Source organism: Phaeobacter sp. BS52, from assembly GCF_045040595.1.
In the GTDB taxonomy this organism is placed as follows: domain Bacteria; phylum Pseudomonadota; class Alphaproteobacteria; order Rhodobacterales; family Rhodobacteraceae; genus Phaeobacter; species Phaeobacter piscinae.
In genome coordinates, this window is record NZ_CP090662.1 from 3084893 (window position 1) to 3199678 (window position 114786).

Genomic DNA, 114786 nt, shown 5'->3' on the forward strand with positions numbered 1-114786 from the left:
AAACGCGCCGAGCCGCGTGTGCCCTTCGGGCAGCTGGTTGAGCGCGGTATGCTGCGTCCGGGTGATGAGCTTTATTCGATGAACCAGCGCCACAAGGCGAAGGTCCGTGCGGATGGCACATTGATTGGCGACAATATCAAGGGATCGATCCATCAGGTCGGGGCACATCTGGAGAATGCACCGTCCTGTAACGGCTGGACCTATTGGTGTTTCAAGCGGGATGGAAAAACCGTGCCCATCGATGTGTTGCGCCAGCAGATTCGGGCAGAACTTCAGAACTGATCCCACCCTTTTCACAACCTGTGTGAAACCGCAGGCGCTGTCGCATTGTCGACGGCGCCAACCTTGCCCCGCCAATTCGGCGGGGTCTTTTCGTTTATTATGGTGCTTCATGGGGTGCATCTGGCGGCAGCTGCCGCTATTTTAGCGTGAGACTGGCGCCAATAGATGGACAGACGTCATGGCCATAACTGCCTCCGCCCCCGCTCCGGCATTGGACAGCGATGAAGCGATTTTCACGCAAGAGAGCCCCTATGCGCTGGACGCGCTAACCGAGCACAAGCGCAACGGGCTGGAGCTGGCGGTGCGAGCGCGCTGGATTGCGATGGCAGTCACGGCGGTGTTTCTGGTTTACGTCAATCCCGAATGGGATGTTCTGTACTACCATTTCATCCTGGCGTTGCTGTGCTTAAACGGCTGGCTGATCCGCCGAGTGGGTCGGGTGGGCCAATCGCGGCTGGAGATGCTGCTGATCTTTGCCGATCTGGCGATCATGACCGTTGGCATGGTCATTCCGAACCCGTTCAGCAGCGAGGATCTGCCACTGGCGATCCAGTATCGCTACGGCAATTTCATCTACTTTTTCATCATTCTGGCGGCCGGAACTCTTGCGTATTCCTGGCGCACGGTGATTGCCATCGGCAGCTGGACGGTGCTGATCTGGCTGTCAGCGGCCTTTACCGCCTGGTGGTTTTCGCCGTCTCAGCCGGGGATGAGTGCGGCGCTTCTGGCAGCGGTTGAAGGCAACCAGACGCTGGCTTCTTTCGTGGATCCAAATGACTTTGCTCTGCACCAGCGATTGCAGGAGGCGATCGTGTTCTTTCTGGTCGCTGTTACATTGGCGGTGTCTTCAAGACGGTTTTATCAGCTGATCCAGAATAATGCGGTGCTGGAGCGCGAACGCGCCAATCTTTCGCGGTATTTTTCACCCAATGTCGTGCAGCAGCTCTCACAGAACGACGAGCCGCTGAAGCAGACCCGGCGGCAGGATGTGGCGATACTGTTCATTGATATCATCGGGTTTACCCGGCTCGCGGCGGATCGCGATGCCTATCAGGTGATTGATCTGTTGCGGGATTTTCACGGCCGGATGGAACGGGAGGTTTTCCGTCACGAAGGAACGCTGGACAAATACCTTGGCGATGGTCTGATGGCGACCTTTGGCACGCCTTTGGCGGGACCAAAGGATGCAACCAATGCGTTGACCTGTGCACGGGCTATGCTGACGTCACTGGCTGATTGGAATGCAGAACGCCGTCGGTATGGTGAGTCAGAGATCCGCGTCGGTATCGGAGTACATTTCGGTGAAACCGTTATTGGTAACATCGGTGCGAACCGGTTGGAGTATGCGGTGATCGGCAATGCTGTGAATATTGCCGCCCGGCTGGAGGAGCGTACCCGTGAACTGGAGGCCCAGCTTGTGATCAGTGAAGCGCTGCGTCAGCAAGTGCAGGCCGAGGGTGGTCCGGCCAACCTGGAGAGAGCTGGCTTTGCCCGGTACCCTGCGTCTGAGCTGCGTGGATTGACACGATCGATGACACTCTGGGCGCTGCCGCGTTAGCAGGCGGTGGCACCCGTGGTGGGGTCCGGTTCTGGTCGCTGATCCGCCGGTAAAGCCTTATTGTAGGCGCTCCATTCGGTGATCTCAGGGTAATACATCTGCCGCCATCGCCGCACCCGCGGGTTCATTATCCGGCGCCAGAGCGGTGGAAACATCGCGGCGACGGTCATCACCGGATAGCCATAGGGCAGCTGTGGTGCGTCGGCCATGGTGTGGTTTTGGAGCAGGGGAAAGCGCCGATCCGGTTTGTAGTGATGGTCGGAGTGACGTTGCAGATTGATAAGCAACCAGTTCGACGCCTTATGTGCGGCGTTCCAGGAGTGCCGTGGCATTACGTGTTCGAATTTGCCATTGCCCAGATATTTGCGGGTCAGCCCGTAGTGTTCGACGTAGTTCACCAGCTCCAGCTGCCAGATCGCAACACCTGCTTGCACCAGAAACAGCAACAGCCCTGTGAACCCACCCAGCAAAAACGCGACCAACAGCATAAGCCCTTGTAGCGTCCAGTAGCGAAAGAAGGGATTGCGTCGATCGGTCCAGGGCAAATCGCGGCGCGCCAGCTGGGCGCTCTCGGCGCGAAAGGCGGATTGCCAGCACTGCCGCAGCACTCGCGGATAGAACCGGTGGAACCCTTCGTTGTAGCGCGCTGTCACCGGGTCGCGGGGCGTGCCGACATGGCGGTGATGGACGAGCAGATGTTCGGATCTGAAATGCGAGTAGAGCACCATGGCCAGCAGGATATCCGCCAGCCAGCGTTCCAGTTTGCTCTTTTGGTGCATCAATTCATGGCTGTAGTTGATCCCGACAGTGCCGCTCAGGACGCCAACGCCGAAGAACACGCCGAACTTCTCAAGACCTGACAGATGTTCTGCCGTCGGCACATAGATGAGCATGGCTATGAGCAACATGGCCTGCACAGGGACCCAGGCCATGGTCAGGGCGGAGTACCAGCGAAGGTCCTCCTCGGGTGTGAGCGGGTCGGCGTTCTCCAGGTTGAGACCAAACACCCCATCAAGCGCGGCAAAGAGATACCAGGTGGCCAAGGGGGGCAACAAAATGGCCCAACCGCCATAGACGGCGGCCAGCACCACAAGGGGAACCAGCAGAAAAGACAGCCAGAATGGTAGAGCTGCCTGCCAGCTGCGCAGTGTTTCGGGGGTGGTCATCATGGCGCAAATCCAGTGATGTCGAAGATGTTTGTGCCGACTATGCCTGTGGTCCGGAAAAAAGAGAAGGGATCAGCGTCCCTTCCATAGATCAAAAGCCTTGCGCATGACCGTTGGCAGATCCGTCGGTTTGAAGTCATGTCGCGCGATCACGCGCTGATAGTCCTCAGCTGCGAAATCCGCAGGCAGCTCTGCCAGCATGACGCGCAGGATAAGGTGAAAATGCGTGAAGGTGTGACGCACCTCAGCGTTTAGAAGTTGCCAATCGGCTTCAAACGGTGGCGCGGGGGTGGGATGGTCTGGGTTGTCGGTCCAGTCGCTGCCGGGCCAACCCAGCATGCCGCCCAGGAGCCCCTTGTCTGGGCGCTGTTCCAGCAGCCAGTCTCCCGCAGCGCTGCGGGCCAGATAGACAGTGCCGAGCCGGGTTGGCTTGGGTTTCTTTGGGGTTTTCTTGGGCAGCTCCGTTGCGGTTCCCGCCGCGCGGGCCGCGCAGGGTGCGCGCCAGGGGCAGATGCCGCAGGCCGGGTTGCGCGGCGTGCAGATCGTGGCGCCAAGATCCATCACGGCCTGCGCATGATCGCCGGGTCGCTCTGCCGGGGTCAGGGCGGCTGCCTTCTCCTTGAGCTGCGGTTTGGCGTTTGGCAGGGGAACATGGACATCGTAGAGCCGCGCCATCACCCGTTCGACATTGCCGTCCAAGACGGTTTCCTGCCGATCAAAGGCGATGGCAGAGATCGCCGCCGCTGTATAAGGACCAATGCCCGGCAGGGCGATCAGCCCGTCGTAGGTGTCGGGAAAGGTGCCGTCATAGTCCTGCGCAACCACTCGGGCACATTTCAAGAGATTGCGCGCCCGCGCGTAGTATCCAAGCCCAGCCCATTCTCCCATCACATCCGCATCCGGCGCGGCTGCCAGATCTGCGACTGTGGGCCAGCGGCTGGTAAAGCGGTGAAAATAATCCTTCACCGCAGCCACGGTTGTTTGTTGCAGCATCACCTCGCTTAGCCAGATCCGATAGGGATCCGGCCAGACCCCAGCTGCGCGGTCCGCCGGGCTGATCCGCCAGGGCAGGGTGCGGGCGTGATGGTCGTACCACTCCAGCAATGTGCTGCTTTGTGGTTGGCTCTGGCTGTCGAGGTCACGCATTCTTTATCCTTTGTGGCCCGGTTTCGCTGGTTCTCGCATGGCAGCCCTTTACAATAGGGCGAGCAGTCTAGCAAAACCACGGGCATGGCAGTGCAACGGACAAAATCTCGCGGGTTCAAACGGACATCGCAGCTTCTGAATGATCAGATTCGCAAGGCCGGTGAAAGCCGGGGTTTTGCTGTGTCGCGTCTGCTGACCCATTGGGAAGAAATTGCAGGGCCTGACATCTCGTCTATCGCGCGGCCCGTCAACGTCCACTATGGGCGTGGCGGTTTTGGTGCGACATTGACGTTGCTAACCACCGGTGCCCATGCCCCGATGCTGGAGATGCAAAAGGAACCTCTGCGCAGTAAGGTCAATGCGGTCTATGGCTACAACGCCATTTCCAAGGTCCGCATCACCCAGACCGCGCCCACCGGTTTTGCCGAGGGGCAGGTCTCCTTCAAATACGCCCCGAAGGTTCGCAAACCGCAGGCGCCTGATCCGCAGGATGTTGCGGCAGCTGCCGAGGCAGCGACCGGGGTCGAAAGCGATGATTTGCGCGCAGCCCTAGAACGGCTTGGGCGCAATGTGCTGACAAAACAGAAAACTCTCAGAAAGGGGTACGAATGACCCGTTTGATGTCCGGCATCTTTGCCTCCGTCGCGGTTGCGGCGGGCGTCTATGGCTATGCCGCATTGCAGGGCGGCACGTCTTTGCCCAGCAATCCGCTGATCGGAGCGGCCCACGCACAAGAGGCCGAGGTGGACACCTCCACCATCGTGGAGATGGTCCAGGGAGCGGAAGATGCGCCAGTGACGCTGATCGAATACGCGTCATACACCTGCCCGCATTGTGCGAATTTTCATCAGGGCGCCTATAAGCGGCTGAAGCAGGACTATATCGACACTGGGAAGGTGAAATTCATCTACCGCGAGGTCTATTTCGATCGTTATGGCCTGTGGGCCTCGATGATTGCGCGCTGCGGTGGACCAGAGAAATTCTTTGGGATCAGCAATTTGATCTATAAGGGGCAATCCGACTGGGCCCGTGCCGGTGGCGCGACCGAGATTGTCGATGCGCTGCGCAAGATCGGGCGTCTGGCAGGCCTGGAAGAAGAGCAGCTTGAAGCCTGTTTGCAGGACGGTACCAAGGCACAGACCTTGGTGAGCTGGTATCAGGAAAATGCGACTGAGCATGGGATCGAATCCACGCCCTCTTTCATTCTGAACGGCAAAAAGATCGAAAATCAGTCGTATGACGCGTTCAAGACACTGATCGACGCCGAACTGGACGGCTAACCGCCGTCGCACTGAGCAAGTGAGAATTAGAAACCCGCCCGGTCTCCGTGGCGGGTTTTTTCGTTGTGTTGTCTGCAGATGTGGCTACGGCGGCGGTGGCGCAATCTCGCGAAGTCGCGCCAAGAGCGCCTCATCATTGCTGATCTGCAGACGTACCGGCAGGGTGATCACCTTATTGCGGAAACTCTCCGGCAGGCGGACGGCGTCCTTCTCGGTGGTAACCATTTGCGCGCCGATCAGCTTGGCCTCTGTTTCCAGTCGGGTCATCAGCGCAGTGGAAAGCGGCTGGTGGTCGTCCAGGGCTTCGCTACGGCGCAGATCGGCGCCAAGCTCGCGCAGCGTGTCGAAAAATTTCTGTGGATGACCAATGCCGGCAAAGGCCAAAACGGGCGTGCCACCCCAAGGCATGCCGGTTTTCAGCGGCTCAAGCACACCGGTGTAATGTGGGCAAGCCGTCAGTGCGTTCTGCCATGCTGCCCGGAACCGAGCCTGCGCCTCGGGTTGCCCCAGTGACAAAACCAGATCGGCACGGGCCAGACCCGTTGTGACCGGTTCGCGCAGCGGCCCAGCGGGCAGGCAATGCCCATTGCCGAACCCACGATCAGCATCGACCACAACAACCGAGAGATCCTTGTGCACCGCCGGGTTCTGAAAACCATCGTCCAAGACAATGACCGTCGCCCCTGCAGCCGCCGCGGCCTTTGCTCCGGCGGCGCGATCCTCTGCTTTCCAGACCTCACCAAAGGCGGCCAGCAACAGCGGTTCGTCGCCAACCTGACTGGCGCGATGGCGTCCGGGATCCACCTGCACTGGCCCCTCAAGCGTGCCACCATAGCCGCGCGTCACCACATGCGGTTCGTGCCCCATGTCACGCAAGCGTTCCAGAAACCAGATAACTGTCGGTGTTTTGCCGGTGCCGCCAGCATTGATATTGCCGACGCAAATCACCGGCACACCCACAGTTCGCGGGGTGCCGCTAGCCAGCCGTTTTGCGGTAGCACGGGCATAGATATGGCCCAGCGGGGACAGCAGGGTTTTGCGAATATCGAATTGTCCGGCTGGTTTGTGCCAGAAATCAGGGGCTTTCATATCTGTCCTCTCGCTTGTCCAGAAGCTCCTGGACGCGATCCATCAGGTGATCGGTCATGCTGGCGCCTTCGGTGACGACCTGCCAGCCTGCCAGTGCCATCTCGGCGGCGCGATCTGGTGCTGACAGGCTCAGCACGCCCTGTGCCAGATCCTCGGCGTTATCGACCTTCTGCGCGGCGCCAACCTCAGTCAGGCGCTCATAGAGGGGGCCATAGGTACCCAAACCCGGTCCGTGCAGGACCGCGGAACCAAGAGCTGCCGCATCCAATGGGTTCTGCCCGTTCGCGCGCGACGCCAGGCTACCTGCGAGCAGACACAACGGTGATAGCCGGTACCACAGGCCACTGTCCTCGGCAGAGCTGAGCAGCACCTGCGTGTATTCATCGGGCTCTTCGCCGCTGTCCCAATCGGCCAACTGCAGGCCGCTATTGATGATAGCATCGCGCGCTGCAGCCAAATCTTGCTCATCACGCATGGCGACGACCAGTAACAGGCGGTGCAACAGGCGCAACACACTGCGGTGCGCATCCAGGATTGTGGGTAAATCCTCAAGCTCGGTCTGTGATGAAAACCAGACGGGGCGGCTGCCCAATGTGGCTTGCATATGGGTGAGTTCATCACTGTTGCAGCCGGGGGGCGTGGTCGACAATCGCAAGGGATCCGTGCGTTGGATCCGGTCTGCGGCGAGGCCAAGGCGCAGCAGCTGTGCCCGTGCCTCATCCGAAGGGGTCATGATTTCGGTGAATCGTTCAAACAGCCTGCGCCGTTGATCCGGCAACCAGCGGCTGGTGCGGTCGGGCAGTTCGCTGGCATCAATATCGACCAGCAGACTGTCCAGGTTGCGTTCGCTCATCTGGCGCATAAGACCGCGGCGGAGATCCCCGCCCGACCAGATCATCAGGTCGGGCCGCCAGTGATCCAGAAACATCCGCACCTCTGCTGGGCTGTCATCTGGCGGTGGGCCCGCAGCCAGATCGTAGCCGTCAACCGGCGGGCGGTTGGTGATGCTGCGGCTCCATGTCACCAGCACAGACAGATCGGGGCGCAGGGATTTCATCCGGTTGCCCAGATCGCCAAGCGCCAGATACCGCTCAGCCGAGGAGGCATGAACCCATAGCACCTCACCCACCGGTCGGGCGGGCCAGCGGAGACTGCGTTCGGATGCGGCTGAAAGTCTCGACATGGCTAGAGGGGCCCTGCTGCGGGGCACATGTCAAAGCGGATGAAGGCCGGGACTCTGCGGGTCGAGCGCGGCGATCAGCTGGTCATGCAGGCGCGGCGGCGCGGCGACGACACCGTTCAGGGTCGGGAGCGGGTTATTATATCGCAAATCCCCGCCGAAGCGATCACTGCAACATCCGCCTGCCTCACGCAGGATCAGATCGCTCGGCGGCGATATCCCATTCCCAGCTGGGGCGGAGGGTAAGCATCGCGTCGTAACCTGCATCTGCAACCCGTGCCATACGGTAGGCCAGCGAGGGTCGGTGGCTGCGATTGAAGCCTGGCACCTGACCATTCTGCCAGTGTTTGGGGTCCTGCACAGGCCGTGCAGCCAGCACGTTCGCCATGTTGAGGTCAGCTTGTGTAGACACCCGGATTTCTGCGCCGTTGCAGGTCGCGCCCTGTCCGCGCGCCGCACAATACATCAGATCACGCTGGGGCAGGTAGATGACCGCTGCGGTGACGTCGCCCTCTTCGGCGATTGCCAGCGAATGGGCCCAGGTGCGCGACCCTTGGGCAAAGCTGCGGGTGCCGTCGATCGGGTCAATAATGAACAGCCTGTCACGGTCAAGGCGCGTTGCGGTGTCTTCGCTTTCCTCGGACAGCCAGCCATAGTTGGGTCGCGCCTTTTGCAGCACGTCGGATAGCATCTCGTTGACGGCAAGGTCAGCCTCGGTCACCGGTCCAGCGCCACCGGGTTTCTCCCATTTCTGCGCCTCTGGACCGCTATAGCGGCAGGCGATGTCGCCTGCCTGCTCGGCCGCACGGATCAGCAGGGAGAGATCAGTTTCCGGCAAGGGTCATCCCCTCGACCAGCAGCGAAGGCACCACGCGAGACAGGTGGCTGCGGGCGTCATTGGCGGGCACGATGCTGCGCAGCATGTCGCGTAGATTGCCAGCAATGGTGCATTCGTTGACCGGATAGGCAATTTCGCCATTCTCCACCCAAAACCCTGCGGCCCCACGGGAATAATCGCCGGTATTGGGGTTGATGGTCGATCCGATCATGGAGGTCACCAGCAGGCCGGTGCCCATGCCGGAAATCAGATCGGGGCGGCTGTCTTTGCCCTGCGTCAGGGCGATGTTCCACTGGGATGGCGAGGGCACTGATCCAACACCACGCGCTGCGTTGCCAGTGCTTTGCATGTTTAGTTTGCGCGCCGAGGCAAGGTCCAGCGTCCATCCTGTCAGGATTCCATTGTCGATAATGGCGCGGCGTTGCGTTGCCAGGCCTTCGCCATCAAACGGACGGGACCCGCGATGCGCGGACGAAAGGGGTCTTCCGTCACGCTGAGGTGGGCAGGCAGGATCTGCGCCTCTAGCGCATCTTTCAGCCAGGAGGAGCCACGGGCGATGCTGGCACCGTTCACCGCCGCCAGCAGATGGCCGATCAGCGAGGAAGAAACCCGTTCGTCAAACAGCACCGGATAGCTTCCGGTTTCCGGCTTACGTGCGCCGAGCCGCTCGATTGCCCGCTCTCCGGCCTTTGTTCCGATATCTTTGGCGCTGCGCAGGTCGGCCTGAAACGTACGGGAGTCGCCATCGTAGTCGCGTTCCATTCCTGTACCGCTGCCCGCAATCGCCGTGCAGGAGGTCGACCGGCTGCTGCGCTGATAGCCGCCGGAGAATCCGTTGGTCGCCGCCATATGGACCTTGTGGGTGCCGTAGCTAGGCCGCCGCAGATTGCACCTGTGTGACGCCGTTAACAGCCAGGCCCGCAGCCTCAGCAGCAAGCGCATCCTCCTGCAGGGCAGCGGGTGCCGGTTCGGCGCTTGCATCAAACAACTCCAGTGCCGCCAGATCCCAGTCCCGGGCGAGTTGCCCCGGTTCGGCGAGGCCCGCATAGGGATCTTCGGGTGCTTCGCGGGCCATGGCGACGGCGCGCTCAGCCATAGCGGTCAGGGTTTCGGCCCGCATGTCCGAGGCTGAAACGCAGGCCTGACGTTGCCCGACAAAGACCCGCAATCCCAGATCAACACCTTCTGACCGCTCAGCATGCTCTAGCGTGCCTTGACGTACCTCAATGGAAAGGGAGCTGCCTTCGGCCACCATTGCATCGGCAGCATCAGCTCCGGCCTTGCGGGCGGCATCAAGGAGTGCGTGGCTTAGGCTTTCGGGGGTCTGGGTCATAGGCACCTACATGGGTTGGACGTCACCTAGAGCTAGCCAGCGCGGCCAGATGCTGCAAGAGCGCAGACGAAAAAAGGGGCCGCAAATTGCGGCCCCAATCTGGGATCAGCCTTGTGTCGCGATTACTTGATGCGCTGGCCGTTTGCCTTGATCTGTCCGTCCTCGGTCACCTCGATCTTGGAGGTCAGCGTATCTTCGCCATCGCCCGGAACTGCCAGCATGCCCATCATCATGCGCGCGCCCATGGCGTCGCTGTCCGACACCAGCCCCATGCCGATCAGCTTGTCCAGCAGGGTGTTGGCGCCCGCGAGGGTCAGATTTGCCTCACCGGAGGGTGCCGGCATGCCGTCGAAGGTGCTCAGATCGTCATTGTTGAAGGCAAAATCACCGGTACCGGTCAGCTTTGCCCCGGCGGCGGAGATTTCAAGCGAATTCACGGTCAGCGCGTGCAGCTCACCCGGTGCCTGTTCGCCGTTCTCCACCTCTGCCATGGCTTCGGGGTCAAAGAAGTCGAAGGCCAGCTTTGCCTTGCCTGCCAGATCCAGTGCGATTGTGGCCGGATCGTGGGGCAGGGCGCCAGTTGGATCCACCATAGCCCAGAGCATTTCCGGCACATCAAAGTCGCGCAGGACGAGGCCGAGCGCAAAGTCCTGTTCCTCATCGGATTTGGCAACAGGCATGGTCAGCTTGAAACCGGCTTCAGCCATCGATAGCGCCAGCGGGAATGGCAGGTCAGAACTGGTGATGTTGGTTTCCGTCCGGTTCTGTTTCACGTCATAGGTCAGCCCATCAAGGCCCATGTCAAAGGCGATTTTTCCGCCTTCAGAAGTGCTTTCCAACGCAAATGTATCCGCGCCATCCTGACCATTGATTGCGCTGTTGCCACTGGCAAAGTCGAACGTGCCTTCCGCGCTGAAACCGCCGCGCAGCAGTGCCGCCATGTCGGTGCTTTCCAACCCGTTAGGAACAGTTGTGATGCCGGTGAAGTTCACCCCCTGCATCGCCCCCTTGAAGGCACCGGTGCCTCCGTCTTCAGGGACGTCGATCGAGGCGTCAAAATTCAGTGTTTCACTGGTCATTGTCTGGTTGTAGGTGCGGCTATCTGCATTTGACATGATGGTCTTGGTGACCACATCCGTCAGTGTCATGCTGACTTTGATCGCGTCTTTCGGAACGTCGGCGTCTGGTACCGTCAGATCCTTCAGCGCGATTTTCATCAGGCCGCTGGCGTAATCATAGGTCATCTCATCCGCGTCGCCGGAGACAAGCATCGGGCTGCCATCGTGGGAATACAGAACGGTGCCAGTGACGGGGCCTTCGGGACCGTCAATTTTGAACATGATCGGCATTTCAGCAGGCAGCATGATGTTGACAGTGCCATCGCCGTTTTCGACGAATTTGATGTCAGGCAGGGTAAATGTGCCGTTAGTGTTCTCCTCCATGACCGGCATGGCCATAGAGATATCCGATATGGTCAACGTATCGCCGGACATGGTCTCGGTGCCGTTTACGGTATAGCCGGTGGCAGTCATGTAGGACTTCCAGTCCGACCAGACGTCTTTTGCCGTTACATCTGCCAGGGCCGCCTGGGCAGAAAACGCCATAACAATCGCAACACCGCTGCTGCGGGCGAGGAAAACGGACATAAGTATACCTTTCGTGGTCTATTTTGCGCCATGGTTGGCCGGAGGAGGTACCGGGTCAAGGGGGCATCGCTCTGGACCGTTCCCCCTAACCAGTCTACCACATTTCAAAACAGGGACTTGGAGATTAATACTATGGAGATCAAGGGCAAGACAGTTGTGATAACCGGTGCAAGCCGGGGGATCGGGGCCGATGCGGCCCGCGTGTTTGCTGCTGCCGGGGCCAATCTGGCCTTGCTGGCAAGGAGCGAGGAGAGCTTGACCGCGCTTGCCAAAGAGATCGGCGGAAACGTGCTGACCTTTGCCTGTGATGTGGCGGACTATCCGGCTGTTGCGGCGGCCGTTGCCAAAACCGAGGCGCAGTTTGGGCGGATTGATGTGTTGATCAATAACGCGGGTGTGGTTGATCCCATTGCCCGGCTTGAGGCTGCTGATCCGGCGGACTGGGCACAGCTGATCGATATCAATGTGAACGGGGTTTTCAACGGAATGCGGGCAGTTTTGCCCGGGATGAAGGCTGCTCGACGGCGGTACTGTGCTGACCGTCAGTTCAGGGGCTGCGCATAATCCCGTCGAAGGCTGGAGCGCCTATTGCTCTTCCAAGGCCGCCGCGGCGATGCTGACCCGTAGCCTGCACCATGAAGAAGGGGCCAATGGCATCCGCGCCATGGGGCTGTCGCCGGGCACCGTCGCGACGGAGATGCAGCGGGTGATCAAGGCGAGCGGCGTCAATCCGGTCAGCCAGCTGGATTGGTCTGATCATATCCCGGCGGAGTGGCTGGCGCGCGCCCTTCTGTGGATGTGTACTGAGGCGGCAGACGATCTGGTCGGCACCGAAATCTCGCTACGGGATGAGGGCATCCGCAGGCAGGTCGGCCTGATATGATCGACCTTGATATCGCCGAAAACGGGTTGTGGACGGTGACACTGAACCGGCCGGACAAGGCGAATGCGCTGACTGTAGCGATGCTGGAACAGCTCTGTGATATTGCAGAGCGGGCACAAGAGGCTCGCGGATTGATCATCACCGGGGCTGGCCGTGTCTTCAGCGCTGGAGCAGATCTGGATGCGGCGCGAGCCGGGCTGGCGACGTCCCCCCTGTGGGAGCAGCTATCGGGTGCCATCGCGGATCTGCCCTGTCTGACGGTGGCGGCGCTCAATGGTACTTTGGCGGGTGGAGCGAACGGCATGGCGCTGGCGTGCGATTTGCGTATCGCCGTACCAACGGCCAAGGTGTTTTACCCGGTGATGAAGCTTGGCTATCGTCCGCAACCCTCTGACGCGCGGCGGATGGCAGCGCTGATCGGTCCTGCGCGTACGAAGATGATTCTGGCGGCTGGACAGAAAATCACCGCTGAGGAGGCGCATATCTTCGGATTGATTGATCGTATTGTCGCGGCTGGCGATCTGATGACGACGGCGCAGGACCTGATGGCGGATAGCCTCGCGGCGGAGGTGGAGATGGCGCAGGCAATTCTGGCGGATTGCACCCGCGTATAGCGCCCGGCGCTTCAGCGTTTGCGCCGTCCGCCGGGTACGCGTGACTGGAAGGAGGGCGGGCGTTTTTTTACCCAAGCGATGAATTTCGCCAATCTCGGATGCTGACGCAGGGCTTCAACCGTATTGAAAGACCGCGCCAGTTCCGCCTCGCTGAGAGCTGCATGGATTTCTTTGTGGCAGATATGGTGCAGTAGCACCGTCGGTCCGCCCTTGCCGCCCTTCAGTTTGGGGATCAGGTGATGCAGGCTTTGAGCGACGTCCGTAGGGATAGGCCGTTGGCACAGAGGGCATATCGGATCGATATCGGCAGACGGTGACATTGGCGCAGTCTCTCAGTATGGCTGTTTCAACCGTAAGACATGCGCTGGCGGTTGCGATCGGCAAGGATAAGTACGTAAGGAACTGTCAATTTGACACATCAACGGGACAGCTGGGACGCAGTGGTCGTGGGCGCCGGACCTGCTGGTCTGCGGGCGGCTGAAGAACTAGGGGCTGCCGGTCGCCGCGTGCTGGTTGTTGATGCGAAGCCGTCCGTTGCACGAAAGTTCCTGATGGCTGGGAAATCCGGTCTGAACCTGACGAAGGATGAGGCGCGCGAGATCCTGCTTAGCCACTACGGCGAGGCTGCGGACTGGCTGGCGCCGATGATTGCAGGCTGCGACGCGGCAGAGGTGATGGCTTGGGCAACAGGGCTGGGCAGCACCCTGTTCACGGGCACCACAGGACGGGTTTTCCCCCGCGAAATGAAGGCTTCGCCGCTGTTGCGGGCATGGCTGGCCCGTCTGGATGGCTACGGTGTTGAACGGCGCACCCGCTGGCGCTGGCAGGGCTGGAATGGCGACGCCTTGCAATTTGAAACCCCGGATGGTCCCCGTGTGATAAAAGCGGGAGCAACAGTGTTGGCAATGGGGGGCGCCAGCTGGGCGCGGCTCGGCTCTGACGGGGTATGGGCTGCAACTCTGGCAGGGGAGAATGTGCCACTGGCGCCCTTTCAACCGGCCAATGCAGGATTGCTCGTCCACTGGTCCAATCACATGGCACCTCATTTCGGGGCACCGTTGAAGGGGATTGCCCTGCATGCCGGATCAACCCGGTCGCGGGGCGAGGCGGTCATTTCCAGGCAGGGCCTGGAAGGGGGCGGTGTCTATATGGTCTGCGCTGCTGTCCGGGAGGGGGCTGAGCTATACATGGATTTGTTGCCGGATCTGTCGCAGGAGCAGGTTGCCGCGCGTCTGGCGCGCCCCCGGGGGAAATCCAGCCTCTCGACCCATCTGCGAAAGGTGACAAAATTGACACCTCCGCGCCTGGCGATCCTACAGGAATTTGCCCGTCCGCTTCCGGCTGAACCTGCGGCGCTGGCTCAGTTGCTGAAGGCAGTGCCGATCCGGCATCAGGGGCTGCGGCCGCTGGATGAAGCGATTTCCACCGCCGGAGGTGTCCTGGCAGAGGCGGTTGATGGCGGACTAATGCTGCACAAACGCCCCGGCGTATTCTGCGCCGGAGAAATGCTGGACTGGGAAGCGCCGACCGGTGGATATTTGCTGACCGCATGCCTTGCGACAGGGCGCTGGGCAGGGCGGTCAGCAGTCCGATATCTGACGGGTGACTATGTGATCGAGGCCGCTACCGCCTGAAACGCGGGACGCGCGCGCATCCGCTTGCTATAGGCCAGCATGGCCTCGCTCTCGATCGGGAATTTGGCGCTATAGGCCCAGTTCAGGCAATGGGTGCAGATGATGTCGGGAATAGTAAACTCTTCCCCCATCAGAAATGGGCCGGTCATGCAGGTTTCCAGCTGCGCCAGATTGCGGGAAAACTCCCACTTCAGGCTGTCCTTCACCTCCGGCACGCGCTTATCTTCGGGCAGGATAAAACTGTGGCGTGCGCCAGTCCACAACACTGCGTCCAGCTCATCGAGCAGACGATTCGTCATCGCGTCCTGTTTTGCGCGGGCGATGGTGCCAGCAGGGGCGGTCAGCTGGCCGTGTTTATCCGCAAGATAGGTGATGATGGCGGTCGAATCGGTGATCACCTCCTCACCATCCTTGAACACGGGCACCTTGCCTGAAGCGTTGAGGGCGACGACATCGTCGCTCTGTGGCGAGGCGGGGTTCAGCTCATAGGGTTGGCCTAGTTCCTCAAGCGCCCAAAGAACGCGGTAACTGCGCGTCAGCTGCTTGCCGATAACGGTGTACATGGTGAAATCTCCCTGCGGTTATGCCCGAAACGGAACCGGGTTCCCGCTGTGAGGTCAAGACATGCTCAAGCAGCCGTGATAGGAACGCCGCGTTCATAGTCTGAGGTGATGATTGTTTTAGCCTACCCGGCTGAGGCGGGCGAGCTGGATCAATGCCCGTTCCATCAGAGCAAGCGCCGGAGCGGTTTGCCCTGCCGAGCGCAATTGCAGATCGGTGTCCGTCAGCAAGGTGAGCGCGGTTTCAAGCTTGAACGCGCCCCAGCTCTGGGCCTGCCGCAGCAGCCTGTCGCGGCGTTTGCCGTAGGCCGGTGGGCGCAGCCGTCCAATACCCTGCGCCGGACCGCCCGGATCAGAGGCAATTGTGTAAAGCGTCCGAAAATGGCGGGTTGCCCCAATACAGAGGGTGACCGCATTGGTGCCCTGGGCCTGCAATCGCCCCATCAGCGGGCCGATTTCTGCGCCGCGCCCCTCGGCCACGATATTGAGCATGTCGTCGACTGCCGCTTCGGTCGATTGCGGGGCGATGGCCTGAATATCGTCAAGCGTCAGCGGGGTGCTGTCCTCGTATTTATACAGTGCGAGTTTTTCCACCATGCGGGAAAAATCACCGGGGCCGATCTCATTGGCGATATCAACCAGCGCAGACATGCTGTCCCCTGGCACATCACGAATACGGGCCGTGCCCAGAATACGCTCGATTTCACCACGTGACGGAGGATCGTCATAGATGCCGGTCGCATAGGCGTTGCGGTGCCCCTCAAACGCCTTGCGCAGTTTCGAGGTGGCTTTCAATTGCCCAGCTGTCACGATGATCTGCGCATCACCTTGCTGCCAGGCGTCAAGTGCGGCGATCACGGCAGGGGCGGCGGTATCGTTGGCGTCTTCGACAAACACGGCACGGATGCCGGGGAAAAAGCCAACCGCCTTCATCGCATCCATCAGCAACGCCGGGCCTTGCGCAGGTCCGCTGCGGGCATCCGGGTCAGGCGCATCTCTTCTTCGGCGGCGGGGCCAAGCAGCGCCGCCAGCATTTGCTGACGTTTCAGCGAGACGCGCATGGCGTCGGGGCCGTAGATCAAAAGGCCTGTCTTGCCCGGATCCGGTTTGGCAAAATAGCCGTCCGCCTCGCGTGGGCTCAGTTTCATTTGGCGGCAACCGCAGGCTTTTCGCTGCTGGAAGTGGCAAGATCCGCAGTGCTCAGCAGTTCAGTGGTGATTTGATCTGCAAGGATAACCATCAGGCGTCGATGGGCATCACGTTCCCCGGCGAGCGTTTCAACCGTGGTGCCTGTGGCGGAATAGCCAGTGAAATTTTCCACATCGCCACTGGCGACAATGGCACCATCAGATTGCCGGGTCAGCACATAGGCGGCCTGCCCGACGATCGAATAGCGCGTGATTTCATTGTCGGCGGTAATGGCCTGCCCTTCGCTTTGGGTGCGCAGCTTCAGATCCAGGGCATAGTCAGCCCCCCCCCCCGCGCCCCAGCCGGGTTTCAAGGTTCTGAACCAGAAAATAGGCATCGGAATCATCGGTTGCCCCGATCGTTTCCGGAGCCTGAACCGCTACCACACCATAAAGCGCGGACCCGGTGCCCCCCGGTGCATAGACGGGGGTGAAGCCGCAAGCCGCCACCAGAAAGGCAGCGGCCAATGCGGCCGGATATTTCAGGTTAAGCCACGACATTCACAATCCGACCCGGCACAACGATCACCTTTTTCGGAGCGCCGCCATTCAGCGCCTTTTGCACAGCTTCGTGTGCGAGGGCGAGTTTTTCAACCTCATCCTTGGCTAGATCTTTGGCCACGGTGATTTCGCCCCGGCGTTTGCCGTTGATTTGGATCGGCAGGGTCACGCTGTCTTCAACCAGCATCGAATCGTCCGCCACCGGCCAGGGGGCCGTCGCGCAGAGGCCTTCGCCGCCTTGATGGCTCCAGATATCCTCAGCAAGATGCGGTGTCATTGGCGACATCAGCTGCGCCAGCGTCATGATCGCCTGTTTCTGAGCAGCGGTGCTAGGCCTTCGATTTCGCCAGCGTGTTGGTAAAGCTGTAGAGCTTGGCAATTGCCGCATTGAAACCGAAGGTTTCGATGCTGAGGGTGACATCGCGGATCGCCTTGTGCATTTCTCGCAGCAGATCCTCGTCACCGTTGCCGCTGGCGCCGGCGTCCATATCACCAATGCGATCACAGAGGTTCCAGACGCGGTTCAGGTGCTTATGCGCAGCCTCAGCCCCGGAAGCCGTCCACTCCACGTCTCGTTCCGGCGGCGAATCGGAGAGCACGAACCAGCGTGCCGTATCCGCGCCGTAGGAGGAGATGATGTGGAGCGGATCGACGACGTTGTTTTTCGACTTCGACATCTTGGCCGAGGGGATGACCTTGACCGCTTCACCGGTCTCTTTGACCACGGTTGCCCCGTCCCGTTCTTCGATTTCCTCGGGGTAGTGATAGATCGGGCGGTCGTTTTCGGTGCGACGCTCTGCATTCTCATAGATTGCGTGGGTCACCATACCTTGGGTGAACAGCGCATCAAACGGCTCTATGGCCTTCTCCGGCAGGTGGCCGCAGATCTGCATCGCGCGGGCAAAGAAGCGCGAATAGAGCAAGTGCAGAATCGCATGTTCGACACCGCCGATATACTGATCGACGTTCATCCAGTATTCGGCGTCTTCCATCCGGGTCGGCGTATCCGCATCTGGCGCGGTGAAGCGGGCGAAATACCACGACGAATCGACGAATGTGTCCATCGTATCGGTTTCGCGCTGTGCAGGCTTGCCGCAGGCGGGGCAGGCGCAGTTGCGCCAGCTGGGATGACGATCCAGCGGATTGCCGGGAACGGAGAAGTCGATCGCCTTGCCATCCTCGTCGTAGGGCAGCGCGATGGGCAGGTTTTCTTTTTTCTCGGGCACCACGCCGCAATCCGGGCAATGCACCACCGGAATCGGGCAACCCCAGTAGCGCTGTCGGGACAGACCCCAGTCGCGCAGGCGGAATTTGGTCACGCCTTCGCCCCAGCCTTCTGATTCCGCCTTGTCGACGGCTGCGTTTACAGCCTCTTCGCCGGTTTGTTCGTCGTTGCCCGCGAATCCCTTGATGTAGCGGACTTTCTCCGCCTTGGTCGGGACATAAGCCTCAGTCAGAGGGGAGGTGTCCTCAGGGTTCTCAAACACTGGGATGATCGGCAGATCGTATTTGGTCGCGAACTCATAGTCGCGCTGATCATGGGCCGGGCAGGCAAAGATTGCGCCGGTGCCGTAATCCATCAGAATGAAGTTCGCGATCCAGACCGGCAGCTCCCAGTCCGGGTTCAGCGGATGTTTGACGCGGATGCCGGTGTCATAACCCAGCTTTTCGGCGGTCTCGATGGCCTCTTCGGTGGTGCCGCCTTTCCGGCACTCGGCAACAAATGCTGCCACCTCTTCCGATTCGGCTTCCAGGGCCTTGGCAATCGGGTGGTCGGGCGAGATGCCGACAAAGGACGCACCGTTCAACGTGTCGGGACGGGTTGTATAGACCTCAATCGGATCACCACCGTCGGTGCGGGCAAAGCTGAACTGGAGGCCGCGAGATTTGCCGATCCAGTTTTCCTGCATCAGACGCACCTTGGCGGGCCAGTTCTCCAGCGTGTCCAGAGCGGTCAGCAGCTCATCCGAATAGTCGGAGATCTTGAAAAACCACTGTGTCAGCTCGCGCCGTTCGACAAGCGCACCGGAGCGCCAGCCACGACCGCCTTCGACCTGTTCGTTTGCCAGCACGGTCATGTCGACCGGATCCCAGTTCACCACAGCGTTCTTGCGGTAGACCAAACCTTTTTCAAGGAAGTCGAGGAACAGCGCCTGTTGCTGGCCGTAGTACGATTCGTCACAGGTGGCGAACATCCGCGACCAGTCCAGCGACAGCCCCAGCGGCTTCATCTGCTCGACCATCGTGTCGATATTCGCGTAGGTCCAATCCTTAGGGTGGCCGCCGCTCGCCATTGCGGCGTTTTCAGCGGGCATACCAAAGGCATCGAACCCCATCGGGTGCAGAACGCTATGCCCGGTTGAGAGCTTGTAGCGCGCGATCACATCGCCCATCGTGTAGTTGCGCACATGCCCCATATGCAGCTTGCCCGACGGGTAGGGGAACATCTCCAGCACATAGTATTTCGGCTTGTCGGCAGAGCGTTTTGCCTGAAAAATCCCGGCCTTCTCCCAGGCCTCCTGCCAGCGCGCTTCGATTTCCGGGGCAACATAACGGGGCATCAGAGCAGTCCTTCGTAGATAAAAACGCCAGGTTTGGGGCCTGGCGCTTGTGATAGTGATGTTTGCCCGCCTGTTCCAGAGGGCAGAATGAGGGGATGCGTCGCGTCAGAGCCTGCGATCAGCAATCCGAAGCTGCCGCGCCCGTGAGAGAATCGCATCCTCAATCGCGCGTGCCGTGCTGGCGCTGACGGGACCGTTGCGGGTCTGCAGCGAGACATTCAGCGAGCGAGCATCCAGTGCCGGGTCTTTGATATGCACTGTGGCACGATAGGCGCGACCGCCACCCGGAGGCGTGCCGTAGCCGGTGACGATGACCCCGGTGTAGGGTTCAACAGTCTGCAACGGCAGGAAATCCAGCACATCCAAAGTCGCCGTCCAAAGGTAACGGTTCACCTGAACGATCTGCTCCGCCTTTGTCGGTTTGAAGGCATCCCAGATTGTTGTGCCTTCAATGTTCTCTGGGTCTCGTGGGTTGCCGCCAATGACATTCTCATTATAGGTCGACGGGCCGCCGCGGTTCTTGCCGCCGAATGCGCCACAGCTGGCTGTGACAGCCAGAAGCGAGATGAGTCCAAGTTTCGTGAGCCAGCGCATGATGGGCAAGATCCGTTGCTATTCCGGTTGCGGACTAGTCCTAGCCAAGCGATAGGGCGGCAACAAGCCTATTCTTTAATGAGACTCTCTCTGTGCGAAGCCGTTGATGCCGCTGGGGTTAAGATACTGTGACATGGTTGCATCAACTTCGGGCCGAAAGGTTTTGCGGTCTGCGCCCAAGCTTGCGCAACGACCCCAAAAAGAGCGAAACGGAGGGCGTACTCAGACTTGTGCCACTCAGCGCCTGTTTGAGCTTGGACATTTAAACCCGAGGGAAAAACATGAAAAAGATTCTCTTCGCTTCGACTGCGCTGGTCGCCACCGCTGGTGTTGCAGCAGCAGACGTTTCGTTCGGTGGCTACGGCCGCTTTGGTGTTGGTTACGTTGAAGACCGCACCGTTGGTGGTACTTCCGACACCGTGATCGTCAGCCGCTTCCGTATGAACATCGACGCATCCGCTGAAACCGACGCAGGCGTGAAATTCTCCGCTCGCGTTCGTATGCAGGCTGACGAAGATGCCGCTTCCGGCGAAGCAAACGCAGCTGGCCTGAACGGCGCGCGTTTCTCGGTTGAGTACGGCGGTCTGCGTGTTGACGTAGGCAACGTTGCTGGCGCAATCGACAACCTGCCCAACTACTACGGCAACGAGCCGGGCCTGGAAACATTCATGGGCCAGTACTCCGGTGCTGACTATGACTTCATCGGTTACTCCTCCGGTGGCGCAGGCGTAAACGGCGTATACGCACGTTACGCTGTTGGTGACTTCGCTGTTGCAGCTGCTTACGACCAGGCAGCAAACGGCGCAGACGGCGACCGTTTCGACATCCACGCTGCTTACACCTTTGGCAACATCACTGCCGCTCTGGCATATGGTGAAACCGACAACGGTGCAGCTGCAGACTTCGACATGACTGTCCTGACCCTCGGCGGTTCCTGGGGTGCATTCTCCGGTACCCTGATCGTTGGTGACGAATCTGTTGCAGCAGTCAACGAATCCGACACCTTCTACGGTATCTCCGCTGCTTACGACGTAAGCTCCGCAACCACCCTGACCTTCGCTTACGGCGACGGCTCCGGCGACGGCGACACCCGCAACATCGGTCTGGGCGTGATCCACGACCTGGGCGGCGGCGTCTCCCTGCGTGGCGGTATCGGCGAAAGCAAAACCGGCAACGCCGACGGCCAGATGCGTGCCGACTTCGGTGCTCAGTTCAGCTTCTAAGCTGACCTGAACCACTACGGTTCTTGGGGCGGGCTCTTACGAGCTCGCCCTTTTCTTTTGGGCAGAAACCGTGTTTGTCTGCGGCAACAGATGACCACAGTGAGACTGCCCCATGTCGCTTCAGGACATTCAAACCCGCATTCGTTCCGCCGAAGAAAAAGCCAATCGCCCCACAGGATCGGTGAAGTTGATTGCCGTATCAAAAGTTCAGCCCGATGACCGGGTTGAGGCCGTCCTGAACGAAGGGCATCGCTGTTTTGGCGAGAATCGCGTACAGGAGGCTGCCGGAAAGTGGCCGGATTTTTCGGCCCGCTACTCAGACCTGGATCTGCATCTTATCGGTCCCCTGCAAACGAACAAGGCGCGGCAGGCGATGGAACTGTTTCAGAATATTCACACTGTGGACCGGCCGAAATTGGCAAAAACTCTCGCCCGACTGGCACAGGAGTTGGGTCACTGCCCCAAGTTATTCGTACAGGTAAACACCGGAGAAGAGCCACAAAAGGCGGGTATCCCGCCGCGTGAGGCGGATGCGTTTATCCGCGAGTGTCAGGACATGGATCTCATCGTGGAAGGTCTGATGTGCATTCCACCCGCTGATGAAGAGCCGAGCCTGCATTTTTCCCTATTGGGTAAAATTGCGGCCCGAAACGGTTTGAGTGGTCTGTCGATGGGCATGAGCGGTGACTTCGAAACGGCCATAGCCCTGGGCGCGACTCATGTTCGGGTTGGATCCGCTATTTTTGGGGCCCGCGCCTACGAGATCTAGGGGCTGGCATGCCAATCCGAAGCCGTGTCAACGTGCCAGCGGCGGCACGATAAGGCGCGTTCCGGGGGCAATCTGCTTGGCGAGCCAGTGCAGGTTTCTTCGTGAGAAGGCGATACACCCCTCGGTCGGATATCCGGGGCGGCGCCATTGGTGCAGAAAAATTGCCGATCCGCGCCCCGGTTCGGCATCTGGCCAGTTCCAATCCGTCACTAGGATCAGATCATACAGCGGGTCGGCCCGCCTCAGAGCTTCGTGGCTGCTGGCGTATGGCGCGCGGACGTGGTGGTTGTAGTCAACCGCACCGGGAGCGTCGGACCACAGATCACCGGGCCCAATCGGTTCCGCCCAGTCTGTCGGTCGGGTTATGCGGTCAGGTCGGTAGAGCATTCCGACGATCTCATGGCTGCCGATAGGGGTCGCCCCGTCGCCCTCCGCTTTGTTGCGGGTCAGCCCGCCGCGCCCAATTGTGCAGGGCAGGATGCGCCCGGCAAAGCGCAGCCCCTTCCGTGTGAGCACCATGTCCATCGGCCCTAAAGCGCGCGCCATCGAGGATCTCACAGCATGTGACCTGACTTGGCGGCTTTGGTTGCGAGATACCCGCGGTTGAATGCGGTTTCACCAACCTTAAGCGGAACCCGTTCCGCAACGGTGATGCCGGTTTTCTCCATCATGGAAATTTTATTCGGATTATTGGTCAGCAGTCGCACCGATGAAAACCCCAGCTCCTTGAGGATGGCAGAGCCCAGTCGGAAATCCCGTTCATCGTCTTCGAACCCCAGTCTGTGGTTGGCCTCAACAGTGTCAAACCCCTGATCTTGCAAGGAATAGGCGCGCATCTTGTTGGCCAGACCTATCCCGCGCCCTTCTTGGTTGAGGTAAAGCAGAACACCTTGGCCCTCGGCACCCATTTGCGCCAGTGCCCCATGAAGCTGCGGACCGCAGTCGCATTTCAGCGACCCTAGAACATCGCCGGTAAAACAAGCCGAGTGCAGCCGGGCCAGAACTGGCTGGCTGCGGTCAGGTTTGCCGATCTCGATGGCGTAATGTTCCTCGGCGCCATCTTCGGGGCGGAAGATATGCAGTCGGCCAGCCTCGGCGGCGGCAATCGGCAGGCGGGCGGCGGCCACCGGGTGGAGGGGCGAGCTTTCAACCATCAGCGGTGCAACAGCGGCAAGTGGCAGTGTTGTTAATCCGTGACTTTGGGCGAACTGTGCTGGATGCTGCACTGGGCAGATAACCGCCGCGGGCAAGAGCCGGGCTGATTTCGTCAAAGCAATGGCCAGACGGTGGAGTTCCGCGTCGCCGTCCCTGTCGCTTCGCAGTGGCCCCTTCATCGGTGTACGCAAGTCATCGGCCGGATCTGAAACTGCTTGAATCCAGCTAAGATCAGCGGATGATGGAACGGCAATACGGGCGATATCCCCATCGTAGACCCGAGCCTTCAGTGTTTCAGCGCGCCGGGCTGTCACCGTCAGTGCAATAGGACCGAGCGCCCGCAAGCTGGCAAGACGTTTGGTGTCCAAAGGCTCCACCGCGAGGGCCAGAATAGCCTGATCCGGGGTTGTCAGAACCACCGGCAGCCCCATCCGCAAATCTACCCGCGCGCGGGCCAGAAGGTCGATCATCGTGGGCATCAGACTCATGCGGGAATCCTGTGAGGTCGTTGACGTCTTGGGGCGCTGCACCATTGCGGTGGCCCGCCTTTAAGTAGTCACAAACGATGCGAAAGTGAAACAATTCCCGCCTGATGGACACGTCGGCGTGAAGGCTTTGCAGCATAACTTGTGATCGGGGAAGGGACTGCGCATGTGTTGGGAGTAGCACAGGAGGACAAGGTGATGGCCCAACTGAAGAAAATACTGCTCGTCGACGATGACGAGGATCTGCGCGAAGCCTTGAGCGAACAGTTGGTCATGACCGAGGACTTCGATGTCTTTGAGGCTGAGAACGGTCAGAACGCGATGGAGCGCGCGAAAGAGGCGCTTTACGATCTGGTCATTCTGGATGTTGGCTTGCCGGATACGGATGGGCGGGAGCTTTGCCGTCTGATGCGCAAGCAGGGCGTGAAGGCCCCGATCCTGATGCTGACAGGCCACGACAGCGATGCAGACACCATTCTTGGTTTGGATGCGGGCGCGAATGACTATGTCACCAAACCGTTCAAATTTCCGGTGCTGCTTGCGCGGATCCGTGCCCAGTTGCGGCAGCATGAGCAGTCCGAAGATGCCGTATTCGCGCTTGGCCCTTATACGTTCAAACCTGCGATGAAGCTGCTTTTGACCGAGGATGAGCGCAAGATCCGTCTGACGGAAAAGGAAACCAATATCCTGAAATTTCTCTACCGCTCTAACGAGGGAGTGGTGCAGCGCGATGTGCTACTGCACGAGGTCTGGGGCTATAATGCAGGGGTGACGACCCACACGCTTGAGACCCATATTTATCGTCTTCGCCAGAAAATTGAACCAGATCCGTCGAATGCACGTATACTGGTTACTGAGTCGGGTGGCTACAAACTGGCAATCTGACATGTCAGCGCCATAGAATCGCCAAGTCGCGTGACTATGCTGATGATTGAGACAGGCGCCTTAGGCGCTGATGAGAGTTCCCGTGCATGTCCGGGTAATGACATGTTCCTCCCTGTTGGACTGCCGGGCCATTGTGCCCGGCCTTTTTTTATCTGTTTGGCGCTGGCAGGGCGTGCGCGCCGATTGGGCGGCCTCTTACAGGCATTTGGCCACTGGTATCACCGCGTCGGAGCGGGCAGTATCCCGCCCACAGCACAGATCTGACAGAAAGAGGCGCGCAATGTCGTTTACCCTAGCCACCTGGAACATCAATTCGGTTCGCCTGCGGGAGCCGATTGTCTGCAAGCTGTTGGCGGAGGAAGGTCCGGATGTGCTGTGCTTGCAGGAATGCAAAAGCCCGGTGGACAAGATCCCGATGGAGCAGTTTGCCGAGCTTGGCTACGGCCACATGGTTGCGCGCGGGCAGAAGGGTTACAACGGTGTGGCGATTCTGTCCCGACTGCCGATCGAGGATGTTGGCGACAAAGATTTTGCAGGCTTAGGTCATGCACGCCACATCGCGGGGCGGTTGGAAAACGGGGTCACGATCCACAATTTCTATGTGCCTGCTTAGCGGCGACGTGCCGGACCGCGCGGTGAATGAGAAATTCGGTCAGAAACTCGATTACCTGACCGATATGCGCGACTGGTTCAACGCCGAACGGCCTGAGAAATCCATTCTGGTTGGTGACCTCAATATTGCGCCGCGCGAGGATGATGTCTGGGACCACAAGAAGCTGTTGAAGGTGGTGAGCCACACTCCGATTGAGGTGGAGCATTTCGCAGATGTCATGGACGCAGGTGGCTGGTCCGATGTCACGCGCAACGATATTCCTGACGGGCAGCTCTACAGTTGGTGGAGCTACCGCGCCAAGGACTGGGATGCGGCGGACAAGGGACGCCGACTGGATCATGTCTGGGCGACCCCGGATATCAAGAACGCAGCCCATTCCAGCCGGGTGATGCGTGCTGCCCGTGGTTGGGAGAAGCCCAGCGACCATGCACCCGTATTTGCAACATTTGACCTTTGAGATATTTCTGACGGTGTCGCCGACCGCCTTCATCGGCGGCACCACGGAATAGTGATTTTCACGCCGCGCCTGATTGGCTACACTGCCGCCAAAATACGCCCAGTGATTTACAAGAGGCAGAGGCAATGAGCAGAATCATAGGCGCCATGATCCTATTGTTGATCGTGGCATCCTGCGGCGGTGGCAGTGGATCTCCGCCTCGCAATCTTGACAATGCGTGTAGCATCATCAAGCAGCGGCCTGAGTATCTGAAGGCGTTCCGCGCCACAGAGAAACGTTGGGGCGTGCCGATGCACGTGCAGATGGCCGTTATCCACCAGGAGAGCCGGTTCCGTTCCGACGCGCGTACACCGCATCGGTTTGCGCTTGGGGTGATCCCAATGGGGCGGCAATCCAGCGCGTATGGCTATAGTCAGGCGTTGGACGGCACTTGGGACGACTATCGCAGATCAGCTGGACGGCGTGGTGCGAAACGCAATCGCATCAAGGACGCCACCGACTTTATGGGCTGGTACATGAACCAGACGCGGGAGCGGAACGGCGTGTCGCTGTATGATGCACGTAACCAGTATCTGGCTTATCACGATGGCCACACTGGCTATGCGCGGGGCACCTACCGGTCCAAACCCTGGCTGTTGCGCGTCGCTGGAAAGGTCCAGGCCCGGGCTGAGATGTATCAAACGCAACTCGCCACCTGTCGACGCGCACGCTGATCGGCCTATCCCTGAAATGAAAGCCCCCGCTCAGATTATTGGGCGGGGGCTTTTTCTGTCTGTGGCTTATCAGCGTGAGGGAGCCGAGCTGGTGTTGAAGAGCTTTGATGGCAGCTTCACACCAGTCTTTAACCCGCCCAGGATCACTGTGGTCTGCCCACCAGAGCCATCGTGGATCACCCATTTACGCAGTTCAACCGGGTCACCGGTAAACATCATTTCGATGCTGCCGTATTCAGGGTTCTTGGGATCCTGCGCCCGGATGATGGTCGAGGTGCCGTCAAAGCTGTGGCCGACGACCATATTGGCACGCCCGAGGTTCACGTTCCGGGCAAGAATAAGAGAGAGCGGTGTGCGCTTCAGCGGATAGGTTTCCGGTGGCTGATTTGACTTCGGGTCCTGGATCAGCACAGCGCCCGCACCTGCGACCACAACGCCCTTGTTCGGTGGGTCATATTCGAACCGCATTCGGCCAGGGCGGTGCATATACAGCTTCCCGGTCGACAGGCTGCCATCATCGTTGATCTGGCTGAAGGGCGCCGTGGCGGTGGAAATCCCGTTCAGGTATTGCGAAACTTCATTCAGGCTCAGCTTCTCGGCTGCCCATGCAGCCGGGGAACAGAGCGTCAGCGCTATGGCGTAGGCGATTTGTTTCATGGCTTCTAAATAAGGACGCTGCGACGAATGTGAAGAGGCGGGACCAATTGGCCCCGCCCTGAATTTATTGCTCAGGAACCAGAATTTCCCTTTTACCGACGTGGTTTGCTGGGGAAACGAGGCCCTCTTCCTCCATCTGTTCAACAAGACGTGCGGCCTTGTTGTAGCCGATGGCGAGTTTGCGCTGGATATAGGAGGTGGAGCATTTGCGATCCTTGATCACAATCTGCACTGCGGTGTCATAGAGGGCATCCTCGGTATCGGTGTTGCCTCCGGTTGAGAGCCCAAGAACCGCGTCGATGTTGTCCGCCTTCTCGTCGTCCGGACCGTCCAGCACGTTGCCGATATATTCAGGCGGGCCAAATTGCTTGAGGTGATTGACGACCTCTTCCACCTCTTCATCTGACACAAAGGGACCGTGGCAACGGGTGATCTTGGCGCCGCTGCACCATATAGAGCATGTCGCCCATCCCAAGAAGCTGTTCGGCCCCCATCTCACCGAGGATGGTCCGGCTGTCCACTTTTGAGGTCACCTGGAAGGAAATCCGGGTCGGGAAGTTGGCCTTGATCGTGCCGGTGATCACATCGACCGACGGCCGCTGCGTGGCCATGATCAGGTGAATGCCCGAGGCCCGCGCCATCTGGGCCAGACGTTGGATGCAGGCTTCGATTTCCTTGCCAGCAACCATCATCAGGTCGGCCATCTCGTCGACAATGACGACAATATAGGGCAGGGCTTCGGGGGCGAATTCTTCGGTCTCGAACACCGGTTCGCCGGTGTCATCGTCAAAACCGGTCTGCACCGTGCGGCTGAACATTTCGCCTTTGTCGAGCGCCTCTTTTACCCGGCCGTTGAAGCCTGCGATATTGCGGACGCCCATTTTCGACATCTTGCGATAGCGATCTTCCATTTCGCCGACGACCCATTTGAGGGCGACGACGGCCTTCTTCGGATCGGTCACCACCGGTGACAGCAGATGCGGGATTCCATCATATACGGAAAGTTCCAGCATCTTGGGATCGATCATGATCAGGCGGCATTCCTCTGGCGTCAGCTTGTATAGCAGCGACAGGATCATGGTGTTGATCGCCACGGATTTACCCGAGCCGGTGGTCCCTGCGATCAGCAGGTGGGGCATTTTGGCGAGGTTGGCGACCATGCTGTCGCCGCCAATATCCTTGCCAAGCGCAAGCGGTAGCGCATGGGTGCCGTCACCGAAATCGCGCGAGGCGAGGATTTCACGCAGAACAACCTTTTCGCGTTTGTCATTCGGCAGTTCGATACCGATCACAGTACGACCCGGCACGGTGGAAACCCGCGCAGAGAGCGCCGACATCGACCGGGCGATATCATCCGCGAGGCCGATAACCCGGCTTGCCTTCAGGCCGGGTGCCGGTTCCAGTTCATACATGGTGACAACGGGACCGGGGCGTACTGAAACGATGTCACCCTTTACTCCGTAGTCATCCAGCACCGATTCCAGCATCCGGGCGTTTTCCTCAAGCGCCTCATCGCTCAGATGATGACGTTCGATTTGTGCGGGGCTGGTCAGCAGAGAGAGGGGCGGCAGTTCAAAGTCACTGCTGGTGTCCTCGAACGCCAGGGGAGGTTGCGCTTCCGCCTTGGCTCGGGTCGATGGCTGTGGCTGTTTGCGTACCGGTTGCTCCACAACGGCCCGACGGGGTTCCGCAACGGGGAGCGTTACAGGCGGCGCCACAGGTGCAGCAGTCGCCGGAGTGTTCGCGACGGCTTGCACTGACTGCGGCGCGCGGCGCAGAACCTGCGCAGCACCTGAGGTGACGGCGGGCGCATGTGGCAGATCTTCCGATGCGACATGATCAACGAACTCCGGAGAGGCGTCATGCTGTAACTCAGATGAGGCGACAGCAGGATGATCATAGACGCCGTCATCGTAATCCTGATGCGGATCGATATCGGTGGAAAAGCTGGTTTCGGGCGCAGGGGGCAAAGGCGGGGTCGCCCCCAGTGCCGCGCCCATGGCGTCCAAGGATGCGCCGGTCAACGGTGGCTCCGGCGGTAGGCCGTCGCTTGCCTGGTTGGGATTGAAAATCAGCGGTTCTGGCTAGGCGTCCGCGGCCCTTGGTTAGCGGGAAATCCACTTCGGGAGCGACATCGGCAGCTCGGCGTACACGCACCGCGCTGGCGATTTTCTCTGCGATCCGTTCATCGCCGGGCAGACCGTCCAGATCTGCGGCGGCATCCAGATCGCTTAGGGTTGCTTCAACCAGCTCCGGTTCTGGCATGACGGGATCTGCCCGGCGGATAAGGTTTGGCACGCGGGCAAATAGTCCGGTCTTTTCCTTAACCGGCTCGGCGGCGTCTTCCTGCGCGGCCTCAAAGGCTGGTTCTACCCGAGCATGGGGCGCAGCAGCTGGCCCAAGTGACGGGGCACCCAGCGGCGGTGCGGCCATGGGGGCATCGTCAAAGTCCATCGGCTCAAACATCTGCGGATCGGTTTCAGCACTGTCGACAACATCGGCCATGGCGACAGCGGCGGCTGTGCGTTCGGCGCGACGGCTGCGATAGCTGAGCGCCGCCTGCATGCCACTGGCGGCCCCCCGGCCAAGTAGACCCGCAATCGCACCATAGATCAGGATGAGGCCAACAAGCACAAACCGCAGGCCGCGCGTCACCTCGGGTCGGGTGAAGCCGAGCACGGTCGCACCGAGGCTGACCATGCCAAGTGCCGTCAGCAGCGACAGGAATTTGACGAGAAAGATCAACCCGACCGGCAGCAGTGCCAGCAACATGCCAAGGAAGGTGTACCCGATCATACCACCCAGGCCAAAAGTATGGGCTGATTTCCACGCTTCCGAGGGGACCAGTGTTTCCAGATGCAGGGAGACCAGCAGGAGCCAGGGCAACGACAGCAGCAATGGCCACAGAAAACGATCCTCCCCCCGGTGCAGCACGCAGCGTCCGCCCCAGACGGTCAGGAATAGGGCAATTGCCCAACTGGCCTTGCCAAAAAGGGTGATCAGAATGAAGGCGACAGAGGCACCGGTGCGGCCCAGCATATTCTGGACCGGGGCATCTGTTGACACCATCCAGTTGGGATCATCTGCGGAATAGCTGCCGATCATCAGGGCAACCATCAGGCCCAGCCCGATCAGCAAGACGCCAATCAGCTCCTTGCCGCGTTTCTCAATGGCCGCCTGCATCGTACTGTCCAGCAATGGATCACGGCTGCGCGTCTGAAATGCCATGCCTACCTCGTTTCATCTTGTCCGTCGGGGTGTCCCGCTTTTGGCGCGGGTTTTGTCCCCATGACTTTTCTTATTTTGGCGCCCCCTCTGAACGGGGCGCATGCAATGGGTCGTCAGTACAGGCAGCTGCGCAACGTGTGCAGGGCGGCCTCTGTCTGTTTCGCGGGCGCAACAAGCGCTACACGAATATAGCCTTTGCCGGGATTTGCGATGCCGTCACCTTGGGCCAGATAGGCGCCGGGCAGGACCCGCACACCAGTGTCTTGCCATAGTTTAAGCGCGGCTGTCTCGCCGTCTTCGACTGGTAGCCAGAGGAAAAACCCCGCCTCTGGCGCCATATAGCCATCAAGCCCGTCAAAGACCCGATCCGCGATCCGGTATTTCTCCTGATAGAGTGCGCGGTTCTCGGCAACATGCGCCTCATCGGCCCAGACGCGGGCCGCGGCGGCCTGCAATGGCGCGGGCAGAGGGGCGCCGGAATAGGCACGCAGTTGATGCACGCGCTTCATCGTATCCGGGCCGCCTGCAATCAGTCCTGAACGCAGACCTGCAAGATTGGAGCGTTTCGAGAGCGAGTTGAACAGAACGACGCGTTCGGGATCAGCCCCCAGCTCCTGCGCCAGGCTCAGTGCGCCGACAGGCGCGGTATCGCGGTAGATCTCAGAATAACATTCATCGGCAAAGATGCGAAAATCATACTGTTCCGCCAACTGGATCAACTGGGTCCAATATGCCCGGCTGGCAACAGCGCCCTGCGGGTTCGCGGGGGAGCAGATGTAGGCCACGGCGGTGCGGTTCAACACGTCCGGCGATAGGCTGGCATAGTCGGGCAGATGGCCGGTATCTGCCGTGGCAGGTACAAAAACAGGCTCAGCCGCGACGGAGATCGCCGCAACCATGTAGACTTGATAAAACGGGTTAGGGATCAAAACCACGGGTTTTGCGCCGTTTTTCTGCTCCGGGCACAATGCCATTGCGGCGTTGTAGAGACCCTCACGGGTGCCGTTCAGCGCCATCACCTGGGTCATTGGATCAACGCTCACATCATAGCGGCGCTTGATCCAGTCACTGATGCTGCCGCGCAACTCGGCGCTGCCTTCGTTTGGCGGATAGCTTCGGAACCCGGCGGCATTTTCGACGATGACATCGGTAACCCAGGCAGGGAAATCATGTTTGGGTTCGCCAATGGTCATATGCACCACGTCGCCGCCCGGCGTGTGATGGTCAAGCAACGCCCGCAGGCGCGGAAACGCATATGGCGGCAGGTTTGAAAACCGCTCCGGAAAATTCATATATCTGGCCTCAGGTCCGGGATCGTTAGTGCCCCGTTTGTGATCAAACTACAGAGCCGATCCCGCTGCGTCCAGCCACGCAAAACCGGGCTTGGCGAAATGTGGCTTTCACGCCAACGCTCGCTCCACCGCAGCGCCAATCCGCAAAAGCGCCTCTTCGCAGTCGGGCTGGCCGAGGATCTGCAGCCCACAGGATGGCACCCCTGTTGGCAGCGTCAGGGCGCAGAGACCCATCAGGTTCCCAATCCGGGTATTGCGCAGCGCCATCAGGTTCGAATGGATGTAGTAGTCATGATCGCTTTGGAGCCGTGCGACATTCGGCGGCAGAATGGGGGAGGTCGGGCAGAGGATCCCGTCAAAGCCTGCGGTGGCCAGATCCCAGTCCATTCTGAATTGTTCCAGCTTGGCCCAAGCTGCGACATAATCCGGACCGCTGAAGCCCGCACCGGAGCGGAAGCGTTCGAGGATCTCCGGGAACATCAGATCTGGGGCTGCTTCAATCACATCCTTCCACAGACCGTAAGCTTCAGATGTGAACAGGACTGCGCTTAGGGCCATGGCTTCTTCCAGCACGGGCACCTCTAGCGGAATGATCTCCGCCCCGGCGGCGCGCAACTGCTCCAGGGCCTTGCTGTAGGCGCTTGCGATCTCAGGCGCGAGATCCTGCTGCGCGACAGTCCACAGATCGGCAAATCGCTTCCCCGCTAACGTTGCCCCTCTCAGATCGGAGCCATGGCTGCCCTCCAACATGCCGAGATAGAGCGCTGCATCCTCAACCGATCGGGTCAGCGGGCCAACCGTATCAAACTTGAGGCAGAGCGGGACGACCCCTTCCAGGCTGATCCGGCCAGAGGTGGTCTTTAACCCCACAAGATCGTTCCACGCCGCCGGAATACGCACCGAACCCCCAGTGTCAGAGCCGATTCCACAGGCCGCAAGCCCAAAGGCGACAGAGGTCGCCGCACCGGAAGATGACCCGCCAGGGGCGGCTGCGTCGTCATGAATGCAAGGCGGTGTCGCCTTCACCGGGTTGAGGCCAAGCCCGGAGAACGCCAGCTCGCTCATATGCGTCTTGCCAAGGCATACAGCGCCCATCGCGGTCGCAGACCGCAGTACCAGCGCATCGCGATCAGGTATGCGGTTGGCCAGCAGATCAGACCCGGATTCGGTCGCTATGCTGGCGCTGTCAAACAGATCTTTCCAGCTGATCGGAACACCGTCCAATAGCGACAATCGCTGTCCATTTGCTGCGCGCGCTTTGGCGGCTTCAGCTTCGGCGAGGGCGCGGTCATGGGTCACGACGGTGTAAATCCGGTCACGATGCGGATGTTCGTCGATCGCGTCGAGATAGGTTTTGGTAAGGGCAACCGGACAGATATCGCCCGCCTCGATGCCACGGCCCAAATTCGCCGCGGTCTGCGTCAGCCACTCTTGCATATGCGCCTCTCCAAATTGCACCGGATGGGGCGACGGTAGCGGCACCGCGCCCCATGGACAATCCCAATCGCAGGCGCATATTGCGGGGCATGAAAAACACATCTGACATCCTGATTGTGGGCGGTGGCCTGAATGGACCGGCTCTTGCTTTGGCGCTGGCACAGGCCGGGCACAGCGTGACCCTTATCGATGCGCTTCCCCGAGACCTGCGCGACGATGATGGCTTCGACGGGCGCAGTTATGCCCTGGCGCTGGCCTCGCAGCGGCTGGTGGATCAGATCGGCGTCTGGTCGCAGGTCGCAGAGAAGGCGCAGCCGATGCTGGATATCAAGGTCACCGACGGCAGGGCTGGGCAGGGGCCGTCGCCGTTTTTCATGCATTTCGACCACGCCGAGATCGAAGATGGTCCGATGGGCTACATGATTGAGGATCGCTATCTGCGCCGGGCCTTGCGCAGCGCCATGGAAAACAACGCCGCGATCACATTGGTGGATGAGCAGACAGTGGTCGCGCAGCAGGTCGACACCAGCGGTGTGACCGTCACGCTTGCGTCTGGCGACACGTTGCGCGCTGGCATGATTGTTGGCGCGGATGGCCGACGCAGCGGGACCGCAGCACGGGCCGGTATCAAACGGACGGGATGGGACTACGGGCAGACGGCGTTAGTCTGTGCGATTGAACATGAAAAGCCCCACCACGGGGTCGCACATCAGTTCTTCATGCCGCCTGGCCCTCTGGCCATCCTGCCGCTACCGGGTAACCGGTCTTCAATCGTGTGGAGTGAACGCAGTAGCACGGCCCGGTCCATTCAGGCGCTTGGAGAGGCGGATTATCTGGCGGCCCTGCGTCCGCGCTTTGGTGATTTTCTGGGCGAGATCAGTCTGGCCGGGGACCGGTTCACCTATCCGCTGAACCTGACACTGGCGAATGCGTTCGTGTCAGAGCGGCTGGCGCTGGTCGGGGATGCCGCACATGGGGTCCATCCGATTGCCGGGCAGGGGCTGAATGCGGGTCTTCGCGATGTTGGCGCCCTGGCGGAGGTGCTGACTGAGGCGAAGCGCCGTGGCGAGGATATCGCCTCACCCTTGGTGCTGGCGCGATACCAGCAGTGGCGTCGTTTCGATACTGCCAGCCTCGCAGCCGCCACGGATATGTTCAACAGGCTGTTTTCCAGCGATAATCCGCTGCTCCGTCTGGGGCGCGACATCGGTATGGGCGTGGTTGGTGCGATCCCGGGGCTGCGGCAAAACTTTATTCGAGAGGCCGCTGGGTTGACCGGCGATCTGCCCCGCCTGCTGCAGGGGCGGGCGATCTGACCCTGGCATATGGTACTCTTCAATGTGACGAAGGCCGAGTGGATCAAACCCGGTCTCCGTCACACCGCAAGATGCCTCAATAAGGAGCGCGGGAGTTAGTCCAGCACGCGGGCTTCATCTTCCAGCATCACCGGGATCCCGTTGCGGATTGGGAAGGCCAGATTGGCGGCGCGCGAAATCAGCTCTTGTGCAGATGCGTCATATTCAAGAACCGTCTGGGTGCGCGGGCAGACCAATGCCTCTAGCATCCGGCGATCAAACGAGGCCGCCACGGTATCGGTGGAAGACGGTTCAGTGCTCATTGCAGAATTTCCTCATGCGAGCCGCCGCGCAGGGCAAACTCGATCAATGTGACCAGGGTTTCGCGCCTTGTGGCAAGGCAGGGTGCTTCGAGCAAGGCCTGTTTGTCCTCGGGATCGAAGTCGAGCATCATGGACAGGGAATTGATCAACAGCTCGTCCTCGGCATCCTTCAGTGCTTCCCAATCTGTCGACAGGCTACGCGATTCGAAAAAGCGCTCGAGCAAGTCCAGAAACCCTGACCGGTTGAAGCACTTGTCGGCTTCAACCTTACCCAGATCGCGATTAAAATCGCCCCAGTCGACTTCGCATCGCCGGTAAGGGGTGAAGCCGTTGACCTCGGTTTTGATGCGGAAGCGCGATACGCCTGACAAGGTGATCAGATAACGCCCATCCTCGGTCTCTGAAAACTGGGTCACGCGCCCCGCACAGCCGATACTGTGGAGGGTGCTGTCTTCCGTTTTCGAAGGGAACGGCTGGACCATGCCGATCAACCGGTGCGATGTCTTGAACGCATCTTCCAGCATTTGCAGGTAGCGCGGCTCAAATATGTGCAACGGTAAGCGGGCACGGGGCAGCAATAGCGCCCCGGGCAGAGGAAACACCGGTAGGGTATCGGGCAGATCAGCGGCCTGTATCATACTAGGGACTGTAGCGCTGACATTGCCTTAGGCAAATATGATTGAGCTGAGTTTGCGCCGACCATTCAGAACGATCGGATCATTTGGTTTCAGCGCATCAAAGATCGTGAACAGCTGGGCTTTTGCGGCGCCATCATTCCAGTCCTGATCCTTGCGGAACAGCGTCAAAAGCTCATCCACGGCGGCCTCAGTCTCACCTGCGGCATGCAAGGCCTGCGCCAGATCAAACCGCGCCTGATGGTCTTCGGGATAGGCCTCCACGGTTGCGCGCAGTTCGGCCACCGGACCGGCATTCTCGGCCTGACGGGCGAGGGCGATCTGGGCATGGGCTGCCTCGATCTCTGCAGCGTCGGAAATCTCAGCCGGGGCGCCATTCAGCACGGCCTCTGCCTGATCCAGGTCGCCCATGGCGACATGGGCACGAGCCAGACCACCGTAAGCAGCTGCGTTTTTGTCATCTTCGCCCAAAACAGCGGCAAAGGTCTGTGCGGCATCTGCCACATCGCCATCGGTCAACATCTGCTCTGCGGCTTCGATCGCATCGCCCAGACCGCCATCTGCGCTACCGCCGCCTGCTTCAACGGCACGCTTGATGAACGCATCGATTTCGGATGGGGCCACAGCGCCCTGGAACATGTCGATGGGCTAAGCCCTGAACGAAGGCGACAACAGTGGGGATCGACTGCAGCGGTAGGCCCTGCTGCGACAGCGCCTGCACCAGACGCTGGTTCTGATCCACGTCAATCTTTGCCATTGTGACCGCGCCTTTGGCTTTGGTCACGGCGGCCTCCAATGCGGGGCCAAGGGTCTTGCAGGGGCCGCACCAGGGCGCCCAGAAATCCACGATCACCGGCGCCTGCATTGAGGCATCGACGACATCCTGCATGAATGTTGCCTCGGTCACGTCTTTGACCAGATCACCTGCGGGGGCCATATCTCCCGCGCCGCCAAGAATATCGATCATGCGCTTGCTCTCCATTTCGAACTTGCCCCCTATATGAAAGCTGGCCGCCCAGAAACCAAGGGCCGATCTGCGCAAAGCCTATAGGCGCTTCGCAATCACGAGGGTTTCACGGGCGCTGAATACCTGGCAGTGGGGGCAGCAGCATTGTCCTATCGTGAAGGACAGAGTGTTTCTGCCGAAACCCTGTCGCGGATTCGACATTTTCCCTTGTGGCAGAGTATCATGAGGCGATAGGAACAGCATTCATGCTTAGAACGCGCGCGAAATATAATCTGGGACAGGTTGTCCGCCATCGCAAACACCCTTTTCGCGGTGTCGTGTTCGATGTCGATCCTGAATTTGCCAATACAGAAGAATGGTATGAGGCGATCCCCGAGGACAGCCGTCCAGTGAAGGATCAGCCTTATTACCATCTGCTGGCAGAGAACGATCAGACATATTACGTGGCGTATGTGTCTGAACAGAACCTGATTGCGGATTATTCCGGCGAACCTGTGGGCCACCCTGATATCCCCGAGATGTTTGGCAGTTTTGACGACGGCAGCTATGCGTTGCACTATCAGCTGAACTAGGGTCGGTGCCGTTGGGGGATTGGATCTCCGCAACAGCACATGCGGCTGCGAAGATCACTATTCTTTCTGATGATCGGCTGCCGAGGGCGGTTCAATACCCGAGGGCGCAGCCATCCTTGCGTGCGTCACTGGCGCCTTCCAGAATTCCCGAACTGTGAATCTGAATCGCCTGAGCACCGCCAATCGCTGTCTCCGGGATCGTAACGTTATGGCCCATATCGGCGAGCTCTTGACGCACCGCATCGCTATAACCTCGTTCGACCTTCAGCTGGCCAGCATCCGCAAAGGCACGGGGCATATCGATTGCTGCTTGTGGATCCATCCGGAAATCCGTCAGGTTGGACACAAACCGCGCGTGCCCATTGGGCTGATACGCCCCGCCCATCACGCCAAACGGCATGGTCACAGCGCCCTCTTTGCGCAGCATTCCGGGGATGATGGTGTGCATCGGACGCTTGCCTCCTGCCAACATATTGGGGTGGCCCTCCTCCAAGGTGAAACCGGCGCCCCGGTTCTGTAACAGGATGCCAAATTTGTCAGAGGCAATTCCCGACCCGAAGCCATGGAAGATCGAATAAATCAGCGAGACGGCCATGCGGTCCTTGTCGACCACGGTGATATAGATGGTGTCCTTGTGCACCGCTTCGCTCAGTGGGGCGGCGGCCGCCATTGCTCGTTTCGGATTGATCAACTCAGCCAGTCGCGCTGCCGTCTCAGGGGCCCGGATATGATCCAATCGGTCGGTGTGATCGGCATCGGCAATAAACCGATTGCGCGCATCATAGGCTAGCTTCGCCGCTTCTGCCTCAATGTGGACCCGCTCAGCACCTAAGGGGTTCATCCCGGCGATGTCGAAATGTTTGAGAATATTCAGCATCAGAATGGCAGTGGCACCCTGGCCGTTGGGCGGATGCTCAACCAGATCGATATCGTGGTAAGTTCCGGCAACGGGAAGGGTCAGCTCGGCCTTGGTGTTGGCAAAATCATCCGCGCTTTGAACGCCGTCACGCGCCTGCAGCGCAGCTATCATATCCTCAGCAATTTCGCCGGTATAAAAGGCATCGCGGCCGCCCTTGGCAATCCGGCGCAGCACTTCGGCCTGCCCTGCTGCGCGAAACATCTGGCCGATTTTCGGTGGTGTCCCATCAAAGAGGTAGTGGTCGCGGGCACGGCCTTGCAGGGTCTCCGCATCACTTTGCCAGTCAAAGGCGACGCGTGGGGCAACCGGTACCCCGGCCTCGGCATAGTGGATGGCGGGTGCAAGGAGCGTATCCAGCCCAAGCCGCCCTTCCGTATCGGAGAGCGTGCAGAAGGCATCAACCGCACCGGGGATCGTTACGGCATGTGCGCTGGTCAAGGGGACGGTCGTCAGCCCTGTCGCCCGCAGTCCTGCCGCATCGGCAGCCGCCGCCGCACGCCCGGAACCGTTCATCGCCTGAACCGCTGCGCCGGGGCGTGAATAAAGAACAAAGCAATCGCCGCCGATCCCAGTCATCTGCGGTTCGCATATGCCAAGCAATACGGCGCCCGCAATTGCGGCATCCATGGCATTGCCACCTCGCTTGAGGATGTCAATCGCCACGCCCGCTGCCAGTGGATGAGATGTGGCGCAGAGGCCATTTTCAGCGAATACAGCTGATCGCCCAGGGAAATGAAAATCGCGCATGATGCCTCCTGTGATTGGAAGGCAGATTAGATCGCACAGAGGCAAAGGCAACGACAAAGCGTCTGCCAATGTTGATAGGGCGGGTGGGACGTTCGGAGGGCGCATCACAAACTGGCGGTCTGCGTAAGATCCTGTGCCTGTGAGCCTTGGGCGTGTAGTCACGCACCTGCTTGGTTGCCTGTCAGGCTGCCCCTCGTGTCTGCGCGTTCTGTTCAGGCGCTGTTGGCGTTGCGCATCTGGATTTCAAAGCAGAGCGAGAGATTGTTGCCTGTGTCGTCGCGCTTGTACTGCACGTCGGAGGTAAGTTCCCGGATCAGCAGCCAGCCAAAGCCGCCCTCGGGCAACTGATCGGCATCAACGGTCAGGTCATGTGGCGTGCCCAGGGGCAGCTCGTCGTTCTTGAAGGGGGCACCACCGTCGCCAATGGAAATCCACAACTGGTCGGGGTGCAGGTTGCAGCGAATACGCACGTCACCGATATCCATCCCGGCGTAGGCATGTTCGACAACATTGTTCACAGCCTCGGTAAGAGCGATCTGAACCTCGTCCACGCGGGGATCCGGGATCCCCATGGTGCGCAGCCGTGCGACGATGTCCTGAACGCCAGATCTGGCATCCAGTTCCGTAGCCGTGAACGTGCAGGAAAAGGTTTCTACCATGGTCTTTTCGCTCCGCGTAAAAACACGCGTGGGTTCAAGAATCGATGTGGGTTGCGGTCGTTGCATCGCCCAGCGACGCATATAAATCAAAAACAGTATCCATTCGCGTCAGTCGAAACACTTTGTCGACCATCGGCGTCAACCCGGCAAGGTCCAGTTTTCGTCCCTGACCCAGCTGCTTCATAGCCGCCACGATAGCGCCAAGCCCGCTGGAATCGATGAATTTCACCTCTGACAGGTCGAGAATGACACGATCAGGGCCGTTTTCGGTGGTCGCGCGCATATCTTCTTTGAATTGGATAGCCATGGCTGCATCAATGCGCTCGGCATTGACGGTCACGATCTGGGTGCCATCGGCTGTTGTGCTGGTCAGGCTCATGAGTGTCCCCGCGTCAATATGTGTTGACGATCAGCCTAGACGCCAATCCTTACGATTTTGTATGCACTATTTCGACATTAGGAGGAATATTAGATGAAAACTGTTGTGATCGCAGGCGCGGCCCGCACCCCAATGGGCGGATTTCAGGGCATGTACGACGGCGTCGCAGCCGCTGAGCTGGGCGGCGCTGCAATGCGCGCCGCGCTCGCGGGGGCAGGGGCCACCACTGTCGATGAAGTCCTGATGGGGTGTGTTTTGCCCGCAGGCCAGGGTCAGGCCCCAGCGCGGCAGGCAGGGTTCGCAGCTGGCTTGGGCGAAGAGGTGCCAGCCACCACGCTGAACAAGATGTGCGGCTCCGGCATGAAAGCGGCGATGATGGCCTATGATCAGATCGCGTTGGGTCAGGCGGACACCATGATTGCGGGCGGCATGGAGAGCATGACAAATGCACCATATCTGCTGCCAAAGATGCGCAATGGCGCGCGGCTTGGGCATGGGCAGGTGGTCGATCATATGTTCCTGGATGGGCTTGAAGACGCTTATGATAAGGGCCGCCTGATGGGCACCTTTGCCGAAGATTGTGCGGAGACCTATCAGTTCACGCGGGAGGCACAGGATGAGTACGCGCTGACATCATTGTCCAATGCGCTGGCAGCACAGGAAAGCGGTGCCTTTGATAACGAGATCGCGCCGGTTACTGTCAAAACCCGCAAGGGCGAGACTGTTACGGACGCGGATGAGCAGCCCAAATCAGCACGCCCGGACAAGATCCCGACGCTGAAACCGGCCTTCCGCAAGGATGGCACTGTGACTGCCGCCAATGCTTCGTCGATTTCGGATGGCGCCGCCGCATTGCTGCTGGCCTCCCAGGATGCTGCGGAAGCGCAAGGCCTGACCATACGCGCCCGTATCATGGGGCATGCCAGTCACGCCCAGGCGCCAGGCCTCTTCACAACCGCTCCTGTTCCGGCAGCACAAAAGCTGATGGCGCAGCTCGGCTGGACCGTTGGCGATGTGGATCTTTGGGAGGTGAACGAAGCCTTCGCCGTCGTGCCCATGGCTTTCATGCATGAAATGGGGCTGCCGCGTGACAAAGTGAACGTCAACGGCGGCGCCTGTGCTTTGGGTCATCCGATCGGAGCCTCCGGTGCGCGTATCATGGTGACATTGCTGAACGCATTGGAAAAACGCGGCCTGAAGCGCGGCATCGCAGCCATTTGCATTGGTGGCGGTGAGGGCACGGCCATCGCGATTGAGCGCATGTGATTGTCACCTTTCAAAAAATACTCTCGGGGGTGAATTGACCGACAGGTCAAGAGGGGGCAGACAGCCCCCTCAGCGACGTTGAAGGAGGGCTACCTATGCAGGTCGACTACGAAACACTGGCCAAAACCATCGCTGCTTTGACCGAGGGCGAGACCGACGAGGTTGCGCTGATGGCCACCGTGGCCTGCGAAGTGCATCATAGTGATGAGCGGTTTGACTGGACCGGGTTTTATCGGGTGGTGGCACCGGAATTGCTTAAGATCGGCCCGTATCAGGGTGGTCATGGCTGCCTGCAGATCCCGTTCTCCCGGGGGGTCTGCGGCGCAGCGGCCCGGACCGGCGAGGTTCAGCTGGTGGCCGATGTCGAGGCGTTTCCTGGCCACATCGCTTGCGCTTCTTCGACGCGCTCTGAGCTGGTGTTGCCAGTCTGGAACGGTGATGGGGCATTGATCGGGGTTTTTGACATCGACAGCGACCAGCCCGAGGCATTTACTGGGGATGATGCAGAACAGATCACTGCGATCCTGAAGCGGGTCTTCGCTCCAAGCTGATTCGCAGCGGCAGGGGCTTTGCCCCTCGGCCCTCAGGGCCTCACCCCAGAGTATTTACGGAAAGATGACAGAGCCCGGCGCCTAGAGTGTGCTGGGCTTTTGTATGTAAAGTGATGTTCGTGAAAAAATCCTTGGAAATTTCATGAATACGTTGCATCGTGAAAAATGAGCGATAATTTTCACAGGTGCCACGTGACGGATCAATCTCCACAACCGGCAAGCCTAGGGGCGGATTTGCGTGCCTTGCGCAAGGCGCGAGGCGCAACACTTGCAGATCTCGCGGCGCGTTTAGGTCGGTCTGTCGGTTGGCTGAGCCAGGTTGAGCGGGATATGTCGGAACCGTCGATTTCGGACCTCCGCGAGATTGCAAAGGCTTTGAATGTGCCGATGTCGATGCTGTTTGCCCATTCGGCGGCGCTAACCGCAGAGCAGGGGTATATCGTCCGTGCAGGAGCGCGTCGCCCGATGGGGTCTGGTGAGGAAGGCCTGATGGAAGAGTTGCTGTCACCGGATCTGACCGACGATTTCGAGATGGTGCATTCCACCTTTCGCCCGCATTCCCGAATGCAGGTCCCGGCTGATCGTCCGACACAGGAGGTCGGCTATATGATTGCCGGGCAATTGGACCTGGTGATCGGGGGCCGCAGCTTCACCGTTGGGCCGGGCGATAGCTTCCGGATCAAGGAAGAAGCCTACCAATGGGCCAACCCCTATGACGTGCCTGCTGTGGCGGTCTGGGTTATCGCGCCGCCGGTGTATTGATGAGTTTTGATGCCTGGACCCTCTTTGCCGTGTTTTGGGTGGCCTTCGTCACCACACCCGGACCAAATGCCGTGAATTGCATTTCCAATGGAATGAGCTTGGGGTTCTGGCGGGCGATGGTCGGCGTTCTGGCCATTCTGACACAGGCAACCTTGTTTCTGCTGCTGTCGGCGATCGGCGTGACGGCTCTGATTGCAGCGTCGCCGAGTGTGTTTCTGATTGCCAAGCTGATCGGGGCGGCATTCCTGATCTATCTGGGCGTGCGCGGATGGCGCAACGCCACACGGCCAGCTCCGGCAGTGGAGCGACCCGCGCGCCATGTTTATCTGCATGCTCTCGCTGTGGCGGTGATCAACCCTAAGAGTGTTGCCGGATATCTCGCAGCGTTTTCGCAATTTGTTGAACCAAGCGTGCCAATCTGGGATCAGATGCTGGTGATCATGCCCACCGCGCTTATCCTCACAACGCTGAGCTATACGGGGTTCACGCTGCTTGGTGTTGCGATGGGTCAGGCGGCGATGAAGGCGGTCTTCAACCTGTGGATCCGGCGTCTTCTGGCCATTTGTTTCATTGTCTACGGGGTGCTCTTGGGATCGACCAGCGTGCCTGATCTGGAGGATGCGCGATGATCACAGGGTCTTGCCTGTGCGGTGACGTTTGTTTTGAAACCGCCGCAGAACCGAGCGGCGCATCGATGTGCCATTGTACCCAATGTCGCAAGCAATCGGGCGGCATCTGGGCCTCTGCACAGGTGCGTGACGTGGACCTCATGATCACGGGCCCGGTCCGCTGGTTTGAGGCAACATCGCTGGCCAAACGCGGCATCTGCCCGCGATGCGGTTCTTTCCTGTTCTGGAAGGGCACGGACGAAGACACCATCAGCTTTGCACTGGGCGCTGTCGACGGGAACACCGGTCTCAGCGTCGAAAAGCACATCTTCACCGCCTCCAAGGGCGACTACTACGACATTGCGGACGGTGTGCCGCAAGAGGACTGACGACGAGGGAGGCATCATGTCTGATTTTCCAACAAAGGCCCGTGTGGTCATCATCGGCGGCGGTGTCGTCGGTTGTTCAGCACTTTATCATCTGGCCAAGAAAGGTTGGGCGGATTGCGTGCTGCTTGAGAAGAATGAGCTGACTGCAGGCTCCACATGGCACGCGGCGGGCAATGTCCCGACCTTTTCGACGTCCTGGGCGATCATGAACATGCAGCGCTACTCGACCGAACTATATGCGGGTCTGGGGGAGGAAGTCGATTATCCGATGAACTATCACCAGTCCGGGTCCATCCGTCTGGCACATACCAAGGAACGGATGCAGGAGTTCGAACGTGCCTGTTCCATGGGCCGTTATCAGGGCATCGAGATGGAGATGTGGACACCTGACCAAGCCAAGGAACATTACCCGTTTCTGGAAACGCACGATCTGGAAGGTGTGCTTTACGATCCCACGGATGGAGACATCGATCCGGCACAGGTGACGCAGGCGCTGGCTAAAGGCGCGCGCGACATGGGAGCCAAGATTATCCGCTTCTGCCCGGCAACGGGTGTAATGCAGAAGGAAGATAAGACCTGGATCGTGCAGACCGAGAAGGGCGATATCGAATGTGACTATGTGGTGAACGCCGCAGGTTATTATGCCCAACGTGTGGGGGAATGGTTCAAGGACTATGGCGGTCGTACTGTGCCGATGATGGTAATGTCGCACCAATATCTGCTGACGGAACAAATTCCGGAGGTCGAAGCCTGGAGCAAAGAGCACGGCAAAAAGCTACCCCTGATCCGCGATGTGGATGTCTCTTATTATCTGCGGCAGGAGAAGAACGGCTATAACCTCGGCCCCTATGAGCCGAACTGCAGAGGTCACTGGATGACCGAAGATGACAAGATGCCGGACGACTTCTCGTTCCAGCTCTGGTCAGACGATCTGGACCGGATCGAGGATATCGTGACCGACGCCATGGAACGGGTGCCGCTGATGGCTACCTCCGGTGTGTCCAGCGTGATCAACGGCCCGATCCCCTATGCGCCCGATGGCCTGCCGCTAATCGGCCCGATGCCGGGCGTCGATAACGCGTTTGAGGCCTGCGTCTTCACCTTCGGCATCGCCCAGGGCGGTGGTGCTGGCAAGGTGCTGGCGGAATGGATCGTCGATGGTCAGACTGAATGGGACATGTGGGCGGTCGATCCGCGCCGCTATACCGACTACACGGATCAGGATTACTGCGACCAGAAAGGTATGGAGGTTTACGGCAATGAATACGCCATGCACTTCCCGTATCACGAGTGGCCCGCTGCGCGCGACAAGAAGGTCAGCCAGGTTCATACCAAGATCAAGGAGTTGGGCGGTCAGATGGGTGCCTATAACGGCTGGGAACGCGCCAACTGGTTCGCGCAGCCGGGCGATGACACGTCTGAGGACGCCACTCATACCTGGGGTCGTTCCGGCCCATGGCAGCAGCGCATCAAGGAAGAATGCGAAGCTGTGCGCGATGGTGTTGGCGTGCTGGATCTGCCGGGTTTCTCTCGCTTTAATCTGAGCGGCGCAGGTGCCGCCGAATTCCTGCGCGGCCTGATAACCGGCGGGCTGCCCAAGGTGGGCCGGATGAACCTCGTCTATTTTGCCGATGATCGCGGTCGCATCCTGACGGAGATGTCCTGCATGCGTCACGGTGAGGATCACTTCACCATGATCACCGCAGGCTCGGCCCAGTGGCATGATTTTGAGATCTTGAAGAAGGCGCTGCCCGCAGGTCTGAGTCTGACAGATCACACCACGGAATTTGCGACGATGATTGTGACCGGTCCGCAATCGCGGGAGCTGCTGGCGGATATCTCTGACGCCGATCTGTCGCTGGGTTGGCTGACCCATCAGGAAGCCACCGTCGCAGGCAAACCAGCCTTCCTGGCGCGGGTGTCCTATGCTCGAGCGAACTTGGCTGGGAGGTGCATTGCGCCAACGCACATCAGACTGACATTTACGCAGCGCTGATCGAAGGCGGCGCCAAGCCGTTCGGCATGTACGCGCTGAACTCTCTGCGGATCGAAAAGGGTTACCGCACGTGGAAAGGTGACCTCAGCACCGATTATTCGCTGCTGGAAGGCGGTCTTGAGCGGTTTGTTAAACTGGACAAGCCGCAAGACTTCCCGGGCAAGGCCGCGATCCAGAGTGAAAAACAGCAGGGCGTCAAGAAGTCCTTTGTCACTCTGATCGTTGAGGCTGGCGATGCGGATGCGCCTTATATGTCCTGCATCTGGAAGGATGGCGAGATTGTCGGAGAGACCACTTCCGGCGATTGGGGGTATCGCGTGAACGCCTCAATCGCGCTGGGCATGGTGCGCCGCGATATCGCGGTGCCGGGCACCGAGCTGGAGGTCGAGATCTATGGCGAGAAATGTCGCGCCGTAGTTCAGGAAGACAAACCGCTGTGGGATCCAGACAATGACCGGCTCCGCGCCTGAGGCATCTGTGACCTCCGGGGGGGCACCCCCGGGGGGACGTCAGTGGCAGGTCGATATCATCCTAACGGAAGGTTTTGTGCTCACTGAGTTTTCTGCTGTGGTGGAGCCCTTGCGGCTGGCCAATCGTGTGCTCGCCCAGCCACCGTTCTCCTGGACAATGCGCTCTGCTGGGGGCGGTCAGGTCGGATGCCGCGCTGGCGCTTATGTCGAGACAGAGCCTTTCGCGGCAAAAGCAGATGCCGACTGCGTGTTTGTTTTGGGCAATACGGATCCCGACTGTCCGGCGCTGTCGATGGGATCGCTGATCAGCACCTACCGCACGCGCGGGGCCAAGGTCTATCTGCTGGCAGAGGCCGCCAGCCGGTATATCCGTGACAGTGGCAAGGACGGGGCCCAGCACACAACGCATTGGGAAAACACCAACTTGATGCGTGAGCGCATTGGATTGTTCGACGCCAATTTCGCGCTGGCGAGTGAAGATGGGCAGGTGGTGACCTGTGCCGGGATGGGGGCGACGGTGGATATCGTTCTGGCCCTGATCGGACAGCTGACCACGGCGGCCGCGCAGGTGACGGTTGCGAATATCCTCTTGCACGACAAGGTGCGGGACTTCGCGTCGTTGCAGCCGTTTTCGGGTGTGAAACCAACGATCACTGGCGATGCGGACCTTGATCAAGCCATTCACGTTATGCAGGAGCACATAGAGGAACCGCTGCCGATCAATGAGATCGTTGACCATCTCGGGATTTCAACCCGATCGCTGGAACGCAAGTTCAAGACCTTTCTCGGCACGACACCCAATGGTTTCTACCGGGAGATGCGTTTGAATAAGGCCAATAACCTTTTGCTGAACACCACCATGAGCGTGCGCGAAATCGGTTTGGCCTGCGGGTTCTCCAATGGGTTTTCGACCCTGTATAAGGCGTTTTTTGGCATGACACCCTTCGCTCTGCGCAAATCACGGCGCGTGTCTCAGTCACACCAGCAGCGTCGAAAATCCACAGGATAGCGGTGGAGAATAGAGCGTGCAGACTGGCGTTTTTGATGCATTTGTTGTCGCCTTGATATGGCAGGATCCGGCCATGCAGTTCGTCCAGTCAAGTTCAGGAGGCACATGATGAGCGATCTTCCCAACAAGGCCCGCGTGGTCATCATCGGCGGCGGCGTGATCGGCTGCTCGGTCGCCTATCACCTGACCAAGCTTGGCTGGAAGGACGTTGTGCTGCTGGAGCGTAAACAGCTGACCTCGGGCACGACCTGGCACGCCGCGGGTCTGATCGCCCAACTGCGCGCGACCGCCAACATGACCAAGCTGGCGAAATACAGCCAGGAGCTTTACGGCGCGCTGGAAGAGGAAACAGGCGTTGCCACCGGGTTCAAACGCTGCGGCTCGATCACCGTAGCCCTGACCGAAGAGCGCAAGGAAGAGATCTTCCGCCAGGCCGCCATGGCGCGCGCATTCGGTGTTGAGGTTGAGGAAATCTCCCCCGAGGAAGTCAAAGCCCGCTATGAGCACCTGAATGTCGGCGATGTGACTGCAGGCGTGTGGTTGCCAAAAGACGGGCAAGGGGATCCGGCCAACATCGCGCTGGCCCTGGCCAAGGGCGCGCGTCAACGCGGTGCGCTGGTCAAGGAGCGGATCAAGGTTACCGGAATTTCCAAACAGGGCCGCCGCGTCACCGGCGTCGACTGGGCCAGCGATGACGGTCAGTCACAGGGCCACATTGAGGCCGACATGGTGGTGAACTGCGCCGGCATGTGGGGCCACGAGGTTGGCCGCATGGCAGGCGTCAACGTGCCGCTGCACGCTTGCGAGCATTTCTACATCGTGACCGAAGGCATCACCGGCCTGACCCAGATGCCGGTGCTGCGGGTGCCGGACGAATGCGCCTACTACAAAGAAGACGCGGGAAAAATTCTGCTGGGTGCGTTTGAGCCGAATGCCAAACCCTGGGCGATGAACGGCATCCCGGACACATTCGAATTCGATCAGCTGCCCGAGGATTTCGACCACTTCGAACCCATTCTGGAAGCCGCCTGCAACCGGATGCCGATGCTGGCCGAGGCGGGCATCCACACCTTCTTCAACGGGCCGGAGAGCTTCACCCCGGATGACGCCTACCACCTGGGCCTGGCGCCGGAGATGGATAATGTCTGGGTCGCGGCAGGCTTCAACTCAATCGGCATCCAGTCGGCGGGCGGCGCAGGCATGGCGCTGGCGCAGTGGATGGAAGACGGCCAGAAACCCTTCGATCTAGGTGACGTGGACATCTCCCGCATGCAGCCGTTCCAGGGCAACAAGAACTACCTGTTCGAACGCTCCAAAGAGACTCTGGGCCTGCTTTATGCCGACCACTTCCCCTACCGCCAGAAGGCCACCGCCCGCGGCGTGCGCCGCACCCCGTTCCACCATCACCTGCTGGAACAAGGCGCGGTGATGGGCGAAATCGGCGGCTGGGAACGGGCCAACTGGTTTGCCAATGAGGGCGAGGAACGGGACTACCAATATAGCTGGAAGCGTCAGAACTGGTTTGAAAACTCGGCAGCTGAACACAAGGCAGTCCGCGAAAATGTCGGCATGTACGACATGTCCTCCTTCGGCAAGATCCGCGTGGAGGGTCCGGATGCCGAAATCTTCCTGAACTACATCTGCGGCGCCAACCTGTCGGTGCCGAAGCGGGCAAGATCGTCTACACCCAGTTCCTGAACACCCGCGGTGGGATTGAAGCCGATGTGACCGTTACCCGCCTGTCGGAGACCGCCTATCTGGTGGTAACCCCGGCAGTGACCCGCCTTGCCGACCAGACCTGGATGAGGCGTCATGTGGGCGACCACCGTGTGGTGATCACTGATGTTACCGCAGGTGAAGGCGTGCTGGCGGTGATGGGGCCAAACGCCCGCAAACTGCTTCAGAAAGTCTCGCCCAACGACTTCTCTAATGAGGTGAATCCTTTTGGCACCGCGCAGGAGATCGAACTGGGTATGGGGCTGGCCCGTGTTCACCGCGTGACCTATGTGGGCGAACTCGGCTGGGAGATTTATGTCAGCTCGGATATGGCAGGCCACGCGTTTGAGACATTGCATGAGGCGGGTCAGGATATGGGGTTGAAGCTCTGCGGCATGCACATGATGGACAGCTGCCGGATCGAAAAGGGCTTCCGCCACTTTGGCCACGACATCACCTGCGAGGACAATGTGATCGACGCTGGTCTGGGCTTTGCGGTGAAGACCGATAAGGCGGATTTCATCGGTAAGACAGCAGTGTTGGAGCGTAAGGAGACCGGCCCAAAGAACCGCATGGTTCAGTTCAAACTGACCGATGCTGAGCCGCTGCTGTTCCACAACGAACCGATCATCCGTGACGGCAAATATGTGGGCTACCTCAGCTCCGGCAACTACGGGCATACGCTGGGTGCCGCCATCGGTATGGGCTACGTACCGTGTGACGGTGAAAGTGTAGCGGATGTGCTAGGCTCCACATATGAGATCGACGTCTGCGGTGTGAAGGTGAAGGCCGAGGTGTCGCTGAAGCCGATGTATGACCCGAAATCGGAGAGGGTGAAGCAATAGAAACGCTCGGTCCTTTGGCGTGATGTAACACGTCATTGAGGGAGGATGCGTGCGATAATCGCGCATCCTCCCGGCAGCCTAGAGTAAAGCTGTCGCCCAACGACGACATCAACACCTTTGGCAGTATCCCCCTGTTCATTGTCGGCTGACCTGTCATAAACGCGGCTCAGGGAGATTTTACGATGACGCCGCAGCCTGAGAATAAAGACACGCCACAGGGCCTCGCCTTTGCCGTTTCCGCCTATCTGATGTGGGGCTTTCTGCCACTCTATATGAAGGCGTTGGCGCATATGCTTAAGCAGCGGAAGTGGTGGCCCATCGGGTGATCTGGTCAGTGCCTGTTGCGGGTGTTCTGCTCATCATTCTGCGGCGGACCCGCGACCTGCGCGCAGCGCTTACCTCCCCGAAAGTGTTGATGATGGGCGCGGTAACAGCAGCACTGATTTCGGTGAATTGGGGCATCTATGTCTGGTCCATCGCGACTGGCCATGCGTTGGATGCGGCTCTTGGCTATTATATCAACCCGCTGTTCAGTGTCATGCTTGGTGCTGTGCTGCTGGGCGAGCGGCTGTCGCCTGCCCAATTGGTCGCGATCGGTTTGGCAGCACTGGCGGTATTGGTGCTCGCCCTGGATGCGGGTCGGTTGCCCTGGGCGGCGATTGGGCTAACGCTCAGCTGGGGCTTTTACGCGTTTTTCAAGAAATCCCTACCGGTTGGTCCCAACCAGGGGTTCATGCTGGAGGTGCTGATCCTGACGCCCCCCGCATTGGTGTATTTGGCATATCTGACGGTCACGGGCGGTGCCCATTTTGGCGGCGACTTCAGCGATACCGCGCTGTTGCTGGGTTGTGGTGTGGTGACGGCGGTGCCGTTGATCACCTATGCCAATGGCGCCAAACTGCTGCGCCTATCCACGATCGGTATCCTGCAATATATCGCGCCCACGATGATCTTTCTGGCGGCGGTCTTTGTCTTTGGTGAGGAGTTCGGCCGCGCGCGGATGATCGCCTTCCCGATGATCTGGCTCGCGCTGGTGATCTATTCCGTTTCTCTGCTGCGCCAGATGCGCCGCGCCTGACGGATCAGAAGGCCCCGACAGTTCGGCGTTGATTGTCTGTGCCAGAGTGTCAGCCCAAAGCGCATAAGCCGTGGCCGAAGGGTGGTACCCGTCATGTGCGGCCAGCGTGGGATCGGGCGGCAGTGTGAAGGGCAGGTGTACGACATTTGGATCTTGCGCGGCCAGCTTGGCCAGAACTTGGTCCAGCCGCGTCGCATGTCGGCCTAGCACCCAGGCCAGCGGGTTGGGCAGGGCGGGAAAATCCGCCATCGGCGGCACACCGGACAGGATCACCAGCGTGACCCCAAATCGGTCACGCAGAAGTCGGATCAGGGCTGACTGTTCCATGTGAAACCGTCGCCGTCGTGTAAGCCGCGTCACATCATTCACCCCAAGCGCCAAGACAGCGACGTCGAATGTCTGTGGTGGCAATGCGCGGACCCGCGCCAGTGCATCAGCGCTGCGATGTCCGGTTGTCGCCTCCAATCGCCAAGTCAGATGCCGCCCTTCGGCCAGTTTCGTTGTCAGTTGGCCGCAAAGCGCGTCATCCTGCTTAGCCGACACCAACCCCTGCGGCGGAGCTGTCGCCGACAATCAACAGACGCAGGGGGGCGCCACGCCCCATCTGTCCAAACCGTGGACCCCATGGTTCAGGCAGGCGCAGGGCCCTGCGCCGTACGTTGACCGCCTGCACGACCAGCAACGGCAGCAGTACGATCCGGGCGATATGGTCCAGGCCGATCAGCTGAGCGCCGATTGATATTGCAGAAACCTGGGATCCGTGGTGACCCGCGCCATGATTGCGTCCCGCAAGATCCCGATGCTTTTGTAAGGGCGCATCACCACTTCGAACTGAGCAATCAGCCCGTCTGAATTCAGGGTGATCAGATCAACGCCAACCGCGTCGAATTCGCCGATCTTGCATTGGAATTCCAACGCCCAGTCATCGCCATCTCCCATGATGCGACGATAGCGGAAATCGCTGAAAACTTGACCGACATGCCCCAGAATGGCCGCGACCGGTGCGCGACCTGTCCAGGTTTTCCAGTAGGTTGGTGGCAAAAACTGCACGTCTTCGGCCAGGAGATCTGCAATCTGACTGTCATCACCTTTGGCAACGACCTCTTGCAGCCTGCTGATGGTTGGATGAGACATGCGTCACCTTTCAGACCAGGGAGCCCGCGGACGGGGCGGATGTGAAGATGTCACCACCCTGCCGCTCTACCCAAGCACCGGCAAGCGCGACGTCGCGATACCTTGCCCTGCAGGCAATGGGCCGCTAGGGACGCGGGCATGACAGTTTCTAGCGACTACACTCCGCCGATGGATCCTCTGGACATCCTGCATCACGATGCCCAGCTCTTGGTGGTGAACAAACCCCATGGTCTGCTCAGCGTGCCGGGGCGGGGGGAACATCTTGCGGATTGTCTGCTGAGCAGGCTGCAGGCTGCCTTTCCGGAAGCGCTTTTGGTGCACCGACTGGACCGCGATACCTCCGGTGTGATGGTTTTCGGCGTCACTCCTCATGCGCAGCGGCATCTGTCCATGCAGTTTGAAAAACGCACTGCGAAGAAAGCCTATGTGGCGCGGGTTGACGGTCGGCTTGAACCGCGCAGCGGCACCGTAGATCTGCCGCTCATCGTGGACTGGCCCAATCGTCCGCGCCAGATGGTCTGCCATGACACTGGCAAAGAGGCCGTGACCGACTGGCGGGTGATGAAATACGAAGACACCGCAACCCGCGTGCGCCTGACGCCCAAGACCGGGCGGTCGCATCAGCTGCGGGTACATATGCTGTCTCTAGGCCACGCCATTCTGGGCGATCCGCTTTATGCAGAGGGGCGCGCGCTGGATCACCCGCGGATGATGTTGCACGCAGAAGAGCTGCGGATCAAACATCCTGACAGTGGCGAATCGATGAAGTTTCGCGTCAAGGCTCCGTTCTGAGGTCGGCGCTACCTAGACGCTGATGCGGAGCCAGTCTGGCGGCAGAATATCGGGATTGTTCAGTTTCGGATCGCCGAACCATTTGGCGGGACCGGCCACTCGGCGGTCCGGTGTCTGGTTCAGCCAGGCCGCCCACCAGGAGAACGAACTGTTGCCGATGATGTTGTGTTTGCACAGGCTCATCAGGCGCATGTCCTCATAATCGGTATCAGCGCCGTTGAAATCCACCACCACCTTGTCACAGGGCAGAGGGAGATTTTCCTTTGCCCACTGTGGATCATCCGAGAAGACATAGACCGTTGGATGTCCCTCCAACCCGTCCAGAACCTTCGCCAGTGCGGCCTCGTAATAGGCTTGATCGCAAAGCACATGCGCGGCGAGGGTCAGATAGTCGCCTCTGCGCACGTGCAGCGAAATTGCATTGGTTTCGTGGATGCGCGCTGCCATCTCCGCGTTTTGCTGATTTGAATACTCAGGGAAGGTGAAGTCGCGCCGAATGCGTTCGGCACTCTGTGCGAAATAGCGCTCGCTCTGCCAGTAGCCATGCAGGTAACTGTTGTCGCCCCAGTCCGCGAAACCCGGATTGTAGCCCAGGCCTGCCTCCCGGCGTAGCTTCGGTCCGGCGCCGAGATGCTGGCCCAAACTGCGCCATAGCGCATAACCAAGCGGAGCACGTTGGCGCAAGGGCGGCAGGATATCCGGTGTCGCCAGATCAAGATCGAAGACGCGCGTCAGCACGCCCTCACCGCGCAGCTCGGCGCCGCGACTGTCCAGCGCAACTGACACACCGAGCCGATCCGCCAGCGCACGCCCGGCAGCGTATTGGAACATCTGGTTGCCCAGTCGGCCATGCAGGCGGGTGATGATCATGATTAGTCCCTCGGTCCCTCGGAGCGATATACCGCGTTGATAGGCGCCATCGACCGCCATGACCAGTCCCGGTCAGGTTCATCCGCCGGATCGCGCCTGCCAGTCGCTGTAGCTAGCAACGCCAAAATCCAAATCCGGGTCGTCGGTCATTGGTGCCAGAAACTCAATCGAGTGCCCGTCCGGATCCTTGAAGTAGATCGACAGCGCGGGCATCCAGCCCAATACCACCGGTTCTGTCGTCGGGGACCCGTGAAAATCAAGCGGCGTGATCCCGACATCAGTCAGCCGGTCGCAAATGCCATCAAGTGCTGAGACCGTGGTGCGAAACGCCATGTGCAACCGCATACCCATCGGAGCGGAGCCACCCGCCCAAAGTCCAAGCATCCCCTGAGATTGCCCGCCAACCCAATAGAATGCGACCTGCCGCTCGGGTAGGTGACGCGCAAGCTGCAAGCCGATGGTCTCCCCATAAAAGGCCATTGAAACCTCAAGGTTTTTCACCGTCAGGTGGGTTTCGTAAACCCCGGTCAAGGTGGTGTTGATACCGGGTTTGACGGCGGGGACAGGCTTCTGATGGACCATTGATGTCTCCTTTGAATAATCGTTTTCCCCACCCTGCAAGCTCAAGTCAGGTTTAGATCAAGGGGTAAATGACGTCCTTGGTTGTTTCTTTTGATGCGGTTTGGACGTGGCCACTTTCAACTCGGCAGGGCTGATAGACAGCCATGCAACCACAGCCACGAGGTGGCTAAGGTCTTGACCATGGCAGGTGGAACGGCCTAAGGCTGAAGCAGGGCCGGGGCCCTGCCGCTCGCGGTCAACGAGACCATGGTGAACCCCCGTCAGTAGATTTCCTGTCTTTCGCCCATCGATGTGATGCGCCAATGGCAATGCGGGCTCCATGTTTTCGGCGCATCTTGTTGATTGGACAAGAGGCAAGAATGACGACCAACCCAGAAGACCTCCCCACCGTCGGGAGCCTGAAACAACAGGCCCGCAATCTGCGACAGCAGTTGCAGGCCCGCAATCTCACCCTGTCACATAGCGCCGCGCTTGAGATGGTGGCCCGGCAATATGGCTACAAAGACTGGAATACGATCAGCGCCAAGGCGGACAGACCGCGTCCGAATATTCCGCAGCAAACCCTGCGTGTCGGGCAGACATTGCGGGGCAGCTATCTTGGACAGGCCTTCACGGCTGAGCTGCGCGGGCTGCAGGTGTTTGGTGAGGGCGCACGACGACGCGTGACCCTGCATCTGGAAGAACCGGTGGATGTGGTGAAATTCGACAGTTTTTCCGCAATGCGTCAGCGGATCAGCGGCACCATTGGTTGGGACGGCCGCTCGGTTGAGCGGACCTCGGATGGTGTGCCTCAGCTGGTTCTCGATCTGCCTGATTGGAGCCGTTTCACCTGAATTCAGCGCGAAAATACCAAAGAGCCGCCCTGATGGGCGGCTCTTGTTGTCGGTTTCGTAAATTGGTGTGGGGCGTTACTCGTCTGCCCAGCCACCGACGGCTTTCACCTCTAGGAAATCCTCGATCCCCCAGCTGCCGCCCTCGCGGCCATTGCCGGATTGTTTCATGCCCCCAAACGGCGACCCAGCGGAACGCGACTTGCCGTTCATCTCGATCATGCCAGCGCGCAGCTTGCGGGCCATGCGGTTGGCACGGGCGGGATCCTGTGTCTGCACATAGTTGGTCAGGCCATAGGGCGTGTCATTGGCGATCTCGATTGCTTCCTCTTCGCTCTCGAAGGGGATAATCGACAGCACCGGGCCAAAGATCTCTTCGCGGGCGATGGTCATTTGGTTGTTCACGTCGGCGAATACGGTTGGCTTGACATAGAAGCCTTGGTTCAAGCCATCGGGGCGACCGGTGCCGCCTGCAACCAATCGGGCGCCTTCGTCGATGCCTTTCTGGATCAGGTCCTGGATCTTGCCCCACTGCAGTTCGTTGACCACGGGACCGATGTGGCGACCTTCGCTGGAGGCGGGGCCAACCTCGACCTTGTTGGCAACAGCGGCAGCTTCTTCGACGGCTTTGTCGTAGATGCCTTTCTGTACCAGCATTCGGCTTGGCGCGTTGCAGCTTTGACCGGTGTTGTTCATCATATGCAGCACGCCGCGCTTAACCGCTTTCTCGTCCGCATCGTCAAAGATCACATTGGCACCTTTGCCACCAAGCTCCAGATGAACCTTCTTCAGGGTATCTGCGGCAGCCTTGGAAATGGCAGTGCTTGGCGCGGGTCGATCCGGTGAAGGACACCATGTCCACATCGGTGTGGCTGGACAGCTGGGTGCCCACGCCGGTGCCGTCACCATTCACAAGATTGAAGACACCGGCAGGGAATCCCGCCTCGTCCATCATTTCAGCAAAGATCATCGCGTTGAGCGGGCTTTGCTCCGAAGGTTTCAGAACCATGGTGCAGCCCGCGATGGCTGCGGCGCCAACCTTCAGCGTGACCTGGTTCATCGGCCAGTTCCATGGCGTGATCAACGCAGCGACGCCTACAGCCTCATGGATGATGCGATCATTGGGGGCATGGTCGCCCAGAGGAGCATCGAAGGAAAATGCCTTCGCCGCCTTGATGAAGTTGCGCAGATGCCAGCTGCCTGCGCCTGCCTGTTGGGTGCGGGCCATGTCGATGGGAGCCCCCATCTCGACGCTCATCGCCTGGGCCAGATCTTCGGTGCGGCTTTCGTATACCTCGATCAGCTTTTCGACCAGCGCGATACGATCTTCAACCGGTGTCGCCATCCAACCCGGCAGGGCTTCCTTGGCCGCGGCGACAGCGGCATTGGTATCCGCTGCATCGCCCAGGGAAATGACGGCACAGGGTGCCTCAGTCGACGGGTCGATCACTTCAAAATCATTGGGTGCTGCAGGGGCGACCCATTGGCCATCGATGTAAAAATCACGTTTCTCGATCATCTGTCGATCTCCCAGGTATCAGGGTGTGACGGGGCAAAACCCCGCAATTGGCCGACACTCTGTCACCGGTGTTTCGGATGGGCAAGGGGGGAATGGATAATTTGATCAAATTATAGAGATGGACAAAAGTTCACTAATTTACCGCTGGTTTGGGATGGCTGCGCGGTCTCATCGCTTGCCACACACGGACGTCCCGGACGGGTCAGATTGACGCGTGAGTTGATCTTTTCGACTGCTTACCACCCGACAAGGGTTTAACCTGCGCGTTGAGTGGTTAGGTTATCGACCAGAGAGTATTCATTTGACAGCAGAGGAGAGACCCATGGGTTTGCGTATCAATGATGTGGTTCCGGATTTCACCGCAGAAACCGATCAGGGCACCGTCTCGTTTCATGATTGGATCGGCGACAGCTGGGCGATCCTGTTTTCCCACCCCAAAGATTTTACACCTGTCTGCACCACGGAATTTTCGGCTGTGGCGCAGCTGGCTGACGAATGGGCCGCCCGCAATACCAAGGTGATCGGCGTGTCCGTTGACGGCGTCGAGGATCACAAGAAATGGAAGGGCGATATCGAAAGCTACGGCAAGGCCAGCGCTGGTTTCCCGATCATCGCCGATGAGGGTCTGGCTGTCTCCAAGGCCTTCGACATGCTGCCTGCTGAGGCCTATCTCCCCGATGGCCGCACCCCTGCAGACAGTGCCACTGTGCGCTCCGTCTTCATCATCGGTCCGGACAAGCAGTTGAAGCTGTCGATGACCTACCCGATGACCGTGGGACGTAACTTTGCCGAAATCCTGCGCGCTCTGGACGGTCTGCAGATGTCGGGCAAAGGCGTGGCAACCCCTGCGAACTGGGTGCCCGGCGAAGATGTGATTATCCCGCCAAGCGTGTCGAATGAGGACGCCAAAGCCAAGTTCGGTGAGTTCGAGACGATCTTCCCCTATCTGCGCAAAACCAAGGCGCCGGAATAACCGACTGAAACATCCAAACGGGGCGTCGTGCCCCTGTGAACTGACCGTTGTGGAAAAGGGGCCGACCGGCCCCTTTTTCTATGGCTCCACTACGAGTGTTTTTGTGGGCGCAGGGCGACTTGGCTCCGGTAGAGCGCGCGTTTCACTTCGCGCGCGATCTTTCCTCCTGTGGGGCGCGACTGGATGGTTGAGCCCCCCAATTCCTCCGTCAGTTCTGATGCGCCATTGGGCCAGATCGTGTGGACCATTTGCCCATGGACCCAGTGCATCTGGAGAAAGGTGTCAACCGGACGGTCCAGCGTCTCCGTGGCTGCCAGTAGACGCGCCGCCGCGGCTTTTCCCACCACCTGCGCGACGGTTTGCAATCCGATGCGTCTTGGCAGAAACAGGCGCGCTTCGCCCTCGGTCGCAATAAACTGCGTCGCGGTTTCGCGGTGTTTGGCAGGCAGCCGGATAAAACTCTCGGTGGTGGCGCTATTTTCGGCCAATGCGATGGCATCGCGCCAGATCGCCAAGTCCAAGGCAAGATCATCCTCGACGATCAGGCCGAACTCATCAGCGCTGTCGACGATCTTCTGCCAGCATTTGCGGTGGGAGAGGAAACAGCCGATCTCCCCAGCTCTCAGCGCAAAGGGGTAACGTGGCTGGTGCAGGTCGCCATTGCGCACGGTGATCCCGCCTGCCTCCAGAACGGCGCGGCCATTGACCGCCTCAATGACCTCCGGCTGTGGCAGCTCCGTCATCAGCCGTGCCACGTTTGGGGCGCGTTTCTGATCACCTGCCATATGAATGATATAGGATCGCATAAGCCAGAGGTAGCGATCTTGCCCAGCGGTGAAAAGAGGGAGGCCGCAGTCTGCGAACCCGAAAACGAAGAAACCCCGCCATCTCTGGCGGGGTTCCAAGTGTTTTCAAAACAAGAGGCAGATTATTCTGCGTCTTCTTTCTTCTCAGCCTTGATCTCTTCGCCGGTTTCCTGATCCACGATCTTCATGGACAGTCGGACCTTACCGCGATCATCAAAGCCCAGCAGCTTCACTTTCACTTCCTGGCCTTCCTTCAGAACGTCCGAAGGGTGGTTCAGGCGGCGGTTTTCGATCTGGGACACGTGTACCAGGCCATCGCGCTTGCCGAAGAAGTTCACGAAGGCGCCGAAGTCGACGATCTTCACAACTTTACCGGTGTAGATGGCGCCTTCTTCCGGCTCTGCCACGATCGAGTGGATCATGTCATAGGCCTTCTGAATGGCGGTGCCGTCGGCGGATGCGATCTTGATCACGCCGTCGTCGTTGATGTCGACTTTCGCGCCGGAGGTTTCCACGATCTCGCGGATGACCTTACCGCCGGAGCCGATCACTTCACGGATCTTGTCAGTCGGGATCTGCATGGTCTCAATGCGCGGCGCATGGACGGAGAACGCATTGGTTTCCGACAGAGCCTTGGCCATTTCGCCGAGGATGTGCAGACGGCCGTCTTTGGCCTGATCCAATGCTTTTTCCATGATCTCAGGCGTGATGCCTGCAACCTTGATGTCCATCTGCAGCGAGGTGATACCCTTGTCGGTACCCGCCACTTTGAAGTCCATGTCGCCAAGGTGGTCTTCATCGCCCAGAATGTCCGACAGGATCGCGTAGGAGCCGTCGTCTTCCAGGATCAGACCCATGGCCACACCGGCAACCGGTGCCTTCAGCGGAACAGCCGGCGTCCATCATGGACAGCGAACCACCGCAGACGGATGCCATCGAGGAGGAACCGTTCGATTCGGTGATCTCCGACACCACGCGGATGGTGTAGGGGAAGTCGGTCGGCGCAGGCAGAACCGCCTGAAGCGCGCGCCATGCCAGCTTACCGTGACCGATTTCACGGCGGCCAGGGGAGCCGACACGACCCACTTCACCAACCGAATAGGGAGGGAAGTTGTAGTGCAGCAGGAAGTTGGATTTGAAGTTGCCGTGCAGCGCGTCGATGAACTGCTCGTCGTCACCGGTGCCCAGCGTGGTCACGGCCAACGCCTGAGTTTCACCACGGGTGAACAGCGCCGAACCATGGGTCCGCGGCAGCATGCCGGTTTCCGACTCGATGGCGCGCACGTCAGTGGTTGAACGTCCGTCGATCCGCTTGCCGGTCTTGACGACATCGCCACGCAGAATGCCAGCTTCCAGCTTCTTCAGGGCGGAACCGAGGTTGGCATCTTCCAGCTGTTCTTCTGTCAGCGAGGCTTTGATCGCGTCGCGGGCAGCGGCAACAGCGGCGGTGCGCTCCTGCTTGTCGGTGATTGCGAATGCAGCGCGCATCTGCTCTTCACCAGCGGCTTTCACGACAGCGAACAGCTCGGAATAATCCATGCCGGCTGGAAGTCAAACGGCTCTTTCGCCGCGTCTTCTGCCAGGGAAATGATCAGGTCGATCACCGGCTGGATCTGCTCATGAGCAAATTTCACCGCACCCAGCATTTCAGCTTCGGTCAGCTCGTAAGCTTCGGATTCAACCATCATCACGGCATCTTTGGTGCCGGCAACAACCAGATCCAGACGCTGATCAGGGTTCAGGCGCAGGTCCTGCATGTCGTCGACAGTCGGGTTCAGAACGTATTCGCCGCCCTCAAAACCAACGCGCGCAGCTGCGATCGGACCCATGAAGGGGGCGCCGGACAGGGTCAGCGCCGCAGAGGCTGCGATCATGGCGACCATGTCAGGATCGTTGACCAGATCGTGGCTCAGCACGGTGCACATCACCAGAACTTCATTTTTGAAGCCGGGGACGAACAGCGGGCGGATCGGACGGTCGATCAGACGCGCAGTCAGCGTTTCTTTTTCGGTGGGGCGTGCTTCACGCTTGAAAAAACCACCGGGGACCTTGCCCGCAGCGTAGTATTTTTCCTGGTAGTGGACGGTCAGAGGGAAGAAGTCCTGACCCGGTTTCTGCTGGCGGGCAAAGGTGACATTTGCCATGACCGAGGTCTCGCCCAGGGTGGCAATCACGGTGCCATCAGCCTGACGGGCAACCTTGCCGGTCTCCAGTGTGAGCGTCTCTTCGCCCCACTGCATCGATTTCTTTGTAACGTTAAACATTCAGCTTATCCTAGCTGGGAGCACTCCCGGGCGTATCCCGGGTCTCCCGTTTGATGTGGCGGCCCCATTGCCGCCGACCCCTCTCTATCTTTCTTTCGACTGCCGGGGTCTTGGCAGCACGTCTCAGATAGGCCGCCCTTACAGGATTTTTGCACAGATTGAAAGGGCAAGCGCTGGTGATGCCGGTTCTCAGAGATTTCGCCCCAGGCCCATACCACAGGGCGCATCAGCGCCGATGGCGAGTTCTAAAATACCGGTGCGTTAACTAGATCCTCAGCGTTTTTATGAAAACTTTGCGCACCCCAGAAGGGCAAGACGCCGTCGACCCCACCACGAATGAACAGGTGCTGAATGAACGATTGGACCTCCGGCTATGTTGCCGAGCTCGACTATACGCATGATTTCTTTCATGAGATGACGCCATCGCGCTTGGCGTTTGCTGCGCTGTCGAAGGGGCATCGGCATGGGTTGGATGACAACCGTCTAACCTATTGTGAACTGGGCTGTGGGCAGGGGTTCACCGCCAATCTGCTGGCCGCTGCAAACCCGCATGTTGATGTACATGCCATGGATTTCAATCCGGCGCATATCGCTGGCGCACATCGATTGGCGCAGGAGGCTGCGGTGCCCAATGTCACCTTCTACGAAAGATCCTTTGAGGATTTCGAAGAGGAGGCAACCCTGCCAAACAGCTTTGACGTGATTGCGCTCCATGGCGTCTACAGCTGGGTCTCTCGCGAGAATCAGGAACGGATCACCGGCTTCATCGCTCGCCGTCTGAAACCGGGTGGGCTGGTCTATATCAGTTACAACACACAACCGGGTTGGGCGCCGTCGATGCCACTGCGCCGGTTGCTGGCAGATCGCGCGGCGCAGAGCAGCGGGCCGCTGGAGCAACGCATTGACGAAGCCTTGGGGTTTGCCGAGCAATTGAAACAGGCCGGGGCTGGTTTCTTTGCCTCCAATCCGGGCCAGCTGACCCGGCTGAGCGAGATGAAATCGATGTCGCGGAACTACCTGGCGCATGAGTTCTTCAACAAGGATTGGACCCCGTTTCATTTTGCCGATGTGGCAGAAGATCTGGCGCAGGCAAAACTGGAGTTCATGGGGGCGGCGAATCCTCTGGATCACATCGACGATATCTGCCTCAGCGCGCCACAGCAGGCGCTGCTCGCAGAAGAAAGCAATGTGGTCAGGCGCGAGGGATTGCGTGACATTCTGTTAAACGAGCAGTTCCGCGCAGATGTTTTTGTACGGGGGTGGCTGCCACAGACACAACGTGGCGGCGTCGGAGGGTGGTTTCAGACCTCCTTCGCGCTGGCGCGCCATTATGGAACCGGCCCGTTGAAAATCAGCTGGCGCAAGGGCGATATCGCGCTGGAAGCGAGCCAGTATGAGCCTGTTTTGCAGGCTTTGGCCGATGGGCAGCACACCGTTCGTGCCTTGCTGGAGCAAGGGGTGTTCTCAGATATGACCTGGGGCGACGTTACGCGGATGCTGACGATCCTGACCGGTGCGGGCTATATCGTGCCCTGTTTGCCGCAAGCGGGATATGCGGATCGGATTGCGCGGTGCCGCGACTTCAATATGGCGGTTTGCAAGAATGCTGAGGACAGCGAGCGTCTGGGATTCCTGGCATCCCCGGTGACAGGGGGCGGTGTCGCGGTTGACCGAATGGAGCAGCTGTTCCTTCTGGCTCAAAGCGAGGGACATCAGGCGCCACATGATTGGGCGAGCTTCGTCTGGCGAATTCTTGAGCCGCAGGGACAGCGGCTGGAACAGGATGGCCGGGTGCTGGAGCTGGCTGAGGAAAACCTTGCAGTCCTGCGCGCCCGCGCCCATGCTTTTGCAGCGCGGCGCCTGGACATTCTTGCAGGTCTTGGCGTGAGCTTGGTCAAGGACGCATCATCGCAAGCGGAAACGCCCCATCCGACGGCCGCTACGTCACAGCGCGGCGCCGTCGCCTAGCAGCCCGCAGATCAGCCAGTGCAACGAAAAACGCCCGCAGCCAAAAGGCGCGGGCGTTGATCTTCAACCGTCTGGTCGTCGCGTTTAGCGACGGATGCCGAGACGTTTGATGAGGTCCTGATAGCGGGCCACGTCTTTGCCTTTGGTGTAGTCCAGCAGCTTACGACGCTGAGCAACCATTTTCAGAAGGCCACGACGACCGTGGTTGTCCTTCTTGTGGGTTTTGAAGTGCTCGGTCAGGGTGTTGATGCGCGAGGTCAGGATTGCAACCTGGACTTCCGGAGAACCGGTGTCGCCGTCTTTGGTTGCGAATTCTTTCATCAGGCGGGCTTTTTCTTCAGCAGTGATCGACATCGGGGTCTCCTTTGAAGGTTTGTGTGAATGGCGCAGGCCGGGATGTCGTCCAGCACAGGCCCATGGAGGCGTCTCGGGCAATGCAGTTTTCCGTAGAAAGTCGCAGTGCCGTTGAACAGGTCGCGCGTATACGCAGATTCTTGGGAAATAGCAAAAGGTTTTGAGGAGTGGTCTCTGTCAGCGCAGCGGATGTCGGCCTGACGAGACCTGGATCAGCCGAGCGTTAGCCCGCCGCTGCCAGCTTCACTGGCCATCACGCCAAAGCGGATCGCGGCGTCCTGATCTACGATCAGTATGTCGGAGGCTGCCAGTTCCGCCGGTCCGGTCACGCGCAGCACCTCCTCGCCGTCGATGGTCACGATATGCTCACCGGGGGTATCTGGATTGCTGCTCACGTCAACGACAGGCGTGTCAGAGCCGAATTTGTCCCAGATGACAACCAGCTGATCCTCATTGCTATTGAAATCGGACAAATCAATGGGGGCGGTGGGGTCCGTATTGTCCCCGTTTGTGTCCTCGCTGACATAAAAATCACCAGCGCCAACAAGGATACTATCGGCGCCTGTGCCTGCGGTCACAATGTCACCAGCCCCGGCGAGTATCGTATCATCGCCGTCACCACCGTTCAGATAATCCGTGGTGTCACCATCATCATTGCCGACCAGGCGATCATCGCCAGTGCCGCCGAACAGCGTGTCCTGTCCCTGGCCACCTGTCAGATGGTCATCATCGTCATTCCCGTGCAGCGCGTCGCGCCCGTCAGCCCCGACCAGCGTATCGTTGTCCTGACCGCCGTGAGCCTGATCATCGCCTGCACCACCGTCAAGCAGATCCTCACCGAAGTGGCCAAACAGCCTGTCGTCGTCATCATCCCCGGCCAGCAGATCATCGCCATAGTCTCCGTGTAGGAGATCATCTCCGGCGCCGCCCTCTAGTGTGTCGTCCCCGTCACCGCCGTGCAGTGTGTCATTGCCGTCGCCGCCTTGCACGCCGTCATCACCGGCGTAGCCGTTCAACTGATCATGGCCCGCAAGGCCTTGCAGAAGATCATCCGTATCACCACCGCCAAGCTGATCGCTTGCAGCGGTCCCAGTCGAGACCAATGCGTCAAGAGAGACGGTTTCACCGGCGCTGCTCTTCGCGGCATCATCGTCGCTGCCTTCACTGGTGTCGGGGCTGTCCGGGTCATCGCCCCCCTCGTCAATCAACAAGATGCCACCAACGGCGGCGACCCCCAACATTGCAGCCAGCATCAACATTCCGGCGACCCCTTACCAAACACGCGGAACACCCGCATGATCAGTATTGAACACGCAATGGTTGTATATCAAACCAAATCGAAAGCGATGGTTAGCAAGATCTTATGCCAGCTTGGGTCGCCAGGGTTCAGGTTTCTGGTCGTAGCGAATGTAGAGCGGGTGTTTGGGATGACCGGCCTTGCTCAGTCCGAGATGAAACAATGGCCTACCGGCTTCGACAAGCGCCGCCGCAACTTGAACACCTTGCTGACGAAACGCGCCGTGGGTGCCCCAGGCGCAGATCACCTGATCCGCCCAGGCCGCACCCTCCAGAATTATTCCCAGATTATCAGGGCCAACGGGGTCCGCTGCACGTTTCATGTCACGTGGATCGGTGGCCCGAAAGGCAAAGATATTGGTGGCGCGAAATCCGCCATGTCCCAAGGTGCGCGCGCGTCTCTCGCAGCGCTCAATCGTTGGATCGTTCTGCACCTCAGTTGCGGTGGACGGGTTGAGCATCACAAACATCAGCCGTGTCCCCGCCGGATCCCAGATCCGGCTGAGGCTATATCGATACTGCTCGCAGTCGGAATAGACCGCGGTTGAGGGCGCGTCGCCCTTGGTGTGGCTGCGATGGATCATGGCACCCGTCGTGCCCAGACCTCGCGCCGCTGTCAACCGCAGGCTAGCGGACGAAGACCCGGCTGGGATGCAGCTCGCCGACTTTGTAGTGTCCAACCGCAACAGCCAGGCCATCCAGTGAGGCCCAGGCTTCCTCGCCGTATTCAACATCGGAGGCGAGCACCATTCCGGGATTGCCATTGCGCAGCTTGGCCGCGCCTTCAGGTGTGCAGGTCAGCTGCGGCAGATCGGCGAGCCCTTCTTCAAGCGGGCGCAGATAGCCATCAAGATCCGGCGATTTGGCCATTTCATCCAGCGTCTCAAGGCTGATGCCATCCTCCGCGTCAAACGGCCCCGACCAGATCCGGCGCAGGCATTTGACATGGCCCTGACATCCAAGCGCGGCGCCCAGATCCCGCGCGATGGACCGCACGTAGCCGCCTTTGCCGCAGGTCATTTCCAACACGACATGGTCAGCGTCAGGACGATCCACCAGGATCAGCTCCTCAACCCACAACGGGCGGGCGGCCAGTTCGATGTCTTCACCGTCGCGGGCCAGTTTATAAGCGCGCTGACCGTCGATTTTCACCGCTGAGAATTTTGGTGGCACCTGCATGATATCACCAAGGAATTGCGGCAGCGCCGCCACGATGTCCTCATCACTTGGCCGTGTGTCGCTGCTGGCGATCACTTCGCCTTCGGCGTCATCGGTATTGGTCGCCTGACCGAGCCGCACGGTGAAGGTGTAGGCCTTCAGCGCATCGGTGATATAAGGCACGGTCTTGGTGGCTTCGCCCAGGGCGACTGCCAGAACGCCGGTTGCCTCGGGATCCAATGTGCCGGCATGGCCTGCCTTCTTCGCATCGAAGGCCCAGCGGACCTTGTTGACAACCGCAGTGGACGTCAGCCCCGCAGGCTTGTCGACCACCAGCCAGCCGGAAATATCGCGCCCTTTGCGTTTGCGTCCCATATCGTACCCCAATGTCATCGTCGGTGAGAGAGGCGCGCGAGGTAGCCCAGCCATCCCGGGCTGTCAATCGCGGGAGGTGGCGAAACCGTCAGCCAACTGCGGCGGGGGCTGGTCCAACGCGCGTGGTTGGCTTAGTTGGTCGCCGCGTCGCTCTTGGTGCCGTCTGCCACCACGCCCACCACCGGCCCCATCATGAAACCCGCATCACTGCGGTTGATCTGCGGCGCGTGGAGCCGCGATATATTGCCATCAAAATAGAGCGCGCTTGGCAGCTTCAGATGGTCCCGGAACAGGCTGCCAAACTGGTGAAACGTCACAGCGTTCCGCGAGATGGCAAAGACCACGCGCTGGCCGTCGGCGCTGGTGCCGACGCCGTTGCGAATGAAATACGAGGTCGAGTCCGGCAGAAACCGCGGGTGCAACGCGCCGTCGATCACCAGCATCGGGCCGGATTGCGTGGCATAGCGGCACGATGGCTCTGTCTCGGCGAAAGTCAGCGTTTCGATCACATCCGTGCGGGCAGCACCGATACACAGCACCCCGTTGGGCAGCAGTCCGAAATTTCCCGGACCGGGGGTTGTGATCAGACGCATCTCCTCCTTGTCGCCGTCCCGGTACAATCCGACGGGGGAGCGGTCGCGATGATACATACCGGCATTCGTGGCAAAGGGCAGTGTCTGTCCTTTGTCAGCCAGATCGGTTTCGATCGCCGAGAAATGACCGTAGACGTCTCCGGCGCCATCCTTCAGGAACAGGCGCAGCTCGTCGTTGGTCACGTCAACCTCGCAGATCGTGTAGCGGTTGTCGTCATAGGCGATGTTGCGGCAGTCCACCGCCGCAGCAGGCGCGGCCCAGAGGGCCAGCGCCATAGCCACCGCCCAGCGAATCACTCGCCGATATCGCGGCGCACCGCGTCCTGCGACAGCATCCGCCGGGTGTCATCCATCCGGTCAAAGGTATCATCCAGCTGGAATCGCAACTCCGGCGTGAATTTCAGCGCCAGCTTTTTGCCGATCATCCGGCGCAGTTCGCCCTTGTTGCGGGCCATCAGCTTGAGCGTGTCTTCCTGCCCTTTGCCACCAAGCGGCAGCACATAAGCCGTGGCAATGCGTAGATCGGGCGAAGTGCGAACCTCGCCGACAGTGATCGACAGCCGGTTCAATTCGGGATCATGCAGGTCACCGCGTGCAAAGATTTCGGACAAGGCGCGGCGAATCAATTCGCCGACGCGGAGCTGACGTTGTGAGGGCCCTGAGCCCTCTTGGAGTTTGTTCTTAGCCATATATCCGATTTATGCCGAAAGCGGGGCTTTGCCAAGCGCAGCACAAGCGGTTAGGACAAAACCAGCCCGAAACAGACCACCCGCGATCCAGCGCAACACCTAAGACCCTGACATGACAGCTTCCCGCACGGATACACCCGGCATCGTGATCACCGGCGCTTCTGGGCGCATGGGGCAGATGCTGATTAAGACGATTGCGGATCATCCCCGCGCGCATCTGGTCGGCGCGGTGGAGCGGGCAGGCCACGATTGGGTCGGTCAGGATGTGGGGCTGGCCATGGGCGGCTCTGAAATCGGCGTGACAGTGACCGACGATGCGGCTGCTGCCTTTGCCAAGGCGCAGGCGGTGATCGACTTCACCAACCCAGAGGCGACTATTGCCTTTGCCGGGTTGGCGGCCGAGGCCGGTGTTGTCCATGTCATTGGCACCACCGGGATGAGCGACGCAGAGATCGCCCAGCTGGAACCAGCCTCGCGCCGGTCGGTGCAGATGCGCGCTGGCAATATGAGCCTTGGCGTGAACCTGCTGGTCCAGTTGACCAAGAAGGTCGCCGCCGCCCTTGATGAGGATTTTGATATCGAAGTGATTGAGGCGCATCACCATCACAAAGTCGACGCCCCCTCCGGCACCGCGTTGATGCTGGGCGAAGCGGCTGCGGAGGGGCGCGGCGTGATGCTCTCAGATGTCAGCGACAGCGGGCGCGATGGCATCACCGGCGCGCGCAAGCGCGGTGATATCGGTTTCAGCGCCATTCGGGGTGGCGATATTGTCGGGGAACATGACGTGCTGTTTGCTTAGCCAGGGAGAGCGTATCGTCCTGCGCCATCTGGCGACGGACCGTGCGATCTTTGCCCGCGGCGCGATCAAGGCCGCACTTTGGGGGCAGGATAAGCAACCCGGTCAATACGACATGCTGGATGTGCTGGGCCTCTGATCCTCAGAGCAGGGATGCGGCGCCGCTGAACGTCTCGAACCCTTCGGTGGTTTCCACCACCGAAGCTTCGAAATGGGCGATCAATGGCATCACTTGAGGCTCCAGCTATTTCAGCCAGACAGGCCCGTCGTAGAAGTCATCCTTGATGCGTTCGCGGTCCGATAGCGTTGCAAAGGCGCGCATCCAGTGGACGACATCCGGATCCTCCAGATCGCGCATCGGGCCAAAAACCAGCATGCCCGCGTCGCGCAATGCCGGTCTGTTCACCCGTTCAAAGATGTCAATAAAGGCTTCGCGTTTGCCGGGGTGCAGCCTGTAGCGGCGGATCTCGATGATCATGCAGGCCTCCTGCGGCGACACCGTCAGAAATCGATGGCGATGCCTTTTTTCTCCCAATCGCCGTAACGCGCGGGATCTGGACCATCGCGACCGCCCAGCTCAACCGGGCGATTGGCCGCCTCGGCCTCAGCGGCCTTGCGCCGTTCTGCGGCTTCAGCCAGCGCCCGCTGTGCGGCGGGCGGCAGATCTGTTGCCGGATCGATTTTGGTTTTGTCAGCGTCACTCATGCCGGGTTCCCTTGTTGTCGTTCTATGATATACGCCCGCGTCCGGCGGCGACAACCCATCGCGCCGCTGCCCTCTATCAGGAGACCCGCATGTCCAACGCAAGCCAAGCCCGCCGCCGCGCTATTCATCTGCTGGATCAGGTGCTCGGGGAGGGCAAGCTGCTGTCTGAATGTTATGCCGCTGGCGCCTTGGACAAGCTCCCGGCGGAGGAGCGGGCGCGCAGTCAGCGACTGGCTACAGACACGCTGCGCAATTTGGAGCGCGCGGACCGAATCCTGCAGAAGCATCTGAAGAAATCGACGCCGCTGACAGTCCACAACGCGCTGCGTATTGGCACCGTCGAGCTGTGTCAGGGCGGTGCCGCACATGGGGTTGTGAACGAGATGGTGGACATCATCGCGCGTCACCGCCGCCACGGCAAACTGAAAGGGTTGGTCAACGCGGTTCTGCGCAAGGTGGCGGATCACGGGCCTGCTGAATGGGCCAAGCTGCGGGTTCCGCGCCTGCCGAAATGGCTGCGCAGCCCACTGTCTCAGGCCTGGGGCGCACCTGCGATGCTGTCGATTGAGGCGGCTCATCTGGCGGGCGCGCCGCTTGATCTGACGGCAAAACCTGGTGCCGATCTGTCGGCGTTGGAGACAACCCGCCTGCCAACCGGGTCTTACCGTCTCCATGGATCGGTTCAGGTTTCTGGCCTGCCGGGATTTGAGGCGGGCGACTGGTGGGTACAGGATGCCGCCGCCGCGCTGCCTGCGCAGCTGCTGGCGGCACAGCCGGGCGAATCGGTCCTGGATCTCTGCGCGGCGCCGGGGGGCAAGACGATGCAGATCGCGGCCACTGGCGCGAATGTGACGGCCGTGGATCAATCCGCTGGTCGGATGGCGCGCCTGTCGGAGAACCTTGACCGGACCGGCCTCAGCGCGACGGTTGTTGTTGGTGATGCGCTGGAACAGACCGGCCAATATGATGCGGTTCTGCTGGATGCGCCGTGTTCCGCAACGGGCACGATTCTGCTTGACACCCGGACCTGCCCCATGCCAAGAATGGCAGTGGCTTTGGCGCGCTGATAGAATTGCAGGCACAGATGCTTGCCCATGCCTGGAGCCTGGTGAAACCGGGTGGACGGTTGATTTACTGCACCTGTTCGCTCCTGCCGGATGAGGGTGAATGCCAGGTTGAAGATGCGCTTGAGATGTTTCCCGATATGTCGGTCGGCGACCGGATCCACACGGTCGCGGGCATCGACCCCGACTGGATCACAGAAGAAGGCGGTCTGCGTCTGCGACCTGATTACTGGGCTGATCGGGGCGGTATGGACGGTTTCTACATGGCGGAATTGCGCAAGGGCGCGGCCTGACCTCAGGTCTCGGCGGTCCTTCGCCGCCCGGCTATCGGGTCGCCTGCCGCATTATCGGTGACTTGGCCTGTAAGCCTCGCTATGCTCAGCGCAAAACGCCCCGGAAAAAATCTCTGGCGTGAGGCAAGAGAGCATGTCCCGATACGATAGAATGGCGCGGCGCGGCACCCGCCTGTTGAACCGCTTTTACGCACGGCGCGCGCGACGGCAGCCCGGCGCCACGGCCTTTGTGTCGCAGCCTGAGCCGCGCACCATCGGCAGTTTTGCCCGCGGTCGTCAACTGGTGGCGGGCAATCTCCTGTTTGCGGGTTACCTCGTCGAATCGCCGACCACCGGGCTCTGGGATGTGGTGGCGCCCGATCTCGCCTTTGATGCAGAACGGCACGGGTTTGCCTGGCTTGATGATCTGGCCGCTGTTGGTGATTTTCGGGCCCGGGAAAAGGCACAGCTCTGGGTCTGGGGATGGATCGACACCCATGGCAACGGCAGCGGGCCGGGCTGGTCGCCGGATCTGACCGGTCGTCGGGTGATCCGCTGGATCAACCACGCGCTGTTCCTGCTGGCGGCCCGCACCGCCGAACAATCGGAGGCCTTCTTCGGGGCCCTGTCCCGCCAGACCTGGTTCCTCTCCCGCCGCTGGCAAGGGGCCTCCCCCGGATTGCCCCGGTTTGAGGCACTCACCGGGTTGATCTATGCGGGGCTAGCGCTCAAGGGGCATGAGGATCAGGTCGATCCCGCTCTGAAGGCCCTGGCAGAGGAATGCGCCAGCCAGATTGATGATCAGGGAGGCCTGCCGACCCGCAACCCTGAGGAGCTGCTGGAGGTCTTTACCCTGCTGACCTGGGCCGCGGCTGCGCTACAGGATGCCGGACGCGGCGTTCCACCCGCGCAACTGGCCGCGATTGAGCGGATCGCACCGACCCTGCGCACATTGCGTCATGCGGATGGCGGTCTGTCGCGGTTCCACGGCGGTGGTCGCGGGCTGGAGGGGCGGCTGGATCATGCGCTAGCGGCAAGCCATGTCACCACGCGCCACGCCGATGGTTTGGCGATGGGCTATGCCCGCCTGTCCGGGCGGCGCACCTCGGTGATCATTGATGCGTCTGTGCCGCCGACGGGGCGCGCCTCATGGAATGGTCATGCCTCCACCCTGGCGTTTGAGCTGACATCCGGTCGTCGCCCGCTGATCGTCAACTGCGGCTCGGGCGAAACCTTTGGTGTTGAGTGGCGCCGAGCGGGGCGGGCAACACCGTCCCATTCCACGCTCTGTATCGAAGGGCATTCCAGCGCCCGACTGGCCCCGCCGGAACGCGGCAGTGGCCATGAGATCATGACTGAGGCGCCCGATAACGTGCCGCTGGATGTTTCTGATCTGGAAGACGGCTATCGCTTTCAGGGTGGGCACAATGGCTATGAGCGCCATTTCGGCCTGACCCATGCGCGCACGCTGGAACTGGCGGTGGATGGCCGTGGTCTGGCTGGTGAGGACATGTTGCTGGCGCTGGATACCCGCAACAAACGCCGTTTCGACAAGGCGATGGACGCCCATTCGCTGGGCGGTATTGGCTTTGAGATCCGGCTGCATCTGCACCCGGATGTGGACGCAGCCCTTGACTTGGGGGGCGCAGCAGTATCCATGGCGCTCAAGAGCGGGGAGATCTGGGTGTTCCGTCATGATGGAACCTGCGAGTTGAAGTTGGAACCCAGCGTATACCTGGAAAAAACCCGCTTGAAGCCGCGTGCGGCAAAACAGATCGTTCTCTCCGGGCGGGCAATGAATTATGCCACGCGCATCCGGTGGACGCTCAGTAAGGCGCAGGAGACTGCCGTTGCCGTGCGAGACCTGAACCGGGATGATCCCGCGTTAACCGACTGAGCCTGAAAAGGACCTGCCCTGCCATGACTGACCTTCACCCCGTACGCCGTGCGTTGCTTTCCGTATCCGATAAGACCGGGTTGATCGACCTGGGTAAGGCCTTGGCGGCACGCGGCGTTGAGCTGCTCTCAACTGGCGGGACCGCCAAGGCGCTGCGCGACGCAGGGCTGACCGTCAAGGACGTCTCCGAAATCACCGGCTTTCCGGAAATGATGGATGGTCGAGTCAAAACGCTGCATCCGATGGTGCATGGCGGGCTGCTGGCATTGCGCGACAACGACACGCATGTGGCTGCGATGGAAGAACATGGCATCGGTGCCATCGACCTGCTGGTGGTGAACCTCTACCCGTTTGAGGACACCGTGGCCAAGGGCGGCGACTACGATACATGCATTGAAAACATCGATATTGGCGGCCCGGCAATGATCCGTGCGGCGTCCAAGAACCACCTATTCGTGAACGTTGTGGTGGATGTCGAGGATTACGAACCGCTGCTGGCAGAGCTGGATCGCAATGATGGGCAGACCTCTTATGGATTCCGTCAATGGTTGGCGCAGAATGCCTACGCCCGGACGGCCGCCTATGACGCGGCAGTATCAAACTGGATGGCGGGCGCACTGAATCTTGAGGCGCCGCGCCGCCGTGCCGTGGCAGGACAGCTGGCGCAGACCCTGCGCTATGGTGAGAACCCGCATCAGCAGGCGGCCTTCTACCTTGATGGCTCCGCCCGCGCAGGTGTCGCCACCGCGCAGCAGGTGCAGGGCAAGGAGCTGTCCTACAACAACATCAACGACACCGATGCGGCTTTTGAACTGGTCAGCGAGTTTGCACCCGCTGATGGCCCGGCTGTGGCGATCATCAAACACGCCAACCCCTGCGGCGTGGCCCGTGGTACAACGCTGAAAGATGCGTACCAAAAGGCCTTCGACTGCGACCGCACCTCTGCCTTTGGCGGGATTGTGGCTCTGAACCAGCCGTTGGACGGCGAAACCGCGCAAGAGATCGTGCAGATCTTCACCGAAGTGGTCATCGCCCCCGGTGCCTCGGATGAGGCCAAGGCAATTTTTGCCGCCAAGAAAAACCTGCGTCTGTTGCTGACGGATGGTCTGCCCAACCCGCAGGACACGGGTCTGACCACCCGTCAGGTGTCTGGCGGAATGCTGGTGCAGGACAAGGACGTCGGTCACCGGGCCATGGACGACCTGAAGGTGGTCACCGAGAAGGCCCCGACCGATGAGCAGATGCAGGATCTGCTATTTGCCTGGAAGGTTGCAAAACACGTGAAATCCAACGCCATCGTCTATGTAAAATCTGGCCAGACCGTTGGTGTCGGCGCTAAGCCAGATGAGCCGCCTGGACAGTGCCACCATTGCAGGCGTGAAGGCGCAGCGGATGGCTGATGCGCTGGAGTTGCCGGAGAGCTTGGCAAAAGGGTCTGCGGTTGCCTCCGATGCATTCTTCCCTTTTGCGGACGGTCTTCTGGAAGCTGCGGCAAACGGTGCCACCTGCGTGATCCAGCCCGGTGGTTCCATGCGCGATGATGAGGTCATCAAGGCCGCCAATGACGCAGGACTGGCAATGGTCTTCACCGGCATGCGTCACTTCCGACACTAAACGCGGCTAACGCAGATCGGGCCGGGTTTGGCCCGATCTCGCCTCAAATTCCGGGCAAAGGGGGCCGCACAATGCGAGCCAAAGTGATGATCTGGGCCGCGATACTGGCGCTGCTTGCCGATCAGATCAGCAAATATCTGGTGGTGCGGGTCATGGATGTGGCCAATCGTGGTGGCATTGATGTGCTGCCACCGCTGCTGCGGTTTCGCTATGGCGAGAATACCGGCATCAATTTCGGTCTGTTTGGCGGTGGGACCGATACTACGCGGTGGGTTCTTATCGGTCTGTCACTTGTGATCTGTGTGGTGCTGGTGATCTGGATCGCGCGGCTGCCTGCCAATGCGCGCATGATGCAGCTTTCAGCCGGTTTGGTGATCGGCGGCGCGCTTGGCAATGTGGTGGACAGACTGCTTTACGGCTATGTGCTGGACTTCCTCAATATGTCCTGCTGCGGTATCAACAATCCCTTTGTCTTCAACGTGGCGGACATCTTCATCTTTGCGGGTGCGGCTAAGCTTGATCCTATTTGACGGGCGGCAGAAAAACCCTGCGTGACCTCGCTGGGGAAATGCGATAAAAGCGGCTCAAACAGGCAGGAGTAACGGGTCATGCGGATCCCTTTTGGTGTGATTGTTCTGATGGGCGCGCTGGCCGTATCTGCCTGCGGGCAAAAAGGGTTGCGCGATCTGCGCCCAGCCGGAACCGGCCCGGATGAATTCATGGTCCTGCCTGCTAAGCCACTGGCCGAGCCGACCAGCTATCAGACGTTGCCGCAGCCCACACCCGGCGCGGCCAATCGCACCGACCGCAACCCCAAGGGTGAAGCCGTCGCCGTGCTTGGCGGCAACCCGGCTGCGCTGGTGCCCGGTGAGGGCATTCCCGCCAACGACGGCGCATTGGTCACCGCCGTGAGCCGCTATGGCGTCGACCCCGACGTCCGCGCGGATCTCGCGGCGCGCGATGCGAAGAAACGCAAGCGTGAAAACCGCACCGCTCGGTTCAAACTGTTCCCGGTCGATCGCTACCAAGAGGCCTACAAACGCGAGGCCATCGCGCCGGATCAGGTCAGCGAACGTTTCCGCCGTGCGGGTTTTGAGACACCGTCAGCCCCACCGGCAGAGTAACGCCGAACAGGCCGAACCAGCGGCTCCGGGCGATCACAAAAACGCCATTTCCCTTGCACATGCCCCTCCAGAGCGTAGTTTGACATTAGCGATGTCGGTCCGGTTTTCGGGCTGATTGCCATTGATATGTTGCTGGATCGGACTTGTTTCTGTTGCACCGCAGACCACACGGACAGGGTCGCGCTGCATCGCCCGTCAGGGCAGGCTGCGGGATCTGACCGGCTGCATGAGTCTATTTTGACGCGACCGGTGCTTGTGGTGCCGGTGGCGCACCGCAAAAAGGAGATCACCGAATGATCCCCCCTATGAAGCCTGTGATCCGGCGGATCACCCGGGCCACCGCCATTGTCGCGGCCCTTGTTGCTCTGGACAGCGCTGGTTTGACGGCCTCAGGTCTGGTTCAGGGCGCGCAGGCGCAGGACACTGCCGCTCAATCCGACGCGAGCGATATGGTCACCAGCTTTGTCCTTGATAACGGGATGCAGGTCGTGGTGATCGAAGACCACCGCGCGCCTGTTGTGCAGCATATGGTCTGGTACCGTGCAGGCTCCGCCGATGAACCTGTCGGCCAGTCCGGTGTTGCACATTTTCTGGAACATTTGCTGTTCAAGGCCACTGATAAGCTGGAGGCAGGGGAACTTTCGGCCACTGTTGCTGCAAACGGCGGCCGGGACAACGCCTTCACCAGCTATGACTACACGGCGTATTTCCAGCGTGTCGCGGCGGACCGCCTGGGGCTGATGATGCAGATGGAAAGCGACCGGATGGTCAACATCCGCCTCACCGAGCAGGATATCGAGACCGAGCGGGAGGTCATTCTGGAAGAGCGCAACCAGCGTACCGACAGCGAGCCGCGGGCGCTGTTTCGCGAACAGCTGAACGCCGCGCAATATCTCAACCATCGGTATGGCCAGCCCATTATTGGCTGGCGTCATGAGATGGAAGAGCTGGACATGGCGGATGCGCTCTCATTCTACGGAACATATTACGCGCCGAATAATGCCATTTTGGTTGTCTCCGGTGACGTCGATCCGGAGGAGGTGCGTCGCCTTGCCGAGGAGACCTATGGACAGATCCCGGCCAACCCGGATCTGCCGGAGCGGGTTCGCAGCAAGGAGCCGCCCCAGACCGCCGCCCGGCGCATTATCTTCAAAGATCCGCGCGTGGCGCAGCCGTTTGTTCAGCGCTCCTATCTGGCGCCGGAACGTGACAAAGGTGCGCAAGAACGCGCAGCGGCGCTCTATCTTCTGGCAGAACTCTTGGGCGGTGGCAGCACCTCTTACCTGACCAACGCGCTGCAGTTTGATCAGCAGGTGGCGGTCTACACCGGGGTGTTTTATTCCGACGTGTCTCTGGATGACACCACCTTTGACTTTCTGGTCGTGCCCGGGGCTGATGTCAGCCTTGAGGAGGCCGAAGCCGCGCTGGATGCCACCTTTGCCCGGTTCCTGGAAGAAGGAGTTGATGAGGCGCAGCTGGAGCGGATCAAACTGCAACTGCGGGCCGCAGAAATCTACGCCCGCGACAACGTCGACGGAATTGCCAACCGCTATGGGCGGGCGCTGGCGTCGGGTCTGACAGTTGAGGATGTGCAGGCTTGGCCGCGTATCCTGCAATCCATCACCGCAGATGAAATCATCGCCGTCGCCCGCGAGGTGTTGCGGCCGGAGGTATCGGTCACCGGCTGGATGATGCGAGACGAAGAGGTAAGCCAATGAAGGCGCTAAAGCTTGTCACGGCCGCATTGGCCGCCTGTTTCCTCGCCCTGCCGGTCTGGGCAGAGGTGAAGATCAAAGAGGTGACCTCTCCCGGCGGCATAACCGCATGGCTGGTCGAAGATCACAGCATTCCCTTCACAGCGCTGGAGTTGCGCTTTCGCGGCGGTACGTCGCTCGACAAGCCGGGCAAACGTGGCGCGACCTATCTGATGGCGGGTCTGCTGGAGGAGGGGGCCGGGCCACTGGCTGCGCAGGACTACGCCCGCACAGTCGAAAGCCTGGCTGCCGGGTTTTCCTATGATGCGGATAAGGACACGGTGTCGATCTCAGCGCAGTTTCTGAGCGAGAACCGCGATCAGGCCGTTGGTCTGCTGCGCCAGACCATCCACGAGCCACGCTTTGATCAGGATGCGCTGGACCGGGTGCGCGCTCAGGTTCTGGCCGGTCTGCGCGCTGATGCCAAGGATCCCAACGATATCGCAGGGCGGGTGTTTTCGCAGATGGCCTTTGGCGATCACCCCTATGGCACCGAAGGCAACGGCACCATCGAAAGCGTTACCGCGCTGACCCGTCAGGATATGTTCGATGCCCATGATGCGGTGTTTGCCCGTGATCGGCTCTATGTTGGGGCGGTTGGGGATATCACTGAGGCTGAACTGGGGGCGCTGCTGGATACTTTGCTGGGCGATTTGCCAGACGCAGGGGCGCCAATTCCGGGACCGGCGGAGGTCACCATAGAGGGTGGTGTGACAGTGGTTGACTACGACACACCGCAATCTGTGGCTCTGTTTGGGCATGCCGGTATCGAGCGCGACGACCCGCGGTATTTCGCAGCCTACCTGTTGAACCAGATCCTTGGCGGCGGGTCTTTTGACAGTCGCCTGATGTCGGAAGTGCGCGAAAAACGCGGGCTGACCTATGGCGTCTACAGCTATCTGGTGCCGCGTGATCTGGGGGCCGTCTACATGGGCTCGGTCGCGTCGGCCAACGGCAAGATTGCCGAAACGGTTGAGGTCATCCAGACGGAATGGGCGAAACTGGCAGCTGAAGGCGTGACAGAGAAAGAGCTGGAAGACGCCAAAACCTATCTGACTGGCGCGTATCCGTTGCGTTTCGACGGCAATAGCCGCATCGCGTCGATCCTGGCGGGGATGCAGATGGATGATCTGCCCATTGATTACGTCGCCACCCGAAACGACAAGGTGAACGCTGTCACATTGGAAGAGATCAACAAGGTGGCCAGCGAAATCCTATTGCCGGACCAGCTGCACTTCATCGTGGTTGGTCGACCGGAAGGTTTGCAATCCACCAATTGAGATCAGCGCAGAGCCGATCAAACGGAAAAGGGCGCGACCATCTCTGGCCGCGCCCTTTTTGCTGGATGTGATCGGAGCAGCCATAGCTGCCCCAATCGGTTTATTCGCCGTAGGGAATCCAGATGTTCTTCACTTCTGTTGCGGCCTCAAGGAACCGGCGGCTGTGATCGGCAGACCAGTCCAGCGCCCGACCGTTATTGACCCAGGTGCGCTTCAGGTTGCCAGCCGAAGCCGCTTCGATCGTGGAGGAGAGATCCGAAGAGGAGAAGCTCCAGACCGCATCGACGTTGAGATGGGCGGCCAGTGGCTCGGCCAGCTCGGCGTGACGACCGGTCAGAATGTTGACGACACCGCCGGGCAAATCGGATGTGTCCAGCACCTGATAGAAATCGGTGGCGGCCAGCGGATAGGCCTCGGAGGCGGCCAGAACCATGCGGTTGCCCATGGCAATCGCCGGGGCCATCACCGACACCAGACCCAGCAGGGGAGCTTCATCCGCGCAGAGCGCGCCGATCACGCCGACTGGTTCCTTCATTGCCAGTGCGACACCGCGGATCGGCACCCCATGCGCCTGACCGTCATATTTGTCGGCCCAGGCAGCAGCAGTGAACAGGCGCTGGATTGAGGCCTCGACCTCCTGCGCGCCCTGCGATTTGCCGGTCATCCGGTCGATACGATCCGCAAATTCGCTGGCCCGCGCCGACAGGTTCTCCCCGATATAGTAAAGGATCTGCGCCCGCAGGTGGCCGGTGGTTTTGGACCACGCTTTTGCGCCCGCTGCGGCCTCGACGGCGTTGCGCACATCCTTGCGATTGCCAAGCCCGACGTGGCCGAGCAGCGCGCCCGATTTTGCGTGGACGGCCATGGAATACCCGCCATCCGGACGGGCCTGCTTGCCGCCAACATACAGCTTTGCGGTGCGATCCACCGCGTCAACCGGCGCACCCTCGCCGCTGAAACCTTTGACCTTCTCCAGCGCTTTGGTCTTGGCCTTTGGTTTGGTGTAGGCACTGAGCCCTTCCCAGCCACCTTCCCGGCCAAAACCGCTTTCGCGGGTGCCACCAAAACCGGCCGCCGCATCAAAGAGGTTGGTCGCATTGACCCAGACCACTCCCGCAACCAGTTTTGGCGCGATATCCAGCGCCAGATTGACATTCTCGGTCCACAGGGTCGCAGCCAGCCCGTAGCGGGTGTTGTTGGCCAGCTCGACGGCTTCGGAAGGGGTGCGGAACGTGGTGGAGACCAGAACCGGGCCGAAAATTTCTTCCTGCATCAGCGCGTCAGAGGGGGCCAGCCCTTCAATCAGCGTCGGCGGGTAGAAACAGCCGCGTTCCGGCACAGCGACCTGTGCCTGATGCATGCGGCCCGCAGTATTGGCCGCGACCATCTCGCTGATGGTGGTCAGCTGAACCGGATCCACGATGGCTCCGACATCAATGCTCTTGTCGAGCGGGTTGCCGATGCGCAGCTTGTCCATGCGTGTGCGCAGCTTCCGGTGGAAACGCTCGGCGATGCCTTCCTGCACCAGCAGGCGTGAGCTAAGCACAGCAGACCTGTCCCTGATTGAACCAGATCGCATCGACCAGACCTTCGATCGCGGAATCAATATCTGCATCGTCAAACACGATGTAGGGCGATTTGCCGCCCAACTCCAGGGTCAGCGCCTTGCCGCTGCCTGCGGTGGCTTCGCGGATACGGCGGCCCACAGCGGTAGAGCCGGTAAAGGCGATTTTATCGACGTCCGCGCCAACGATCATTTCCCCCACGGCGCCGTCGCCGGTGACGATATTCACAACACCTTTGGGCAGACCCGCCTGACGACAGATATCTGCAAACAGCAACGCGGTGAGAGAGGTATATTCCGCAGGCTTCAGCACCACGGTGTTGCCCATGGCTATGGCGGGTGCCACTTTCCACGCCAGCATCAGCAGCGGGAAATTCCAGGGGATGATCTGACCGCAAACGCCCAATGCTTCACGGTCGGGCAGTTCGCTCTCCATCAGCTGGGCCATGCCGAGCGTGATAGTAGAAATGTCGCTGTGCCAGGGGGACGTCAATGTCACGGCTCTCGCGGATCGGCTTGCCGTTATCAAGCGTTTCCAGAACCGCAAACAGGCGCGCGTGTTTCTGCATCAGACGTGCAATTGCATAGAGGTAGCGCGCACGCCCGGCGCCACCAAGCGCGGCCCATTTGCCCTGCGCCTTGCGCGCAGCGGCAACGGCGCCATCCACATCGGATTGGCTGGCCTGGCTCAAAGTGGCCAGAACCTCACCCGTGGCGGGGTTCTTGCTGTCGAACCCATCGCCGGGCGCTGTGAAGTCACCGTCGATGAAATGGCCGAACCGGGCGCCCTGATCCACCAGCCAGGCCAGCGCCTCGGCTGCACTCTCGGGGGCGGGGCCATAAGTCATGGTGTCGAAGATCTCTTTGATGGTCATGTGTCGAGCCTTGTGGTCTGTCGCCGCCTGCCTTGCGAGGGAAGCGGCCCGGAGGCCCATTGGGCGTCCGGGGGTGGCATCTGGATGTTAGGCCAGCGCGTGGCGGTAGCCGGCGGAATAGGCGCCGGTGACATGGTGTTCGAGCTGCTGTTCGATATCGCCCAACAGCGACGAGGCGCCAAATCGGAACAGATCGGGCTGCAACCAGCGATCCCCCAGCTCTTCCTTGATCAGCGATAGGTAGACCAACGAGTCTTTGGCCTTGGAAATCCCACCAGCGGGTTTGTAGCCGACACGGTAGCCGGTGCGCTCGTGATAGTCACGGATGGTGCGGATCATCACCAGGCTGACTGGCAGTGTGGCGTTAACGCTTTCCTTGCCGGTGGAGGTCTTGATAAAGTCAGCACCGGCCATCATGCAGATCAGCGACGCACGCGCCACATTGCGCAATGTGCCCAACTCGCCAGTGGCAAGGATGGCCTTGACGTGGGCCTCGCCGCAGGCCTCACGGAAGGCTTTCATCTCATCATAGAGCGCCTGCCAGTTGCCTGACAGCACGTGCCGACGGGAGATCACAATGTCGATCTCTTTGGCACCGGCCTTCACGCTTTCCTCGATTTCGGCCAGCCGTAGGTGAAACGGTGACAACCCGCCGGGAAAGCCGGTGGATACGGCAGCAACCGGAATACCGCTGCCATCCAACGCGTCCACGGCTGTCTCGATCATGTCGTGATAAACACAGACAGCCCCGGTGGTGATCGGCTCCATATCAAGCGCCTGCATCAGATCGGCACGTACCGGTTGACGGGCCTTGGCGCATAGACGCTGGACCCGACCGACGGTATCATCACCGGAGAGCGTGGTCAGGTCGATCAGGGTGATCGCCTTCAGCAGCCAGGCCGCCTGATGGTCTTTCTTCACACTGCGCCGACCGGGCAGGGTGGCGCAACGGCGTTCGATGGCGGAGGTATTTGCCTCAACCCCTAATGCCCAGTCCAGATCCAGCTCCATGCCGGGGTTACGCGGTTCGCCCACCTGCGGCAGCTGCGCGGTGTGCTCTGCAATTTGGCTTTCCATGCCGGGAATCCTCGTTCGAGTTCGGTGCGAAAATCGCACGACCACCCTGTCTTGGCAAGCAAGCGGGGCCGCCTTGGGAGTAAATTTTTGACTGTTTGGACAAAAATTCACTCATATTGAGAACGATTCGCATTTATTATTGCGAATAATTCGCATTATCATTGACAGGGCGCCGCGCCGTGCTCTTATTGGGACAGATGGTATCCAAAGGACCTGCCCTATGCGTTTGCAACTGAACTCACCAATGATGGCCCGCAGAATGATGCTGGCGGCTATGCTGGCTCTCACCGGGCTTATCGCGCTACCTATTGGGGGGCTTGGTGCTGGCCCGGCGCGGGCAGAGGCACCCCTGAAAGTGGTGGCAACAACCGGCATGATTGCGGATGCCGCCCGTCAGGTTGGCGGTGATGCCGTTGAGGTCCGCGCGTTGATGGGGCCGGGGGTGGACCCGCATGCCTATCGCCAGACGCGGTCCGACATCGTTGCGATGACCCGGGCGGATCTGGTGCTCTGGCACGGTCTGTATCTTGAGGCGCAGATGGAGGAGTTCTTCCACGATCTGGCGCGCAAGCGGACGGTGGTGGCGGTTGCCGATGGGCTGGACAAGGGCAAACTGCGTGGTCACGATACCTATGCCGATAAATTCGACCCGCACGTCTGGATGACACCCGCCCTGTGGAAGGACATGGTGGCAGAGGTACAGGCGGCGCTGACCGAGGCGCGCCCGGAACAGGCCGACCTGTTTGCGGCCAACGCTGCGGCGCATCTGGCGGAACTGGATCAGTTGATCACCTACGGAACTGAAATTCTTGCCCAGGTCCCTGAGGAAAACCGCGTATTGGTCACGGCACATGATGCCTTTGGCTACTTCGGGCGTGACTTCGGGTTTGAGGTTCTGGGCATTCAGGGCATTTCCACCCAGTCGGAGGCGGGCCTCAACCGCATCGGCGAATTGGTCGATCTGCTGGTGGAGCGTGGTGTCTCCGCGGTCTTCGTCGAAAGCTCGGTCTCGGATCGTTCCGTCCGTGCCCTGATCGAAGGCGCTGCTGCACAGGGGGATGAGGTCCGGATCGGCGGAGAATTGTTCTCCGACGCCATGGGCGCGGATGGCAGCTATGAGGGCACTTATGTCGGGATGCTGGATCACAATATGACCACCATCGCCGCAGCACTTGGCGCCGAGGTGCCGCCCAAGGGCATGTCAGGCCGTCTCTCCGGTGCCGGGCTTTGATAGGACCGAGTGAGATGACTGTGGAATTGGCCCGTGAAAATGGCGCACCTGCTGGCGCAGCTGAGAGCCGTGAACATCTTGAACAATCGCCGCTGGCCATTCGCGGCCTGACTGTCACCTACGGTGAGAAACCCGCTGTCTTCTCAGTTGATATGACGGTGGAGCCGGGTCGGATGACCGCCATCATCGGTCCCAATGGAGCTCAGCAAATCAACGCTACTGAAGGCGGCACTTGGCATTGTGCCGCCCGTCTCGGGGCGGGTGCAGGTCTTTGGCAAACCGCTGGACAGTCAGCGTGGCCGTATCGCTTATGTGCCACAACGCGCCAGTGTGGACTGGGATTTCCCGACGCGGGTGATTGATGTGGTCATGATGGGCCTTTACCGCGAGCTGGGTCTTCTGGGACGGATCACTGGCCGCCACCAGACGGCTGCACAGGCCTGTCTGGACCGGGTCGGAATGGGCGATTTTGCCACCCGCCAGATCGGCCAGCTCTCTGGTGGTCAGCAGCAGCGGGTCTTTCTGGCGCGGGCCTTGGCGCAGGGTGCGGATCTCTACCTGCTGGATGAACCGTTTGCTTGGCGTGGATGCAGCGACCGAAAAGGCCATCATCGCCGTGCTGAAACAGCTGCGTGCAGATGGCAAGACCGTGGTTGTGGTCCATCACGACCTCGCCACAGTGGCGGAGTATTTTGACAATGTGTTCCTGATCAACACCCGCAAAGTGGCCGAAGGTCCAGTGGCGCAGGCCTTTACCCCGGAAACACTGCAAAGCGCTTATGGCGGACGGCTTGCTACGGCGCAGGTCGATCAACTGGCCACAGCACCGGCGTCGCGGCGCCCGCAGACCGGTGGGGCGCTCTGATGCTGTGGGACGCTCTGCTGCTGCAGATGGGCTATAACGCCACACTGGTCGCCATTGGCGCGACGCTGCTTGGTATCTCCTCTGGAATCACTGGCACATTTCTGTTCCTACGCAAACGGGCACTGGTCAGCGACGCCATTAGCCACGCGACGCTACCCGGTGTTGGCTTGGCCTTTCTCGTCATGGTCGCGCTTGGCGGGGATGGGCGCAATCTGGCTGGTCTGCTGGCCGGATCCGCTCTCTCGGCGATGGCGGGGCTCTGGTGTCTCAACTGGCTCACGCGGCGCACCCGCCTGGCCGAGGATGCCGCGATTGGCGCGGTGCTGTCGGTGTTCTTCGGGTTCGGCATCGTGATCCTGACCGTGATTCAGACGCTTGGCGTGGGCCGTCAGGCCGGATTGGAGGGGTTTCTACTCGGTTCCACTGCGGGCATGCTGTGGAATGATGCGCTGGTGATCGCTGGCGGTGGTGCGGCCACATTGCTGCTGATCCTGCTGCTCAGGCGTCCGATGACGCTGGTTGCATTTGACCCTGAATACGCAGCGGCGCGGGGCATTTCCGTGTCGCGGATCGATACGATGATGATGGGACTGGTGATGGCCGTCACCGTTGTCGGGCTGAAGATCGTCGGTTTGATCCTGATCGTGGCACTGCTGATCATCCCGGCTGTCACCGCCCGGTTCTGGACCGAGCGATCCGATATGGTTGTGCTGCTGGCCGGAGTGGCCGGAGGGCTTTCGGCCTATCTTGGGGCAGCGGTCTCGGCCTCGGCGCCCAATCTGCCCACCGGTCCGATCATTGTGTTGATGAGTTTTGGTCTCTTTGCGCTGTCGCTTCTGCTGGCCCCCAATCGTGGCGTGCTTGCCGCTGTGTTGCGTCATCTGCGGTTTCAGCGCCGGGTCCATCTGCGGCAGGGATTGCTGGCGCTGGCGCAGGATCAGGTGATTTATGAACCGCTGACCCTGCGGCTGCTGCGTCAGCGCGGGTTGCTGCGCGCGGATGGTGTGCCTACGGAAAAAGGCCGGGCCCGTGCCGCCAAGGCCTTGCGGGATGAGCATCGCTGGGCACTGGTTCGTAGCGATCAGACCCATGAGGCGGCAGCCGCGCTCTATGATGGGCTGCGCGAGATTGAGACGGTCCTGACCGAGGATCAGATTTCTGAAATTGACCGTCGCATCGGCGGCCCCCGCGAGGTTCCGGCATGAATGGCGCTGAATTTGTTCCCCTTTCGCTGACGCCGCTGCTGATCGGAATTTTTGCAGCCGTGGCCTGCGCGCTGCCCGGCAACTTTCTGCTGCTGCGTCGCCAGGCGCTGATCGGCGATGCCATCAGCCATGTGGTCCTGCCGGGCATTGTTGTGGCCTTCCTGCTGACCGGAGTAATCGCCGCCGGGCCGATGATGCTGGGCGCGGCTGGGGCGGCCATCGCTGCGGTGATTCTGATTGAGCTGATCCGGCGCCTTGGCCGGATTGAGCCGGGCGCGGCGATGGGTGTTGTCTTCACCACCATGTTTGCAGGTGGCGTCTTGTTGCTGGAACAGACCGACACATCAACGGTGCATCTGGATGTGGAACATGCGCTCTATGGCAATCTCGAAAGCCTGATCTGGCTGGATGCCACCGGCTGGGCCTCGCTGCTGGATCCGGTGGCACTCAGCTATCTGCTTAGCCGAGCTGCCGCGCATGGCGCTGACCCTGATTGGTGTCATTCTTTTCATCGCTCTGTTTTGGCGGTCGCTCAAGATCTCGACCTTTGATGAAGGCTTTGCCCGGACCCTTGGCATTCGCACCAACCTCCTGGGGCTGGGGCTGGTGATCACCGCCGCTATTGCCGCCGTTGCCGCCTTTGATGCGGTGGGATCGATCATCGTGATTGCGATGTTCATCTGTCCGCCTGCGGCGGCGCGGATGATGTCGAACCGCCTCGAAGGGCAACTGGGTTGGAGCGTTGCCTTTGCTGTTGTGTCGGCTGTGCTCGGCTATGTGCTGGCGGGATATGGTCCGCTGTGGCTTGGCGCGACCGATGCGGTCAGCGCAGCGGGTATGATCGCGACAGTTTCAGGCCTGTTGCTGGCCATTGCAGCGCGGTTCGGGCCGTGCCGGCACCGGGCTGGGGCGCCTGCGGGCATCTGAGTTTCGTAACCACTGACATTGTCCAGCCGCGAGGATTGCGGCTGGAAGAATCGCGCGGCGGCATGCTAAATATTGCGGCATGGCACAAGCAGACCCCCAAATCAGCGGCATCTCTCAACCGGTCATCCGGCAGCTCGACGACAGCGCCATCAATCGCATCGCGGCAGGCGAGGTGGTGGAGCGCCCGGCCTCGGCGGTGAAGGAACTGGTGGAGAACGCCATCGACGCGGGCGCCGCGCGGATCACCATCGACATTGCTGACGGTGGCAAGACGCTGATCCGGGTGACCGATGATGGCTGCGGCATGTCGCCTGCGGATCTGCCGCTGGCGCTGTCCCGGCATGCCACCTCCAAGATCGACGGCTCCGATCTGCTGAACATCCATACCTTTGGCTTTCGCGGTGAGGCGCTGCCTTCCCTTGGTGCGGTCGGACGGCTGAGCATCACCAGTCGTGCCAAGGATCAGGACGCGGCCCAGATCCGTGTGGCCGGGGGACAGATGGACCCGGTGAAACCGGCGGCCTTGCGGGCCGGTACGGTGGTGGAGCTGCGGGATCTGTTCTACGCGACCCCAGCCCGGTTGAAGTTCATGCGCAGCGACCGGGCCGAAACGCAAGCCATCGGCGATGTGATCAAGCGTCTGGCCATGGCGGAACCCTCAGTGGGGTTCACCCTGCGCGATGTGTCCGGCGGTGGCGAGGGGCGCGTGACCTTCCGCGCCGATCCCCTGACCGGTGATCTTTTCGATGCGCTGCACGGGCGGTTGGCGACGGTTCTTGGCCGGGAATTTGCAGAGAACGCGCTGAAGATTGACGCCACCCGCGACGGTGTGCGGCTCTTTGGCTATGCGGCGTTGCCCACCTATTCGCGCGGGGCGGCGGTGGCGCAGTTCCTGTTCGTGAACACGCGACCGGTCAAGGATAAGATGCTGACCGGCGCTCTCAGGGCGGCCTATTTCGATTTCCTCAGCCGGGATCGCCATCCGGCGGCGGCGTTGTTTCTGGACTGTGATCCGACGCTGGTGGACGTGAATGTGCATCCCGCCAAATCCGAGGTCCGGTTTCGGGATCCAGGTGTTGCGCGCGGTTTGATAGTCTCCTCGCTGCGTCATGGGCTGGCTGAGGCCGGTCACCGGGCCTCCAGCACGGTGGCTGGCGCCACACTGGGTGCAATGCGTCCCGAACCCATGGCCAGCCAGCCGGGCGCGGATGGGGCACCACGGATCTACCAGATGGACCGCCCTTCATTGGGCGCGCGGAGCCTCTCTTATGCGGCGCAGGCGCCGGACCAGACGCGCCCCTTTGGCGGCGAGGTGCCGCCCTCATCAGGATTCGCCGAATTGGCACAGGCCTATAGTGGCCGGGTGACAGAAACGCCGGAGCGCCAGAGCCCGGACATGGCCCCGGGTCGGCCTTTGGAGAGATCCGAGACCTCCGCACCCGGGGCCGAGCAACTGCCGCTTGGCGCCGCGCGCGGGCAGGTGCATGAAAACTACATTATCGCCCAGACTGCCGACGGGATGGTCATCGTCGATCAGCACGCCGCCCATGAGCGGCTGGTCTATGAAAAACTGAAACGCCAGATGGCGGAAACAGGCGTGGCCGCGCAGGCCCTGTTGATCCCCGAGATTGTGGAGCTGAGCGAGGGCGATTGTGCCCGTATTCTGGCGGTTGCAGAGGACCTCGCCCGCTTTGGTCTTGGGATCGAGGCCTTTGGCGGTGGCGCCATTGCGGTGAGGGAAACACCGGCCATTCTGGGGACCGTGAATGCCGAAGCAATGGTGCGCGACATTCTGGATGAGCTGGATGATCAGGGCGAAAGCCAGCTGGTTCAGGCCAAGATTGAAGCCATCCTCAGCCGTGTCGCCTGCCATGGATCCATCCGCTCCGGGCGCTGGATGCGGGGCGAGGAAATGAATGCCCTGCTGCGCGAAATGGAGGCCACGCCGCATTCGGGCCAGTGCAACCATGGCCGCCCCACCTATGTTGAGCTGAAACTGGCCGACATCGAACGCCTGTTTGGACGCAGTTGATGGAGACCATCGCGCTGTTTCTGCAGACCGCAGACCCGCAGACTCTCGCGCTGCTGGGACTGGGTGGCCTCGTGCTGCTGGTTCTCCTCATGATGCTGCGCGCCAATGCTCGCGCCGCGCAGAGCATTGCGCCGATTGCACAGCAGATGGCCCATCTGGGGCAAAGTGTTCAGCAGCTGCGCGGCGGCGTGCAACATGTCTCGGACGCGCAGGCCAATGCGCAGGTGCAGATGATCCAGACGGTGGAAACCCGGCTCAGCGCGGTGCAGCAGCAAGTCAATGATCGCCTGTCAGATAACGCTTTGCGACAGGCGCGCGCCCTCGCGGATATGCAGGAACGCCTGCAGGAGAGCCTGCATGGATCCACCAAACGCACAGTAACCTCGCTGACCCAGTTGCAAGAGCGGCTGGCGGTGATCGACAAGGCGCAGGACAATATCACCAAACTGTCCGGGGATGTTCTGGGGCTTCAGGATATCTTGGCAAACAAGCAGACGCGTGGCGCGTTTGGTGAGATCCAGCTCAATGATATCGTCTCCAAGGCGCTGCCCGCTGACAGCTATGCGTTTCAACATACCCTGAGCAATGGCAAGCGCGCCGATTGTCTGATCCACCTGCCCAATCCACCCGGCCCGATTGTGATCGACAGCAAGTTCCCGTTGGAACCCTATGAGGCGCTGCGCAACGCGGAAACACAGGAGCAGCGCGCCAGTGCGGCGCGCCAGCTGAAGGCCGCGTTGCGTGCCCACATTCGGGCCATTTCGGAGAAATACATTCTGGACGGCGAGACCGCAGATGGCGCGCTGATGTTCCTGCCGTCTGAGGCTGTCTATGCCGAGCTGCATGCCAATTTCTCTGATATTGTACGGGAGGGCTTCTCCGCTAAGGTCTGGATCGTCTCTCCGACGACCTGCATGGCAACGCTGAATACGATGCGTGCCATCCTGAAAGATGCCCGGATGCGGGAACAGGCCGGGGCGATCCGCAGCGAGCTGGCGCATTTGCACAAGGATGTGGAGCGCTTGGGCGACCGGGTCGGCAATCTGGACCGGCATTTTGGTATGGCGGCCAAGGATATTGCAGAGATCAAGATCAGTGCCGACAAGGCCGGACGGCGCGCGCAGCGGCTGGACAACTTCGACTTTGAGGAAATCGCGGCACCGTCGGCAGGGATCGGCCAGCCCGGTGATCCGGCCAATTTCGTTCCGCTGGGGCGGCCCGAGAGCTGATGCAGCAGACGACAATCGCGCCCCTGCTGACCAATGCCTCAATCGCGGCAGAGCGGTTGGTTTCGGTCCTGAGGATCGCGGTGACATTGGGCCTGTTTACCGTGTTCGCGGTCACCGTGGCCGGGTTGGATTTCAGCACGCTGGCCCCGTTTCTGCATCGCCAGCTGTTGTTCGCCGTGCTTACGATGTTTGCCTATCTGATGCTGGGCGTGGTGACCTTTGCTGCAACCACGCTCGGATGGTTCCGGCCCTGGATGTCATGGTTCAGCGTGACGGCTGATTGCGGGTTTCTCCTCTTCAATGTCTGGTTCAGCCTAGAAAACAGCAGTTATCCCGGCGGGGTGGCGTTGCTGTTGCCGCCAGCCTGGCTGGTGCCGCTGGTCCTGGCCTATGGCGTGATGCGGATGGACCCGCGTCTGCAGCTTTATACAACGGTGCTGCTCAGTGGCGGGTTGGGCGCGTTGATATTCTGGCCGGATGGCCGGTTTGATGGCGGGCAGCTTGGGATCTTGCACAGCGTGCTGGATACCCCGGCTAATGTGATGAAGTTGACGATGATCCTCCTTGCGGGTCTGGTCATGGTGCTGGCGGCGGCGCGCATGCGGCGGCTGTTCTACCGCGAGTTGGAGGCGGCTGATGCGCGCGCCAATCTGACCCGCTACCTGCCTGGCGCAGGTGGCCGATCAGCTGGCGGATGGCGGGTTGTCGGCGCTGCAGCAAGGTCAGCGGCAGCCGATGGCGGTGATGTTTGTCGATATTCGTGGCTTTACCCGGTGGTCGGAAACCCGTGACCCGCAGGAAGTCGGAGATTTCATCACCGCTTTCCGCAATGAGGTCGAAGAGAGTGCGGCGCGTCATGACGGCATGATTGACAAATACATGGGCGATGCCGCGATGCTGCTGTTTGATGATGCACCGGTCGCAATGGGTGGCTCCAATGGTGCCGCCCGGGCATTGGCCTGCGCGGCGACGCTCTGCGAGGCGATTCACCGCTGGTCGGACCGACGGGTTGCAGCCGGGGAGCCGGTGGTCGAGATTGGCATCGGTGTTCACGCAGGCGAGGTGTTTTCCGGCGTCGTGGGCAACGCGGCGCGGTTGGAATATTCCGTCTTTGGGGATGCGGTGAACACGGCGTCAAGGCTGGAGCAACACAGCAAGACAGTGCCACAGATCATCATTGCCTCTGCCGTTACACTGACGGTGGCAGGGGTCGAACCCGCCCGCCAACGCTGGGTGTCCCTGCCGCCGGTCACCCTGCGCGGGCGCAGCAAGGTGATTGAGATCTACGGCAGAGAGGGCTGATCGGGGCCTTTGCTGCGGTCTTTGCCTCAGATCAAGGACGGTGGCGGCGAATGGGGCTTAGATCCCTGTTGCAAGCGCGGACAACGGAGGACAATCGCCATGCTTGAGATCAGTACCCGCAAGGTGGCGCAGGTGGCCCTGATGGCCCGTGAGCTGACCCGCGCCGAAGGTGAACTCAGGGCGTTCATTGACCGGATGGGCGAAGATGAACAGGCCGAGTTGGTGGCGATCATGTGGATCGGTCGCGACAGTTTCGAGGCCGGTGATCTGGACGAGGCCATCGCCACTGCCCGACAGGAGGCGACCACCCCAACTGCTGATTACCTGATCGGCACACCGCATCTGTCGGACAATCTGGAGGCCGGATTGGATGCGCTGGGGATTGATGTGCAGGGCGTCGAAGAGGATGTCATCGGGCGCTAAGCTGGTCGGCTGACCTAGTCGGCTTTCCCTGATGCGTGGAGCCTGATGGAGAAGGGCGCCGGTAACCGGCGCCCGCGTGATTTGCCTGCCGGGGCGCTGCCCCTAACAGCGGGATACCTCAGGTCTTGTTGTCGACAACCTCAAGGTGCTGAGCCAGTTCACCGATCTTGGTCATCCATTGATCCACCAATGCAGGATCGCTGGGGGCGGCGCTGACGCCGGGTGCGATTTTGCTGTTCATAGCCGCCTCAATGGCAAAGGATACGGGATAAGACACCAGACGCGCCATGGCGGTGCCGCGTTCATCCCCCCAGGCATCCATGACGTAGGTTTTGTGCCAGACTTCAGAGCCGTCTTTTTCAGCCTTAAGGCCAACGCAAAGCACGACGCGGTCTGCCTCACCTTCGCCATAGGCATTTTCGATCCAGAATTGATCCGACATCTCCTTGAGCCGGGCATCCCCTTCGGCGCCTTCCAGGGTTTCGACCTCCTTGAACACATCCGCCCAGGCTTCAGCCCAGCCATTGAGGCGCAGGGTGCCGCGGACGAAGTCCTTCACCTTCCAGTCGTCACCGAATTCATATTGCGCCATGAAGGGGAGGGAGTCACGGTTTGGGTAGACCTCAAAACTCTCTGGTGCGGGCAGCGGTGCCGCATAAGATGAGATCGCATCCCAAGGGCGCGCGACATCCAGTTCTTTGAAATCGCGGATCGATTTGGATGGAGAGCGCAGCGCCTTCAGCACGCCGAGCGGCGACCAGCTGAACTTGTAGCGGAACGGGTTCGGTGTCTTGGGGATGCCGCCGCAGTAGGAGATGAAGCTGATTTCATTTGCCGCATCGAAGGCGTCCGAGCCCTTATAGTCAGCCACCAGCGCATGGGCCATCAGGTGATCAATACCGGGATCGAGACCAACCTCATTGATCAGGCAGACGCCTGCATCTTTGGCCTTTTGGTCTAGGGCACGCATGTCCGGCGCAATGTAGGAAGAGGATACGAAATGCGCGCCATGCTCAATCGCCAGCTCCGCCAGAGGCACGTGCCAGTCGCCGGGCAGCATCGACACGATCACGTCCTTGGGGCTCAGCATCTGGCCGAGGTTGGCCAGACTAAAGCTGTGGATGTTGTTGGTCAGATCGCCAATCGCTTCGCGCGCCCTGTCCGGTGTGCGGTTCCAGACCGCGACGTCATGACCGGCCTCAAGCAGGCGGCGCAGGCCGGGAATTGCGGACAGGCCGGTGCCGCACCAATGGATTGTCATTTTCTCAGTCTCCGTTGTTGGTTCCGCTCAGCTGTCAGCCCGGAAGATGATCCTTGAAGGTGGTTTCCGCCCGCCCCCAGACGCCGCTTTGCAGATCGGTGAGCGTCAGCAGAGAGGACAGAAGCTGTGCGGCGTAGTCTTCCGAGCTTTCGACCGGCAGCATGGATGGCAGATTGTCGATGGCCATCACGTCAAGCACCGGGTGTTCGGCGACCCGCAGTGCGGGGGAGGCCCAGGTTGTCGCGCGATCATAGACCGGTACCGGATTATAGTCGCTGTCCGGGTCGCAGGCGACATCCCCGATGGCGGTCAGCTGACGATCCTGCTCTAATGCCTTGCGCGGGACGAACACCGGGGTGCCGGGACGGGCAAAGATGCAGTTGAGAAACAGGTCATGGGCCAGGATCTCCGGGAAGGGGCCACCGCTTGCGGTTTCGGCCATGTCCCATTTGGTGACCGTGACCCCCATCGCCTCGCAGAGATCCGCCGCACCGGTTCCGACACGTCCCAACGCGCCGATGACCATGGCGCTGGGACGGGCTGTTGCGAGCGCGTCCAGCTCGGCGCTGAGTTCGGCCAAAAGCGCGTCCTTGCCGGAGTAGACACCCACTGGCCCGCAGATCTCGCCCCGCTGTTGTGCGGCCCAGGTTTTCAGGGTGACGGCGGCACCTGCATACCCGGCCCAATAGCCGAAGGCCGCAACCCGGCGGCCGGTGTCATCCACCAGATACTCCAGATCATAGAGCGTACCGCCACCGGCCTTGAACCGCTCCAGCAGTGCCTTGCCGGAATGCTGGCCCTTGAAGGCATGGCCAAACATAATGTGGCGATGCGGCAGCGGGGTACCATCCTCCGGCAGTTCCTTCAGACCGAAGATGATGGCCTCCTTTGGGGCGTCCGGCCAGGTGTTCTCTGCTGCGATCTCGCAGCCTGCATCGATATAGCCCTGCAAGGGGATCGCCCGGACCGAGCTTTCCTCAACCGTGACCTTGATGCCTGCGTCCAGGAGCGCCTTGGCGCCTTCGGGGGTCAGGCCGACCCGCTCTTCATTGGGGCGCTGCTCGGCCCGTACCCATAGATGCGTCATGTCTTGTCCTTTACAGCATGCCCTTGGCGGTCACGGCGCGAATGGACTCGCGCTGGTCCATGGTCGCCATGAATTTCTGAATTTTGGGGTAGTCCGCTACATTGACCCCGTCGCCTTCCAGCCAGCTGCACACCACATAGAGGTAGCAATCGGCGAGACTGAGCGTGTCACCCAGCACCAAGGGGCCGCGCAGGCCGGACTGGCAGATATAGTCGCAGGAAGCTGCCATGGTCTGGGGCACCATCTTCTGCATGTCTTTCCAGCTGCTGCGCTCATTGGCCCAGCGGCTGCCGCGCAGCTTGTGGGCGTGGTTCACATGCATGGTAGAAGCGAGGTAGAACATCACCTCGCGCATGCGCGCCAGCAGCACGGGATCCTTGGGGCGCAGGCCCGCGTCCGGGGCCAGATCGGCGACATATTCCAACAGCGCGCCGGTTTCAGTTAGGATACCGCCATCGACGACCAATGCGGGCACGCGGCCCTTGGGGTTAATCTGGGCATAGGCGTCGCCAAGTTGCTCCTTGGCAGCAAAGTCGATGCGGATGGGTTCATAGTCCAGTCCAGCCTCTTCCAGCGCAATCGCGACGGCCACCGAAATCGTCTTGGGTGCGTAATATAGCTGCATCAGTCTGTCCTCCCTCAGATCATGCGTTCTCAGTGCTCCATGCTGAGCCTAGAGATGCGTTTGCGCGTAGTGGCGCTCCGGATGTTCGAGATGCGGGACAGCATTGAACAGAACTGGGCTCAGGTGACCGCCGATCGGGTGCAACCGGTGCAGGGAGCTGTTCATGATTGCCAGCGCGATCCGCGCGGTTCCGGTTGTATCAAGCCCCATCGCTTGCCCCATCGCCATCGCGATCAATCCGCCCGATGTGACCACCAAGGCCGGGCCGTCCCCTGCCGCGATCTCTGTCAGGGCAGATTTTGTGCGGGTCTGAAAGTCGCGCCAGCTTTCGGGTGGGTTTGCGATGTCATCTGCGGCCCAGGCGGCAAAGACTTTGGGCATGTGATCGACAAACCCCTCACGCTCGGTGGGAATATCCAGACCATGCTGGTCCTGCATCGCCTCAGCGAGGTTGAAATACTCCATCTCATTCAGGCGGGGATCCTGCACCACATCTTCAAGCCCCATGCCGGCAGCCGTTTCGATGTGGCGGGTCAGAGTGCCGCAATAGACGCGGGTGTAATGCACGCGGGTGTCGCGCAAATGCGCGCCCAGCCAGCGTGCCTGCTGATGGCCCAGATCGCTTAGCCGGTCATAGCTCGCCTCGTCGCGGGCGCCGGTATTGGCCTGTCCGTGGCGGATCAGCGTGATATGGGTCATGGCGTGTTCCTTTGCGTCCGCGCAAGTCTTATGCAAGCTTTGCAACGGTGGAAAGGGTCAGTTCGCGATTTCGGATCCAATCGTGTAAGGCAGACGCATGATCTGGCATTTAGGTCCGGATCGGACCAAATGTTTCGCGTGCGAAACAACCGAACAAAGGCTTAACGCCAGATCGTGAAAATACACTGGTTTTGCAGCTGTTGCGCAGTGGGCGTGCGGCAGGTTTCGGTGATGAGAGCCTTAGACTGTGCCGCGCTTGGGACAGGCGGCGACCAGATCTTACCCCGGTTGGAGCGGTGGCAGCAGCGAAGATCAGGCGCGGTCGTAGCCGCGTTTCAGCATCCGTTTTCGGTGGTGGTCCGCGGCGATCGACGCCTCTCGCAGGTTGCCGTAGATGTTGATCGTACTTTGCCCGCTGCCGCCAGCAACCCCCCATTCCCGCAGAACGGAGACCTCGGCGAACAGGTTCATCGCAAGTTCGATCCGATAAAAGCGCGGAACCCGCGCGGGGGCTTGGCGATAGAGCAGACAGGTAGCCATATACGAATCATATCGTCCCCGATTCGCTGCGTCCAGTCTGCGCTGCAGCTGTCACGATATTCTGCGGTGCGGCCTGCCACTTAGAGCCAGGTCACATCGCCGAGAAAGATATAGCTAAGCACCGTAAATCGTTTTGATCAACCGGGGGTTCTTCGGGTCCTCCCGCAGTTTCGTGCGCAGGCGGGAAATGCGCACATCCATTGCCCTGTCGAAACTCTCTCCAGCGCCACCGCCCAGGCTCTCCTGCATTTGCGCGCGGGAGATCAGGCGTTTCGGGCTTTCGAGGAACAGCCGCAGCACCTCGCCCTCTGCATGGGAGAATGGTGTCTCTGCGCCGCTGTCATCTTCCAGGATGTAGCGGTCAAAATGCGCGGTCCAGCCGGAAAACTCGGCGCTGTTTCCCGTGGTTGCGGCGCTGCGCGGGCCGCCACGCAGGCGGGCGCGAATGCGGGCCACGACCTCTGCCGGGTCAAAGGGTTTGGTGATGTAGTCATCCGCCCCAAGCTCCAGCCCGGTGACACGATCCTGCACCTGTGCGCGGCCAGAAATGATGATCACGGCGGCCCCCTGTTCCAGTGCCAGCCGGTGGACCAGCGCCAGCCCGTCGGTATCTGGCAGTGACAGATCCACGAGACAGACATCGGGGGTCACCCGGTTGAGCGAGGCCTCGAACTCGCGGGCACGGGCAAAGCTCTGGGTGCGAAACCCGGCTTCCTCAAGCGTGTCGGTCAGAATGCGCCGGATTTCAGGTTCGTCATCCAGAATGGTAATAAGGGGTCTGCTCATGCGGCGGAGTCCGATTTGATCAGCGCTGAGAGCTGATGGGTGGTAAAAGGTTTCTGCAACACCGGGCAGCGTTTCAGGGCGGTGCGAAACAGAGGGTCGCTGGTTGGCAGGGATGTCATCAGAATGCAGGGCAGCCGGGCGCTCTGCAAGCGGTCGGCCAGATCAATGCCTGTGGCGCTGCCCTGAAGTTTGATATCTGACAGAACCAGCGAAATACCCTCAATGTCGGCGGTCAGCGCGCAGGCTTCGTCCACACTTGTGGCCTCAACCACGGCATAGCCAAGATCGATTAGCATGTCACGGAAGGTGGCGCGCAGCTCCTCGCTGTCCTCCACCAGAAGCGCCAGCCCGCCCGCAGCATCCGGCGCAAGACGATAGGGAATGCGCAGGGTCACGCTGGCGCCGGAGACAGTATTGCCGATACGCATGTCGCCGCCGGTGGATTTGGCCATGTCATAGACCATCGGCAGTCCCAGGCCGGAGCCTTCGCCGCCTTTGGTGGTGAAAAACGGATTGAGCGCCTTGTCCAATGCGGTTTTTGAAAATCCGGGTCCGGTGTCGGTCACGCTGACCTCCAACCAGGTCTGGCCAACGACATGGGCGCTGACGGTGATCTGGCCTTGGGTGCCGCAAGCATCACGCGCATTCAGGATAAGGTTTAGCAGGGCATCCTGCAGTTTTCCGGGGTCGAGCAGCAGCCGCACATCTGGGGTATGGTCCACGATGCTGAGGCCCATACCCTGGGGCAGCGAGGGCGTTGCAAGCACCATCAGTTCTTGCAACAGGGCATGCAGATCGGTGGCGCGCGGGCGCAGGCTGCGATGGCCTGTCATTTCCGCGATGCGGTTCAGCAGCCGTCCGCCGCGCCGTGCGGCTGACAACGTGGCTTGGACCAGATCGGCGGCCTCCGGGTTCAGGTCGGATATCGCCAGCTTGCCCTGCATTCCGAGGATGATGGTCAGAAGGTTAGAGAAATCATGCGCCAGCCCGCTGGTCATCTGGGCCGCCATCTCGCGGCGGCGCGCCTGTTGCAGGGCGACGCGGGTCTGGGTTTCCTCGGTCACATCCATGGACAGGATGAACACGCCGCCAGTGGCATCGGGGGTGAAGGCGACCCGGATCCGGCGGCTGTCGTGATTTTCGGTGAATTCGAAAACCGGGCTGTCGCCCTGATAGGCGGCCATCAGATGTGGGGCGATCTTGTCATAGGCGGCAGCGCCGAGTGCCTCCGCAATATGCATGCCGAGAATTTCTGAAGGACGGCTGGGAAAGACAGAGCTGAGGCGCCGGTTGGTATAGGTATAGTAACCCTCTGCATCCACATGGGCGATATGGGCGGGCATCATCTCGGTTGTGAGGCGGGTGCGGGCCTCCATCTCGGTGAGCTGGCGTTTGGCCTCCTCAAGCGCGGTGATCGTGGCGGCCAGTTTCCGGTTGGTGGCCGAGAGTTCCTCGGTATGGACGATCAGCTGATCGGACATTTCCTCAGAACGGGCGCGCAACAGCTGTTCGATCCGCTTGGTGCGGGTGATGTCGGTGTAGACCGTGACCCAGCCGCCCTGCGGCAGCGGCGCCCCTTCGATCGAAATCACCTGCCCGTTGGCGCGTTCGCGTTCCAGATAGTGGGGCACAAAGTCGAGCGCCTGATCAACCCGCTGCTGCACGAACCCCTCAATATCATCAACGGGCCCGTATTCGCCGCTGGTGGCGATATGGCGGATGGTTTCCTCAAACCGTGCGCCCGGAGTGATCAGCGCATCGGGCAGATCGAACATCTCCTGAAAGCGCTGGTTGCAAACCACCAGACGCAAATCGCTGTCGTAGATCGACATCGCCTGGGCAATCAGGTTGAGCCCGGCGGTGGTCATCGTGGCGCGGTGTTTTTCGGATCGGTTCATGCTGTCTCCCACGGCGTATGGCTAGCATCCTGATCGGCCTGCGCAAAGGGGCTAGCCTGTCACAGGGGGACCGCCCAAGAGGGCCTGCGTACGCCAGGTGAACGGCTGTTACAATTCGTAAGATTTGGGAAAACATCAGGAAAAAGTTGACGCCATAGCATGAGGCCGTCCCTAATCGGGATCAGAATCGCGGGTAGCGATCAGTCCGGCCGCATGGGTCGGAAAGGGGAGGAGAAAGAACGTGGCTCAGACGCAGTCGGGTGCCGCAGGGATGATGTCCCTGCTGGCGCTGCTTGAACGCAATGCGGCGCAGATTGGTGACCGCCAAGCCTATCGGGAAAAGGAATTCGGCATTTGGCAATGCTGGACCTGGTCCGAGACCCAGAAGGAAATCGAGGCGCTTGCGCTTGGGTTGATCAACCTCGGGGTCAACGAGGGAGATTTCATCGCCATCATCGGACGCAACCGTCCATCGCTGTACTGGGCGATGGTTGCGGCGCAATCGGTGGGCGCGGTTCCGGTGCCTCTCTATCAGGACGCGGTCGCCGAAGAGATGTCCTATGTTCTGGATCACTGTGGCGCACGGTTCGTTATCGCCGGTGATCAGGAGCAGGTGGACAAGGTGCTCGAGGTTCAGGAGCAGCTGAGCAATCTGGAGCAGATCATCTATCTGGATCCGCGCGGCATGCGCAAATATGACCACCATACGCTGCATGAATATGCCCATGTGCAGGAGCAGGGCCGGGCGGCGCGCGATGAATGGACGCCTGATCTGGAAGCCCGCAAGGCCAAGCTGACCTACGACAGCACATGCGTGATGCTTTACACTTCGGGCACCACAGGCAAGCCCAAGGGCGTTGTTCTGTCCAATCGTAATGTGATCGAGAGCGCCAAGAACTCTGCGGAGTTTGACAAGCTGACGGCAGGCGAGAATATCCTGTCATATCTGCCGATGGCCTGGGTCGGCGATTTCATCTTCTCGGTCGGGCAGGCCTATTGGTGCGGTTTCTGTGTGAACTGCCCAGAGAGCGCCGACACCATGATGACGGATCTGCGCGAAATCGGGCCAACCTATTTCTTCGCGCCGCCGCGTGTTTTCGAAGGTCAGCTGACCAGCGTCATGATCCGCATGGAAGACGCCAGCACGCTGAAGCGCAAGATGTTCCACCACTTCCTGGCGCATGCCAAGAAGGTCGGCGGTGACATTCTGGATGGTCGCCCGGTCGGGCTGATGGACCGGCTGAAGTACAAGCTGGGGGATCTTCTGGTCTATGGTCCGCTGAAGGATACGCTGGGCTATGGCCGTATTCGCGTTGGCTACACCGCCGGTGAGGCGATCGGGCCGGAGATCTTCGATTTTTACCGCAGCTTGGGCATCAACCTGAAGCAGCTTTACGGCCAGACCGAAGCGACGGTGTTTATCACCGTGCAACCCGATGGTGAGGTGCGCGCCGATACTGTGGGGGTTCCGGCCCCTGACGTGGAAATCAAGATCGCGGACAATGGTGAGATTTTCTATCGCTCTCCCGGAACCTTTGTCGAATATTACAAAAACCCGGAATCCACGGCTTCGACCAAGGATCCCGAGGGCTGGGTCGCCACAGGGGATGCCGGATTCTTTGAAGAGGGCAGCGGCCACCTTCGCATCATCGACCGTGCCAAGGATGTTGGCAAAATGGCGGACGGCGCGATGTTTGCGCCCAAATACGTCGAGAACAAGCTGAAGTTCTATCCGGACATTCTGGAAGTTGTGCTGTTCGGCAATGACCGGGACCGCTGTGTCGCCTTTATCAACATCGACCTGACGGCAGTTGGCAACTGGGCGGAGCGGAACAACATCGCCTACGCCTCCTATCAGGAGCTGGCGGGGCATCCGAAGGTGCTGCAATCGATCAGGGAACATGTCGAAACCGTCAACGAGTCGGTGGCACAGGATGTCATGCTTTCGGGGTGTCAGGTGCACCGCTTTGTTGTGCTGCACAAAGAGCTGGATGCTGACGATGGCGAGATGACCCGGACCCGCAAGGTGCGCCGTGTGGTGGTCGAGGACAAGTATTCCGACATTATCACAGCGCTTTACGATGGCTCCTCGCAGATTTCGACACGTACGGAAGTGACCTATGAGGATGGCCGCAAGGGTGAAATCAGCGCCACGCTGGACATCATTGATGCCAAGGTCGTGCCGGTTACCCCACAAGCGGTGGCTGCGGAATGAGACAGTTGATGACAAGACCCGCAGCGATGCGGTCGGCAGCGGCGCGAAGCCATAGACAACAAAACAACAATGCGAAAGGCGCGGTGTCGTGAAGGATATGGAAGACGGCTATATCACCGAGGACGGGCGCAAGATCGGCGGCGTGGTGATGGAGATGAAAAACATCACCCTGCGCTTTGGCGGCGTGGTGGCGATCAAGGACATCTCCTTTGACATTCGCGAGGGTGAGATCCGGGCCATCATCGGCCCAAACGGCGCGGGCAAATCCTCGATGCTGAACGTGATCTCGGGGTTTTATGTGCCGCAGGAAGGCGAGGTGCTGTTTCGCGGCAAACCCCGCCCGCAGATGCGCCCCTATGAGGTGGCCCGTCAGGGCATCGCACGCACGTTCCAGAATATCGCGTTGTTTGATGGCATGAGCGTGCTGGACAATGTGATGACCGGGCGCCTCAACTTCATGAAAACCAATATTTTTCAGCAGGCGATCTGGCGCGGCAAGGCGGAGGCGGAAGAGACCGAAAACCGCGAGGCGGTGGAACGGATCATCGATTTTCTCGAGATCCAGCATATCCGCAAGACACCAGTGGCACGTCTGCCTTATGGCCTGAAAAAAAGGGTTGAGCTGGCGCGCGCGCTGGCCGCGGAACCCAAGCTTTTGCTGCTGGACGAGCCGATGGCGGGCATGAACGTCGAGGAGAAAGAGGACATGTCCCGCTTCATCCTTGATGTGAACGATGAATTCGGCACCACCATTGCGCTGATTGAACATGACATGGGTGTCGTCATGGACCTGTCCGATCGTGTTGTCGTGATGGACTATGGCAAGAAGATTGGTGACGGCACCCCCGACGAAGTGCGCAACAATCAGGATGTGATTGATGCCTATCTGGGGGTTAGCCATGACTGATCAGCAGCTCGGCGGGAAAAATTATGAAATTTTTTGGCAAGCGTCTCTGAAGACACTTGCGGGAGGAGAGCGGGATGCCTGAACAACTCGTCTTTGCGATGGAAGTCACGCTGAACGGCCTGATGGCGGGCGTACTTTATGCGCTGGTCGCGCTGGGTTTTGTCCTGATTTACAAGGCTTCGGGCATCTTCAACTATGCACAGGGTGTGATGGCACTGTTTGCGGCCATGACTCTGGTGGGAATTATGAACGGTCAGGTGCCGTTCTCCCATGTGATCAATGCGATCTTCGGTGGGCATATCACCCATTTCGGTTGGACCGTCCCGTCCTTTGTCGCAATTCTCATGACAGTGGGCGTGATGGTGCTGCTGGCCTGGATGGTACAGCATTTCGTGATGCGTCATCTGGTCGGGCAGGAGCCGATCATCCTGTTCATGGCCACCATTGGACTTGCCTATTTCCTTGAAGGGGTGGCGGATCTGATGTGGGGGTCCGAGATCAAAGCGCTGGATGTCGGCCTGCCGCAGGGGATCAACCTGTGGATTGACGAGACCACTTATCAGATCTTCGACTATGGGTTCTTCATCGACAACCTCGATATCGTGGCGACGGTTATTGCCGCGCTGCTGGTGATGGGGCTGGTCGCCTTTGCGCAGTATACCAAACAGGGCCGCGCGATGCGGGCTGTTGCGGATGATCACCAGGCGGCCTTGTCGGTTGGGATCTCGCTGAACTTCATCTGGGTGCTGGTCTGGTCTGTTGCGGGGTTTGTTGCGCTGGTTGCCGAGCATCATGTGGGGCACCAAATCCGGCGTGCAGTTCTCCCTGTCGCTGATCGCACTGAAAGCTCTGCCGGTGCTGATGCTTGGCGGCTTCACCTCGATCCCCGGCGCGATTGTCGGCGGGCTGATCATCGGTGTTGGTGAAAAACTGTTCGAATTCATGATCGGTCCCATGGTTGGGGGCGCGACGGAGAACTGGTTTGCCTATGTGCTGGCCCTGTTGTTCCTGGTGTTCCGCCCGCAAGGTCTGTTCGGGGAGAAGATCATTGAAAGGGTCTGAGGCCGTTATCATGTCTGCATGGCGCCACCGGAATATGGCCGCGCCATGCCGTTTTACTCAGCCTTCCAGGCGACGGAAGGCGGCGACGACGATGGCGGCAAAGACGGTGACCACCAGTGTGAAGGCGATGGTGATGTCCCCGACCAATTGGCCGACGAGCACCGTCATGACAGCAGCGGCGCATAGAGCCAGAAGCAACATGCCCCAGGCCGTAGAGGCCGCGGTCCCCGATTGTCGCGCTGCGGCGCGCGGGGGGACTGGCGATTGGCCTGCGGCAACACTGTCGCGTCTTCGACTGTGCTGAGCAGCCGGTACTTCGCCTTTTTAAAGTCTTCGGGAGATATGTCTCCCCTGTCCCGGGCAGCCTCTAGCTGCCGGATTTCCTGCAAAATTGCACTCATCGTTCCCACTCACTTTTCCCACGCAGAAGATGGCACAGAGAATTGGGCGAAATGTGGCGAAAGCCGGAAATCCGAAGAAATGGTTAACATCGGAGGGGTCAGATGACCAAGCTGATTGCCATCGTCAATGTGATCGCATGGGCCGGGTTCTGGGCCTTTGGCTACCTGGCGCTGACTGCCGAAGGATTTTCGGAGGCGCAGATGGTCACGGCATCGCTGTTGGCGGCGGCGGGGCTGATCACCGGTATCCTTACCTATTTGCGACTGGCCCGTGTGGCCGAGCTAAGTGGCTACGCAAGCAAGACAAATCAACTCGACGCGGGTCAGAGAAACCGCGCGCAGCAAGAAGGGAGCATCTGAGTCATGTTCTATCGTGAAGCCGGAGATTTCAAAACCTCCTACCAAGATGACAGTCAGACCTTCCCGATCAAGTTTGACCGGATCCGCTACTACGTGGTGCTGGCACTGGCGTTCCTGGTGGTGCCTTTTGTGGTAAATGACTACTGGGCCAATGCGATCCTGCTGCCGTTCCTGATCTACTCAATCGCCGCGATTGGCCTGAATATCCTGGTCGGGTACTGCGGTCAGGTGTCCCTCGGGACTGGTGGTTTCATGGCTGTGGGCGCCTATGCCTGCTACAAGCTGATGACGGCGTTCCCGGAAATGAGCATGTTCATTCATGTGTTGCTTGCCGGTGGTATCACAGCGCTGGTGTGCATCGGGTTTGGTCTGCCATCGCTGAGGATCAAGGGGTTCTACCTTGCCGTGGCGACGCTGGCGGCGCAGTTTTTTCTGGTCTGGCTCTTCAACCGGGTGCCGTGGTTCTACAACTACTCCGCCTCGGGTCAGATCAGTGCGCCTGAACGGGATGTGTTCGGCATCATCATCACTGGCCCCAATGCACCGGCCTGGGCCACCTATATGTTCAGCCTGATTTTTCTGGCCTTCTGCGCATTGGTTGCCCGCAACCTGACCCGCGGGACCGTAGGCCGCAGCTGGATGGCGATCCGTGACATGGACATTGCGGCGGAGATCATCGGGGTGAACCCGCTAAAGGCCAAGCTCTCGGCCTTTGGGGTGTCGGGCTTCTTCATCGGGGTTTCCGGCGCGCTGTTCTTTTCCGTCTATCTTGGCGCCGTTGAAGTTGGTGAAGCCTTTGGCATCAACAAATCATTCCTGGTGCTTTTCATGGTGATCATCGGCGGTCTCGGCTCGATCTTTGGTTCCTTTGCCGGGGCGGCGTTCCTGGTGCTGCTGCCGGTCGTTCTGAAGGTCGTGGGCGTGGATGTGCTGGGCTGGCCCACGGATATCGTGGCCCATATCCAGCTGGTAATTGTTGGTGCGCTGATCGTGATCTTCCTGATCGCGGAGCCGCATGGCATCGCCCAGTTGTGGCGCGTGGCCAAGGAAAAACTGAGACTCTGGCCTTTCCCGCACTAAGCGGGACCGGCCAAGCAAGACCGCGGGGCAATAACAAGATCAACCCCCGCTGTGACCCACATCGGACAATTCAAGGGAGGATGAGACCCGATGAAAATGAAACTGACAACTCTGGCGCTGGGCGCCGTGATGGCCGCTGGCCCTGCCATGGCGGACCTGGTGTTTCCGTCGCTGAGTTATCGTACCGGCCCCTATGCGGCTGGCGGTATCCCCTTTGCGGATGGCTATGCGGATTACTTTACGCTGGTCAATGAGCGCGACGGCGGCATCAATGGCGTGAAGGCAAAGGTCATCGAATGCGAGACTGGCTACAACACTGAGAAAGGTGTTGAATGCTATGAATCGACCAAGGGCGAAGGCGCGCTGGTCTATCAGCCGCTGTCCACCGGCATCACCTATCAGCTGATCCCAAAAGTAACCGCAGATGGCATTCCGCTGCACACCATGGGCTATGGCCGGACATCGGCGGCAAATGGCGAAGTGTTCAGCAATGTCTTCAACTATCCTGCCAACTACTGGGATGGTGCCTCGGGGATCATCAACTATCTGCTGGAAGAAAACGGCGGTGATCTGAACGGTAAGAAAATCTCGCTGCTGTTCCACAACTCCGCCTATGGCAAGGAGCCGATCCGGACGCTGGAGGAGCTGTCGAAGAAACACGGCTTCACCCTGTCGACACTGCCCGTCGACCACCCCGGTCAGGAGCAGAAATCCCAGTGGTTGCAGATCCGTCGCGACCGTCCGGATTTCGTGATCATGTGGGGCTGGGGCGTGATGAACCAGGTCGCCATTCAGGAAGCCGCCAATATTCGCTATCCGATGGAGAATTTCATCGGCGTCTGGTGGTCCGGTGCTGAACATGACGTGATGGCGGCAGGCGAAAAGGCCAATGGCTACAAGGCTGTGACCTTCCACGGTGTGGGTCGTGACTTCCCTGTGTTCGGGGATATCCAGACGCATGTTGTGGACAAGGGGCTTGCGGCTGGTGCCGGCGATCAGATCGGCAACGTGCTCTATAACCGTGGCATGTATGCGGCGATGCTGGCTGTTGAAGCGGCCAAGACCGCACAGGAGATCCATGGCACCAACGACATCACCCCGGCGATGATGCGCGATGGCATGGAAGCCTTGGAGATGCCCGAGGCGCGCATGTCTGCGCTGGGGATGCCGTATTTCGGTCCCTCCTTCAACGTTTCCTGTGAAAACCACGGTGGCCCCGGCCTGGTTGGGATGACCCAGTGGGATGCCTCGGCCAAAACCTGGAACCTGATCAGCGATTTCGCACCCAGCGACCGCGACGTGATCCAGCCGCTGATCGAGGAAGATTCCATGGCCTATGCCAAGGAAAACAACATCGAGGCGGGCTGCAAGTAACGCAGTCTGGTCTGTCCCCGGCTTTCGGTCGGGGGCGGATCTGCCGAACCGCGTCGCAGCTGGCGCGCATATCATCCGGTGCGGCGCGTGAGGGCCGCACCCACTGACAGACCCGGAACAGGGCGATCGGGTCAGGACCGCGTGAGGACAACAAAAGATGCTGGATACAGCCAAAACCACCGATGTTCAGGCAGAGACCCTGCTTGAGGTCAACAACATCGAAGTGATCTACAACCACGTGATCCTCGTTTTGAAGGGCGTCAGCCTGAAGGTCCCGAAGGGCGGGATCACCGCGCTGCTGGGCGGCAATGGCGCGGGCAAGACGACAACACTCAAGGCGGTTTCAAACCTGCTGCACTCGGAGCGGGGCGAGGTCACCAAAGGGTCGATCAGCTATCGCGGGGAGCGCATTCAGGATCGGGATCCTGCCGAACTGGTCAAAAAAGGTGTTATTCAGGTGATGGAAGGCCGTCACTGTTTCGAACATCTGACCGTCGAGGAAAACCTGCTGACGGGCGCCTATACGCGCAGCGATGGTAATGCGAACATCCAGCGCGATCTGGAGATGGTCTATAGCTACTTTCCACGTCTGAAGGAGCGCCGCCGCAGCCAGGCGGGCTACACCTCGGGTGGTGAGCAGCAGATGGTTGCCATGGGCCGCGCTTTGATGAGCCGCCCGGAGACGATCCTGCTGGACGAGCCATCAATGGGGCTGGCGCCGCAGTTGGTGGAACAGATCTTTGAGATCGTGAAGTCGATCAATGAAAATGAAGGGGTGACTTTCCTTCTGGCCGAACAGAACACCAATGTGGCGCTGCGCTACTCGCATTATGGCTACATTCTGGAATCCGGTCGTGTGGTGATGGATGGCCCCGCCGCTGAACTGCGTGAGAACCCGGATGTGAAGGAATTCTACCTCGGCATGTCCGACGACGGACGCAAGAGTTTCCGGGATGTGCGATCCTATCGCCGCCGGAAGCGGTGGTTGAGCTGAGGCGGGGTGCTGACATGACAAATTTTGACAGCCTTGAGACCCGCAGTGCAGAGGCCCGTGCCTCCGATTTGGCGGAACAATTGCCACAGCAGATTGCCCGTGCCATGGCCGCGCCCGGTTATGGCGACAGCCTGCGGAATGTTGACGCCGCATCCATTACTTCCGTAGCGGATCTGGCGGCTCTGCCGGTTCTGCGCAAATCCGACTTGGGCAAGGCACAGGCCGCGCATCCACCGTTTGGTGGGTTCACAGTGAAACCTGCCAGTGGTTTTGCCCATATCTTCCAGTCGCCAGGCCCGATCTACGAACCGGGCGGGGTGGATCATGACTGGTGGCGGATGGGGCGGTTCCTGCATGCGGCGGGTATTGGTCCCGGTGATGTGGTGCAGAACTGCTTTGGCTATCACCTGACGCCGAGCAGGCATGATTTTTGAGAACGGCGCGCGTGCCGTTGGCGCCGCTGTGCTGCCCGCGGGGACTGGCCAGACCGAGCTTCAGGTGACTGCGGCGCGTGACGTCGGGGCCACGGCCTATGCCGGGACGCCAGACTATCTGAAGGTGATCCTGGACAAGGCCGACGCCATGGGTGTGCAGCTGGGCTTTACCAAGGCGGCGGTCGGAGGCGGGGCCTTGTTCCCGTCCCTGCGTCAGGAATATGCAGATCGTGGAATCACCTGTTTGCAGTCCTATGCGACGGCGGATCTGGGCAATATCGCCTATGAGAGCGCGGCAATGGAGGGCATGATCGTCGATGAACAGGTCATCGTCGAGATTGTCACCCCCGGCACTGGTACGCCAGTTGCGGTGGGTGAGGTGGGCGAGGTCGTGGTGACCACGCTGAACCCGGACTATCCGCTCATCCGGTTTGCTACCGGGGATCTCAGCGCTGTGTTGCCGGGAGAATCCCCCTGTGGCCGCACCAACATGCGGATCAAAGGCTGGATGGGCCGCGCCGATCAGACCACCAAGATCAAGGGCATGTTTGTGCGCCCCGAACAGGTTGCGGCACTGGTCGACAAACACGATGAAATCGTGAAGGCGCGGGTCATTGCCAGCCGGGATGGTGAAATGGATGCGATGACCGTCCAGATCGAAGCACAGAACGGTGATGAGATCGCCTTTTCCCGCTCGGTTGTGGAAGTGCTGAAGCTGAAGGGGCGCGTGGAAGTGGTCGCCCCCGGAGCCCTGCCAAAAGACGGTTTGGTCATTGAGGACCAGCGCAGCTACGACTGATCCCCTGTCCTGTGGGGACCACCCGATACGGGCATATCTGGCGCAACCGGGTTCCTCCCTCCGGTTGCGCCAGTTTTGGGTTCGCCAAACACAGTGACCTATGCGGGCGCGGCGAATGGCTGCGCTTTGCCATTGTTGCTGGCATTTCCGACGAAAATGATCGAAATAGAGGGCTGCACTGAGGTAGTCCTGCATTCATGCCAAAGATCACACCTATTTCACCCGTAACAGCAGAGGCTGAGCGTGCCGCCGCCGCAGGCGCTGTGCCAACCGTTGCAGGCCCAAGCGGCCGTCGGGCGCGGCGAAAGAAACCCGGTGGTGCGCTGTTCGCCACTGTCGGTTGGGTGGTGGCCCTGGCGTGTTTGTTGCCAATGCTGGCGGTGAGTCTTGCGGCTCTGACAGGCGGGACAGAGACGATCCGGCACCTGATGGACACGGTGTTGCCGGGGTATGCCGGAACCACATTGGTTCTGGTCCTGCTGGTGGCGCTGGGAACCGGAATGGTTGGTGTCGGTGCCGCCTGGCTGGTGACGATGACCCGCTTCCCAGGTGTGCGAATAATGGAGGTCGTGCTGATCCTGCCGCTGGCCTTCCCGGCCTATGTGTTGGCCTATGCCTATACCTTCGTTCTGGATCACCCCGGCGTTGTGCAGACCACATTGCGACAGGTGACCGGCTGGGGGCCGCGCGACTATTGGTTCCCTGAGATCCGTTCTGTCGGAGGGGCGGCGGTGATGCTGGTGCTGGTGCTCTACCCCTATGTTTACCTGCTGGCGAGGGCTGCGTTTTTGCAGCAAAGCGCGGGGGCCTTTCTGGCGGCGCGTGCGCTTGGCAATACCTCTCTGCAGGCATTCTGGCGGGTCAGCCTGCCCATGGCGCGCCCCGCGATCGCGTCCGGTGTTCTGCTGGCCGTCATGGAGACCATCGCTGATTTTGGTACCGTGAGTTATTTCGGCGTGCAGACCTTTGCCACCGGGATTTATACCAGTTGGTTTTCTCTGGCTGACCGGGCTGGTGCGGCGCAGCTGGCGCTGTGCCTGCTGGGCTTTGCCTTGACGCTTGCGGTTGCGGAGCGGGCCACACGCGGACGGGCGCGCTATCACCACGCAGGCAAGCAGCAGGCCAAGATGCCGCCGGTGGATCTGCACGGTTTCAAGGCGGTTCTGGCGTTTGGCCTCTGTGTCCTGCCGGTGCTGTTGGGGTTCCTGTTGCCGGTTGTGATTCTGGCGCAGATGGGGATGGAATCGGAGCAGACCCTGCTGAGCAAACGCTATCTGGGGTTTCTGCAGAACTCGATTACGTTGGCGATGACGGCGGCCCTCCTGACGGTGGTCGCAGCAGTTTGCCTTGGGTTTTACCAGCGCCTGCGGCCGGGTCGGCCCTCAGCGTTGGCGGGGCATGTCTCGCGGTTGGGTTATGCGGTGCCAGGCGGAGTGATCGCGGTTGGGCTCATGGTGCCGTTTGCAGCCTTTGACAACGCATTGGATGCCTGGATGCGGGCGAACTTCGAGATCCGGACCGGCCTGCTGATCACCGGGTCCATCTGGCTGCTGGTGGCCGCCTATATGGTGCGCTTTCTGGCGGCGGCGTTGGGGGCTTATGAGGGGGGCAATCCACGGTGCACGCCAATATGGATGCCGCCGCGCGTTCGCTGGGGCAAAGCCCGCTGGGCATGCTGCGCCGGGTGCATTTGCCGATCCTGACGCCCAGCCTGATGACCGCTTTGCTGATTGTCTTTGTCGATGTGATGAAGGAACTGCCTGCGACGCTGATCATGCGTCCTTTCAATTACGATACGCTGGCAGTTCAGGCCTATCGTCTGGCATCGGACGAGCGGCTTGAAGGCGCGGCGGTACCCTCGCTGGTGATCATGCTGGTTGGCCTGTTGCCGGTGATCCTGATCTGTCGGCAGGTGGGGCGGCGCAGCTAAGCGCGGCCTCCTTTGGTGGCTCAGCTGTGCCACCAATCCTCAATATCTTCGCGGGAGATCCGGGCCGCGGGGCCAAGGGCTACAAGCACGGTTTCTTCCGCCTCGCAGCGTTTGGCAGAGACCTGTCGGCCAACCACATGCAGCTCATACCCGCCGCCGTTAGTCAGCACAAAGCCCTTCATCCGGTAAAGGCCATCGGGCCGGTTCGCCAGTTTGTCACCCAAGCGGCAGCGGTCCATGGGGTCGGTGCTGCGATGATGCCAGGTGGCATAGGCATGATGGGCGGATTTCGCACCGGTCCTGCCCACAGGCAAAGGCAACACGTCAAACAGGAGGTCGGCAACAGGCGCGTCTGCCAAAAGTGTTGGCGTGCGGGCGCCAAGCGCGCTCAGCTGCTCCATAACCGCGCTCGACGGGGTGTCACATTTGCTGATCAGCACCAGATCTGCGGCCCGAATCTGTTGGCTTGCCTGATCACGCAAGAGATCATCGCCAAGGAGATCCGAGAGGTTTTCACCGTCGGCAACGGTGATGATCCCGCCGTAGGACAATTGAGCTTCGTTTACCACGGTATTGGCGATGGCCACCGGATCGGAGAGGCCGCTGGCCTCGATCACGATGTGATCCGGGTGGCTCTCTTCTGCCAGAACGCGGTGCAACGCGGCGGTCAGATCTTCCCCTAATGTGCAGCAGACGCAGCCATTGCTGAGCGCGATGGTCTGTGAATTGGCATCTTGAAGAAGGCTTTCATCAATGTTGATGCGGCCGAAATCATTGACCAATACCGTTAGGCGCAGCCCGTGATCCTCGCTCAGGAGACGGTTGATCAGGGTGGTTTTGCCTGCGCCGAGATAGCCGCTGATGATGGTGACGGGGATCCGGTTCATCGGGTGCGCCCCAATGGAATGATATGGTCACGCATGGCTCGTCCCCCGCTCTGCATCACTGAATTCGGGCTGCAGCTATAGGTGGTCTTTGCTGGCCCGTCCACCCTCAGCGCGACGTCAGGTCAAGCCAGCATTGGCAGCAATTTGCGCGTTTGAGTAATGGCGTATCCGCTTTGTTGGGGGGGCACCTCAGACAATGCGATTGGCGATAGGCAGCGGGGGCACCCTAAAATCACGGGGACCGAGAGGGGCTTTGTCCGCCGGGCAGCAAAATCATGAAAAAGGGATGGAAGCCGTGTTGAACCGCAATGAATTGATTATTCGCATTGTCCTATTGGGGCTGGGGGCGACGGCCTTCATGGATCTATGGGCGATTGCCGCCGATGCGTTGTTTGGTGTTCCGCAGAGCAATTTTGCGGTGGTCGGGCGCTGGCTTGGCCATATGCCTGAGGGGGTGTTCACCCACGACAGTATCCGCAAGGCGGCGCCGGTGGCGAATGAGGCCGCACTGGGCTGGACTGCACACTACAGTGTTGGCGTGATCTTCGCGGCGGTCTTCGTGGCGGTTGGTGGGCAGCGTCAACTGCTGCAGCCGGGGCCGGTTGCACCGATCCTCTTTGGCCTGGTGACGGTGGTGGCCCCGTTCTTCATCCTGCAGCCGGCACTGGGCGCGGGTATCATGGCGGCAAACAAACCCAACCCGGATGCCGCGCGGCTGAAGAGCCTGATGTCGCATTTCTCGTTCGGGCTGGGGCTGTATGTGGTGGCGTATGGCCTGTCCCGTCTGGCGCCCAAGGGTCAGCCCGGATCTGAGGATCAGGTTTCACCGGCAGAGTAGGTCGGTTGCGGTGCGCCCTCCAGAACAACAAAGGCGCAGGAGGATTTCCTGCGCCTTTATCTTTATATCAATGACGCATATGCGCCGGTCGTCCCACTGGGGGGATTATTCCCAGCCCACCTGATTGAAGATCTTCTGAGCGGTGGGGATGTTCTTGGCCACGTCAGACAGCTGAACATCATCCGGCTTGAAGTGACCGAGTGCCGCGATGCTGGGGGCCAAAGCGACGCCGGGGACCGCAGGGTACTCGTCATTGCCAGCGGAGAAATACTGCTGTGCCTGATCGGAGGCGAGATATTCCAGGAACTTCACCGCGTTGTCTTTGTTGGGGGCGTTCACTGCAACGCCACCGCCGGACAGGTTCATATGCGCGCCTTCTGCGTCCTGCGCGGGGAAGACCCAACCGATCATGTCGCGATCTGCTGAGAGACCTTTCACGTCTTTGCGGATGGAGCGGGCGAAGTAGTAGCTGTTGCCCACTGCAATTTCGCATTCGCCAGAGACGATGCCGCGCAGCTGGTCGGTGTCACCACCCTGCGGTGCGCGGGCCATGTTGGCAACGACGCCTTTTGCCCAGTCGGTTGCGGCCTCTTCACCGTGATGGGTGACGATCGAGGCCAGCAGGGTCTGGTTGTAGGTGTTGGTCGACGACCGGATGCAGACCTGACCTTTGTAGGCGGGATCGGCGAGGTCGAGATAGGTTTTTGGCGGGTTGGCGACGTCTGCCTTGTCAAAGAAGATGATGCGCGCGCGCTGCGAGAAACCAAACCACTGGTTGTCTGCATCCTGTAGATAACCGGGAACGCGGGCTTCCAGCGTGTCGCTGTCGATGGCTTGCAGCAGACCTTCGTTCTTGGCGCGGGCAAGACGAGAGGTGTCGACCGTCAGCAGAATGTCGGCGGGGGAGTTCGCACCCTCGGCGCTCATGCGGGCGATCAGCTCGTCGGCTTTGCCTTCGATGCGGTTGATGGTGATGCCGGTGGCCTCTTCAAAATCGGAGTAGAGACGCTCGTCGGTATCATAGTGGCGCGAGGAGTAGAGGTTCAGCTCACCCTCGGCAGCGGCAGATGTTGCGACGGCGGCGACCAAGGCGCCTGCAAGAATGGTGGTCGATTTCAGCATGGTACATCCCATCTATTCAAAACACTCGGGGGTCTTGGCCAGTGGCGTCGAACCCGACTGATTTGCTCAGATAAAGAGTTTCAGCAAAAATGCAAAGAAAAACCGACAAAAAGAATCGGAAAAAGACGCAGGCCTCTGCGACCGGGTTATTTGTGGCGATATGAGGGGGGCAAAATAAAAAAACCGCATCCGAAGATGCGGTTTTCAAATCAGCTAAGCTGCGTCTGGCAATCAGCCCTGGCGTGCTTTAAAGCGGCGCTGGGTCTTGTTGATCACATAGACACGGCCCTTGCGACGCACAACGCGGCAATCACGGTGCCGGTTCTTGAGCGAGCGGAGCGAGTTCTTGACCTTCATGGCCTATCTCCTGTTCTGCGGCGCGAACCAGCGCCTGGGTTGCGGGGCTCCGATCGTTGGACCAGAGCAATGAATTCATGGTGGGCGATACAAGGTTCGAACTTGTGACCCCTTCGATGTCAACGAAGTGCTCTACCACTGAGCTAATCGCCCATGAATACCCACGCTTTCGGCTAAGCCCCAAATTGAAAGGGGCGCGGATGACCGCGCCGGTGAGGGGGTCTATAAAATGAGTCGGAGAGGGGTGCAAGAGCTTTTGACCGCAGAAATTTCCGGTCTATGCTGTTTCTTGTATCTGAGTGGCCGGAGCCTGCATGTCTGACACAGTATATTTGGTGGAAATGCCACAGGAATTGCGGTCTGGGGTTGTTTTTGCCTCGCCGCACAGCGGATCGGACTACAGCGCGGCGTTTCTGGCGCAGACGATTCTTGATCCTTTGCAGCTGCGCAGTTCGGAAGACGCCTTTGTTGATCAGCTGTTCGCAGCCGCGCCGCGATTCGGAATGCCCCTGCTGACGGCGCGGGCGCCCCGCGCCTATGTCGATCTCAACCGATCCACAGAAGAGCTGGACCCGGCGCTGATTGAGGGGGTCATCAAACGCGGGCAGAACCCGCGGGTGGCTTCGGGGCTGGGCGTGGTACCACGCGTGGTGGCCCATGGGCGGGCAATCTATCGTGGCAAGCTGAGCCAGAGCGAGGCGAGCCAGCGGATCGCCTCCTATTGGCGGCCATATCACGCTGCATTGCAGCAGCTTCTGGACCAGGCGCGGATCGGGTTTGGACAGGCGGTGTTGATTGACTGCCATTCGATGCCGCATGAGGCGATATCTGCTGCCGGGCGACGGGGGGCTGGGTTGCCTGATGTTGTGCTGGGGGACAGGTTCGGCGCTGCCGCCTCCTCCGAGGTTATGGACCGGGTCGAAGCGGCGTTTGTCGGCGCCGGGCTGCGTGTAGCGCGCAACACCCCCTTTGCGGGGGCCTATATTACGCAAACCTATGGCCGCCCATCGCGTGCGCAACATGCGGTGCAGGTCGAAATTGATCGCAGCCTCTACATGAATGAGGTGCGCGTGGAAAAAACCGCTGATTTTGCCGCGCTGCAGATGGTGCTGACCGATGTGATTGCGGAACTGTCGCGGCTGAATTGTGATCCGGTGCCTCTCGCCGCGGAGTAAGTCCGGCCCCTGTTAGCGAAGGGCGCGACCTTTCTGGATGGCAGATTTGCCAAAGCGTTCGCGAATGGCATCTGTCGCGCGTTCGGCCTTGGCGCGCTGACCCGCCTGAGGGTCGAGCAGATCACCGGTGATATCGGCTTGGGTTTCCGGGACCAGATCGGAAATGCCACAGCCCAGCAGCCGGTAGGGACCTTCGTTGCCAACCTGATCCAGCAGGGCACGGGCAGTGCGATAAATGGTGTCGGCGATCTGCGTGGCGTCGCGCAGGGATTGCCGCCGGGTGAGGCTGCTGTGATTTGCGCGTTTCAGCTTCAGCGTCACCACGCGTCCGGCCAGTTGCCGCGCCTTGGCACGGTCGGAAACCTTCTCTGCCAACCGCCACAAATGGCCGTCAAGCACCTCAAGACTGGCCGTATCTTCAAAGAAGGTGGTCTCATTCGAGATGGATTTGATGGGCGCATTGGAGGAGACGCGGCGCCGGTCCTGACCACGCGCGAGATGCCAAAGCCGCTCTCCCATCGAACCGAAGCGGGCATTTAGATCGGTCCGCTCCCACCTGAGAAGGTCGGAAAAGCTGCGAGATCCCGGCCTTGTCGAGTGAGGCCTGCGCGGCGGGGCCAATGCCCCAGATCAGGCGCACCGGTTTATCCTTCAGAAATTCAGAGGTTTCAGCCGCGCCAATAACCGAAAATCCGCGCGGTTTGTCCAGATCTGATGCGACCTTGGCCAGGAACTTATTATGCGACAGCCCAATGGATCCGGTCACACCCAGCTCATCCTTCATGCGTTTGACCAGCCGTGCGAGCATCACCGCAGGCGGCGCGCCATGCAGACGTTGGGTGCCGGACAGATCCATGAACGCCTCATCCAGCGACAAGGGTTCAACATCCGGGGTCAGCTCATCCATCATGGCACGGATCTGGCGGCTGACATCGACATAGACGTTCATACGAGGCTTGATCACCACTGCATCCGGGCAGAGCTTCAGCGCCTGAAACATGGGCATCGCGGAGCGGACACCCCGAATGCGTGCAACATAGCAGGCGGTGGAGACCACACCCCGCCGCCCACCACCGATCACCACCGGTTTGTCGGCGAGATCTGGATTGTCGCGTTTTTCAACGCTGGCATAGAACGCATCACAATCCATATGTGCAATCGAGAGCGAGAACAGCTCAGAATGCGCTTTGATACGCGAACTTTGGCAGCTTGGGCAGCGCTTCGGGTTTGGAGTCTTGCCATTTTTGGGTTTTAGCACGCCATGGGACAGGCATTCCCGGCAAAGCACCTGCAGATTTTGGCCGCCGCTAAGCCGGACCCTCGGATATGGTCAGATCAGACGTTATGGGGTGCTGGTCGGACATGGGGGCAAAACCGGGAAAGGTTGGACGAGGGAATCTCATGGTGCGGCAGGGGGGCTTAGAGTAGCCTCTGCCAGGGAAATTGTCTTTAGACGATCTGACATGGTGAGAGCAGGAATGACATTCAACGGAGCCAAGCTGGCGCTTTTCATCGGTGACAGGCTGTTGGTCATTGAGCGTGACGCCTATCCGCACATCCCCTATCCCGGCCACTGGGATTTTCCGGGCGGCGGTCGTGAAGGCGCGGAAACACCGGAAACCTGTGCCCTGCGCGAAACCGAGGAAGAGGTCGGGCTGCTCGTACAGGAGGCGGATCTGGTCTGGCGGCAAAGCTATACGCGGCCCAACGGTGTGGTCTGGTTTTTCGCGGCACATTTCCCTGCCGTGAGAGAGCGAGATATCAGACTGGGGGATGAAGGGCAGAGCTGGGCCTTGGTTCCGCCCGAATGGTACATCGCGCATGATTTGGCGGTACCACATTTCGCCGGTTATCTGCAGGCCTATCTATCGCAGCGTGGTACCATCAGCGCGTGAGCCTGGGCACGTTTGCTGCTCGGTTCACAGTCGATAGCCTGAAAGAAAGAACCCCCGCTGCTGTAGCGGGGGAGGTGACGAACCTCAGGAAGAGCAAGGCCGTCAGGGGAGTGTCTCTCCCACAGGGTCGGTCATTTTGGCCTCTCGGCATAGCCTGTTGCGCAGGATTATGTAATTCCACCTCTGCCTGTGTGCTTTTGTGGGCACAGGACAAAAAGGCGCATTGGGCGGCGCGGTGGTGTGAAAATCTGTTATAATTCCCATACTTGACCTAAGGTAAATGTCGCGCGAAAGCGGGTTATGGCCTGCCTATGCAAGGTGCAGTCAAATGTTTTATTTCTGCCTAATGTTTAGGCACTTCACGACAGTGACCATGCGGGATCGGTCAATCTGACCGTCGCGAAAGAAAAACCCGCCTAGTCGATCTGCGCTGGCGGGTTTGGGGTGTTGAATAAGTGCAACTGGATCG

At 60.2% G+C, this 114786-nt stretch carries 84 protein-coding genes, 1 tRNA gene and 27 pseudogenes (1 of these 112 running past the window's edge); 56 read left to right on the plus strand and 56 right to left on the minus strand.

What is annotated here, in order from left to right:
- Positions 1–282, plus strand: a pseudogene (locus L0Z65_RS14860) (site-specific DNA-methyltransferase); it begins 823 nt to the left of the window's first position.
- Positions 283–460: 178 nt separating this feature from the next.
- Complete coding sequence (locus L0Z65_RS14865) at positions 461–1840, plus strand: adenylate/guanylate cyclase domain-containing protein (protein WP_096872853.1); 1380 nt, start codon at positions 461–463, stop codon at positions 1838–1840.
- Here L0Z65_RS14865 and L0Z65_RS14870 read toward each other — a convergent pair.
- Together L0Z65_RS14870 and mutY are read right to left on the minus strand one after the other, a co-directional pair.
- The gene (locus L0Z65_RS14870; RefSeq protein ID WP_405112576.1) at positions 1837–3006 is read right to left on the minus strand and encodes an alkane 1-monooxygenase; all 1170 of its coding nucleotides are present in this window, start codon (positions 3004–3006) and stop codon (positions 1837–1839) included. The genes L0Z65_RS14865 and L0Z65_RS14870 overlap by 4 nt on opposite strands.
- A gap of 72 nt (positions 3007–3078) precedes the next feature.
- The gene (mutY, locus tag L0Z65_RS14875) at positions 3079–4152 is read right to left on the minus strand and encodes an A/G-specific adenine glycosylase (RefSeq protein ID WP_102897969.1); all 1074 of its coding nucleotides are present in this window, start codon (positions 4150–4152) and stop codon (positions 3079–3081) included.
- 84 nt (positions 4153–4236) lie between these two features.
- Here mutY and L0Z65_RS14880 point away from each other — a divergent pair, with 84 nt between their 5' ends.
- Both L0Z65_RS14880 and L0Z65_RS14885 read left to right on the plus strand, forming a co-directional pair.
- The gene (locus L0Z65_RS14880) at positions 4237–4764 is read left to right on the plus strand and encodes a DUF721 domain-containing protein (protein WP_096872851.1); all 528 of its coding nucleotides are present in this window, start codon (positions 4237–4239) and stop codon (positions 4762–4764) included.
- Complete coding sequence (locus L0Z65_RS14885; RefSeq protein WP_405108830.1) at positions 4761–5432, plus strand: DsbA family protein; 672 nt, start codon at positions 4761–4763, stop codon at positions 5430–5432. Before L0Z65_RS14880 ends, L0Z65_RS14885 begins: the two co-directional genes overlap by 4 nt.
- Positions 5433–5516: 84 nt before the next feature.
- Here L0Z65_RS14885 and lpxK read toward each other — a convergent pair whose 3' ends face one another.
- From lpxK to L0Z65_RS14915, 6 genes and pseudogenes are all read right to left on the minus strand, one after another.
- Positions 5517–6521: a tetraacyldisaccharide 4'-kinase gene (lpxK, locus tag L0Z65_RS14890; protein ID WP_405108833.1), complete on the minus strand. Its 1005-nt coding sequence runs from the start codon at positions 6519–6521 to the stop codon at positions 5517–5519.
- The gene (locus L0Z65_RS14895; protein ID WP_405108836.1) at positions 6508–7704 is read right to left on the minus strand and encodes a 3-deoxy-D-manno-octulosonic acid transferase; all 1197 of its coding nucleotides are present in this window, start codon (positions 7702–7704) and stop codon (positions 6508–6510) included. The genes lpxK and L0Z65_RS14895 overlap by 14 nt, the downstream gene beginning before the upstream one ends.
- Positions 7705–7734: 30 nt before the next feature.
- Positions 7735–8539 (minus strand): annotated as a pseudogene (locus L0Z65_RS14900) (inositol monophosphatase family protein).
- A pseudogene (locus L0Z65_RS14905) lies at positions 8526–9520 on the minus strand (TldD/PmbA family protein). Before L0Z65_RS14905 ends, L0Z65_RS14900 begins: the two co-directional pseudogenes overlap by 14 nt.
- On the minus strand, positions 9411–9872 hold the full coding sequence (locus L0Z65_RS14910) for a PmbA/TldA family metallopeptidase (RefSeq protein WP_405108839.1): 462 nt from the start codon (positions 9870–9872) through the stop codon (positions 9411–9413). Before L0Z65_RS14910 ends, L0Z65_RS14905 begins: the two are co-directional and overlap by 110 nt.
- 122 nt (positions 9873–9994) lie before the next feature.
- Positions 9995–11518 (minus strand): DUF2125 domain-containing protein, encoded by a 1524-nt coding sequence (locus L0Z65_RS14915; RefSeq protein ID WP_405108842.1) that lies wholly within the window; start codon positions 11516–11518, stop codon positions 9995–9997.
- Between the two features lie 132 nt (positions 11519–11650).
- Here L0Z65_RS14915 and L0Z65_RS14920 point away from each other — a divergent pair.
- A pseudogene (locus tag L0Z65_RS14920) lies at positions 11651–12401 on the plus strand (SDR family oxidoreductase).
- Positions 12398–13015, plus strand: a complete 618-nt coding sequence (locus tag L0Z65_RS14925) for an enoyl-CoA hydratase/isomerase family protein (RefSeq protein WP_102897962.1) — start codon at positions 12398–12400, stop codon at positions 13013–13015. Before L0Z65_RS14920 ends, L0Z65_RS14925 begins: the two are co-directional and overlap by 4 nt.
- 11 nt (positions 13016–13026) lie before the next feature.
- Here L0Z65_RS14925 and L0Z65_RS14930 read toward each other — a convergent pair whose 3' ends face one another.
- A complete protein-coding gene (locus tag L0Z65_RS14930; RefSeq protein ID WP_405108846.1) occupies positions 13027–13335 on the minus strand; it encodes an HNH endonuclease in 309 nt (102 codons plus the stop codon).
- Between the two features lie 90 nt (positions 13336–13425).
- On the opposite strand from L0Z65_RS14930, the gene L0Z65_RS14935 reads away from it, so the two are divergent.
- Positions 13426–14649, plus strand: a complete 1224-nt coding sequence (locus L0Z65_RS14935) for a TIGR03862 family flavoprotein (RefSeq protein WP_405108849.1) — start codon at positions 13426–13428, stop codon at positions 14647–14649.
- On the opposite strand, the gene L0Z65_RS14940 is transcribed toward L0Z65_RS14935, so the two are convergent.
- The 5 genes and pseudogenes from L0Z65_RS14940 to L0Z65_RS14960 form a co-directional block, all read right to left on the minus strand.
- Positions 14622–15212 carry a glutathione S-transferase family protein gene (locus L0Z65_RS14940; RefSeq protein ID WP_405108852.1) on the minus strand — a complete coding sequence of 197 codons (591 nt, stop codon included), beginning with the start codon at positions 15210–15212 and terminating at the stop codon, positions 14622–14624. The two genes, L0Z65_RS14935 and L0Z65_RS14940, sit on opposite strands and share 28 nt — an antisense overlap.
- Positions 15213–15329: 117 nt before the next feature.
- Positions 15330–16357: pseudogene (gene holA, locus L0Z65_RS14945) on the minus strand (DNA polymerase III subunit delta).
- A pseudogene (lptE, locus tag L0Z65_RS14950) lies at positions 16354–16897 on the minus strand (LPS assembly lipoprotein LptE). The pseudogenes holA and lptE overlap by 4 nt, the downstream one beginning before the upstream one ends.
- Positions 16884–19458 (minus strand): annotated as a pseudogene (gene leuS, locus L0Z65_RS14955) (leucine--tRNA ligase). The pseudogenes lptE and leuS overlap by 14 nt, the downstream one beginning before the upstream one ends.
- A 105-nt stretch (positions 19459–19563) precedes the next feature.
- Positions 19564–20052 (minus strand): DUF3576 domain-containing protein, encoded by a 489-nt coding sequence (locus tag L0Z65_RS14960; RefSeq protein ID WP_040170090.1) that lies wholly within the window; start codon positions 20050–20052, stop codon positions 19564–19566.
- A gap of 281 nt (positions 20053–20333) precedes the next feature.
- On the opposite strand from L0Z65_RS14960, the gene L0Z65_RS14965 reads away from it, so the two are divergent.
- Entirely contained in the window at positions 20334–21275 is a 942-nt protein-coding gene (locus L0Z65_RS14965; protein ID WP_014876230.1) for a porin, read from the plus strand.
- A gap of 112 nt (positions 21276–21387) precedes the next feature.
- Positions 21388–22044: a YggS family pyridoxal phosphate-dependent enzyme gene (locus L0Z65_RS14970; protein WP_405108857.1), complete on the plus strand. Its 657-nt coding sequence runs from the start codon at positions 21388–21390 to the stop codon at positions 22042–22044.
- Positions 22045–22071: 27 nt separating this feature from the next.
- Here the strand turns inward: L0Z65_RS14970 and L0Z65_RS14975 are convergent, their stop codons facing one another.
- Together L0Z65_RS14975 and ribA are read right to left on the minus strand one after the other, a co-directional pair.
- Positions 22072–22563 (minus strand): L,D-transpeptidase, encoded by a 492-nt coding sequence (locus tag L0Z65_RS14975; protein ID WP_405108860.1) that lies wholly within the window; start codon positions 22561–22563, stop codon positions 22072–22074.
- A gap of 35 nt (positions 22564–22598) precedes the next feature.
- Positions 22599–23687 (minus strand): GTP cyclohydrolase II, encoded by a 1089-nt coding sequence (ribA, locus tag L0Z65_RS14980; RefSeq protein WP_405108863.1) that lies wholly within the window; start codon positions 23685–23687, stop codon positions 22599–22601.
- Positions 23688–23882: 195 nt separating this feature from the next.
- Here ribA and L0Z65_RS14985 point away from each other — a divergent pair, with 195 nt between their 5' ends.
- The 3 genes and pseudogenes from L0Z65_RS14985 (at position 23883) to L0Z65_RS14995 (ending at position 26352) form a co-directional block, all read left to right on the plus strand.
- Positions 23883–24569, plus strand: coding sequence for a response regulator transcription factor (locus L0Z65_RS14985; RefSeq protein ID WP_024098715.1), 687 nt, complete (start codon positions 23883–23885; stop codon positions 24567–24569).
- A gap of 280 nt (positions 24570–24849) precedes the next feature.
- A pseudogene (locus L0Z65_RS14990) lies at positions 24850–25639 on the plus strand (exodeoxyribonuclease III).
- Between the two features lie 125 nt (positions 25640–25764).
- Complete coding sequence (locus L0Z65_RS14995) at positions 25765–26352, plus strand: hypothetical protein (protein ID WP_014881399.1); 588 nt, start codon at positions 25765–25767, stop codon at positions 26350–26352.
- A gap of 69 nt (positions 26353–26421) precedes the next feature.
- Here L0Z65_RS14995 and L0Z65_RS15000 read toward each other — a convergent pair whose 3' ends face one another.
- The 4 genes and pseudogenes from L0Z65_RS15000 to L0Z65_RS15015 form a co-directional block, all read right to left on the minus strand.
- Positions 26422–27009 (minus strand): LolA family protein, encoded by a 588-nt coding sequence (locus tag L0Z65_RS15000; protein ID WP_405108866.1) that lies wholly within the window; start codon positions 27007–27009, stop codon positions 26422–26424.
- A 64-nt stretch (positions 27010–27073) separates the two neighbouring features.
- Positions 27074–30237 (minus strand): annotated as a pseudogene (locus tag L0Z65_RS15005) (DNA translocase FtsK 4TM domain-containing protein).
- Between the two features lie 113 nt (positions 30238–30350).
- Complete coding sequence (locus L0Z65_RS15010) at positions 30351–31529, minus strand: aminotransferase class I/II-fold pyridoxal phosphate-dependent enzyme (RefSeq protein WP_405108869.1); 1179 nt, start codon at positions 31527–31529, stop codon at positions 30351–30353.
- 108 nt (positions 31530–31637) lie between these two features.
- Positions 31638–32966, minus strand: a complete 1329-nt coding sequence (locus L0Z65_RS15015; protein ID WP_405108872.1) for an amidase — start codon at positions 32964–32966, stop codon at positions 31638–31640.
- Between the two features lie 89 nt (positions 32967–33055).
- Here L0Z65_RS15015 and L0Z65_RS15020 point away from each other — a divergent pair, with 89 nt between their 5' ends.
- Complete coding sequence (locus tag L0Z65_RS15020; RefSeq protein WP_405108875.1) at positions 33056–34282, plus strand: FAD-dependent monooxygenase; 1227 nt, start codon at positions 33056–33058, stop codon at positions 34280–34282.
- 95 nt (positions 34283–34377) lie between these two features.
- Here the strand turns inward: L0Z65_RS15020 and L0Z65_RS15025 are convergent, their stop codons facing one another.
- From L0Z65_RS15025 to L0Z65_RS15035, 3 genes and pseudogenes are all read right to left on the minus strand, one after another.
- Positions 34378–34584, minus strand: coding sequence for a Trm112 family protein (locus L0Z65_RS15025; RefSeq protein ID WP_102897950.1), 207 nt, complete (start codon positions 34582–34584; stop codon positions 34378–34380).
- Positions 34581–35222: an LON peptidase substrate-binding domain-containing protein gene (locus L0Z65_RS15030; RefSeq protein WP_102897949.1), complete on the minus strand. Its 642-nt coding sequence runs from the start codon at positions 35220–35222 to the stop codon at positions 34581–34583. Before L0Z65_RS15030 ends, L0Z65_RS15025 begins: the two co-directional genes overlap by 4 nt.
- A gap of 27 nt (positions 35223–35249) precedes the next feature.
- Positions 35250–36186: pseudogene (locus L0Z65_RS15035) on the minus strand (tetratricopeptide repeat protein).
- 245 nt (positions 36187–36431) lie between these two features.
- On the opposite strand from L0Z65_RS15035, the gene hspQ reads away from it, so the two are divergent.
- Positions 36432–36758, plus strand: a complete 327-nt coding sequence (hspQ, locus tag L0Z65_RS15040; RefSeq protein ID WP_014876215.1) for a heat shock protein HspQ — start codon at positions 36432–36434, stop codon at positions 36756–36758.
- A 91-nt stretch (positions 36759–36849) separates the two neighbouring features.
- Here hspQ and L0Z65_RS15045 read toward each other — a convergent pair whose 3' ends face one another.
- From L0Z65_RS15045 to L0Z65_RS15055, 3 genes are all read right to left on the minus strand, one after another.
- Positions 36850–38424: a gamma-glutamyltransferase family protein gene (locus L0Z65_RS15045; protein WP_405108880.1), complete on the minus strand. Its 1575-nt coding sequence runs from the start codon at positions 38422–38424 to the stop codon at positions 36850–36852.
- A 212-nt stretch (positions 38425–38636) separates the two neighbouring features.
- Positions 38637–39083 carry an ATP-binding protein gene (locus tag L0Z65_RS15050; protein ID WP_102897947.1) on the minus strand — a complete coding sequence of 149 codons (447 nt, stop codon included), beginning with the start codon at positions 39081–39083 and terminating at the stop codon, positions 38637–38639.
- 34 nt (positions 39084–39117) lie between these two features.
- The gene (locus tag L0Z65_RS15055) at positions 39118–39462 is read right to left on the minus strand and encodes an STAS domain-containing protein (RefSeq protein WP_096872824.1); all 345 of its coding nucleotides are present in this window, start codon (positions 39460–39462) and stop codon (positions 39118–39120) included.
- 93 nt (positions 39463–39555) lie between these two features.
- Here L0Z65_RS15055 and L0Z65_RS15060 point away from each other — a divergent pair, with 93 nt between their 5' ends.
- The 9 genes and pseudogenes from L0Z65_RS15060 (at position 39556) to rarD (ending at position 50152) form a co-directional block, all read left to right on the plus strand.
- Entirely contained in the window at positions 39556–40728 is a 1173-nt protein-coding gene (locus L0Z65_RS15060) for a thiolase family protein (RefSeq protein ID WP_405108885.1), read from the plus strand.
- A 95-nt stretch (positions 40729–40823) separates the two neighbouring features.
- Positions 40824–41279: a GAF domain-containing protein gene (locus L0Z65_RS15065; protein WP_405108888.1), complete on the plus strand. Its 456-nt coding sequence runs from the start codon at positions 40824–40826 to the stop codon at positions 41277–41279.
- A 165-nt stretch (positions 41280–41444) separates the two neighbouring features.
- Positions 41445–42041 (plus strand): helix-turn-helix domain-containing protein, encoded by a 597-nt coding sequence (locus tag L0Z65_RS15070; protein ID WP_405108891.1) that lies wholly within the window; start codon positions 41445–41447, stop codon positions 42039–42041.
- Positions 42041–42670 carry a LysE family translocator gene (locus L0Z65_RS15075; RefSeq protein ID WP_405108894.1) on the plus strand — a complete coding sequence of 210 codons (630 nt, stop codon included), beginning with the start codon at positions 42041–42043 and terminating at the stop codon, positions 42668–42670. The genes L0Z65_RS15070 and L0Z65_RS15075 overlap by 1 nt, the downstream gene beginning before the upstream one ends.
- Complete coding sequence (locus L0Z65_RS15080) at positions 42667–43038, plus strand: GFA family protein (protein WP_118069087.1); 372 nt, start codon at positions 42667–42669, stop codon at positions 43036–43038. The genes L0Z65_RS15075 and L0Z65_RS15080 overlap by 4 nt, the downstream gene beginning before the upstream one ends.
- 16 nt (positions 43039–43054) lie before the next feature.
- Positions 43055–45504 (plus strand): annotated as a pseudogene (locus L0Z65_RS15085) (FAD-dependent oxidoreductase).
- Entirely contained in the window at positions 45485–46513 is a 1029-nt protein-coding gene (locus L0Z65_RS15090) for a GlxA family transcriptional regulator (RefSeq protein WP_405108898.1), read from the plus strand. Before L0Z65_RS15085 ends, L0Z65_RS15090 begins: the two are co-directional and overlap by 20 nt.
- Before the next feature lie 108 nt (positions 46514–46621).
- Positions 46622–49074: pseudogene (locus L0Z65_RS15095) on the plus strand (FAD-dependent oxidoreductase).
- Between the two features lie 182 nt (positions 49075–49256).
- Positions 49257–50152 (plus strand): annotated as a pseudogene (gene rarD / locus L0Z65_RS15100) (EamA family transporter RarD).
- A 108-nt stretch (positions 50153–50260) separates the two neighbouring features.
- Here the strand turns inward: rarD and L0Z65_RS15105 are convergent.
- Positions 50261–50695: pseudogene (locus tag L0Z65_RS15105) on the minus strand (SGNH/GDSL hydrolase family protein); the annotation flags it as partial.
- A 177-nt stretch (positions 50696–50872) separates the two neighbouring features.
- Positions 50873–51286, minus strand: a complete 414-nt coding sequence (locus tag L0Z65_RS15110) for a nuclear transport factor 2 family protein (protein WP_405108901.1) — start codon at positions 51284–51286, stop codon at positions 50873–50875.
- A gap of 138 nt (positions 51287–51424) precedes the next feature.
- Between L0Z65_RS15110 and L0Z65_RS15115 the strand changes: the two genes are divergently transcribed.
- Positions 51425–52078: an RluA family pseudouridine synthase gene (locus L0Z65_RS15115; protein ID WP_405108904.1), complete on the plus strand. Its 654-nt coding sequence runs from the start codon at positions 51425–51427 to the stop codon at positions 52076–52078.
- 12 nt (positions 52079–52090) lie between these two features.
- On the opposite strand, the gene L0Z65_RS15120 is transcribed toward L0Z65_RS15115, so the two are convergent.
- On the minus strand, positions 52091–52948 hold the full coding sequence (locus tag L0Z65_RS15120; RefSeq protein ID WP_405108907.1) for an alpha-1,2-fucosyltransferase: 858 nt from the start codon (positions 52946–52948) through the stop codon (positions 52091–52093).
- A gap of 78 nt (positions 52949–53026) precedes the next feature.
- Positions 53027–53530: a VOC family protein gene (locus L0Z65_RS15125; RefSeq protein ID WP_405108910.1), complete on the minus strand. Its 504-nt coding sequence runs from the start codon at positions 53528–53530 to the stop codon at positions 53027–53029.
- Positions 53531–53889: 359 nt separating this feature from the next.
- Between L0Z65_RS15125 and L0Z65_RS15130 the strand changes: the two genes are divergently transcribed.
- Positions 53890–54363, plus strand: coding sequence for a glyoxalase superfamily protein (locus L0Z65_RS15130; RefSeq protein WP_040170142.1), 474 nt, complete (start codon positions 53890–53892; stop codon positions 54361–54363).
- A 75-nt stretch (positions 54364–54438) separates the two neighbouring features.
- Here the strand turns inward: L0Z65_RS15130 and L0Z65_RS15135 are convergent.
- Positions 54439–55879: pseudogene (locus tag L0Z65_RS15135) on the minus strand (aldehyde dehydrogenase family protein).
- A 322-nt stretch (positions 55880–56201) separates the two neighbouring features.
- On the opposite strand from L0Z65_RS15135, the gene L0Z65_RS15140 reads away from it, so the two are divergent.
- Positions 56202–56852, plus strand: a complete 651-nt coding sequence (locus tag L0Z65_RS15140; protein ID WP_024098686.1) for a peroxiredoxin — start codon at positions 56202–56204, stop codon at positions 56850–56852.
- An 89-nt stretch (positions 56853–56941) separates the two neighbouring features.
- Here the strand turns inward: L0Z65_RS15140 and L0Z65_RS15145 are convergent, their stop codons facing one another.
- Together L0Z65_RS15145 and pnp are read right to left on the minus strand one after the other, a co-directional pair.
- Positions 56942–57658, minus strand: coding sequence for a glycosyltransferase family 25 protein (locus tag L0Z65_RS15145; protein ID WP_405108915.1), 717 nt, complete (start codon positions 57656–57658; stop codon positions 56942–56944).
- Positions 57659–57780: 122 nt separating this feature from the next.
- Positions 57781–59922: pseudogene (gene pnp / locus L0Z65_RS15150) on the minus strand (polyribonucleotide nucleotidyltransferase).
- A gap of 351 nt (positions 59923–60273) precedes the next feature.
- Here pnp and L0Z65_RS15155 point away from each other — a divergent pair.
- Positions 60274–61890: a class I SAM-dependent methyltransferase gene (locus tag L0Z65_RS15155; protein ID WP_405108918.1), complete on the plus strand. Its 1617-nt coding sequence runs from the start codon at positions 60274–60276 to the stop codon at positions 61888–61890.
- A gap of 84 nt (positions 61891–61974) precedes the next feature.
- Here the strand turns inward: L0Z65_RS15155 and rpsO are convergent, their stop codons facing one another.
- The 6 genes from rpsO to rbfA form a co-directional block, all read right to left on the minus strand.
- Entirely contained in the window at positions 61975–62244 is a 270-nt protein-coding gene (gene rpsO, locus L0Z65_RS15160; protein ID WP_024098682.1) for a 30S ribosomal protein S15, read from the minus strand.
- A gap of 212 nt (positions 62245–62456) precedes the next feature.
- The gene (locus L0Z65_RS15165) at positions 62457–63503 is read right to left on the minus strand and encodes a calcium-binding protein (protein ID WP_405108921.1); all 1047 of its coding nucleotides are present in this window, start codon (positions 63501–63503) and stop codon (positions 62457–62459) included.
- A 102-nt stretch (positions 63504–63605) separates the two neighbouring features.
- Complete coding sequence (locus L0Z65_RS15170) at positions 63606–64124, minus strand: DUF1643 domain-containing protein (RefSeq protein ID WP_405108924.1); 519 nt, start codon at positions 64122–64124, stop codon at positions 63606–63608.
- 43 nt (positions 64125–64167) lie between these two features.
- Positions 64168–65073, minus strand: coding sequence for a tRNA pseudouridine(55) synthase TruB (truB, locus tag L0Z65_RS15175; RefSeq protein ID WP_405108927.1), 906 nt, complete (start codon positions 65071–65073; stop codon positions 64168–64170).
- Positions 65074–65204: 131 nt separating this feature from the next.
- The gene (locus L0Z65_RS15180) at positions 65205–65942 is read right to left on the minus strand and encodes a phosphodiester glycosidase family protein (protein WP_405108929.1); all 738 of its coding nucleotides are present in this window, start codon (positions 65940–65942) and stop codon (positions 65205–65207) included.
- A 17-nt stretch (positions 65943–65959) separates the two neighbouring features.
- On the minus strand, positions 65960–66355 hold the full coding sequence (rbfA, locus tag L0Z65_RS15185; protein ID WP_040170160.1) for a 30S ribosome-binding factor RbfA: 396 nt from the start codon (positions 66353–66355) through the stop codon (positions 65960–65962).
- Between the two features lie 112 nt (positions 66356–66467).
- On the opposite strand from rbfA, the pseudogene dapB reads away from it, so the two are divergent.
- Positions 66468–67290 (plus strand): annotated as a pseudogene (gene dapB, locus L0Z65_RS15190) (4-hydroxy-tetrahydrodipicolinate reductase).
- A 105-nt stretch (positions 67291–67395) separates the two neighbouring features.
- On the opposite strand, the gene L0Z65_RS15195 reads toward dapB, so the two are convergent.
- Entirely contained in the window at positions 67396–67629 is a 234-nt protein-coding gene (locus tag L0Z65_RS15195; RefSeq protein ID WP_405108932.1) for a putative quinol monooxygenase, read from the minus strand.
- 23 nt (positions 67630–67652) lie between these two features.
- The gene (locus L0Z65_RS15200) at positions 67653–67856 is read right to left on the minus strand and encodes a DUF1674 domain-containing protein (protein WP_040178778.1); all 204 of its coding nucleotides are present in this window, start codon (positions 67854–67856) and stop codon (positions 67653–67655) included.
- A gap of 89 nt (positions 67857–67945) precedes the next feature.
- On the opposite strand from L0Z65_RS15200, the pseudogene L0Z65_RS15205 reads away from it, so the two are divergent.
- The 7 genes and pseudogenes from L0Z65_RS15205 to L0Z65_RS15235 all read left to right on the plus strand — a co-directional run bounded on the left by L0Z65_RS15205 (position 67946) and on the right by L0Z65_RS15235 (position 76861).
- Positions 67946–69213, plus strand: a pseudogene (locus tag L0Z65_RS15205) (RsmB/NOP family class I SAM-dependent RNA methyltransferase).
- A 133-nt stretch (positions 69214–69346) separates the two neighbouring features.
- Entirely contained in the window at positions 69347–71089 is a 1743-nt protein-coding gene (locus tag L0Z65_RS15210; RefSeq protein ID WP_405108935.1) for a heparinase II/III family protein, read from the plus strand.
- Between the two features lie 23 nt (positions 71090–71112).
- Positions 71113–72703, plus strand: a pseudogene (gene purH, locus L0Z65_RS15215) (bifunctional phosphoribosylaminoimidazolecarboxamide formyltransferase/IMP cyclohydrolase).
- Between the two features lie 71 nt (positions 72704–72774).
- Positions 72775–73258: pseudogene (gene lspA, locus L0Z65_RS15220) on the plus strand (signal peptidase II).
- Positions 73259–73311: 53 nt separating this feature from the next.
- The gene (locus L0Z65_RS15225; RefSeq protein ID WP_405108938.1) at positions 73312–73827 is read left to right on the plus strand and encodes a DUF3035 domain-containing protein; all 516 of its coding nucleotides are present in this window, start codon (positions 73312–73314) and stop codon (positions 73825–73827) included.
- A 293-nt stretch (positions 73828–74120) separates the two neighbouring features.
- A complete protein-coding gene (locus L0Z65_RS15230) occupies positions 74121–75545 on the plus strand; it encodes a pitrilysin family protein (protein ID WP_096872799.1) in 1425 nt (474 codons plus the stop codon).
- Entirely contained in the window at positions 75542–76861 is a 1320-nt protein-coding gene (locus L0Z65_RS15235; RefSeq protein ID WP_405108942.1) for a M16 family metallopeptidase, read from the plus strand. Before L0Z65_RS15230 ends, L0Z65_RS15235 begins: the two co-directional genes overlap by 4 nt.
- A 100-nt stretch (positions 76862–76961) precedes the next feature.
- Here the strand turns inward: L0Z65_RS15235 and L0Z65_RS15240 are convergent.
- Positions 76962–79300 (minus strand): annotated as a pseudogene (locus tag L0Z65_RS15240) (aldehyde dehydrogenase family protein).
- Positions 79301–79387: 87 nt separating this feature from the next.
- Positions 79388–80377, minus strand: coding sequence for a deoxyribose-phosphate aldolase (gene deoC, locus L0Z65_RS15245; RefSeq protein WP_405108945.1), 990 nt, complete (start codon positions 80375–80377; stop codon positions 79388–79390).
- 220 nt (positions 80378–80597) lie between these two features.
- On the opposite strand from deoC, the gene L0Z65_RS15250 reads away from it, so the two are divergent.
- The 9 genes and pseudogenes from L0Z65_RS15250 to L0Z65_RS15290 all read left to right on the plus strand — a co-directional run bounded on the left by L0Z65_RS15250 (position 80598) and on the right by L0Z65_RS15290 (position 89591).
- Positions 80598–81608: a metal ABC transporter solute-binding protein, Zn/Mn family gene (locus L0Z65_RS15250; protein ID WP_405108948.1), complete on the plus strand. Its 1011-nt coding sequence runs from the start codon at positions 80598–80600 to the stop codon at positions 81606–81608.
- Between the two features lie 14 nt (positions 81609–81622).
- Positions 81623–82473: pseudogene (locus L0Z65_RS15255) on the plus strand (metal ABC transporter ATP-binding protein).
- On the plus strand, positions 82473–83678 hold the full coding sequence (locus L0Z65_RS15260; RefSeq protein WP_405108951.1) for a metal ABC transporter permease: 1206 nt from the start codon (positions 82473–82475) through the stop codon (positions 83676–83678). The pseudogene L0Z65_RS15255 and the gene L0Z65_RS15260 overlap by 1 nt, the downstream one beginning before the upstream one ends.
- Positions 83675–84605, plus strand: a pseudogene (locus L0Z65_RS15265) (metal ABC transporter permease). Before L0Z65_RS15260 ends, L0Z65_RS15265 begins: the two are co-directional and overlap by 4 nt.
- Positions 84606–84684: 79 nt before the next feature.
- Positions 84685–86637 carry a DNA mismatch repair endonuclease MutL gene (gene mutL / locus L0Z65_RS15270; protein WP_405108954.1) on the plus strand — a complete coding sequence of 651 codons (1953 nt, stop codon included), beginning with the start codon at positions 84685–84687 and terminating at the stop codon, positions 86635–86637.
- Complete coding sequence (locus tag L0Z65_RS15275; RefSeq protein ID WP_405108960.1) at positions 86637–87866, plus strand: DNA recombination protein RmuC; 1230 nt, start codon at positions 86637–86639, stop codon at positions 87864–87866. The genes mutL and L0Z65_RS15275 overlap by 1 nt, the downstream gene beginning before the upstream one ends.
- Positions 87866–88657, plus strand: coding sequence for a hypothetical protein (locus L0Z65_RS15280; RefSeq protein ID WP_405108963.1), 792 nt, complete (start codon positions 87866–87868; stop codon positions 88655–88657). The genes L0Z65_RS15275 and L0Z65_RS15280 overlap by 1 nt, the downstream gene beginning before the upstream one ends.
- On the plus strand, positions 88602–89168 hold the full coding sequence (locus L0Z65_RS15285; protein ID WP_405108966.1) for an adenylate/guanylate cyclase domain-containing protein: 567 nt from the start codon (positions 88602–88604) through the stop codon (positions 89166–89168). Before L0Z65_RS15280 ends, L0Z65_RS15285 begins: the two co-directional genes overlap by 56 nt.
- A gap of 99 nt (positions 89169–89267) precedes the next feature.
- Positions 89268–89591, plus strand: coding sequence for a DUF3775 domain-containing protein (locus L0Z65_RS15290; RefSeq protein ID WP_096872789.1), 324 nt, complete (start codon positions 89268–89270; stop codon positions 89589–89591).
- 118 nt (positions 89592–89709) lie between these two features.
- Here the strand turns inward: L0Z65_RS15290 and L0Z65_RS15295 are convergent, their stop codons facing one another.
- The 7 genes from L0Z65_RS15295 to L0Z65_RS15325 form a co-directional block, all read right to left on the minus strand.
- Positions 89710–90852 (minus strand): saccharopine dehydrogenase family protein, encoded by a 1143-nt coding sequence (locus L0Z65_RS15295; RefSeq protein ID WP_405108969.1) that lies wholly within the window; start codon positions 90850–90852, stop codon positions 89710–89712.
- A gap of 34 nt (positions 90853–90886) precedes the next feature.
- Positions 90887–91939, minus strand: a complete 1053-nt coding sequence (locus L0Z65_RS15300; protein WP_405108972.1) for a saccharopine dehydrogenase — start codon at positions 91937–91939, stop codon at positions 90887–90889.
- A 10-nt stretch (positions 91940–91949) separates the two neighbouring features.
- Positions 91950–92564, minus strand: coding sequence for a glutathione S-transferase family protein (locus L0Z65_RS15305; protein ID WP_405108975.1), 615 nt, complete (start codon positions 92562–92564; stop codon positions 91950–91952).
- 48 nt (positions 92565–92612) lie between these two features.
- The gene (locus L0Z65_RS15310; protein WP_405108978.1) at positions 92613–93263 is read right to left on the minus strand and encodes a histidine phosphatase family protein; all 651 of its coding nucleotides are present in this window, start codon (positions 93261–93263) and stop codon (positions 92613–92615) included.
- Between the two features lie 312 nt (positions 93264–93575).
- Entirely contained in the window at positions 93576–93803 is a 228-nt protein-coding gene (locus tag L0Z65_RS15315; RefSeq protein WP_040170210.1) for a WGR domain-containing protein, read from the minus strand.
- Positions 93804–93917: 114 nt separating this feature from the next.
- Positions 93918–94589, minus strand: a complete 672-nt coding sequence (locus L0Z65_RS15320; protein ID WP_405108981.1) for a response regulator transcription factor — start codon at positions 94587–94589, stop codon at positions 93918–93920.
- On the minus strand, positions 94586–96487 hold the full coding sequence (locus L0Z65_RS15325) for a PAS-domain containing protein (RefSeq protein WP_405108983.1): 1902 nt from the start codon (positions 96485–96487) through the stop codon (positions 94586–94588). Before L0Z65_RS15325 ends, L0Z65_RS15320 begins: the two co-directional genes overlap by 4 nt.
- 271 nt (positions 96488–96758) lie before the next feature.
- On the opposite strand from L0Z65_RS15325, the gene L0Z65_RS15330 reads away from it, so the two are divergent.
- From L0Z65_RS15330 to L0Z65_RS15340, 3 genes and pseudogenes are all read left to right on the plus strand, one after another.
- A complete protein-coding gene (locus tag L0Z65_RS15330) occupies positions 96759–98702 on the plus strand; it encodes an AMP-binding protein (protein ID WP_405112579.1) in 1944 nt (647 codons plus the stop codon).
- Between the two features lie 97 nt (positions 98703–98799).
- Positions 98800–99609, plus strand: a complete 810-nt coding sequence (locus tag L0Z65_RS15335; protein ID WP_096790007.1) for an ABC transporter ATP-binding protein — start codon at positions 98800–98802, stop codon at positions 99607–99609.
- A 74-nt stretch (positions 99610–99683) separates the two neighbouring features.
- Positions 99684–100671: pseudogene (locus L0Z65_RS15340) on the plus strand (branched-chain amino acid ABC transporter permease).
- Positions 100672–100728: 57 nt separating this feature from the next.
- Here the strand turns inward: L0Z65_RS15340 and L0Z65_RS15345 are convergent.
- Positions 100729–100872, minus strand: coding sequence for a hypothetical protein (locus L0Z65_RS15345; RefSeq protein ID WP_405108986.1), 144 nt, complete (start codon positions 100870–100872; stop codon positions 100729–100731).
- Positions 100873–101174: 302 nt separating this feature from the next.
- Between L0Z65_RS15345 and L0Z65_RS15350 the strand changes: the two genes are divergently transcribed.
- From L0Z65_RS15350 to L0Z65_RS15375, 6 genes and pseudogenes are all read left to right on the plus strand, one after another.
- Positions 101175–101432 carry a hypothetical protein gene (locus L0Z65_RS15350; RefSeq protein ID WP_405108989.1) on the plus strand — a complete coding sequence of 86 codons (258 nt, stop codon included), beginning with the start codon at positions 101175–101177 and terminating at the stop codon, positions 101430–101432.
- Positions 101433–101435: 3 nt separating this feature from the next.
- Positions 101436–102512: a branched-chain amino acid ABC transporter permease gene (locus L0Z65_RS15355; protein ID WP_014876151.1), complete on the plus strand. Its 1077-nt coding sequence runs from the start codon at positions 101436–101438 to the stop codon at positions 102510–102512.
- A gap of 90 nt (positions 102513–102602) precedes the next feature.
- Entirely contained in the window at positions 102603–103886 is a 1284-nt protein-coding gene (locus tag L0Z65_RS15360; protein ID WP_040170225.1) for an ABC transporter substrate-binding protein, read from the plus strand.
- 157 nt (positions 103887–104043) lie between these two features.
- Positions 104044–104880, plus strand: a complete 837-nt coding sequence (locus L0Z65_RS15365) for an ABC transporter ATP-binding protein (protein ID WP_014876149.1) — start codon at positions 104044–104046, stop codon at positions 104878–104880.
- Between the two features lie 14 nt (positions 104881–104894).
- Positions 104895–106113 (plus strand): annotated as a pseudogene (locus L0Z65_RS15370) (phenylacetate--CoA ligase family protein).
- A gap of 197 nt (positions 106114–106310) precedes the next feature.
- Positions 106311–108043 (plus strand): annotated as a pseudogene (locus L0Z65_RS15375) (ABC transporter permease).
- A 20-nt stretch (positions 108044–108063) separates the two neighbouring features.
- Here L0Z65_RS15375 and L0Z65_RS15380 read toward each other — a convergent pair.
- Entirely contained in the window at positions 108064–108930 is an 867-nt protein-coding gene (locus L0Z65_RS15380) for a CobW family GTP-binding protein (RefSeq protein WP_405108993.1), read from the minus strand.
- 286 nt (positions 108931–109216) lie between these two features.
- Between L0Z65_RS15380 and L0Z65_RS15385 the strand changes: the two genes are divergently transcribed.
- Entirely contained in the window at positions 109217–109768 is a 552-nt protein-coding gene (locus tag L0Z65_RS15385) for a DUF2938 domain-containing protein (protein ID WP_405108996.1), read from the plus strand.
- A gap of 105 nt (positions 109769–109873) precedes the next feature.
- Here L0Z65_RS15385 and L0Z65_RS15390 read toward each other — a convergent pair whose 3' ends face one another.
- The 3 genes from L0Z65_RS15390 to L0Z65_RS15400 form a co-directional block, all read right to left on the minus strand.
- Entirely contained in the window at positions 109874–110890 is a 1017-nt protein-coding gene (locus L0Z65_RS15390; protein WP_040170233.1) for a Fe(3+) ABC transporter substrate-binding protein, read from the minus strand.
- Between the two features lie 231 nt (positions 110891–111121).
- Positions 111122–111247, minus strand: coding sequence for a type B 50S ribosomal protein L36 (gene ykgO / locus L0Z65_RS15395; protein WP_008562923.1), 126 nt, complete (start codon positions 111245–111247; stop codon positions 111122–111124).
- Between the two features lie 78 nt (positions 111248–111325).
- Positions 111326–111400: transfer RNA gene (locus L0Z65_RS15400), tRNA-Val, on the minus strand.
- 161 nt (positions 111401–111561) lie between these two features.
- On the opposite strand from L0Z65_RS15400, the gene L0Z65_RS15405 reads away from it, so the two are divergent.
- Complete coding sequence (locus L0Z65_RS15405; protein WP_405109001.1) at positions 111562–112422, plus strand: N-formylglutamate amidohydrolase; 861 nt, start codon at positions 111562–111564, stop codon at positions 112420–112422.
- 12 nt (positions 112423–112434) lie between these two features.
- Here L0Z65_RS15405 and L0Z65_RS15410 read toward each other — a convergent pair.
- Positions 112435–113716 (minus strand): annotated as a pseudogene (locus L0Z65_RS15410) (DNA polymerase IV).
- A gap of 184 nt (positions 113717–113900) precedes the next feature.
- Between L0Z65_RS15410 and L0Z65_RS15415 the strand changes: the two are divergent.
- Positions 113901–114317 (plus strand): NUDIX hydrolase, encoded by a 417-nt coding sequence (locus tag L0Z65_RS15415; RefSeq protein ID WP_405109003.1) that lies wholly within the window; start codon positions 113901–113903, stop codon positions 114315–114317.
- Positions 114318–114786: the final 469 nt, after the last annotated feature.

Coding starts and splice junctions, on each gene's coding strand:
- L0Z65_RS14930 (WP_405108846.1), bottom strand. CDS start 13,335: ATGTCACCGTCTGCCGATATCGATCCGATATGCCCTCTGTGCCAACGG.
- L0Z65_RS15305 (WP_405108975.1), bottom strand. CDS start 92,564: ATGCAGCTATATTACGCACCCAAGACGATTTCGGTGGCCGTCGCGATT.
- truB (WP_405108927.1), bottom strand. CDS start 65,073: ATGGGACGCAAACGCAAAGGGCGCGATATTTCCGGCTGGCTGGTGGTC.
- hspQ (WP_014876215.1), top strand. CDS start 36,432: ATGCTTAGAACGCGCGCGAAATATAATCTGGGACAGGTTGTCCGCCAT.
- L0Z65_RS15050 (WP_102897947.1), bottom strand. CDS start 39,083: ATGGTAGAAACCTTTTCCTGCACGTTCACGGCTACGGAACTGGATGCC.
- L0Z65_RS14975 (WP_405108860.1), bottom strand. CDS start 22,563: ATGGTGCTCACACGGAAGGGGCTGCGCTTTGCCGGGCGCATCCTGCCC.
- L0Z65_RS15235 (WP_405108942.1), top strand. CDS start 75,542: ATGAAGGCGCTAAAGCTTGTCACGGCCGCATTGGCCGCCTGTTTCCTC.
- L0Z65_RS15310 (WP_405108978.1), bottom strand. CDS start 93,263: ATGACCCATATCACGCTGATCCGCCACGGACAGGCCAATACCGGCGCC.
- L0Z65_RS15180 (WP_405108929.1), bottom strand. CDS start 65,942: ATGGCGCTGGCCCTCTGGGCCGCGCCTGCTGCGGCGGTGGACTGCCGC.
- ykgO (WP_008562923.1), bottom strand. CDS start 111,247: ATGAAGGTCAAGAACTCGCTCCGCTCGCTCAAGAACCGGCACCGTGAT.
- L0Z65_RS15280 (WP_405108963.1), top strand. CDS start 87,866: ATGCAGCAGACGACAATCGCGCCCCTGCTGACCAATGCCTCAATCGCG.
- L0Z65_RS15325 (WP_405108983.1), bottom strand. CDS start 96,487: ATGAACCGATCCGAAAAACACCGCGCCACGATGACCACCGCCGGGCTC.
- L0Z65_RS15015 (WP_405108872.1), bottom strand. CDS start 32,966: ATGCAAGAGTGGCTGACGCAGACCGCGGCGAATTTGGGCCGTGGCATC.
- L0Z65_RS15320 (WP_405108981.1), bottom strand. CDS start 94,589: ATGAGCAGACCCCTTATTACCATTCTGGATGACGAACCTGAAATCCGG.
- L0Z65_RS15250 (WP_405108948.1), top strand. CDS start 80,598: ATGCGTTTGCAACTGAACTCACCAATGATGGCCCGCAGAATGATGCTG.
- L0Z65_RS15260 (WP_405108951.1), top strand. CDS start 82,473: ATGCTGTGGGACGCTCTGCTGCTGCAGATGGGCTATAACGCCACACTG.
- L0Z65_RS15030 (WP_102897949.1), bottom strand. CDS start 35,222: ATGATACAGGCCGCTGATCTGCCCGATACCCTACCGGTGTTTCCTCTG.
- L0Z65_RS15010 (WP_405108869.1), bottom strand. CDS start 31,529: ATGAATTTTCCGGAGCGGTTTTCAAACCTGCCGCCATATGCGTTTCCG.
- L0Z65_RS14925 (WP_102897962.1), top strand. CDS start 12,398: ATGATCGACCTTGATATCGCCGAAAACGGGTTGTGGACGGTGACACTG.
- L0Z65_RS15110 (WP_405108901.1), bottom strand. CDS start 51,286: ATGTCTCATCCAACCATCAGCAGGCTGCAAGAGGTCGTTGCCAAAGGT.
- L0Z65_RS15120 (WP_405108907.1), bottom strand. CDS start 52,948: ATGATCATCACCCGCCTGCATGGCCGACTGGGCAACCAGATGTTCCAA.
- L0Z65_RS14960 (WP_040170090.1), bottom strand. CDS start 20,052: ATGCGCTGGCTCACGAAACTTGGACTCATCTCGCTTCTGGCTGTCACA.
- L0Z65_RS15210 (WP_405108935.1), top strand. CDS start 69,347: ATGTCCCGATACGATAGAATGGCGCGGCGCGGCACCCGCCTGTTGAAC.
- L0Z65_RS14880 (WP_096872851.1), top strand. CDS start 4,237: ATGGCAGTGCAACGGACAAAATCTCGCGGGTTCAAACGGACATCGCAG.
- L0Z65_RS14885 (WP_405108830.1), top strand. CDS start 4,761: ATGACCCGTTTGATGTCCGGCATCTTTGCCTCCGTCGCGGTTGCGGCG.
- mutY (WP_102897969.1), bottom strand. CDS start 4,152: ATGCGTGACCTCGACAGCCAGAGCCAACCACAAAGCAGCACATTGCTG.
- L0Z65_RS15385 (WP_405108996.1), top strand. CDS start 109,217: ATGGAAGCCGTGTTGAACCGCAATGAATTGATTATTCGCATTGTCCTA.
- L0Z65_RS15060 (WP_405108885.1), top strand. CDS start 39,556: ATGAAAACTGTTGTGATCGCAGGCGCGGCCCGCACCCCAATGGGCGGA.
- L0Z65_RS15285 (WP_405108966.1), top strand. CDS start 88,602: ATGGCGGTGATGTTTGTCGATATTCGTGGCTTTACCCGGTGGTCGGAA.
- L0Z65_RS15090 (WP_405108898.1), top strand. CDS start 45,485: ATGACCGGCTCCGCGCCTGAGGCATCTGTGACCTCCGGGGGGGCACCC.
- L0Z65_RS14985 (WP_024098715.1), top strand. CDS start 23,883: ATGGCCCAACTGAAGAAAATACTGCTCGTCGACGATGACGAGGATCTG.
- L0Z65_RS15200 (WP_040178778.1), bottom strand. CDS start 67,856: ATGAGTGACGCTGACAAAACCAAAATCGATCCGGCAACAGATCTGCCG.
- L0Z65_RS15355 (WP_014876151.1), top strand. CDS start 101,436: ATGTTCTATCGTGAAGCCGGAGATTTCAAAACCTCCTACCAAGATGAC.
- L0Z65_RS15075 (WP_405108894.1), top strand. CDS start 42,041: ATGAGTTTTGATGCCTGGACCCTCTTTGCCGTGTTTTGGGTGGCCTTC.
- L0Z65_RS15140 (WP_024098686.1), top strand. CDS start 56,202: ATGGGTTTGCGTATCAATGATGTGGTTCCGGATTTCACCGCAGAAACC.
- L0Z65_RS14895 (WP_405108836.1), bottom strand. CDS start 7,704: ATGTCGAGACTTTCAGCCGCATCCGAACGCAGTCTCCGCTGGCCCGCC.
- L0Z65_RS15055 (WP_096872824.1), bottom strand. CDS start 39,462: ATGAGCCTGACCAGCACAACAGCCGATGGCACCCAGATCGTGACCGTC.
- L0Z65_RS15045 (WP_405108880.1), bottom strand. CDS start 38,424: ATGCGCGATTTTCATTTCCCTGGGCGATCAGCTGTATTCGCTGAAAAT.
- L0Z65_RS15155 (WP_405108918.1), top strand. CDS start 60,274: ATGAACGATTGGACCTCCGGCTATGTTGCCGAGCTCGACTATACGCAT.
- L0Z65_RS15125 (WP_405108910.1), bottom strand. CDS start 53,530: ATGGTCCATCAGAAGCCTGTCCCCGCCGTCAAACCCGGTATCAACACC.
- L0Z65_RS15365 (WP_014876149.1), top strand. CDS start 104,044: ATGCTGGATACAGCCAAAACCACCGATGTTCAGGCAGAGACCCTGCTT.
- L0Z65_RS15290 (WP_096872789.1), top strand. CDS start 89,268: ATGCTTGAGATCAGTACCCGCAAGGTGGCGCAGGTGGCCCTGATGGCC.
- deoC (WP_405108945.1), bottom strand. CDS start 80,377: ATGGAAAGCCAAATTGCAGAGCACACCGCGCAGCTGCCGCAGGTGGGC.
- L0Z65_RS15335 (WP_096790007.1), top strand. CDS start 98,800: ATGGAAGACGGCTATATCACCGAGGACGGGCGCAAGATCGGCGGCGTG.
- L0Z65_RS15380 (WP_405108993.1), bottom strand. CDS start 108,930: ATGAACCGGATCCCCGTCACCATCATCAGCGGCTATCTCGGCGCAGGC.
- L0Z65_RS15170 (WP_405108924.1), bottom strand. CDS start 64,124: ATGATCCATCGCAGCCACACCAAGGGCGACGCGCCCTCAACCGCGGTC.
- L0Z65_RS15390 (WP_040170233.1), bottom strand. CDS start 110,890: ATGCTGAAATCGACCACCATTCTTGCAGGCGCCTTGGTCGCCGCCGTC.
- L0Z65_RS15080 (WP_118069087.1), top strand. CDS start 42,667: ATGATCACAGGGTCTTGCCTGTGCGGTGACGTTTGTTTTGAAACCGCC.
- L0Z65_RS15275 (WP_405108960.1), top strand. CDS start 86,637: ATGGAGACCATCGCGCTGTTTCTGCAGACCGCAGACCCGCAGACTCTC.
- L0Z65_RS14995 (WP_014881399.1), top strand. CDS start 25,765: ATGAGCAGAATCATAGGCGCCATGATCCTATTGTTGATCGTGGCATCC.
- L0Z65_RS15295 (WP_405108969.1), bottom strand. CDS start 90,852: ATGACAATCCATTGGTGCGGCACCGGCCTGTCCGCAATTCCCGGCCTG.
- L0Z65_RS15130 (WP_040170142.1), top strand. CDS start 53,890: ATGACGACCAACCCAGAAGACCTCCCCACCGTCGGGAGCCTGAAACAA.
- L0Z65_RS15415 (WP_405109003.1), top strand. CDS start 113,901: ATGACATTCAACGGAGCCAAGCTGGCGCTTTTCATCGGTGACAGGCTG.
- L0Z65_RS14865 (WP_096872853.1), top strand. CDS start 461: ATGGCCATAACTGCCTCCGCCCCCGCTCCGGCATTGGACAGCGATGAA.
- L0Z65_RS15315 (WP_040170210.1), bottom strand. CDS start 93,803: ATGGCTACCTGTCTGCTCTATCGCCAAGCCCCCGCGCGGGTTCCGCGC.
- L0Z65_RS15345 (WP_405108986.1), bottom strand. CDS start 100,872: ATGTTGCTTCTGGCTCTATGCGCCGCTGCTGTCATGACGGTGCTCGTC.
- L0Z65_RS15195 (WP_405108932.1), bottom strand. CDS start 67,629: ATGATCATCGAGATCCGCCGCTACAGGCTGCACCCCGGCAAACGCGAA.
- L0Z65_RS15300 (WP_405108972.1), bottom strand. CDS start 91,939: ATGACGCATCTATGGGTACGGGCCGAGCAGCGCCCCAATGAAGAGCGG.
- L0Z65_RS15145 (WP_405108915.1), bottom strand. CDS start 57,658: ATGCGATCCTATATCATTCATATGGCAGGTGATCAGAAACGCGCCCCA.
- rpsO (WP_024098682.1), bottom strand. CDS start 62,244: ATGTCGATCACTGCTGAAGAAAAAGCCCGCCTGATGAAAGAATTCGCA.
- L0Z65_RS15115 (WP_405108904.1), top strand. CDS start 51,425: ATGACAGTTTCTAGCGACTACACTCCGCCGATGGATCCTCTGGACATC.
- L0Z65_RS14965 (WP_014876230.1), top strand. CDS start 20,334: ATGAAAAAGATTCTCTTCGCTTCGACTGCGCTGGTCGCCACCGCTGGT.
- L0Z65_RS14870 (WP_405112576.1), bottom strand. CDS start 3,006: ATGACCACCCCCGAAACACTGCGCAGCTGGCAGGCAGCTCTACCATTC.
- L0Z65_RS14970 (WP_405108857.1), top strand. CDS start 21,388: ATGTCGCTTCAGGACATTCAAACCCGCATTCGTTCCGCCGAAGAAAAA.
- mutL (WP_405108954.1), top strand. CDS start 84,685: ATGGCACAAGCAGACCCCCAAATCAGCGGCATCTCTCAACCGGTCATC.
- L0Z65_RS15065 (WP_405108888.1), top strand. CDS start 40,824: ATGCAGGTCGACTACGAAACACTGGCCAAAACCATCGCTGCTTTGACC.
- L0Z65_RS15230 (WP_096872799.1), top strand. CDS start 74,121: ATGATCCCCCCTATGAAGCCTGTGATCCGGCGGATCACCCGGGCCACC.
- L0Z65_RS15020 (WP_405108875.1), top strand. CDS start 33,056: ATGAAAAACACATCTGACATCCTGATTGTGGGCGGTGGCCTGAATGGA.
- L0Z65_RS15000 (WP_405108866.1), bottom strand. CDS start 27,009: ATGAAACAAATCGCCTACGCCATAGCGCTGACGCTCTGTTCCCCGGCT.
- lpxK (WP_405108833.1), bottom strand. CDS start 6,521: ATGAAAGCCCCTGATTTCTGGCACAAACCAGCCGGACAATTCGATATT.
- rbfA (WP_040170160.1), bottom strand. CDS start 66,355: ATGGCTAAGAACAAACTCCAAGAGGGCTCAGGGCCCTCACAACGTCAG.
- L0Z65_RS15225 (WP_405108938.1), top strand. CDS start 73,312: ATGCGGATCCCTTTTGGTGTGATTGTTCTGATGGGCGCGCTGGCCGTA.
- L0Z65_RS15405 (WP_405109001.1), top strand. CDS start 111,562: ATGTCTGACACAGTATATTTGGTGGAAATGCCACAGGAATTGCGGTCT.
- L0Z65_RS15025 (WP_102897950.1), bottom strand. CDS start 34,584: ATGAGCACTGAACCGTCTTCCACCGATACCGTGGCGGCCTCGTTTGAT.
- L0Z65_RS15070 (WP_405108891.1), top strand. CDS start 41,445: ATGAGCGATAATTTTCACAGGTGCCACGTGACGGATCAATCTCCACAA.
- L0Z65_RS14910 (WP_405108839.1), bottom strand. CDS start 9,872: ATGACCCAGACCCCCGAAAGCCTAAGCCACGCACTCCTTGATGCCGCC.
- L0Z65_RS15360 (WP_040170225.1), top strand. CDS start 102,603: ATGAAAATGAAACTGACAACTCTGGCGCTGGGCGCCGTGATGGCCGCT.
- L0Z65_RS15330 (WP_405112579.1), top strand. CDS start 96,759: ATGATGTCCCTGCTGGCGCTGCTTGAACGCAATGCGGCGCAGATTGGT.
- L0Z65_RS15350 (WP_405108989.1), top strand. CDS start 101,175: ATGACCAAGCTGATTGCCATCGTCAATGTGATCGCATGGGCCGGGTTC.
- ribA (WP_405108863.1), bottom strand. CDS start 23,687: ATGAGTCTGATGCCCACGATGATCGACCTTCTGGCCCGCGCGCGGGTA.
- L0Z65_RS15165 (WP_405108921.1), bottom strand. CDS start 63,503: ATGTTGATGCTGGCTGCAATGTTGGGGGTCGCCGCCGTTGGTGGCATC.
- L0Z65_RS14915 (WP_405108842.1), bottom strand. CDS start 11,518: ATGTCCGTTTTCCTCGCCCGCAGCAGCGGTGTTGCGATTGTTATGGCG.
- L0Z65_RS14940 (WP_405108852.1), bottom strand. CDS start 15,212: ATGTACACCGTTATCGGCAAGCAGCTGACGCGCAGTTACCGCGTTCTT.